The 110381-nt window shown below is 62.1% G+C and carries 118 protein-coding genes (1 of these 118 running past the window's edge); 60 read left to right on the top strand and 58 right to left on the bottom strand.

Going from position 1 to position 110381, the window contains the following annotated elements:
• Window positions 1-522, bottom strand: the 5' portion of a protein-coding gene (locus JQ641_RS05495; RefSeq protein ID WP_211994862.1) for a GlxA family transcriptional regulator. It extends 417 nt beyond the left edge of the window; the window shows 522 of its 939 coding nt (coding positions 1-522); it begins with the start codon at window positions 520-522; the stop codon falls past the left edge of the window.
• 95 nt (window positions 523-617) lie between these two features.
• On the opposite strand from JQ641_RS05495, the gene JQ641_RS05490 reads away from it, so the two are divergent.
• Window positions 618-1304 carry a DJ-1/PfpI family protein gene (locus JQ641_RS05490; protein WP_211994860.1) on the top strand — a complete coding sequence of 229 codons (687 nt, stop codon included), beginning with the start codon at window positions 618-620 and terminating at the stop codon, window positions 1302-1304.
• Between the two features lie 506 nt (window positions 1305-1810).
• Here JQ641_RS05490 and JQ641_RS05485 read toward each other — a convergent pair.
• On the bottom strand, window positions 1811-2221 hold the full coding sequence (locus tag JQ641_RS05485) for an NADH:ubiquinone oxidoreductase subunit NDUFA12 (RefSeq protein WP_211994859.1): 411 nt from the start codon (window positions 2219-2221) through the stop codon (window positions 1811-1813).
• A 268-nt stretch (window positions 2222-2489) separates the two neighbouring features.
• Between JQ641_RS05485 and JQ641_RS05480 the strand changes: the two genes are divergently transcribed.
• On the top strand, window positions 2490-3146 hold the full coding sequence (locus tag JQ641_RS05480) for a BA14K family protein (protein ID WP_211994858.1): 657 nt from the start codon (window positions 2490-2492) through the stop codon (window positions 3144-3146).
• Between the two features lie 55 nt (window positions 3147-3201).
• On the opposite strand, the gene JQ641_RS05475 is transcribed toward JQ641_RS05480, so the two are convergent.
• A complete protein-coding gene (locus JQ641_RS05475) occupies window positions 3202-4065 on the bottom strand; it encodes a DMT family transporter (RefSeq protein ID WP_211994857.1) in 864 nt (287 codons plus the stop codon).
• Between the two features lie 212 nt (window positions 4066-4277).
• Between JQ641_RS05475 and JQ641_RS05470 the strand changes: the two genes are divergently transcribed.
• Both JQ641_RS05470 and JQ641_RS05465 read left to right on the top strand, forming a co-directional pair.
• Window positions 4278-4685, top strand: coding sequence for a response regulator (locus tag JQ641_RS05470; RefSeq protein WP_211994855.1), 408 nt, complete (start codon window positions 4278-4280; stop codon window positions 4683-4685).
• A 14-nt stretch (window positions 4686-4699) separates the two neighbouring features.
• On the top strand, window positions 4700-6934 hold the full coding sequence (locus JQ641_RS05465) for a CHASE3 domain-containing protein (protein WP_211994853.1): 2235 nt from the start codon (window positions 4700-4702) through the stop codon (window positions 6932-6934).
• Between the two features lie 410 nt (window positions 6935-7344).
• Here JQ641_RS05465 and JQ641_RS05460 read toward each other — a convergent pair whose 3' ends face one another.
• The 7 genes from JQ641_RS05460 to JQ641_RS05430 all read right to left on the bottom strand — a co-directional run bounded on the left by JQ641_RS05460 (window position 7345) and on the right by JQ641_RS05430 (window position 13237).
• Window positions 7345-8256 carry a heme o synthase gene (locus JQ641_RS05460; protein WP_211994850.1) on the bottom strand — a complete coding sequence of 304 codons (912 nt, stop codon included), beginning with the start codon at window positions 8254-8256 and terminating at the stop codon, window positions 7345-7347.
• A gap of 124 nt (window positions 8257-8380) precedes the next feature.
• Entirely contained in the window at window positions 8381-8674 is a 294-nt protein-coding gene (locus JQ641_RS05455) for a GYD domain-containing protein (protein ID WP_211994848.1), read from the bottom strand.
• Between the two features lie 33 nt (window positions 8675-8707).
• Complete coding sequence (locus JQ641_RS05450; protein WP_211994845.1) at window positions 8708-9109, bottom strand: cytochrome C oxidase subunit IV family protein; 402 nt, start codon at window positions 9107-9109, stop codon at window positions 8708-8710.
• A gap of 9 nt (window positions 9110-9118) precedes the next feature.
• Window positions 9119-9841, bottom strand: coding sequence for a heme-copper oxidase subunit III family protein (locus JQ641_RS05445; protein WP_211994844.1), 723 nt, complete (start codon window positions 9839-9841; stop codon window positions 9119-9121).
• Window positions 9842-9851: 10 nt separating this feature from the next.
• Window positions 9852-10556, bottom strand: coding sequence for a cytochrome c oxidase subunit 3 (locus tag JQ641_RS05440; protein WP_211994843.1), 705 nt, complete (start codon window positions 10554-10556; stop codon window positions 9852-9854).
• On the bottom strand, window positions 10553-12328 hold the full coding sequence (locus JQ641_RS05435; RefSeq protein ID WP_192739792.1) for a cbb3-type cytochrome c oxidase subunit I: 1776 nt from the start codon (window positions 12326-12328) through the stop codon (window positions 10553-10555). Before JQ641_RS05435 ends, JQ641_RS05440 begins: the two co-directional genes overlap by 4 nt.
• 75 nt (window positions 12329-12403) lie before the next feature.
• Complete coding sequence (locus JQ641_RS05430; protein ID WP_211994842.1) at window positions 12404-13237, bottom strand: cytochrome c oxidase subunit II; 834 nt, start codon at window positions 13235-13237, stop codon at window positions 12404-12406.
• A gap of 552 nt (window positions 13238-13789) precedes the next feature.
• On the opposite strand from JQ641_RS05430, the gene JQ641_RS05425 reads away from it, so the two are divergent.
• Window positions 13790-14701 (top strand): DUF2189 domain-containing protein, encoded by a 912-nt coding sequence (locus JQ641_RS05425; RefSeq protein WP_211995259.1) that lies wholly within the window; start codon window positions 13790-13792, stop codon window positions 14699-14701.
• A gap of 29 nt (window positions 14702-14730) precedes the next feature.
• Here JQ641_RS05425 and JQ641_RS05420 read toward each other — a convergent pair whose 3' ends face one another.
• Window positions 14731-15630, bottom strand: coding sequence for a DMT family transporter (locus tag JQ641_RS05420; protein WP_211994841.1), 900 nt, complete (start codon window positions 15628-15630; stop codon window positions 14731-14733).
• Between the two features lie 852 nt (window positions 15631-16482).
• On the opposite strand from JQ641_RS05420, the gene JQ641_RS05415 reads away from it, so the two are divergent.
• Window positions 16483-20256: a vitamin B12-dependent ribonucleotide reductase gene (locus JQ641_RS05415; protein WP_211994839.1), complete on the top strand. Its 3774-nt coding sequence runs from the start codon at window positions 16483-16485 to the stop codon at window positions 20254-20256.
• 100 nt (window positions 20257-20356) lie between these two features.
• Here the strand turns inward: JQ641_RS05415 and JQ641_RS05410 are convergent, their stop codons facing one another.
• The 3 genes from JQ641_RS05410 to JQ641_RS05400 form a co-directional block, all read right to left on the bottom strand.
• A complete protein-coding gene (locus JQ641_RS05410) occupies window positions 20357-21454 on the bottom strand; it encodes a protein kinase domain-containing protein (RefSeq protein ID WP_211994836.1) in 1098 nt (365 codons plus the stop codon).
• Between the two features lie 35 nt (window positions 21455-21489).
• Window positions 21490-22917 carry an HD domain-containing protein gene (locus JQ641_RS05405; RefSeq protein WP_211994834.1) on the bottom strand — a complete coding sequence of 476 codons (1428 nt, stop codon included), beginning with the start codon at window positions 22915-22917 and terminating at the stop codon, window positions 21490-21492.
• 635 nt (window positions 22918-23552) lie between these two features.
• Window positions 23553-23720 (bottom strand): hypothetical protein, encoded by a 168-nt coding sequence (locus JQ641_RS05400; RefSeq protein ID WP_211994833.1) that lies wholly within the window; start codon window positions 23718-23720, stop codon window positions 23553-23555.
• Window positions 23721-24067: 347 nt separating this feature from the next.
• On the opposite strand from JQ641_RS05400, the gene JQ641_RS05395 reads away from it, so the two are divergent.
• Window positions 24068-24286 (top strand): hypothetical protein, encoded by a 219-nt coding sequence (locus JQ641_RS05395; protein ID WP_211994832.1) that lies wholly within the window; start codon window positions 24068-24070, stop codon window positions 24284-24286.
• Between the two features lie 85 nt (window positions 24287-24371).
• Here the strand turns inward: JQ641_RS05395 and JQ641_RS05390 are convergent, their stop codons facing one another.
• From JQ641_RS05390 to JQ641_RS05375, 4 genes are all read right to left on the bottom strand, one after another.
• Window positions 24372-24518 carry a hypothetical protein gene (locus tag JQ641_RS05390; RefSeq protein ID WP_211994831.1) on the bottom strand — a complete coding sequence of 49 codons (147 nt, stop codon included), beginning with the start codon at window positions 24516-24518 and terminating at the stop codon, window positions 24372-24374.
• 3 nt (window positions 24519-24521) lie between these two features.
• Window positions 24522-24668 (bottom strand): hypothetical protein, encoded by a 147-nt coding sequence (locus JQ641_RS05385; protein ID WP_211994830.1) that lies wholly within the window; start codon window positions 24666-24668, stop codon window positions 24522-24524.
• Between the two features lie 841 nt (window positions 24669-25509).
• Window positions 25510-26001 carry a hypothetical protein gene (locus tag JQ641_RS05380; protein ID WP_211994829.1) on the bottom strand — a complete coding sequence of 164 codons (492 nt, stop codon included), beginning with the start codon at window positions 25999-26001 and terminating at the stop codon, window positions 25510-25512.
• A 428-nt stretch (window positions 26002-26429) separates the two neighbouring features.
• Window positions 26430-26618, bottom strand: coding sequence for a hypothetical protein (locus JQ641_RS05375; protein ID WP_211994828.1), 189 nt, complete (start codon window positions 26616-26618; stop codon window positions 26430-26432).
• A gap of 490 nt (window positions 26619-27108) precedes the next feature.
• Between JQ641_RS05375 and JQ641_RS05370 the strand changes: the two genes are divergently transcribed.
• The 4 genes from JQ641_RS05370 to JQ641_RS05355 all read left to right on the top strand — a co-directional run bounded on the left by JQ641_RS05370 (window position 27109) and on the right by JQ641_RS05355 (window position 28914).
• Window positions 27109-27543, top strand: a complete 435-nt coding sequence (locus JQ641_RS05370; RefSeq protein ID WP_211994827.1) for a hypothetical protein — start codon at window positions 27109-27111, stop codon at window positions 27541-27543.
• Between the two features lie 137 nt (window positions 27544-27680).
• Complete coding sequence (locus tag JQ641_RS05365) at window positions 27681-27869, top strand: hypothetical protein (RefSeq protein WP_192739777.1); 189 nt, start codon at window positions 27681-27683, stop codon at window positions 27867-27869.
• Window positions 27870-28006: 137 nt separating this feature from the next.
• A complete protein-coding gene (locus tag JQ641_RS05360; protein WP_349628506.1) occupies window positions 28007-28486 on the top strand; it encodes a hypothetical protein in 480 nt (159 codons plus the stop codon).
• Between the two features lie 230 nt (window positions 28487-28716).
• A complete protein-coding gene (locus JQ641_RS05355; protein ID WP_211994826.1) occupies window positions 28717-28914 on the top strand; it encodes a hypothetical protein in 198 nt (65 codons plus the stop codon).
• A 717-nt stretch (window positions 28915-29631) separates the two neighbouring features.
• Here JQ641_RS05355 and JQ641_RS05350 read toward each other — a convergent pair.
• Window positions 29632-29901 carry a hypothetical protein gene (locus JQ641_RS05350; RefSeq protein WP_211994824.1) on the bottom strand — a complete coding sequence of 90 codons (270 nt, stop codon included), beginning with the start codon at window positions 29899-29901 and terminating at the stop codon, window positions 29632-29634.
• 351 nt (window positions 29902-30252) lie between these two features.
• Here JQ641_RS05350 and JQ641_RS05345 point away from each other — a divergent pair, with 351 nt between their 5' ends.
• A complete protein-coding gene (locus JQ641_RS05345) occupies window positions 30253-31110 on the top strand; it encodes a hypothetical protein (RefSeq protein ID WP_249150220.1) in 858 nt (285 codons plus the stop codon).
• Window positions 31111-31303: 193 nt separating this feature from the next.
• Window positions 31304-31519: a hypothetical protein gene (locus tag JQ641_RS05340; protein WP_192739772.1), complete on the top strand. Its 216-nt coding sequence runs from the start codon at window positions 31304-31306 to the stop codon at window positions 31517-31519.
• Window positions 31520-32240: 721 nt separating this feature from the next.
• Here JQ641_RS05340 and JQ641_RS05335 read toward each other — a convergent pair.
• Window positions 32241-33302: a dipeptidase gene (locus JQ641_RS05335; protein ID WP_211994820.1), complete on the bottom strand. Its 1062-nt coding sequence runs from the start codon at window positions 33300-33302 to the stop codon at window positions 32241-32243.
• Between the two features lie 170 nt (window positions 33303-33472).
• Between JQ641_RS05335 and JQ641_RS05330 the strand changes: the two genes are divergently transcribed.
• The 8 genes from JQ641_RS05330 (at window position 33473) to JQ641_RS05295 (ending at window position 39646) form a co-directional block, all read left to right on the top strand.
• On the top strand, window positions 33473-33820 hold the full coding sequence (locus tag JQ641_RS05330) for a hypothetical protein (protein WP_211994816.1): 348 nt from the start codon (window positions 33473-33475) through the stop codon (window positions 33818-33820).
• A gap of 143 nt (window positions 33821-33963) precedes the next feature.
• A complete protein-coding gene (locus JQ641_RS05325) occupies window positions 33964-34308 on the top strand; it encodes a tRNA-binding protein (protein WP_211994815.1) in 345 nt (114 codons plus the stop codon).
• A 271-nt stretch (window positions 34309-34579) separates the two neighbouring features.
• Window positions 34580-35458 carry a pyridoxal kinase PdxY gene (pdxY, locus tag JQ641_RS05320; protein WP_211994814.1) on the top strand — a complete coding sequence of 293 codons (879 nt, stop codon included), beginning with the start codon at window positions 34580-34582 and terminating at the stop codon, window positions 35456-35458.
• Window positions 35459-35559: 101 nt separating this feature from the next.
• Complete coding sequence (locus tag JQ641_RS05315) at window positions 35560-35712, top strand: hypothetical protein (protein WP_211994813.1); 153 nt, start codon at window positions 35560-35562, stop codon at window positions 35710-35712.
• A 132-nt stretch (window positions 35713-35844) separates the two neighbouring features.
• The gene (gene hisC / locus JQ641_RS05310; protein WP_211994812.1) at window positions 35845-36909 is read left to right on the top strand and encodes a histidinol-phosphate transaminase; all 1065 of its coding nucleotides are present in this window, start codon (window positions 35845-35847) and stop codon (window positions 36907-36909) included.
• A 95-nt stretch (window positions 36910-37004) separates the two neighbouring features.
• Window positions 37005-38087, top strand: coding sequence for a helix-turn-helix transcriptional regulator (locus JQ641_RS05305; protein WP_211994811.1), 1083 nt, complete (start codon window positions 37005-37007; stop codon window positions 38085-38087).
• Window positions 38088-38125: 38 nt separating this feature from the next.
• Complete coding sequence (locus tag JQ641_RS05300; protein ID WP_211994810.1) at window positions 38126-38728, top strand: pyridoxamine 5'-phosphate oxidase family protein; 603 nt, start codon at window positions 38126-38128, stop codon at window positions 38726-38728.
• A gap of 6 nt (window positions 38729-38734) precedes the next feature.
• A complete protein-coding gene (locus JQ641_RS05295; protein ID WP_211994809.1) occupies window positions 38735-39646 on the top strand; it encodes a ketopantoate reductase family protein in 912 nt (303 codons plus the stop codon).
• A 13-nt stretch (window positions 39647-39659) separates the two neighbouring features.
• Here JQ641_RS05295 and JQ641_RS05290 read toward each other — a convergent pair whose 3' ends face one another.
• Together JQ641_RS05290 and JQ641_RS05285 are read right to left on the bottom strand one after the other, a co-directional pair.
• Complete coding sequence (locus JQ641_RS05290) at window positions 39660-40652, bottom strand: hypothetical protein (protein WP_211994806.1); 993 nt, start codon at window positions 40650-40652, stop codon at window positions 39660-39662.
• A gap of 413 nt (window positions 40653-41065) precedes the next feature.
• Entirely contained in the window at window positions 41066-42130 is a 1065-nt protein-coding gene (locus tag JQ641_RS05285; RefSeq protein WP_211994804.1) for an AI-2E family transporter, read from the bottom strand.
• Between the two features lie 213 nt (window positions 42131-42343).
• On the opposite strand from JQ641_RS05285, the gene JQ641_RS05280 reads away from it, so the two are divergent.
• From JQ641_RS05280 to JQ641_RS05270, 3 genes are read left to right on the top strand one after another with little or no spacing between them, the layout of a single operon-like run.
• Window positions 42344-42700, top strand: coding sequence for a DUF6152 family protein (locus JQ641_RS05280; protein WP_211994802.1), 357 nt, complete (start codon window positions 42344-42346; stop codon window positions 42698-42700).
• A gap of 6 nt (window positions 42701-42706) precedes the next feature.
• Window positions 42707-43195 carry a DUF6644 family protein gene (locus tag JQ641_RS05275; RefSeq protein ID WP_211994799.1) on the top strand — a complete coding sequence of 163 codons (489 nt, stop codon included), beginning with the start codon at window positions 42707-42709 and terminating at the stop codon, window positions 43193-43195.
• A 13-nt stretch (window positions 43196-43208) separates the two neighbouring features.
• Window positions 43209-43781, top strand: a complete 573-nt coding sequence (locus JQ641_RS05270; protein WP_211994796.1) for a histidine phosphatase family protein — start codon at window positions 43209-43211, stop codon at window positions 43779-43781.
• 27 nt (window positions 43782-43808) lie between these two features.
• On the opposite strand, the gene JQ641_RS05265 is transcribed toward JQ641_RS05270, so the two are convergent.
• Both JQ641_RS05265 and JQ641_RS05260 read right to left on the bottom strand, forming a co-directional pair.
• The gene (locus tag JQ641_RS05265; protein WP_249150232.1) at window positions 43809-44321 is read right to left on the bottom strand and encodes a septal ring lytic transglycosylase RlpA family protein; all 513 of its coding nucleotides are present in this window, start codon (window positions 44319-44321) and stop codon (window positions 43809-43811) included.
• Between the two features lie 407 nt (window positions 44322-44728).
• The gene (locus tag JQ641_RS05260) at window positions 44729-45118 is read right to left on the bottom strand and encodes a cupin domain-containing protein (RefSeq protein ID WP_211994790.1); all 390 of its coding nucleotides are present in this window, start codon (window positions 45116-45118) and stop codon (window positions 44729-44731) included.
• A gap of 339 nt (window positions 45119-45457) precedes the next feature.
• Here JQ641_RS05260 and JQ641_RS05255 point away from each other — a divergent pair, with 339 nt between their 5' ends.
• The 3 genes from JQ641_RS05255 to JQ641_RS05245 all read left to right on the top strand — a co-directional run bounded on the left by JQ641_RS05255 (window position 45458) and on the right by JQ641_RS05245 (window position 46465).
• Window positions 45458-45640: a hypothetical protein gene (locus JQ641_RS05255; RefSeq protein WP_211994788.1), complete on the top strand. Its 183-nt coding sequence runs from the start codon at window positions 45458-45460 to the stop codon at window positions 45638-45640.
• A 406-nt stretch (window positions 45641-46046) separates the two neighbouring features.
• Window positions 46047-46280 (top strand): DUF6894 family protein, encoded by a 234-nt coding sequence (locus tag JQ641_RS05250; RefSeq protein WP_192739757.1) that lies wholly within the window; start codon window positions 46047-46049, stop codon window positions 46278-46280.
• A gap of 8 nt (window positions 46281-46288) precedes the next feature.
• The gene (locus JQ641_RS05245; RefSeq protein ID WP_211994786.1) at window positions 46289-46465 is read left to right on the top strand and encodes a hypothetical protein; all 177 of its coding nucleotides are present in this window, start codon (window positions 46289-46291) and stop codon (window positions 46463-46465) included.
• Window positions 46466-46474: 9 nt separating this feature from the next.
• Here the strand turns inward: JQ641_RS05245 and JQ641_RS05240 are convergent, their stop codons facing one another.
• The 5 genes from JQ641_RS05240 to JQ641_RS05220 all read right to left on the bottom strand — a co-directional run bounded on the left by JQ641_RS05240 (window position 46475) and on the right by JQ641_RS05220 (window position 48721).
• The gene (locus JQ641_RS05240; protein ID WP_211994785.1) at window positions 46475-47065 is read right to left on the bottom strand and encodes an NADPH-dependent FMN reductase; all 591 of its coding nucleotides are present in this window, start codon (window positions 47063-47065) and stop codon (window positions 46475-46477) included.
• Window positions 47066-47125: 60 nt separating this feature from the next.
• Window positions 47126-47266, bottom strand: coding sequence for a hypothetical protein (locus JQ641_RS05235; RefSeq protein ID WP_211994784.1), 141 nt, complete (start codon window positions 47264-47266; stop codon window positions 47126-47128).
• A 71-nt stretch (window positions 47267-47337) separates the two neighbouring features.
• Window positions 47338-47523: a hypothetical protein gene (locus tag JQ641_RS05230; RefSeq protein ID WP_192739752.1), complete on the bottom strand. Its 186-nt coding sequence runs from the start codon at window positions 47521-47523 to the stop codon at window positions 47338-47340.
• Between the two features lie 121 nt (window positions 47524-47644).
• The gene (locus JQ641_RS05225) at window positions 47645-48433 is read right to left on the bottom strand and encodes an SDR family NAD(P)-dependent oxidoreductase (protein WP_211994783.1); all 789 of its coding nucleotides are present in this window, start codon (window positions 48431-48433) and stop codon (window positions 47645-47647) included.
• A gap of 129 nt (window positions 48434-48562) precedes the next feature.
• Window positions 48563-48721, bottom strand: a complete 159-nt coding sequence (locus JQ641_RS05220; protein WP_211994781.1) for a hypothetical protein — start codon at window positions 48719-48721, stop codon at window positions 48563-48565.
• A gap of 249 nt (window positions 48722-48970) precedes the next feature.
• On the opposite strand from JQ641_RS05220, the gene JQ641_RS05215 reads away from it, so the two are divergent.
• From JQ641_RS05215 to JQ641_RS05205, 3 genes are all read left to right on the top strand, one after another.
• Window positions 48971-50575, top strand: coding sequence for an AMP-binding protein (locus tag JQ641_RS05215; RefSeq protein WP_211994778.1), 1605 nt, complete (start codon window positions 48971-48973; stop codon window positions 50573-50575).
• A gap of 120 nt (window positions 50576-50695) precedes the next feature.
• Window positions 50696-51076 carry a hypothetical protein gene (locus JQ641_RS05210; protein WP_211995257.1) on the top strand — a complete coding sequence of 127 codons (381 nt, stop codon included), beginning with the start codon at window positions 50696-50698 and terminating at the stop codon, window positions 51074-51076.
• 204 nt (window positions 51077-51280) lie between these two features.
• The gene (locus JQ641_RS05205; protein ID WP_192739748.1) at window positions 51281-51712 is read left to right on the top strand and encodes a hypothetical protein; all 432 of its coding nucleotides are present in this window, start codon (window positions 51281-51283) and stop codon (window positions 51710-51712) included.
• A gap of 12 nt (window positions 51713-51724) precedes the next feature.
• Here JQ641_RS05205 and JQ641_RS05200 read toward each other — a convergent pair whose 3' ends face one another.
• Window positions 51725-52000, bottom strand: coding sequence for a metal-sensitive transcriptional regulator (locus JQ641_RS05200; RefSeq protein WP_192739747.1), 276 nt, complete (start codon window positions 51998-52000; stop codon window positions 51725-51727).
• A 50-nt stretch (window positions 52001-52050) separates the two neighbouring features.
• Between JQ641_RS05200 and JQ641_RS05195 the strand changes: the two genes are divergently transcribed.
• Together JQ641_RS05195 and JQ641_RS05190 are read left to right on the top strand one after the other, a co-directional pair.
• Window positions 52051-54498 (top strand): heavy metal translocating P-type ATPase, encoded by a 2448-nt coding sequence (locus JQ641_RS05195; RefSeq protein WP_211994774.1) that lies wholly within the window; start codon window positions 52051-52053, stop codon window positions 54496-54498.
• Window positions 54499-54616: 118 nt separating this feature from the next.
• Complete coding sequence (locus JQ641_RS05190; protein ID WP_211994771.1) at window positions 54617-54856, top strand: hypothetical protein; 240 nt, start codon at window positions 54617-54619, stop codon at window positions 54854-54856.
• Window positions 54857-55267: 411 nt separating this feature from the next.
• Here JQ641_RS05190 and JQ641_RS05185 read toward each other — a convergent pair whose 3' ends face one another.
• From JQ641_RS05185 to JQ641_RS05175, 3 genes are all read right to left on the bottom strand, one after another.
• Window positions 55268-55519 (bottom strand): hypothetical protein, encoded by a 252-nt coding sequence (locus JQ641_RS05185; protein ID WP_502754929.1) that lies wholly within the window; start codon window positions 55517-55519, stop codon window positions 55268-55270.
• A gap of 59 nt (window positions 55520-55578) precedes the next feature.
• Entirely contained in the window at window positions 55579-57042 is a 1464-nt protein-coding gene (locus tag JQ641_RS05180; RefSeq protein WP_249150219.1) for a DUF1214 domain-containing protein, read from the bottom strand.
• Window positions 57043-57197: 155 nt separating this feature from the next.
• Window positions 57198-58178 carry an ABC transporter substrate-binding protein gene (locus JQ641_RS05175; RefSeq protein ID WP_249150218.1) on the bottom strand — a complete coding sequence of 327 codons (981 nt, stop codon included), beginning with the start codon at window positions 58176-58178 and terminating at the stop codon, window positions 57198-57200.
• 287 nt (window positions 58179-58465) lie between these two features.
• On the opposite strand from JQ641_RS05175, the gene JQ641_RS05170 reads away from it, so the two are divergent.
• From JQ641_RS05170 to JQ641_RS05150, 5 genes are all read left to right on the top strand, one after another.
• Window positions 58466-58609 (top strand): hypothetical protein, encoded by a 144-nt coding sequence (locus JQ641_RS05170; RefSeq protein WP_211994769.1) that lies wholly within the window; start codon window positions 58466-58468, stop codon window positions 58607-58609.
• Complete coding sequence (locus JQ641_RS05165; RefSeq protein ID WP_211994767.1) at window positions 58609-59229, top strand: glutathione S-transferase family protein; 621 nt, start codon at window positions 58609-58611, stop codon at window positions 59227-59229. The genes JQ641_RS05170 and JQ641_RS05165 overlap by 1 nt, the downstream gene beginning before the upstream one ends.
• A gap of 501 nt (window positions 59230-59730) precedes the next feature.
• The gene (locus tag JQ641_RS05160; RefSeq protein ID WP_211994764.1) at window positions 59731-61812 is read left to right on the top strand and encodes a methyl-accepting chemotaxis protein; all 2082 of its coding nucleotides are present in this window, start codon (window positions 59731-59733) and stop codon (window positions 61810-61812) included.
• A 125-nt stretch (window positions 61813-61937) separates the two neighbouring features.
• Window positions 61938-62621: a DapH/DapD/GlmU-related protein gene (locus tag JQ641_RS05155; RefSeq protein ID WP_211994763.1), complete on the top strand. Its 684-nt coding sequence runs from the start codon at window positions 61938-61940 to the stop codon at window positions 62619-62621.
• A 2-nt stretch (window positions 62622-62623) separates the two neighbouring features.
• Window positions 62624-63769, top strand: a complete 1146-nt coding sequence (locus JQ641_RS05150) for an NAD(P)/FAD-dependent oxidoreductase (protein ID WP_211994762.1) — start codon at window positions 62624-62626, stop codon at window positions 63767-63769.
• A 44-nt stretch (window positions 63770-63813) separates the two neighbouring features.
• Here the strand turns inward: JQ641_RS05150 and JQ641_RS05145 are convergent, their stop codons facing one another.
• A complete protein-coding gene (locus tag JQ641_RS05145) occupies window positions 63814-64689 on the bottom strand; it encodes an MBL fold metallo-hydrolase (protein WP_211994761.1) in 876 nt (291 codons plus the stop codon).
• Between the two features lie 161 nt (window positions 64690-64850).
• On the opposite strand from JQ641_RS05145, the gene JQ641_RS05140 reads away from it, so the two are divergent.
• The gene (locus JQ641_RS05140; RefSeq protein ID WP_211994760.1) at window positions 64851-65828 is read left to right on the top strand and encodes a glycerophosphodiester phosphodiesterase family protein; all 978 of its coding nucleotides are present in this window, start codon (window positions 64851-64853) and stop codon (window positions 65826-65828) included.
• 4 nt (window positions 65829-65832) lie between these two features.
• Here the strand turns inward: JQ641_RS05140 and JQ641_RS05135 are convergent, their stop codons facing one another.
• Both JQ641_RS05135 and JQ641_RS05130 read right to left on the bottom strand, forming a co-directional pair.
• Window positions 65833-67455 carry an ABC-F family ATP-binding cassette domain-containing protein gene (locus tag JQ641_RS05135; RefSeq protein WP_211994759.1) on the bottom strand — a complete coding sequence of 541 codons (1623 nt, stop codon included), beginning with the start codon at window positions 67453-67455 and terminating at the stop codon, window positions 65833-65835.
• 82 nt (window positions 67456-67537) lie between these two features.
• The gene (locus JQ641_RS05130) at window positions 67538-68242 is read right to left on the bottom strand and encodes a hypothetical protein (RefSeq protein ID WP_211994758.1); all 705 of its coding nucleotides are present in this window, start codon (window positions 68240-68242) and stop codon (window positions 67538-67540) included.
• A gap of 184 nt (window positions 68243-68426) precedes the next feature.
• Here JQ641_RS05130 and JQ641_RS05125 point away from each other — a divergent pair, with 184 nt between their 5' ends.
• A complete protein-coding gene (locus JQ641_RS05125) occupies window positions 68427-68876 on the top strand; it encodes a hypothetical protein (RefSeq protein WP_211994757.1) in 450 nt (149 codons plus the stop codon).
• Window positions 68877-68948: 72 nt separating this feature from the next.
• Here the strand turns inward: JQ641_RS05125 and JQ641_RS05120 are convergent, their stop codons facing one another.
• From JQ641_RS05120 to JQ641_RS05110, 3 genes are all read right to left on the bottom strand, one after another.
• On the bottom strand, window positions 68949-69635 hold the full coding sequence (locus tag JQ641_RS05120) for a substrate-binding domain-containing protein (RefSeq protein ID WP_211994755.1): 687 nt from the start codon (window positions 69633-69635) through the stop codon (window positions 68949-68951).
• Window positions 69636-69639: 4 nt separating this feature from the next.
• Window positions 69640-70347 carry a GrlR family regulatory protein gene (locus tag JQ641_RS05115; RefSeq protein ID WP_211994753.1) on the bottom strand — a complete coding sequence of 236 codons (708 nt, stop codon included), beginning with the start codon at window positions 70345-70347 and terminating at the stop codon, window positions 69640-69642.
• 194 nt (window positions 70348-70541) lie between these two features.
• Window positions 70542-71579 (bottom strand): glutamine synthetase beta-grasp domain-containing protein, encoded by a 1038-nt coding sequence (locus JQ641_RS05110; protein ID WP_192733340.1) that lies wholly within the window; start codon window positions 71577-71579, stop codon window positions 70542-70544.
• Between the two features lie 559 nt (window positions 71580-72138).
• Between JQ641_RS05110 and JQ641_RS05105 the strand changes: the two genes are divergently transcribed.
• Window positions 72139-72336: a DUF2735 domain-containing protein gene (locus JQ641_RS05105; RefSeq protein ID WP_192733341.1), complete on the top strand. Its 198-nt coding sequence runs from the start codon at window positions 72139-72141 to the stop codon at window positions 72334-72336.
• Window positions 72337-72446: 110 nt separating this feature from the next.
• Here the strand turns inward: JQ641_RS05105 and JQ641_RS05100 are convergent, their stop codons facing one another.
• Window positions 72447-72869, bottom strand: coding sequence for an MliC family protein (locus JQ641_RS05100; RefSeq protein ID WP_349628505.1), 423 nt, complete (start codon window positions 72867-72869; stop codon window positions 72447-72449).
• A 24-nt stretch (window positions 72870-72893) separates the two neighbouring features.
• On the opposite strand from JQ641_RS05100, the gene JQ641_RS05095 reads away from it, so the two are divergent.
• Complete coding sequence (locus JQ641_RS05095; protein ID WP_211994751.1) at window positions 72894-73640, top strand: tyrosine-protein phosphatase; 747 nt, start codon at window positions 72894-72896, stop codon at window positions 73638-73640.
• 82 nt (window positions 73641-73722) lie between these two features.
• Here the strand turns inward: JQ641_RS05095 and JQ641_RS05090 are convergent, their stop codons facing one another.
• Window positions 73723-73863, bottom strand: coding sequence for a hypothetical protein (locus JQ641_RS05090; protein ID WP_249135235.1), 141 nt, complete (start codon window positions 73861-73863; stop codon window positions 73723-73725).
• Window positions 73864-74029: 166 nt separating this feature from the next.
• Window positions 74030-74776, bottom strand: coding sequence for an SGNH/GDSL hydrolase family protein (locus JQ641_RS05085; protein WP_211994749.1), 747 nt, complete (start codon window positions 74774-74776; stop codon window positions 74030-74032).
• A 63-nt stretch (window positions 74777-74839) separates the two neighbouring features.
• Between JQ641_RS05085 and fabG the strand changes: the two genes are divergently transcribed.
• Window positions 74840-75520 (top strand): 3-oxoacyl-ACP reductase FabG, encoded by a 681-nt coding sequence (gene fabG / locus JQ641_RS05080; protein WP_211994748.1) that lies wholly within the window; start codon window positions 74840-74842, stop codon window positions 75518-75520.
• Window positions 75521-75738: 218 nt separating this feature from the next.
• Here fabG and JQ641_RS05075 read toward each other — a convergent pair whose 3' ends face one another.
• Window positions 75739-76131, bottom strand: coding sequence for a VOC family protein (locus tag JQ641_RS05075; RefSeq protein ID WP_211994747.1), 393 nt, complete (start codon window positions 76129-76131; stop codon window positions 75739-75741).
• A 187-nt stretch (window positions 76132-76318) separates the two neighbouring features.
• On the opposite strand from JQ641_RS05075, the gene JQ641_RS05070 reads away from it, so the two are divergent.
• From JQ641_RS05070 to JQ641_RS05060, 3 genes are all read left to right on the top strand, one after another.
• On the top strand, window positions 76319-76993 hold the full coding sequence (locus JQ641_RS05070) for a DUF2161 domain-containing phosphodiesterase (RefSeq protein ID WP_211994746.1): 675 nt from the start codon (window positions 76319-76321) through the stop codon (window positions 76991-76993).
• Between the two features lie 33 nt (window positions 76994-77026).
• Window positions 77027-77326 (top strand): putative quinol monooxygenase, encoded by a 300-nt coding sequence (locus JQ641_RS05065; RefSeq protein ID WP_211994744.1) that lies wholly within the window; start codon window positions 77027-77029, stop codon window positions 77324-77326.
• 86 nt (window positions 77327-77412) lie between these two features.
• Complete coding sequence (locus tag JQ641_RS05060; protein WP_211994742.1) at window positions 77413-77715, top strand: hypothetical protein; 303 nt, start codon at window positions 77413-77415, stop codon at window positions 77713-77715.
• 150 nt (window positions 77716-77865) lie between these two features.
• Here JQ641_RS05060 and JQ641_RS05055 read toward each other — a convergent pair whose 3' ends face one another.
• Window positions 77866-78498 carry a GNAT family N-acetyltransferase gene (locus tag JQ641_RS05055; RefSeq protein WP_211994740.1) on the bottom strand — a complete coding sequence of 211 codons (633 nt, stop codon included), beginning with the start codon at window positions 78496-78498 and terminating at the stop codon, window positions 77866-77868.
• Window positions 78499-78730: 232 nt separating this feature from the next.
• On the opposite strand from JQ641_RS05055, the gene JQ641_RS05050 reads away from it, so the two are divergent.
• The 3 genes from JQ641_RS05050 to JQ641_RS05040 all read left to right on the top strand — a co-directional run bounded on the left by JQ641_RS05050 (window position 78731) and on the right by JQ641_RS05040 (window position 81983).
• Complete coding sequence (locus JQ641_RS05050) at window positions 78731-79684, top strand: AraC-like ligand-binding domain-containing protein (RefSeq protein WP_349628504.1); 954 nt, start codon at window positions 78731-78733, stop codon at window positions 79682-79684.
• 199 nt (window positions 79685-79883) lie between these two features.
• Window positions 79884-80897, top strand: coding sequence for a carbon-nitrogen hydrolase family protein (locus JQ641_RS05045; RefSeq protein WP_211994737.1), 1014 nt, complete (start codon window positions 79884-79886; stop codon window positions 80895-80897).
• Between the two features lie 39 nt (window positions 80898-80936).
• Window positions 80937-81983 carry a phenylacetaldoxime dehydratase family protein gene (locus JQ641_RS05040; protein WP_211994735.1) on the top strand — a complete coding sequence of 349 codons (1047 nt, stop codon included), beginning with the start codon at window positions 80937-80939 and terminating at the stop codon, window positions 81981-81983.
• A gap of 18 nt (window positions 81984-82001) precedes the next feature.
• On the opposite strand, the gene JQ641_RS05035 is transcribed toward JQ641_RS05040, so the two are convergent.
• On the bottom strand, window positions 82002-82400 hold the full coding sequence (locus JQ641_RS05035) for a PaaI family thioesterase (RefSeq protein WP_211994734.1): 399 nt from the start codon (window positions 82398-82400) through the stop codon (window positions 82002-82004).
• A gap of 123 nt (window positions 82401-82523) precedes the next feature.
• Between JQ641_RS05035 and JQ641_RS05030 the strand changes: the two genes are divergently transcribed.
• Both JQ641_RS05030 and JQ641_RS05025 read left to right on the top strand, forming a co-directional pair.
• A complete protein-coding gene (locus tag JQ641_RS05030) occupies window positions 82524-83312 on the top strand; it encodes a cobalamin-binding protein (RefSeq protein WP_211994733.1) in 789 nt (262 codons plus the stop codon).
• Between the two features lie 89 nt (window positions 83313-83401).
• Window positions 83402-84361, top strand: a complete 960-nt coding sequence (locus JQ641_RS05025; protein WP_211994732.1) for a hypothetical protein — start codon at window positions 83402-83404, stop codon at window positions 84359-84361.
• Between the two features lie 60 nt (window positions 84362-84421).
• Here the strand turns inward: JQ641_RS05025 and JQ641_RS05020 are convergent, their stop codons facing one another.
• Together JQ641_RS05020 and JQ641_RS05015 are read right to left on the bottom strand one after the other, a co-directional pair.
• A complete protein-coding gene (locus JQ641_RS05020; protein ID WP_211994731.1) occupies window positions 84422-85699 on the bottom strand; it encodes an ArgE/DapE family deacylase in 1278 nt (425 codons plus the stop codon).
• A gap of 51 nt (window positions 85700-85750) precedes the next feature.
• Window positions 85751-86476: a pyridoxamine 5'-phosphate oxidase family protein gene (locus JQ641_RS05015; RefSeq protein WP_211994730.1), complete on the bottom strand. Its 726-nt coding sequence runs from the start codon at window positions 86474-86476 to the stop codon at window positions 85751-85753.
• Between the two features lie 85 nt (window positions 86477-86561).
• Between JQ641_RS05015 and pdxR the strand changes: the two genes are divergently transcribed.
• The 3 genes from pdxR (at window position 86562) to JQ641_RS05000 (ending at window position 88584) form a co-directional block, all read left to right on the top strand.
• On the top strand, window positions 86562-88082 hold the full coding sequence (pdxR, locus tag JQ641_RS05010) for a MocR-like pyridoxine biosynthesis transcription factor PdxR (protein WP_211994729.1): 1521 nt from the start codon (window positions 86562-86564) through the stop codon (window positions 88080-88082).
• 68 nt (window positions 88083-88150) lie between these two features.
• Window positions 88151-88303 (top strand): hypothetical protein, encoded by a 153-nt coding sequence (locus JQ641_RS05005; RefSeq protein ID WP_211994728.1) that lies wholly within the window; start codon window positions 88151-88153, stop codon window positions 88301-88303.
• Window positions 88304-88314: 11 nt separating this feature from the next.
• A complete protein-coding gene (locus JQ641_RS05000; protein WP_211994727.1) occupies window positions 88315-88584 on the top strand; it encodes a DUF6719 family protein in 270 nt (89 codons plus the stop codon).
• Between the two features lie 193 nt (window positions 88585-88777).
• Here the strand turns inward: JQ641_RS05000 and JQ641_RS04995 are convergent, their stop codons facing one another.
• The 7 genes from JQ641_RS04995 to JQ641_RS04965 form a co-directional block, all read right to left on the bottom strand.
• Complete coding sequence (locus tag JQ641_RS04995; RefSeq protein ID WP_211994726.1) at window positions 88778-90430, bottom strand: hypothetical protein; 1653 nt, start codon at window positions 90428-90430, stop codon at window positions 88778-88780.
• A 1482-nt stretch (window positions 90431-91912) separates the two neighbouring features.
• A complete protein-coding gene (locus JQ641_RS04990) occupies window positions 91913-92878 on the bottom strand; it encodes a tetratricopeptide repeat protein (RefSeq protein ID WP_211994725.1) in 966 nt (321 codons plus the stop codon).
• 285 nt (window positions 92879-93163) lie between these two features.
• Window positions 93164-93346, bottom strand: coding sequence for a hypothetical protein (locus tag JQ641_RS04985; RefSeq protein WP_211994724.1), 183 nt, complete (start codon window positions 93344-93346; stop codon window positions 93164-93166).
• A 115-nt stretch (window positions 93347-93461) separates the two neighbouring features.
• Window positions 93462-94715, bottom strand: coding sequence for a serine hydrolase domain-containing protein (locus tag JQ641_RS04980; protein WP_211994723.1), 1254 nt, complete (start codon window positions 94713-94715; stop codon window positions 93462-93464).
• A gap of 111 nt (window positions 94716-94826) precedes the next feature.
• On the bottom strand, window positions 94827-95234 hold the full coding sequence (locus tag JQ641_RS04975; RefSeq protein ID WP_211994722.1) for a hypothetical protein: 408 nt from the start codon (window positions 95232-95234) through the stop codon (window positions 94827-94829).
• Window positions 95235-95279: 45 nt separating this feature from the next.
• Window positions 95280-95444 carry a hypothetical protein gene (locus tag JQ641_RS04970; RefSeq protein ID WP_211994721.1) on the bottom strand — a complete coding sequence of 55 codons (165 nt, stop codon included), beginning with the start codon at window positions 95442-95444 and terminating at the stop codon, window positions 95280-95282.
• 304 nt (window positions 95445-95748) lie between these two features.
• Complete coding sequence (locus JQ641_RS04965) at window positions 95749-95910, bottom strand: hypothetical protein (RefSeq protein WP_211994720.1); 162 nt, start codon at window positions 95908-95910, stop codon at window positions 95749-95751.
• A 234-nt stretch (window positions 95911-96144) separates the two neighbouring features.
• Here JQ641_RS04965 and JQ641_RS04960 point away from each other — a divergent pair, with 234 nt between their 5' ends.
• Window positions 96145-96357: a hypothetical protein gene (locus JQ641_RS04960; RefSeq protein ID WP_312016084.1), complete on the top strand. Its 213-nt coding sequence runs from the start codon at window positions 96145-96147 to the stop codon at window positions 96355-96357.
• A gap of 41 nt (window positions 96358-96398) precedes the next feature.
• Here the strand turns inward: JQ641_RS04960 and JQ641_RS04955 are convergent, their stop codons facing one another.
• Complete coding sequence (locus JQ641_RS04955) at window positions 96399-96959, bottom strand: CreA family protein (protein ID WP_211994719.1); 561 nt, start codon at window positions 96957-96959, stop codon at window positions 96399-96401.
• A 256-nt stretch (window positions 96960-97215) separates the two neighbouring features.
• Between JQ641_RS04955 and JQ641_RS04950 the strand changes: the two genes are divergently transcribed.
• The 4 genes from JQ641_RS04950 to JQ641_RS04935 all read left to right on the top strand — a co-directional run bounded on the left by JQ641_RS04950 (window position 97216) and on the right by JQ641_RS04935 (window position 101382).
• Entirely contained in the window at window positions 97216-98967 is a 1752-nt protein-coding gene (locus JQ641_RS04950) for a L,D-transpeptidase family protein (protein ID WP_211994718.1), read from the top strand.
• An 81-nt stretch (window positions 98968-99048) separates the two neighbouring features.
• Window positions 99049-99642, top strand: coding sequence for a glutathione peroxidase (locus JQ641_RS04945; RefSeq protein ID WP_211994717.1), 594 nt, complete (start codon window positions 99049-99051; stop codon window positions 99640-99642).
• A 189-nt stretch (window positions 99643-99831) separates the two neighbouring features.
• On the top strand, window positions 99832-100803 hold the full coding sequence (locus tag JQ641_RS04940) for a polysaccharide deacetylase family protein (protein ID WP_211994716.1): 972 nt from the start codon (window positions 99832-99834) through the stop codon (window positions 100801-100803).
• Window positions 100804-100827: 24 nt separating this feature from the next.
• Complete coding sequence (locus tag JQ641_RS04935; protein WP_211994715.1) at window positions 100828-101382, top strand: dihydrofolate reductase family protein; 555 nt, start codon at window positions 100828-100830, stop codon at window positions 101380-101382.
• A 13-nt stretch (window positions 101383-101395) separates the two neighbouring features.
• Here the strand turns inward: JQ641_RS04935 and JQ641_RS04930 are convergent, their stop codons facing one another.
• Both JQ641_RS04930 and JQ641_RS04925 read right to left on the bottom strand, forming a co-directional pair.
• A complete protein-coding gene (locus JQ641_RS04930; RefSeq protein ID WP_211994714.1) occupies window positions 101396-101848 on the bottom strand; it encodes a DoxX family protein in 453 nt (150 codons plus the stop codon).
• Window positions 101849-101974: 126 nt separating this feature from the next.
• Window positions 101975-104284, bottom strand: a complete 2310-nt coding sequence (locus JQ641_RS04925; protein ID WP_211994713.1) for an NADP-dependent malic enzyme — start codon at window positions 104282-104284, stop codon at window positions 101975-101977.
• 261 nt (window positions 104285-104545) lie between these two features.
• Here JQ641_RS04925 and JQ641_RS04920 point away from each other — a divergent pair, with 261 nt between their 5' ends.
• Window positions 104546-106534, top strand: a complete 1989-nt coding sequence (locus JQ641_RS04920; protein WP_211994712.1) for an aq_1923 C-terminal domain — start codon at window positions 104546-104548, stop codon at window positions 106532-106534.
• Between the two features lie 7 nt (window positions 106535-106541).
• Here the strand turns inward: JQ641_RS04920 and aspS are convergent, their stop codons facing one another.
• On the bottom strand, window positions 106542-108317 hold the full coding sequence (gene aspS / locus JQ641_RS04915; RefSeq protein WP_211994711.1) for an aspartate--tRNA ligase: 1776 nt from the start codon (window positions 108315-108317) through the stop codon (window positions 106542-106544).
• 217 nt (window positions 108318-108534) lie between these two features.
• Here aspS and JQ641_RS04910 point away from each other — a divergent pair, with 217 nt between their 5' ends.
• The gene (locus JQ641_RS04910) at window positions 108535-110010 is read left to right on the top strand and encodes a protein adenylyltransferase SelO (RefSeq protein ID WP_211995252.1); all 1476 of its coding nucleotides are present in this window, start codon (window positions 108535-108537) and stop codon (window positions 110008-110010) included.
• Window positions 110011-110381 lie beyond the last annotated feature (371 nt).

The raw sequence follows: 110381 nt of genomic DNA, 5'->3' as shown, positions 1-110381 counted from the left end.
CTCGTCGCCGTAATCCTCGACGACCATCGCGAGCGCGAGATCGATGCCCGCTGATATCCCCGCCGAGGTCCAGACATTGCCGTCGCGCGTGTAGATCCGATCGGCTTCCAGCTTCACTTTCGGATAGGCCGACACGAAGTGCCGCGTGCGCTGCCAATGCGTGGTGGCGCGGCGTCCGTCGAGCAGGCCGGCCTCGGCCAGAACGTAAGCGCCGGAACAAACGCTGGCGACGCGGACCCCGCGCCTGGCCAAAGCCCGCACGAAAGCCAGCGTCTTCGGGCAGATCGCCGCCGTTCGCACGCCCTCGCCGCCCGCCACGATCAACGTCGTGATCGCGCTGGAAGGTTTGAAGCCGCGCGCCAGCATCTCGATGCCGGAGGTGCTGCGCACCGGACCCGGCGTCGCCGCCAAAGTCCGGATCGCAGGCGCCGCACCCGAGAAGCGCGCGGCGATTTCGAACACCGAAATCGGCCCCGCGGCATCGAGCAACTGAAAGTCCGGAAAGATCAGCACACCGATCATTTGAGGCGATGTCCTTAAATGAGGGAAATATGGCATTTCTGACAAGAGGCCATCATGTCAGGATGCACCGGTCAAGTGAAATCAGGGAGGTCCTCATGTCGGCGCCGCTTCAGATCGGTCTCGTGTTGTTTCCAAAGGTGACCCAGCTCGATTTCACGGGACCCTTGCAGGTGTTCTCCAGCGTGCCGGGCGCGCAGGTACACCTGATCTGGAAGCGCATCGAACCTGTGCCCAGCGACTCGGTCCTGACGATCACGCCGACGGTGACCTTTGCGGATTGCCCGCAACTCGACGTCATCTGCGTGCCCGGCGGTTTCGGCACCGATGACATGATCAATGACGAGGAGATGCTGGCATTCCTGCGCAAGCAGGCCGAGGGGGCCAAATACATCACGTCGGTCTGCACGGGATCGCTGGTGCTGGGTGCAGCCGGCCTGCTGAAAGGCTATCGCGCGGCGACGCACTGGACCGCGATGGATTTTCTCTCCGCATTCGGCGCGACGCCGACCAGGACCCGCGTCTGCGTCGACCGCAACCGCGTCACCGGCGGCGGCGTCACCGCAGGCATCGATTTCGCGCTGACGCTGGTGTCGCTGCTGGTCGACCGGCGGACCGCCGAAGCGATCCAGCTCCGGCTCGAATACAACCCGGCGCCGCCGTTCAATTCAGGCTCGCCCGACACCGCGCCGCCGGAAATCCTCGCGCTGATGAAAGACAAGATCGCGCCCGCACAGGCCCGCCGCACCGAAATGATCGGCCGCGCCGCGGCCCGGCTCGGTTGATGCATTTCATGCACCGGGGGCCACATCCTTCGAGACGCGCTTCGCGCTCCCTCGGTGAGCGCGAAGCGCTCATCCGGGGATGAGGAGTTGTCTCTATCCCTCATGGTGAGGAGCGCGGCAACGCCGCGCGTCTCGAACCATGCAGCCCGGAAAAACGCCAAAGAAAAAGGCCGCCTGGTTGCCCAGACGGCCTTTCCTTTCCTACGGCGGCGCCACATTGACGGGCGATCTCAGAACGTCTGCACCGGGGGCCTATCTCCCAGCCGTATCCTGATCGGGTGCCGCTGCTCATCGGGACAGTCGCGAACTGGAGCCCGAACCGTACGCGATGGTTTCCCATCTCCGTAAGATGGGTTCATTGAACGGCGAACGGGGCAAGTGCGCAAGAACGCAGCGGCCGATGTCCCCGCTGTTCCCGTTATTCACAGGCGAACACATCCGTGTTCACGACGCGTGCGACGCCGCACCGTCGCCCGCGCTCAAAACAAGAGTGGATCAGCTGTCTATCAGCTTCCCGGCGTCCAGGGCTGGTAGTCGCCGGTCGCCTTCGGACGGCGGCCGCTCGCCAGCGTCGAGCCGGATGGACGGTAGGCCGCCGATGTGCCGGTCAGGTTCGGCTGGTGCGGCTTTTCCCACTCGCGTGGGGTGTACGTCTCTTCGGTCGGGGCGACGTCGACGGTGTGATGCAGCCAGCCGTGCCATGACGGCGGCACCTTGGTCGCTTCAGCGTAGCCATTATAGACCACCCAGCGTCGCTGGAAGCCGAGCGTCGGATCGATCTTGCCGCCTTTGGTGCGATAGTAGGTATTGCCCTGCTCGTCCTGGCCGACCAGTTCGCCGAAGCGCCACGTCCACAACTGGGTGCCGAAGGTCTGGCCGTTCCACCAGGTGAAGAATTTGAGCAAAAATTGCTTCATGAGGGCTTTGCCGGTTCGAGAAGATGCGAAGCCGTGATGCCATCGGTGGGCCGGATTGTCCAGATGCGATGTCCGATTGCGGCGATATCTGGCCGGACCGCATTTGCGCCTGTTTTTGGCGTCGAATTGTCGCGGAATCATAACGACCTGTTCATCCCTGATGCAGTTCCGATCTGGCAGGCTAGGCGCTGCGCACGATCGGTGCGCGGGCTCGGGAACGCCTTTCTCCTGAAATGGTTAGGCCCGTATCCCGGAGATGGAGCCGACAATGATCAGTTTGAAAGTTTTATGTTCTGCCGCAGCGATCGCGGCGCTCGTTGCACCGACCGTGCTGCCCAACCCCAGCTTCGCGCAAGCCCCGCCTAGCGCTGGAGGTGGCGGAGGAGGTGGTGGTGGCGGCGGCCGTGGCGGTGGCGGTGGAGCAGCTATCGGTGGTGGCGGCGGTGGCGGCGGCGCGGCCATCGGTGGCGGCGGCGGTGGTTTCCGCGGTGGCGGCGGCGGAGCTGTGATTGGTGGTGGTGGCGGCGCCTTCCGAGGCGGCGGCGGTGCACCCCCACCGATGGCAGGCGGCATTCGTGGCGGCGGCGTCATCGGCGGCGGTGTGACCCCCGGCCCGAGGTTTAGCGGCGGTGGCGGCGTCTATCAAGGCGGCGGCTATCGCCATCATCATCGCCATCGCCACGGCGGTTTCTACCCCGGTTTCGCAACCGGCGCCATTATCGGCAGCGGGCTTGGCTATTACGGCAGCAGCTACGGCTACTACAACGATCCCTACTACTACGGCGACGAATATGCCGATGACGGCGTGGTGGCGGTGGTCCCCGGCGGCGACACGGTTGCTTCCTGCAGGGCGAAGTATCGCTCCTACGATGTCCGCTCGCAAACCTATCTCGGCTATGACGGGCAGCGGCATTCCTGTCCGTAACGCGAGCCGGTCAATCTGAATCGGAAGAGCGGCGCATTCCGGTGCGCCGCTCTTTTCATGCGCGTAGCGCCACCGCGACGCCGCCGAGCGTGATCACCAGGGCGCCGACCTCGCGCAAGCCCAGCGGCTCATTCAGCATGGCGGCGGCCGCCACCACGCCGACCACCGGCACCAGCAGGGTGCCGATCGACGCGGTCGCCGCCGGCAGCCGCTCCAGCGCTGCGAACCAGCAGACGTAGCACAGGCAAAACTGGATCAGCGTGATGTAGACCATCGACGCCCAGCCGATCCCCGAGAGCGCCGCTAGCTGCGGCTGCTCGACGGCAAGCCCGATGACCGCGATCGGCAGGCAGCCGAGGCCGATCTGCCAGGCGGCCAGTGACAAGGGCTGCATCGCAAGCGGAAAATGTTTGGTCAGCACGGTGCCGAGCCCGACGCAGACGGCGCCCGCCAGGGCGCACAGGATTCCCGGCAGCTTCTCCACGCTGGCGTCGAAACCATTGCCGCCGATCAGCACCGCAATGCCGGCCAGCGCGACCGTCAGGGAAAGGGCACGCAGCAGCGACAGCCGTTCGCCGAGGATCGGCCACGCCAGAAACGCCACCCAGACCGGGATCGAGATGCCGAGCACCGCGGCCTCGCTGGCACTCAGCCACAGCAATGCGAGCCCCATGAACGCAACCCAGCCGCCGAGCGACAACGTGGAAACCAGCAACAGCCGCAGCCACATTCCCTTGGGAACGCGCAGCGTCTCCCGCCGCGCCAGCGCGATCAACGCCAGCGCTGCAGCGCCGACGATGCCGCACAGGCCGCGCGACGACAGCGGCGGCCACTCCGTCAGCAGATGCTTCATGATCGGGAAGTTGAGGCCCCAGCCCACCGAGGCGATCGACAGGACGATGAGGCCGAGCGGCGACATTCGGGGACGACCCGCTGGGCGATGTATGGACACGGCGGGTTAGATCCGGAACCGGGGACGCATTTGTTCTTGTTCTGACACAGACTACCGAATTCGCCTCTAGGCAAATCTTATATGCACTCTATCATACAGACGGCTAGTCGACGTTCCGCCTTAATCCTCATCAGGGGTTTTGCGAGTCGCCGACTGCAGCCCAAGCAAAAGGAATCCTCGTGCCGCGCGTTCTCGTGGTCGATGACGACCCGGTGGTTTGCGTTGCCATCGAAGTTTGTCTGCAGCGCCAGGGTTTCGAGGTCACCATTGCCGATGGTGGTGAGACCGGGATGCAGGCGCTCGAAGCGTCCGATTTCGACGTCATGCTGATCGACGTCTTCATGCCGCACATGCGCGGGTTTGAAGCAATTCGGACGTTCCACGAGCGCCGGCCCGAAGTTCCGATCGTTGCGATGTCGGGCTACGCCTTCGCCAATTCCGACCGCCAGCCCGATTTGCTGCGGCTGATCATCGAACTCGGCGCGGCATGCTGCCTGCGCAAGCCGTTCACGCCCAACGCGCTGTTGACCAGCGTCAACGAATGCCTCACCAAATCGGTACAGTCTGCGCGCCTCTCGAAAAGATGAAAATAAAAGCGTCAATGCTCTCGCAGCGTATCATCCTTGGAATCGGCCTCGCGATCCTCATCCTTATCGGTGCTGCCTCCATTGGTCTCGACCTGAAGTCGCGGGCCGATACGGCTGCCGTCGACCATGCCCTCGAAGTGCTGAAGCGAATCTCGGATATCCGGCCGCTGCTGCGCCGCGCCGAAAGTGCTGCGCGCGGCTTTGCGCTCACCGGCAACCCGGACTTCGTGAAGGAATATAACGAGTCCAGTGACGCAATCCTGCCGGCCTTCGATGACCTGATCAAGACCGTCGAGGGCAATCCCGGCCAAACCCAGCTGATCGAGGAAGCCAAGGCCCAGGTGGCCCGCCAGATTGTGACGGGCGGCGAGTTGATCAGGCTCAAGAATGCGGGCGACCAGGCGAAAATCGCCGCATTGCTGGCCAATGACGAGGACCGCAAGGCGACGGAGACGATCGGCGAGAATCTGGCAAAGACCGTCGCCGAAGAGCGAAGGCGTCTCACGCTCCGGCGTACCCAGTCCGAAGCCAACGGCGGCTTCCTGCTGGCGGTTGACCTGGCTTGCGTGCTGCTGATCCTGATCCTGGCGACCGTCCTTACGCGCTCGACCGGCAGGTCACGCCGTGAGTTGCAAGACTCCTTGACTGCAACCAGAGCCACCAACGAGGCGCTGGAGGCTGCGGTCGCCGAACGTACCGGGCACCTGGTCACCGCGCACGAGGAACTCCGGCACTCGACCGAGGTGATGCAGAGCACCTTTCACAGCATGGCCGAGGCGGTGCTTGTCATCGACACCAAGGGCCGCGTGCTGCTCTCCAACCCGGCCGCGGAAAAGATGCTGCGCTACCGTCCGGGCATGACCGTTGAACTGCTGCGGCAGCTGAGCACCGTGTTTCGTGCCGATGGCGTCACGCCGCTGCCCACAAGGGAGATGCCGGCGGCGCGTGCGTTGCGCGGCGAGGAGTTCGACGCCACCGAAATCGTGGTGCGGCCCAAGAGCGGCACCGCGCCGGTTCACCTCGTCATCAGCGGCCGGCCGCTGCGCGACGCGTCGCGCGCCATCAGCGGCGCGGCGCTGCTCTATCATGACATCACCGCGACGCGCGAAATCGAGCGCAAGCTGCAGCAGTCGCAAAAACTCGACGCCATCGGCAAGCTGACCGGCGGCGTCGCCCACGATTTCAACAACATGCTGACCGTCATCACCGGCACCACCGAAAGGCTGGTCGCCGCACTCGAGGACCAGCCGGCGCTGCGGAAAACCGCCGAGCTAATCGACGTCGCAGCGGAACGCTGCATCGAGCTGATCCAGCATCTCCTGGCGTTCGCGCGCCGGCAACCGCTTCAGCCGCGCAATATCGACGTCAACGGCACCGTCCTCGACATCGCCAAGCTGCTGCGCCCTACCCTCGGCGAACACATCGAGATCGACTCGATCCTCGAGCCGGAGGTTGCGGCCGCGCATATCGACCCCTCGCAGCTGGCGAACTCGCTGCTCAACATGGCGATCAATGCCCGCGATGCGATGCCCGAAGGCGGCAAGCTGTTGCTGGAGACCCGCAACGTTACGCTCGACGAGGCCTATGCGCAGGCCAATCCCGACGTGCTGCCCGGCCCGTACGTGATGCTGGCGGTCAGCGACACCGGCACCGGCATGTCCAAGGAGACCCAGGACAAGGTGTTCGAGCCGTTCTTCACCACCAAGGAAGTCGGCAAGGGTACCGGCCTCGGCATGAGCATGGTCTACGGCTTCGTCAAGCAGTCCGGCGGCCACATCCGGATCTACAGCGAGGAAGGTCACGGCACCACGATCAAGCTGTATCTGCCGCCCGCCCGCGGCCAGGCGCCGGCGGCCGTGGCTGCGGCCGCCCCGCTGGTCGGCGGCGCCGAAACCATCCTGGTGGTGGAGGACGATGATCTGGTGCGCAACTTCGTCACCACGCAGTTGCAGACCCTCGGCTACCAGACCCTCGATACATCAGACGGCCCTTCGGCTCTGCAGGCCGTGAAAAACGGCCTGCCCTTCGACCTGCTCTTCACCGACGTGATCCTGCCCAACGGCATGTCCGGCAGGCAGCTCGCCGACGAAGTCGTCAAACACCGGCCCGGTATAAGAGTGTTGTATACCTCTGGATATACCGACAACGCGATCGTGCACCAGGGGCGGCTCGACCCCGGCGTCTTGCTGCTGAGCAAGCCCTATCGCAAGTCGCAGCTGGCAAAAATGATCCGCCAGGCGCTGGACTAGAGGCCTTATCGGTTCAGATTGAAGCAGAATCGCGCGGACTTACCGCGTAGGAACGAATCGTACCACCTGGCGCTTGAATCCTGGTTCTGTTTTGCGTGGCAACCATGAACTGAGAGGCGAAAATGTTCCTGATGGGACTTGGCGCGCTGCTCGTTCTCGGCGGAATGTTGTACATGGCACGCACCGCTATTTGGCGGGGATCGCTTAGCGGCCCGGACTCCTCCCGGCCGGTTCGCGGCACTCTGGAACCGCCACGGCGCAGCCTCCGATTCCTGGGTTTGGCAACGAACTGGCCCGGCATTCTCCTTATGGTGACCGGTGCAATTCTGTTGGTGTCCGGTTTCTAGCCTCGCCAATGCCCCAAAGGCCCCGGAGCGATCCGGGGCCTTTTTTGTTCGATCAGACGTTGGCTAGTGGGACTGAACGGAGGGAACAGTATCCATCAGCAACACCCCAAAAAGCAGGACCAGATAGAGCATCGAAAACACGAACAGGCGACGAGCGGGTCGCCTCTCCGTGTCATTGCTCCGACGTACCTGCCATGAGAGAAAAATCATGACCGCGCCAAGCATCGCTGCAGCCGCGCCATAGATGGCGCCCGCAAACCCCAATGCCCAGGGTGTCAGCGAGGTCGCAGCCAGAACAACGCTATAGAGAAGAATCTGGCGCTTTGTTTCGGCCTTGCCGGCTACGACCGGCAACATCGGCACCCCGGCTCTGGCATATTCTCCGGCAAGATTGAGCGACAACGCCCAGAAGTGAGGTGGCGTCCACAGGAAGATGATCAGGAACAGGATGAGCGGTTCGATCCCGACACTTCCCGTGGCGGCAACCCAGCCGATCACCGGTGGAAGTGCGCCAGCCGCACCGCCGATGACGATGTTCTGCGGTGTACGGCGTTTGAGCCACATCGTGTAGACGACGACATAGAAGAAAATTGTGAAAGCCAGCAGCGCAGCCGCGGCCATGTTCAGCAAAGTGCCGAGCGCCAGGATGGCGCAGCTTCCGAGCATCAATCCGAAAACCAATGCTTCCGGGCGCGATACACGGCCGCCGGGAATCGGACGCATGGCGGTACGCGCCATCACCGCATCGATGTCGGCGTCGTACCACATATTGAGCGCACCTGCGGCGCCCGCTCCGGCGGCTATGCAAAGAAGCGCAACGGCACCGGCGAAGGGATCGATGTCGCCCGGTGCAACCATGAGACCAACCAGTGCGGTAAAGACGACCAGCGACATAACGCGCGGTTTCGTCAGCGCGACAAAGTCCGCGATGCCGGCGTAGCTCCCGCGAAGGAGAATCGAACGATTGATCTGCATGAGATTAATGCCTCCTCTTGCCGGCGACATGGCGACGTCTGCGTAGTTAAAAACGATGCGATCGTCCTGAAAGAACCCTTTGCAAAACCAGCTCTGAGAAATTCACGAGCACACCTTTTGCCGTCTAGCCCAGCGACTTGATGATTTCCCGATAGGCCGTTTCGGGAAACGCTTTCAGCGTCCGGGTCCGGATGTTTCCCTGCATGCCCATTTGCAGGCTGAAACGTGCCGCCACGGCGTCGTCGGGAGCTTCGTAGATCGCGACGATGTCAAAGTCGCCCATGGTCAGGAAAAATAATTTGAACTCGCCGCTCATCTCCGTGAGCGCTTTCTTTGCTGCGTCCAGACGGTTTGGCGAGTCCTTCACCTTCAGGATGCCCTGCTCGGTCCAGTTTGCAAGCATGACATATGTGGTCATGACCATCCTCCCTTTGGTACGAGGCAACGACGCCTACGTCGCAGGCGCGAAGAACAGGACCCGGATGAGGTGCGTGTAGTCGGATTCGAACACCATGATCGCCACGAACACCAACACCAGCACCGGCGGAAGCAGGATGGCGTAACTCAAGGCCAGCCGCTCCCAGGCCATGTGCATGAAGACGGCGACGATCAAGCCGGCTTTCAAAACCATGAACAGCAGGATCAGCGACCATCTGAGATAGCCCTGGAAGTGAAAGTAGTCGACGAGATAGGAGCAGGCGCTGAGGACGAACAACCATCCCCAGACCACGAGATAAAGCTTGATCGGGTGCTGCTGGCCCTCTGCGTGCGTGGCTCCTGATGCGGGCACGTCATGCACATGCGCGTGCAGCGAGGGGTGTTGTGTTTCCAGATGTACTGCCACGTTTGTCATGCGCCGACCTCACCAAAGATAAAAGAAGGCAAAGATGAACACCCACACCAGATCGACGAAGTGCCAGTAAAGGCCCATGATCTCGACGATCTCGTAGTGTCCCTTTCTGCTCGTGAAGAAGCCGCGCCTTTCGACGTCGAAGTCTCCCCGCCAGACCTTTCGCGCGATGGCGACCAGGAAGATCACGCCGAACGTCACGTGAGTGCCGTGGAAGCCGGTGATCATGAAGAAGCTCGAGCCGAACTGCGCCGCGCCCCAGGGGTTTTCCCAGGGCCGCACACCCTCCATGATCAGCTTGGTCCATTCGAAGGCCTGCATTCCGACGAACGTTGCGCCAAGCGCCGCTGTGACCAGCATCAAGACTGCGGTTTTGACGCGATCGCGGCGGTAACCGAAATTGACGGCCATCGCCATGGTGCCGCTGCTGGAGATCAGGACGAAGGTCATGATGGCGATCAGGATGAGCGGGATATGGTGCCCCGCAATCTCGAGAGCGAACACCTCGCTCGGATTCGGCCATGGCACCGTCGTGGACATTCGCGCCGTCATGTAGGACAGCAGGAAGCAGCTGAAGATGAAGGTGTCGCTCAGGAGGAAGATCCACATCATGGCCTTCCCCCAGGAGACGTTCTTGAACGCGCGCTGATCCGAGGACCAGTCGTCGGCAATGCCCCGCAAGCCGGCGGCCCGCGCGGGCGATTCTCCAGGGTTTGTCAGCAAGGTCTCTGCCATCTGGTGTTTCCTAGGTGAGCAACCGGCGACAGATGTCGATGAAATCGTCCGTCCAGCCCGTCAGCAGGCCAAGCAGAACCAGCCAGACCAACAGCAGGAAATGCCAGTAGATGGTACAGAGCTCCACGCTCAGGCGCAGCTGGGCCATCTCGGCGCCACGCCACACTTTGGCAGTCGCTCTGCCAAGCGCCACCAGGCCGCCCATCAGGTGCAGCCCGTGCGCCGCGGTCATCATGTAGAAGAAGGAATTGGCCGGATTGGACGCGACGAAATAACCCGCTGCACGCAGTTGCTGCCACGCCAGCAGTTGCCCAATCAGGAATATAACCGCGGACGCGCCGCCTGCGCAGAGGCCGACGATTACACCGTCCATGTTGTTCCGGAGCGCGGCGATGTGTGCCCATTGCAACGCGACGCTGCTCAGGACAAGGACGCCCGTGTTGAACCACAGCAGCGAAGGCACCGGCATCGTGCGCCAGTCCGCCATGTTCATGCGCATGGAGTAAGCGCTGATGAAGAGCGCGAACAGCGAGCCGGCGACAGCGAGAAACACGCCCAGTCCGATCTTGGCTGCCGGCAAGGTGATTGCACCCGTGCCCGGGAAATCATCGATCGAACCTTCTTCCAGCCAGGGTTTGGCTGTCAGCCGTTGCTGCGAGAGCCACCATCCGGCGATGACCGCTATCACAGCCATGAACAGGATGATGGCGCTCACGGAGCAGCTCCCTGAACGGCCGGCGTCGTCCGCGGCTGGTTCTGCGGAATGAAGTCCTGCGCGGCACCGGGCACGCTGTAGTCATACGCCCATCGGTAGACCACCGGGAGCTCCTTGCCCCAGTTGCCGTGCCCGGGCGGGGTTTCCGGCGTCTGCCACTCCAGTGTTGTCGCCCGCCATGGATTGCCACCCGACGGCCTGCCCCTGAACAGGCTCCAGACAAGATTGAACAGGAATACCATCTGGGCGAAGCCCACGATCAACGCCATGACGGTGATGAAGGCATTCAGCGTATGGGTCGATGACGGGATGAACGACGTGTCGCCGATGTCGTGATACCGGCGCGGAACGCCGAGCAGTCCAATGTAATGCATGGGGAAGAAGATCAGATAGGCGCCGAGGAACGTCACCCAGAAATGAAACTTGCCCATCCAGTCATCCAGCATCCGCCCGGTGACCTTGGGGTACCAATGATAGATCGCGCCCAGCACGACCATGATTGGCGCCACGCCCATCACCATATGGAAATGCGCGACGACGAACATGGTATCCGACAGCGGGACGTCCACGACGACGTTGCCGAGGAAGAGGCCCGTGAGCCCGCCATTCACGAACGTGATGATGAAGCCGAGGGCGAACAGCATTGGAACGGTGAGATGAATGTCGCCGCGCCACAGGGTCAGCACCCAGTTGTAGACCTTGATGGCGGTCGGGATGGCGATGATGAGCGTCGTAGTGGCGAAGAAGAACCCGAATTTCGGGTGCATGCCGCTCACATACATGTGGTGCGCCCATACGACGAAGCTGAGCGCGCCGATTCCCACGATCGCCCAGACCATCATGCGATAGCCGAAGATGTTCTTTCGCGCATGGGTGCTGATCAGATCGGAAACGATGCCGAAGGCCGGCAAGGCGACGATGTAGACTTCCGGATGACCGAAGAACCAGAAAAGGTGCTGGAACAGGATCGGGCTGCCTCCGCCATACTTCATCTGCTGGCCCATCTCGACGAGTGCCGGCATGAAAAAGCTGGTTCCCAGCAGACGGTCGAACAGCATCATGACCGAGGCGACGAACAGCGCCGGAAAGGCCAGCAGCGCCATCACGGTGGCCGTGAAGATGCCCCACACCGTCAACGGCATCCGCATCAGCGTCATGCCGCGTGTGCGCGCCTGCAGCACCGTCACCACATAATTCAGCCCGCCCATGGTGAAGCCGATGATGAACAGGATCAGCGAGACCAGCATGAGGACGATGCCCCAATCCTGCCCGGGGGTACCGGAGAGAACCGCCTGCGGTGGGTAGAGCGTCCAGCCGGCGCCGGTGGGCCCGCCCGGCACGAAAAAGGTCGACGCCAACACCAGGACTGCGAGCAGGTAGATCCAGTAGCTCAGCATGTTCACATAGGGGAAAACCATGTCCCGGGCGCCGACCATCAGCGGGATGAGGTAGTTGCCGAAACCGCCCAGGAACAATGCCGTGAGCAGATAGATCACCATGATCATGCCGTGCATGGTGATGAACTGGAGGTATTGGCTTGCATCGATAAAGGAGAACGTGCCGGGAAATCCCAGTTGCAGTCGCATTAGCCACGACAGTACCAGCGCCACCAGCCCGATTGCGGACGCCGTCAGCGAGTACTGGATGGCGATGACTTTGGCGTCCTGCGAAAAGACGTACTGCGTCCACCAGCTTCTGGGATGATAGAGCTCAACCTCCGGCACTTCGGCAGGCGGCGCGTCTGCGCGTGCGTCATATGGGACGTCGACCATAGAAAACCCTCCTTGGTCGTTTCCATCGGGGGCGATGAGTTCACGCGCCCGATCGATCTTCGCGGCGGCGCTTTGTTAGTTGCCGCCGGATTTGTACGTCGCCTTCGTCACGGCCTTTCGGCCTGACAGTTCTGCAAACGTCTTCTGCGTCTCCAGCCAGGCGTGATATTCACTCACCTCCTGGACGATGACCTTGGCCCGCATCTGCGCGTGCGCCACGCCACATAGCTCGGCGCAGAGCACATCAAACGTTCCGGTTCGGATCGGGGTCATCCAGAAATAGGTGACCATGCCCGGAACCATATCCATCTTGGCCCGGAACTCGGGCACCATGAAATTGTGCAGCACATCGAGGGAGCGGAGCAACACCTTGACCGGCTTCCCGATCGGAAGGTGCAAGTCGCCGCTTTCGATCACGACGTCGTCTTGTCCGTGTGGGTCGTCGCGATTCAAGCCCATGGGGTTTTCGGGACTGATGTTGCGGACGTTGGTTGTGCCCATCCGGCCATCCTTCCCCGGGAGGCGGAAGCTCCATTGCCACTGCTGGCCCATGACCTCGATCTCGGTGGCATCAGCCGGAACCGTGACGAACTGGTGCCAGACGACCAGGCCGGGCGCCAACATGGCTCCGACGCCGACTGCAGTCCCGATGGTGAGCCACCATTCGAGCTTCTTGTTTTCGGGATTGTAGGCTGCCCGCCTTCCCTCCTTGTGATGAAAGCGGAAGACGCAATAGGCCATGAACGCGATGACAGCGAAGAACACCGCTCCGGTGATCCAGAAGGTGATGCTGATGGTGTGGTCGATGTAGCTCCAGTTCGTGGCGATCGGCGTCCACCACCACGGGCTGTAGATGTGAAACAGCACCGAGCCGACTGCGACCAGAAGCAGTATGAGTGCGACAACCATCCTTCAGTCCTCCTTGCCATTCAAGGCAACGGAGACGGATTAAAGGGCGCAGCTCACTGTCTCGATGGCCGACTTCACATGCGCCATCGCAGTGCGTCTTGCCTCGCCCATATGACCGGTCGCGTCATCCAAACATGGCACGGAGCACACGTTACGACCGCTAACCATCGGATCCGGGGCGTCAGAGAGTAAGATGGTACGCGTCGAGCCACGCGTCAATAGTTGATAGAGGACTACCTCGTCGGAGCGCCAGACCGATGCCGCAAGCAGCGCGTGTCCGCCGGCACAGTCGTTCGATGATGACGCAACGCACCGACTGCGCAAATGACTGCAAACGTGCACACTTCACCGAACCGTGAGCGCTGCCTGATCCCAATCGCGTTAATCTGGATGCGCAGGTCGCGACAAGTTTCGTCCGGCTAAGCTCCTCTTCGTTGACCTCGGGTTTGCCGTACTCGGCTCGATCGCGTTTCTCGCACTTTGCGGCGGACACGCGTGGCTGAAAACCGCGTCGGTGTCACCGCCACGGCTTTCAGCACGGGAGGTGCGTTCATGGCCACCATGTATTCCAACAGCATCGCAAAAGTTGGACGCCACGTATTCGGGGACGCGGCCACATATCCGATTCGCAAAATCGGACTGTCCGACCTGCACGAGGCGCTGCGCCTGGGCTGGGAAGACTTCAAGGCAATGCCAAGCCACGCGGTCGTCGTATGCGTGATCTATCCCGTGCTCGGTCTTGCCCTGTTCAGGATGGTGCTTGGCTATTCGGTGCTGCCTCTGCTGTTTCCGCTGGCAGCCGGGTTTGCCTTGCTGGGACCGTTTGCCGCGATTGGTCTGTACGAGCTCAGCCGCCGCCGCGAGCGCGGCGAGGAAGTCGACGTATCGAAGGCGCTTCACGTGCTGCGCGCGCCGGCTTTCGGTGCCATGATCGAACTCGGCGTGCTCCTGCTCGTCCTGTTCGGGGCCTGGATCGGGGTCGCGAACGCCATCTACGTTTCAATCTTCGGCCACGCTCCGGCGGCGAGCATCCCTGACTTCGCAACGCGCGTGCTGACGACGCCGGAAGGATGGTCGCTCATCATCGTCGGCTGCGGCGTCGGTTTTCTGTTCGCGGTCGTGGCGCTGTGCGTCAGTGTCGTATCGTTTCCGTTGATGCTCGACCGGCATGCGACGGCGATAGACGCGATCCGGACGTCGATCTGGGCCGTGATGAAAAACCCGGTTGCGATGGCCGCCTGGGGGCTGATCGTCGCGGCGCTGCTGGTGATCGGTTCGCTGCCGCTGTTCGTTGGCCTCGCCGTCGTTCTGCCGTTGCTCGGTCATGCCACCTGGCATCTGTACCGGAAAGTGGTGGAGCCGGATCCCAATCCTCCACAGGAGGAAGAACCTCACCTGCGCAAGGGACACCGCTACGCCGCGGATTTCCCGGCCAATCTCTTCCCGTGGAGCCGGGAGAAGTGAGAGACAAGTAATACGAGGCTTGTGAGCCGTTACGACCGCGTCGCCAGCACCACGCCCGCCAGCGTGAACAGCAGCGCCACGATCTGGACCGGGCCCAGCGGCTCGCCTAGAGCTGCCGCCGAGGCCACCACGCCGATGACCGGCACCGCCATGGTGCCGATCGCGGCGACCGAGGCCGGCAGCCGCGACAACGCGGCAAACCAGCTGACATAGGCGATGCAGAACTGGATCACGGTGGAATAGATCAAGAGCCACCAGCCGATCTGGCTGACCTTGCCGAGATCCGTGGTCTCGATCGCGAGGCCGACGATGGCGACCGGAAAACAGCCGAGCCCGATCTGCCAGGCGGCGGCCGGGATCGGCGGCATGTCGAGCGGCAGTTTCTTGGCCAGCACCGTGCCGAGCGCAAAACCCATCGAGCCGGCCAGCGCCATCAATATCCCCGGCAGTTTGGCGGCGGAGGCCGTCACCCCATTGCCGCCCATGATGGCCGCCAAGCCGGCGAACGCCATCACCAGCGAGACCGTGCGCAATAAAGTTGGCCGCTCGCCCAGCACCGGCCAGGCCAACAGCGAGGCCCAGACCGGCATGGTGTAGGCGATCAGCGCTGTTTCGCTCGCCGGCAGCCACAGCAGCGCCAGCCCCATCAGCACCATCCAGCCGGTGACGTTGAGCAATGCCGCCAGCATCAGCCGCGGCCACAGCGCCCGGTCGACCCGCAGGGTCTGCCCCCGCAGCAGCGCCAGCGCCGCCAGCAGCAAGGCCCCGATGACGCCGGTGACGCCGCGCAGGGTCAGCGGCGGCAGTTCGCCGAGCAGGAATTTTGTGACCGGCCAATTAAAGCCCCAGCCCACCGAGGTGATGGCGAGGAACATGAGGCCGGCGGGTGCGATACGCGCACGCGCGGCTGGTGGCACAGGATCTGTCATGAATGACCGGCAAGGACCGAAAAGGAATCGGTGAAAAGAGAATCGGCTCAAGAATCAGCCCGGGGAATCGGCGGTGACCTTGGCCCTTATCGGGGCCCGCGACCACCGGCTCGCCGGCATGTCAGGGTGGAGTTCTCCGTAGCCTTACGTGAGTCTCCAAAGCGCAATCCCGGAAGGCCCGGACGAGGCGAATAAATACTTGTCCTGTGAACAGCCGGGAGAAGCCATCGCTCCACAGGTCCGCAACATTTTTTTCCTTGTCGAATCTGTGAGGACTCACTGATACTTGGGCCGATCACAGGCGCGAGATCACCCCCTGTTATCCCCCTCTTTCCACCATATTTAGTATTTGATTCAGGAACTCGTACTAGTCCTTGACGGGCGTAACGGACTTGGCCTAGCTTTCTTCCTGTTCGGCGCGAGTGTGTTTTGGGTCCCCGCCGGTCATCCCAAATGGGTTCCGAAACGACCACTCCGCCCGCCGGTTAAGGCTGCGGGTGAGGACTTTTTGCCCTCAAAAACCGGGAATTCCTCTCGGTATTCCTGGGGCGTTCGGGGCGCGAAAACGGGGCCGGAAGGCCCGAAAAAAGCGGGCCGGAACAGGCCCAAAGTGACGCGGCAAGTGAAGCGTTGGGGCGTTGAATTGCATGACCTGGAAGGCCCGGATCGGGCCGGCAGGAAGTGCCAGAGAGACAGACCGGGTTCACCGGTTGAGCTGCGGATCAAGGGATCAGGGTTGCCTGGGCTATTGTTATAGTCCCGACGGCAGCCATGGTTCGGGAGGTCCGCTCAAGGATAACATTCCGGAACCCGCGGTAGAGCGGACCGGTCAGAAGAAGACGGGGCACGACCATGCGAATCGAACGGCGCAACACGACTCAAGGCCAGTCACCCTACGCAGGGATTGATTTCAGATTGACGACATCGGAGATCCGCAATCCCGATGGTTCGATCGTGTTCCGACTGGAAAATGTCGAGGTGCCGCAGTTCTGGTCGCAGGTCGCCTCCGACGTCCTCGCGCAGAAATATTTCCGCAAGGCCGGCGTCGCCGCGCGCCTGAAGAAGGTCGAGGAAGAGACCGTGCCCTCGTGGCTGTGGCGCTCGGTGCCCGACACCGAGGCCTTGGCCCTGCTGCCCGAGAACGAGCGCTTCGTCAGCGAACTCTCGGCCAAGCAGGTGTTCGACCGCCTCGCCGGCTGCTGGACCTATTGGGGCTGGAAGGGCAGCTACTTCTCGAGCGAAGAAGACGCGCAGGCGTTCTTCGACGAGCTGCGCTTCATGCTCGCCAAGCAGATGGTCGCGCCGAATTCGCCGCAGTGGTTCAACACCGGTTTGCACTGGGCCTACGGCGTCGATGGCCCCGGCCAGGGCCACTACTATGTGGACTGGAAGACCGGCAAACTCACAAAATCAAAATCGGCTTACGAGCATCCGCAGCCGCACGCCTGCTTCATCCAGGGCGTCGATGACGACCTCGTCAACGAGGGCGGCATCATGGACCTCTGGGTCCGCGAAGCCCGCCTGTTCAAATACGGCTCCGGCACCGGCTCGAACTTCTCGCGGCTGCGCGGCGAAGGCGAGCGCCTGTCGGGCGGCGGCCGTTCATCCGGCCTGATGAGCTTCCTCAAGATCGGCGACCGCGCAGCCGGCGCGATCAAGTCCGGCGGCACCACGCGCCGCGCGGCCAAGATGGTCGTGGTCGACGCTGATCACCCCGATATCGAGACCTATATCGACTGGAAGGTGAAGGAGGAGCAGAAGGTCGCGGCGCTCGTCACCGGCTCCAAGATCAACCAGAAGCACCTCAAAGCCGTGCTGAAGGCCTGCGTCAATTGCGAAGGCTCCGGCGACGACTGCTTCGATCCCGAGAAGAACCCTGCCCTACGTCGCGAAATCAAGCTCGCGCGCCGCGCGCTGGTGTCCGACAACGTCATCAAGCGCGTGATCCAATTTGCAAAACAGGGCTACAAGGACATCGACTTCCCGACCTACGACACCGACTGGGATTCGGAAGCTTATCTGACCGTCTCCGGCCAGAACTCCAACAACTCGGTCTCGCTGAAGGACGATTTCCTCCGCGCCGTCGAAACCGATGGCGACTGGAACCTGATCGGCCGCACCAGCAAAAAGGTGACGAAGACGCTGAAGGCCCGGGATCTCTGGGAGAAAATCGGACACGCCGCCTGGGCGTCGGCCGATCCCGGCCTGCACTTCAACACCACCATGAACGACTGGCACACCTGCAAGGCGTCCGGCGACATCCGCGCCTCCAATCCGTGCTCGGAATACATGTTCCTGGACGACACCGCCTGCAATCTGGCGTCCGCGAACCTGATCACGTTCTACAGCACCACCACCAAGCGCTTCGACGTCGAGGCGTATGAGCACCTCTGCCGGCTCTGGACTGTCGTGCTCGAAATCTCCGTGATGATGGCGCAGTTCCCGTCGAAGGCGATCGCTGAACTCTCCTACGAGTTCCGCACGCTCGGCCTCGGCTTTGCCAACATCGGCGGCCTCTTGATGACCATGGGCCTGCCCTATGACTCCAAGGAAGGCCGCGCGCTGTGCGGCGCGCTGACCGCGATCATGACCGGCGTGTCCTATGCGACCTCGGCCGAGATGGCCAAGGAATTGGGCCCCTTCCCCGGCTACAAGAAGAACGCCCAGCACATGCTGCGCGTGATCCGCAACCACCGCCGCGCAGCCCATGGCGAAAGCCGCGGCTACGAGGCGCTGGCCGTCAACCCGGTGCCGCTGGATTACGCCAGCGTGCCGCAGACCGACATCGTCGAGCGCGCCAAGGCCGCCTGGGACCTCGCGTTGCAACTGGGCGAAGCCCATGGCTACCGCAACGCGCAGACCACAGTGGTGGCGCCGACCGGCACCATCGGCCTCGTGATGGATTGCGACACGACAGGCATCGAGCCTGATTTCGCGCTGGTGAAGTTCAAGAAGCTCGCCGGCGGCGGCTACTGGAAGATCATCAACCAGGCCGTCCCGGTGGCGCTGCGCACGCTCGGCTACCGCGAAGCTGATATCGCCGAGATCGAGGCCTATGCCGTCGGCCACGGCTCGCTCTCCAACGCGCCCGGCGTCAACGTCTCCACCCTGAAAGCCAAGGGTTTCACCGACGAAGCTCTTGCAAAAGTGGAAGCCGCGCTGCCGACCGCGTTCGACATCAAATTCGCCTTCAACAAGTGGACCTTTGGTGAAGAATTCCTGCGCGAAACACTGAAGCTCGCGCCGGAAGTGATCGCCGCCCCCGGCTTCGATCTTCTCGCCGCCGTCGGCTTCACCAAGCGTGAAATCGAAGCCGCCAACGTGCACATCTGCGGCGCGATGACGGTGGAAGGCGCGCCGCATCTGAAGGCCGAGCACTATCCCGTGTTCGACTGCGCCAACCCCTGCGGCAAAATTGGAAAACGTTATCTGTCCGTGGAGAGCCACATCCGCATGATGGCGGCCTCGCAGCCCTTCATCTCGGGTGCGATCAGCAAAACCATCAACATGCCGAACGACGCCACCGTCGAGGATTGCAAGTCCGCTTACCTGCTGTCCTGGAAACTGGCGCTGAAGGCCAACGCGCTCTACCGCGACGGCTCAAAGCTGTCGCAGCCGTTGAACTCGCAGCTCATCTCTGATGATGACGACGAGGATGATGCGGTGGAAGCGCTCTACGAGAAGCCGATGGCCGCGCGCACCGCGCAGGTCTCGGAAAAGATCGTCGAGAAGCTGGTCGAACGCATCGTGGTGATGCGCGAGCGCGAGAAGATGCCGGACCGCCGCAAGGGCTACACCCAGAAGGCGGTTGTCGGCGGTCACAAGGTCTATCTCCGCACCGGCGAATATGACGACGGCCGGATCGGCGAGATCTTCATCGACATGCACAAGGAAGGCGCGGCGCTGCGCTCCTTCATCAACAACTTTGCGATCGCGGTCTCGCTCGGCCTGCAATACGGCGTGCCGCTGGAAGAATATGTCGACGCCTTCACGTTCACCCGCTTCGAGCCGGCGGGTCCCGTGCAGGGCAACGACAGCATCAAGTATGCGACCTCGATCCTCGACTACGTGTTCCGCGAGCTCGCGGTCAGCTACATGAGCCGCTTCGACCTCGCCCATGTCGATCCCACCGAGTCGAATTTCGACGCGCTCGGCAAGGGCGTCGAGGAAGGCAAGGAGCCGGCCGACCACAGCCACCAGGCGACTAAGTATCTGTCCAAGGGCCTCACCCGCTCGCGCACGGATAATCTGGTTGTGATGCGCGGCGGCTCGACCGCCGTCTCCTCCGGCGCGGAATCGGCACCGACAGGCGGCTCCCGCGTCACCTCGCTCGCCTCCCACGGCGCAACCTCCCGCGCCGCCGACGCCGTCGAAGGCGCGGTCGCGCTGAAGCAGGAAGCCCAGCACGACCTGTCCCCGACGGAAAAGCTGGAAGCCCTGCAATGGAGCAAGGCCGGCGCGGCGCAAGCCGCCCAGCCCACCGTGACCAAAGCCGAACGCCGTGCCGAGGCCAAGGCACGCGGCTATGAGGGCGAGATGTGCTCGGAGTGCGGCAACTTTACCCTCGTCCGGAATGGGACGTGCATGAAGTGCGATACGTGTGGAAGCACGACGGGGTGCAGTTGAGCTGTTAGCGATCGTCATGCCCGGGCTTGACCCAGGCATCTCGGGAAACAAGGGCGACCGTTAGGTCGCCCTTTGCTTTAGCGCCCTATGACATGGCGCCTCACGCAATACCGTCAGCCATTTCCTTGAGATGTAGAAGAGTATTCCTCAATTCGTCACCATGATCGTTAGGAGTCTCTGAATTGTATTCGGAAATGATACGATCAATCTGACGACGGGTAAGAACTAGCTCCTTGCGCTCCGCAAGTTTTATATGAGATCGTATCTGATCCCACTTGTCAGTAGGACGATTCTCACCAGCGCTTCCTAGTCCTTCTGCTAACTTGCTCCAAGCGGCTTCAGCCTCCTGAATCGAACTTCTTTTTCCGCGGTCGAACTCAAGCATCGAATTTAGAATTTCTTCCGATCTTCCGCGCAAGCTACGATGAATGCGAGCACGAAGCTCGGAAGCTGCACTTTCACTTAAAATGCGATCGGCCACGGACTTGTTTAAGCTCTCTTTTCGCTGCTTACCCGTCGCTTGGTCAATTGCTCTAGCTCTTACTTCATCATTGATGATTTTCCGCTCGTGAATTTCGCTGTGAAACACAAACGGATAATCTCCAGTTCTCAACGCAAATAGAGCCGCCCCAAGCGCCCACACGTCGGTTTGATAATCGCATTGAGCAACATTCGAATTCGAGAAGAGTTCAGGTGCGCGCGAAAATACCGTGCCGCGCACATCTCCACCATCGCTCGTAACTGAACCTAGATCGAAAATCTTTGCTCTCAATTGATGGTCTAAGCCACAATTGTCGAGCTTAAGATCCCTATGAACCAGCTTGCTTTCATGCAAGCAGACAAGCGCTCTAGAAAGATCGCGTGCGATCCGAACGAACTGGACAATATCATTGAGCGGCGCCAATCCCTCTAACGGACGGTCAAGCAACTCTTCAATGATGAAAAACCGTCCGTCCTGCCCCTGCTGGAATCCGTAAAACCGAGCCAAATAACTAGCATAACGGTGCCTGGACATCGTACGCAGCAAGCTCGTGACGTCCTTGACAACCACATCCGGCTGCTCATCGTCATGAAAGAAAAGAAGCGCGACATCCGCCAAGCTATAGGGGCTCGTAGCACGGTAAGCACTCTTCCAGTTCCCGCCACCTAGATACTCTCGGATTTTGTAACCCAAGCCGGGATTTGGAAGTTCGCCCATCACAACCTCCTGATTCGATATGTTGAACATTGTACTCAAATTCCATACTTCTTATCGACATACTCTCGAGACTCGGCGACAAAGTCCCTAGGGACGTAGATACGATTAATAGAGAACGTCTCAAGCAAATTTTCAATATTGAAGCCGACACAGATTGGATCGATCTTGTCGAGCGGAACAGCGCTTCCTTGAAATGAAAATAGCAGATCAGAAGGAGGTGCGGAACTAAACGTCACTTGATCAAAGGCGACAAGATATCCAGCTACATCCTCAGGCATTCCATTGCTCTGGAACCGGCCTTTTACGAACCCTCTAAGGTCTTCGGTAACAGACAGAAGGTCAGCCGGAAGGAACTCCTCCATCAAGACGCCTTGGTGCTCACTTCCAGAGATGAGCTCATCAGACATTCTGTATCGCTGAGAAAGCGGTAGGCTCGATTTTGCTGAATCCAGTACAGCCTTCGGAAACTGCCGCCGAACAAACATGTCTGCCAACAACTGAAGCACAGTGTCCGAATGCTCTGATGCGAAGCTTCGGATCATAAATGCAATTTCGACGTCCGTCGTTTGTATAAAATCCTCTAAGGACGGTTTATTTCCAGAAGCGATACTGTGCAAGCACTTCGGGGCCAACCGTATGCTGTCGGAGTGCCCCGGGATATCTTGCATCCGCGCAAAAATGCCCTTCAGCAAGAGCTGTGCGCCTCGAATAGTTGGATGAAAATAAACCTGTCGATGAAGATATCTACGCGCTGACAGAAATTGCCGTAGAGCGTCCAACCCACGCGGTCCATCAAGCAGCAGAATCGGAAGACCAAAATCGTTTGTTTCCACTGTGATTGCGTGAAAGAGCCACTTCAGATCATACTTTCCGTATTCAACACCGGCCATTCGACTATCGCGCAGAATGTAATCGCAACGATCCACATCAAACGTGCTCGATATAAGCTCAACTAGCGCCTTGTTCCCATGCCTCTTCTTGAGGAGATTTTTTACCGCGTCGATGTCCGCGGCTTCATCAACCGCTGAAGCGACGGGTGTATCCGCCGATAGGATCGCCACTGTGCAATCTTCGTGGTTACGGATGCCATCCGGCAAGAGAATCGTTTCCAGAACATGAGAGAAGGCGGAGTGACCAAGGTCGTGACACAACGCAGCGACCCCAAACTCGGCCATCGCCTCATCGTCGAATCTCAAGCCCGGGGTCTGTAGATCGAGCGGCCTTGCCCTTTGCTGCAACAATCGAAAAGCGTGATTTGCAGTGGCAAAGACGCCCAAAGAATGCGCAAACCTTGAGTGCTCGGCCGTAGGGAATACATAGGACGAAAGACCCATCTGCCGAATGTTACGTAACCGCTGAAACTCGCGGGTATCAACAACCCGCCGAATACGATCCGGCATCTCGATGAGACGATTACCTTCAATATTGTCGCGAAAAACTGAATTATGAATTGATGCCAACATCAAACGCGCTCCAAACTCAAGCTGGCGAGCGTGTTTGCCAATTTACAACGCTTGTAGATATCCCCATTTCTGCCCCGCTCTTCGTGTGTGCCGCGCGAACCTCGCATCAATGAGACAACACAACCAGAGCGTTTGCAAACGATCCATCTTCACATGATAGAACAAACAGGGAACAAAATCAACCCCGGAGGGCACGCGGGGAGCCGAAGACGCAATCCTCCGCCTTGGCTGATCCGACAAAGGCAGATTGCGCTCCACTCAATCTGTCTTTCCCACCCTATTCCCCGCGGAACAGTCCGTAGGGCGTATTGGAGCGAAGCGTAATCCGCCGCTCAGGATTCAGCCAAGGCGGCGGATTATGCCTTCGGCTAATCCGCCTTACCGCGCTGGCAGATTTAACCGGAGAGCGGAACGAAGGCGGGCCCTGCGGGGCTTCTGCGTGGGGTTCGTACGTGGTGCTGAGGCTGTGATCGGTCAAGTTTGGGGGCGAGGACGCCGGTCACGATCCCGCAAAATACAAAATGGCCTCGCCTGACCAGAACTCCCAGCCCACCGAACTGGCAAACCGGGAGCGAGGTGGCGTGTGGAAACGCGGCGCCGATACTGCTCGGCCCGGCGCGTGGTAGCACGGCGAATTATTTGGTGGGGCGCGTCCCAATCACCTTATGGTCATCGCAAACGATGCGGGTGGTTCCGCCGCCCGTCACGGTAGCGAGTTCATCGTTCGAGAGCCCGCCGGCTGCCAGGTGCAGCTTGCGAACCTCGATCCCGTCATTCTTACGCAGGTTTTTGGTCGCGCTCATAGTCGATCCTTTCGTGAGACCCGTTCCGGCGGCCCCGGCTTGAAGTGGAACGCTTGTTGGACGCCCCCAGCAAGAGATCGGTTCGATGAATTTGCCGAAGCCACGGACTCAGAGCTCGTAGGGCGGACTGGAGCGACCTGTCCGCCGTAGCTCAAAGAGCGAAGGCGGAAGCGTAATCCGCCGTTTCGGATTCTGCAGGACGACGGCGGATTACGCTTCGCTAATCCGCCCTACCGCGCTCGTATCGGTCAAGATGTGACAGCCGTCACTGCGGTCCGACAAAGCATCGGATGTGCTGCACGACAGTCACGGGATAGTCCCGCGACGATCACCGGAGGAGCGATATCGTGAACACTGATGTCAATTCAAGCGGAGAGATCCGGCCGCTGTCTGCAGGCGAACTCGATGCGGTCGCTGGCGGCTGGTACAGTAACAGCTGGATGACGTGCAATGACGGCAAGCAGATGTGGGTAGGAAATTTTCACCTTCCAGGTGGCGGGATTATCATCACCTCGCGGAAGGAAGGCGAAAAGGGCGTCACAACAACCGTTGTCGGTCCCACTTGAACTGCACCCTCGACGCGGCCCTCGTGCGTAAACGCGAGGGCCGTTTGTTTTCGCAGGCATGAAAGCGAGCGCGGAAAGCTTCAGATCAAAGGCTATAGCTTGCGACAAAGACCTCTTTCATCTTCACGACGAGAAAGTCCTTCTGCCCTTCGCCGGCTTTGCGTCCTCCGGTGACGTTATCGAGTTGTTCGTCGGAGATTTTGTCGCTCGATTGAACCTGCTCGGTCTTCATGGCTCACCCCTTGATGAACGCCAGCACGGCTTGCTGCATTTTGTCGGAGGTTTTCACCCGGCTTACGGTCGTAACGGGCGGAGACTTGGTGTCGCCACCGGTGACGGCTTCGAGATCCGCATCGCTCAACCAAACTACCTTTTTGCTCATTATCCCGCTCCGTGTTGTGGCTGTGCGACGTTGATGGAGGGGAGCATGCCGGCCGCGGACCGGGGCCGCCGTGACGTGCATCACACAAGAGAGCTCGCAGGGCGGATTGGAGCGGCCTGTCCGCCGTAGCTCGAAGAGCGAAGGCGGAAGCGTCCGCCGCGGTGCTCCGAATACGGCAGATTGTGCCGCGCAAACAAAGACGAGGTTAGTGAGACCGCAGTTCGCGACTAGACCGAAAACTCCCCGGTGTTGCGCCTGGGTGACAGCCGTTCTTCCCCACCTTCGATAGCCTGTCATCATCACAGTGCGTGAGGTGTGCCATGACCGAGCGTGTTATTTCCGAATTGTCGAACTATTCGTATGAGGCAATTTTGGCAGTGTGTGGCGTGGGTTCGTTGGTGTCGCTCCTTGTCGCGGCGACGGCCTGAAGAGGCCACCAACTGAAGCGGCCTGACGCTCGCGGCGAAGCTTCGCTCATTCGTGCACCGGCCCCACACTGGCGAGGCCCGTCGGGCGCATCGAAGCCGACCTGTCCGCCGTAGTTCAGAGAGCGATCAAGCCAAAGCGGCGGATTACGCTTCGCTCCAATCCGCCCTACGCGTTACTTGAATCGCGTTCGCCGCCGCACGATCATTGCCATGATCAGGTGGCCCGACGCGCGACGCTGCGTCTCGCCACACGCCGGGCCAGTCAAACCATAGCGGGGTTGAGGGGCGCCGGTTTGACCGAATCGTTGATATCCGAACTTCGTGGCGGAAACCGGCCGGTGCCGGGCTGTTCGCGTGACGGCTGGCGACGCGAACGCGATGAACCGGATACGCCAGCGAGCGTAGCCCCGCCCCTACTTCTTGTTCTCCTCGCAAAACTTCAGCGCCGCGAGTGCTTCGCCCATCCGGGGGATCTTGATTTCGACGCTGTTGTCCTCGTCGTCCTCGAAATCGATCGTCAGCAGCTTTGCCTTGCCGAGCGTGTCCAGGATCGATTGCTGGAATTCGAATGTGCCGCGGACGGCGGTCTTGTCGACGACCTCCCATTTCGCCTTCTTCATGATGTCCTTGTCGTCGGTGCCGACATCGGCCCGCAGGATCTTGCCGACCTTGTCCCACTCCCACCCCTCGTAGATCACCGCGACCACGATCGCGTCCTTCGAGTAGCTCAGCACGATCACGTACTGGCTGTCGTCGTCATCCTTGTCCTTGTATTCGCGGGCGGCATTGCAATGATCGTCTCCGCTGCGCTTCTCGACCTCCCAGTCGCCAACCTTGGTTTGCGCCAGCGCCGGCGCCGCCCAAAAGCCGGCGAGCAGCAACACCGCCAAAAGAATTCGTGTCATATCAGCCTCCGCCTGTTCCCGGGGCGAAATGATCACCTCCGGCAAGGAGTCGCAAGTCTCACAGCGCGCACGATTCGAGGCGGCTTGTCCGCCGCCGTTCATGAGAAGGCGTAAGCTCCGACGCTTGAGACATCGACTGCCGAGAACCACGCGGCAGCACCGGCTTTGTTCTCCATCCGACTCCAGTCTGTTCGCAAACGACGAATCGGAATCGCGCAAATCGGCGCGGATCAATTCCTAACAACACGTTGCCTTCGCCGTTGTGCGCCTTCATCACGTGAGAAGCCTGTAGGGCGGATTGGAGCGCAGCGTAATCCGCCGCCTTGCTTCAAAAGCGGAGGATCACGCTTCCGCCTTCGCTCGTTGAGCTACGGCGGACAGGTCGCTGATCCGCCCTGCTCGCTCTCATACGTCAGCGATGTTCATCCCTAGGCGACCATGGTCCGGCCGCCGCCGAAGTTGATGTTCGCCCATGGCGAATAAAACTGTTTGACCCAATTCAGGTACTGGATCTCCCCTTCGATCGCGCGCCGTCCGCCGCTCACCTGATCGAGTTCGACGACCGACAATTCGACCGTGCCCAGCAGGCTGCCGAGTTCATCCTTCCGCGTCTTCATGTTCTGCTCCGTTGGATATGAAAGAAGGATCATCCTTCGATCCATCCGGTCAGGGTGAGACCACGGCGGTTCAATTTCCGTGATTTGAATCACGTGAATGGTCCGCGGTCCGTAAGGCGGATTGGAGCGCAGCGTTTCAGTTGTCGTCCCGGCGGAGGCCGGAACCCATACGCCGTGGCCAATGTTGTTGGAAAGAAAGGATAACGATCAGCGCGTAAAAACAATTACGGCCGGTGGCTATGGGTCCCGGCCTACGCCGGGACGACATCGGAGTGCACCCGTAGCTCGTAGGCGGATTAGCTGAACGTAATCCGCCGTTACGTGTTTTCGAAAGCGGCGGATTACGCTTCGCTCCAATCCGCCCTACCGCCCTTCGAATTTCCCTTCGAGATGAATCCACGAACTGTGCGGAGCATCACACCAGGAAGCGCGGGTTCAAGGCAGATTGCGACCAGCAGAGACAATCTCGAACATGGGCTTGCCACGACCAATGTCAGAACCTCCCAGGAAATCGATTGCCGTACGCGTTGCGAAGGTTCTCCTTGGCAACGATGAGCCCGCGTTCATTGCCGCCGCGGCCGGCGCATCGATTGCCTGGGGCATCCTCATGGCTTGCCAGGTCAGCTATCTCGGCCCCCGTCCGGCCCCGTCACTTTGGCAGATGATCGGGAGCGGGATCGCGGTCGGCATGTTTCTGATGCCGTTCTTTTTCATGGGGATTTCCCGGGCACTCGGGTTCATGTCGCATTGGGCGGCCCTTGTCCTGATGAGCGCCGCATTCTATTTTCCCCTTGTTCTAGTGCACATGCGAGCACTCCAGCTCCCCTCCTTCGCTTTCATGGTCGTAAGTGTCGCCTATGCAGTTGTAGCCATCCTCGTGGCCAGACGAATTGTGAAATGGCATCGCCGCGCGTCCGCGCAATAACTGCCGCCGCTCCTTCCGTTGTGACGGCGGTCACACAGCAACACGACTCGACGATCTGGTAAATCACCCACTCCGTGATAGCATCCCTCTACAGTCGAAGCGGATGGTCGCTTCGTCTCGGCAGAGGAGAAGCGCAGATGAAAAAGTCTGATACGAACTCCCAGAAGTCCGCCGACAAGAAGGTCGAAGCGCCGGTTCAGCTCAAGCCGGAGCAACTCGAAGCCGTCGCAGGCGGCATGATCAGGCGCATCGATCCCAAGGGCACCGGCACGACCACGACAGGCGCCGTTGGGCCGAAGACGACCACCACCAAGCTGACAAGTTAGTTGATTCCATATGCGGGATGGCGTTTGGCGCGTGATGCGCCGGACGCCGTCTCGAAGGCTTTTCAGATGAGCATTTGCGAGACTGAGCGTTCAAGGCAGAACCGCGGATTGCGATCGCTGCCGCACACCGAACTGCGGTGAAGCGATCGATCGGCGCCGGCCTCGAACCGGAGGGTCGTTTGATGTCCCGAGGATCCAGCCAAGAGATCGACTGCCCGAGTGCCCAGGCAACCGCGGATGGCGCGCGCGTCTTTGGCGTCGTGACAGGCACCCCTGAAGATCACAGGGTCGGCTATCTCACCGAGACCCTGCCCCTTTCCGAAAAACTGCTGGCGCTGGCAGGGCCGGCGAAGCCCACGCAACTTTTCAGAATTGCGGCGCCGTGCGCCGGCGCCAGCGGCGGCTGCAAGCACTTCAAAGGCAACGCCTGCAGCCTGGCCGAACGCATCGTTGCGGGCACCCCTGTGGTGGTCAACGCGCTTCCGGCGTGCCAGATCAGATCCACCTGCCGCTGGTTTCGTCAGGAAGGCAAAGAGGCCTGCTTTCGCTGTCCGCAGGTCATGACGGATAAATCCAATGCCTCGGACTACGAGCGGCAGATCGCCGACGCCGACTGATGCGCGCTGAGGCGAAGGCGTAGACCGATCCGCTCGCTGCGTCACTTCGCGCGCAAATCAAATTTCGTGCACCACCGTGGGCGTTGGTGCGGGCCGTTGCCCGGTCGCGCCTGGACTGCCGCGCTCGCCGGTCGCGAGGGCTGGCAGTGTGATCGCCGTCACATCGCGACGAGAACGGTACCGCTAAAGGTGGCCGCACCAGCAATCCCGCTGGCTTAAGGGGAATTATGATGACCAATGTTGACGCGAGCGAAGTTCTGAATGTGCGCGAGCTTGATGCGGTATCTGGCGGCTTTATGCGGCTCCCCCTAATTGCGGTCAAAGTGCTGGAAATCAAAGGCGGAGGAACGGACGGTGGTGGGGGTGGTCAGAACGATGCGGCCCAAATGTTTCAGCAGATTATGCAGCAACTGACCCAACAGGGGTAAGCGCACCGGGTGCAGGCCGACGCGGCGTGTCGGCGCGGGACCGTCGAAGGATGGCGACCCGCGCAGTCGGCGGCAAGGTACTGACGGCCGAACCTCCGATGCGGGTACCGCGCGACCGCGACGTTTCAGGATATTTGCCATCGCGCATTCCCGGCTTAAATTTGTGTACGATAAGTACACAAAGGCGGTGAACGCTGTCGCGTGTCGCATGGGGCCAGCGGTAACCTGCTCGGGGGTGCTGTGCCGCTTTTGGCGGAGTTCAGCAAAAGTTTGGCGTGCGCTCACAAGTACCGCTGTGTCCGGAATGTTACCCGACACGCATGCCAAAACAGTCAAGACCGCTTTGCCCCAAGTGCCACATGCACATGGTCCGCATCACTCCAGGCCAATGCGAGAGGCAGACCTACGAGTGCCTGCGGTGCGGGCACAAGGAAACGCGCAAGTCCCAATAGTGGCCAGCCAAGGCGGCGGATTACGCCGGAGCCTGTCGTCAGCGGAGCAACAGGCGGCTTTGTTCTCCATCCGACTCCAGTTTGTTCGCAAAGAACGAATCGGAATCGCGCAAATCAGCGCGGATCAATTCCTAACGACACGTTGCTTCGCCGTCGTGCGCGCTCATCACGACAAAAAGCCCGCGACGACATCGCGGGCTTCTCGCAAACGCGACAAGCTGCTCGTGCGTCGGCGCCAGTTGAAGCGCCGATCAAGCATCTGTCCTTATTGAATGGCGCGGCCGACGGTTTCGCTGCGGCCTTGTGCGGTCGCGATCTTGCTCCGCGGTGTCAGGACGCTGAGCTGAACCGGCGTGACCGACGTGGTGGCCGGCGATGCTTGCTGGACGTTTTCTGCGCCCATCACCTGAAGCTGCACGGCCGAGACCGGCAAGCCTGCCTTTTCGTAAGACGGCAACTCGGCTGCGACAGCGCCGCCAGCGGCCGTGATCGCGAGCAAGGCGGCGGCAGCGACGGACAGGGAAGTCTTCTTCACGGCAATTCTCCTTCGATGGCTTGGAACACGGATCTAGGTTGTCATTTGCTGCATCGCAATAGTTCATTGCTGCAACGCACAAAAATGTGATGCGGTAATGGGATGATGGTGATCATGGAATGCGGAACCACGCGTTGGTCGCACGAGACGCCGAACAGGTTCGCGGGAATTTTGGCCTGCAGCTCCGCTGGCTGACGAATGCGGCGCGCTCGCAAAGTGTCAGAGTTCCTTCCGTAGTTCTCCGGCCGTGAACATAGTTCCGCCTCCTCGGCTGCGTTAAAACGCAGATGTGCGGATCGCTTTCAGGCGGGTGCCATTGCATGTGAGACGGAGCACCAAATGGATTCCACAATGAGCAACAGGCTCGCCGAAGGGCAGATCGCGAGCCTGGAGGAGCAGCTTTCGAACCTGGCGCGCGAGGCGGGATTTAGTTCTTCGGCCCCGCCGCTCAGCGTGAAGACGCCTGACCCTCTGCCGCCGACGAGCCATCGATTGGCGGATTGGCGCCATGTGGCTGTCGCCGGTTGCCTGTTGGCAGCAGCCATTGGTCTCGTCGCCTGGTGGTGGCCATCCTCCCCTGATACGGCCGCGACGGCGCCCCCAGCTCCGATGGCTCTGGCACAGGCCGCGCCGCAAGCCGCTGCGCCGCAAGTCGCTGCACCGAAAGACGCCGCACCTGTCGCTGTTGCCGCGTCTGCCGGGCTGGAGCAGCAGCTGCAACCGATGACGCGCGATCTCGCTGCCTTGAGGCAATCCCTCGAGCAGTACAAGGTGACGCAAGAGCAACTGGTCCGCGACAATGAAAATCTCAGAAGCCAATTGGCGGCGGGCCGGGAAGAAATCGCGCGCAACAACGGCGTCATCGACCAGCTCAGGGCGACGCAGATCCAGATGGCACGCGAAAGCCAGACGCTGACCGATCGCGTCAACGCAAGCCAGCAACAACTCGCCCGCATCATCGCCAGCGCTGCAGAGTTAAACACGCTGCCCGAAGAGCCAAAGGCGATGTCCGAAGTGCCAAAGGCGATGTCTGAAGAACCAAAGATGATCCCTGAAGAGCCAAAGGTGATGCCCGGAACACCACTGCCGCGTCCGCGGCAGCCGGGCAATGTCGCCCAGACGCAAAAGCCGGCACCAGCTCCGGCGCGGCCGCAAGCCAAAAAACCGCCATCGTCAGTGTCATGGCCGTGGTCGCCTCGCAGCCCGTAGAGAGTAGGTGAGCCGCGCCTTGCGCGGACCCGTTGCACTCATCCCCCACCGAGTAGCGCGCTTGCGGCGTTTGGATTCGCGCGCCCGTAGTACTACCGGGCAAGCCTTTGGCTGCGTACGGCGCATGTAGAATCATGGCATGCAATCTGCATGGAGTTAGTTGACCGGGAATTTCCTATCAACGAAGGACACCATGCTCGTTACACTCGTCGCCGTTCTCTGCAACGGCCAGCTATGCCTCGAGAAAGTCGTCACCAATAGTGACCAGTCGGGCATCACCATGACCGCCTGTATGGTCAATGCGCAAATCGGCATTGCCGAATGGCTCGCGAAGGGTCCGTATCACCAATGGAAACTACAGCGATACAAATGCATCGCGGGCAAGTACGTGCCCAAAGACGAAGCATGATGAATGCGCCGCCTCTCGGATGAGAGGCGCGCCCTCACCTGCCAACCGGTCAGAGGCGCGGGCTGAGGCCCCGCCCTTTGAACCAAACGAACGCAGCCTGCGACCAATATTGATTAGCACCGTACGCGCCCTGAGTTCCCGGTTTCGCCGCTCGCTTCATTCGGGTTCCCAGTAGAATGTGGCACCGCCCGTAATGTCGGATATCGAACAGACGGCCAAACCCGGAACGATTTAAAATTCCCGCTACCTGAGTCGCGCAATTAATTATTATAACCAGTTGGTATCATTGCATTTTAGCCGGAAAGACCTTTTCACTATTGAATAGCTTCAGGGATGGATCAGGAAACCACCAGATTGGTTGCCGGCACTCGTTTTAAGATGAGTGAGCTGGGAGCCGTTCGATGCCCGGAACTGGCCGGGCAAACTGGGATCGTTGTCGAGGTGAGCCATAGCAACACGGGCGTTACCGTGTTGTTCGATGGCGCCAGCAGACCAACCGCCCTGCACAGGGATTTTATCACCCCGATCTCGAACAACGGATCGTGGGGCGGTTCGCGAACTGGAAACACCAGTCCGCCCCCGAAGTGAAGTTCACGCCCGCCGGCGCCCCACCGGTTTGCGTGAAGAAGGTCTGCATTCCGAAGCGCGAACGGCGCTCTTTCGGAGTACCCCGAATTTGCCGCAGCAGGCGCGGTCGCCACGGGAGCGACGACTCCCGGTTTCAGCCAATCGTGCGCTCGAGCAGATTGAGCCAATTGGTCGAGCCCAGCTTCTTCAGCAGCCGTTCGGAATATCCACTTTGCCGGAGAGCCTCGATCAGAACGGGCAGCCCGGCCGCCGAGCCGATTTTCGCCGGCACGGTTGCGCCGTCGAAATCCGATCCAAATCCGACATGGTCCTCGCCGAGCTTGTCGATGAGATAGTCGAGCTGACGCACCATCAGTTCGACATCCGTATCCGCGGCCATGCTGCCGTCAGGGCGAAGAAAGCAGGTCGCGAAGTTGAGACCGACCATGCCTGCGGAATCGCGGATCGCGGCCAGTTGCCGGTCGGTCAGGTTTCTCGGCGAAGGGCACAGCGCATGCGCGTTGGAATGCGTCGCGACCAGCGGCGCTTTGGAGAGGCGCGCGACATCCCAAAAGCCCTTTTCGGTGATGTGCGAGAGGTCGACGAGGATCTTCATTTCGTTGCAGGCGCTGACGAGCTTTTCACCTGATACGGTCAGCCCGTCGCCGGTATCCGGTCCGCCGGGAAACTGGAACGGGACGCCATGACCAAAAATGTTGTTCCGGCTCCAGACCGGTCCCAGCGAGCGCAGGCCCGCCGCGTACAGCACCTCCAGAAAATGCAGATCACCGTCGATGGCTTCGGCGCCTTCGAGATGAAGCACCACCGCCAGCGCTCCGCGCGCGATCGCCGAATGGATCTCCGCGGTCGTCTTGCAAAGCGCGACGGCGCCCTGCGATCCCCTGACAACCCGCATCAGGATCGCCAGCTCACCGGCGACGGATTTCCGTGCCTCTTCGATGGGCAGCGGATCAGGAAGCGGCACCGCATAACGGCCGCCCGTCATCTGCTTGCTGAGCGACGCAAAGTTGCCTGGCGATGGCGAGTACATCGCGAACAGACCGCCGACGAACGCTCCGGCCCTGGCCTTTTTCAGGTCGATATGGCCGGCGTCTTCGCCGTCAAGGAAATCGGACACCACATCGCTGGATTTAGACTTGTAGAGACGCAGCAGAACATCGTTATGGCCGTCGAAGATGGAAATGTTGGTAGTCATTGTTTACCGGTGCCCGTGACAGATATCGCGAGTTGCGAGATCGCCTGCAATTTTCCGCAGAACCGGACCCTGTGCAACCTCTAATGAGCAAGTAGCCCGCTGCGCGTCGTCCCTGCGTACGCAGGGACGACAGCTTAACGGGAGAGATTCCGGAGGAACAAATCCGGGACATGCGCATTGTTCAGCCAGCATCACGCATCGATTTGGAGTTACGCGTGATGACCGCGGACGCATTTGAACTCCGCCGCTTTGTACAACAGCATTTCCTTGGCCGCATATCGTCTGTCATGTTCGATCCCGGCTACCGCAATCATCTGGCGCTGATCGCGGACGGTTATGATGTCAGCGTATTCCTCGACGATGAGCTGCAGGATGGCTGTATTACCGCGGACCCCGATGAGGGTTTCGTCCAGCGGCGCGCCTTTCTCAGATCGTCAGGGATTACCGACATGCGCCGCGGCTCTGTATCGATCAGGATATCGAAGAAGTCGGTACGACCGATTGAGCCGCAGGCGTAATCCGCCGCCTTGACTGATACGAAACGGCGGATGACACCTTCGGCCGATCCGCGCGACCTCGCCGCCTTGCGCCAGACGTCTATCAGCAAGATGCTTTGCTCAACTCACTTCCGGTGACATCGCTAATATGCCATACGCAAGACATGTCCCCTCTAAAACCCCAGGCCACCTACGACGATTTCGCCCGCCTCGACATCCGGATCGGCAAGGTCGTGGACGTCCAGCCGTTTCCCCGCGCGCGCAATCCGTCCTACAAGGTCGGCGTCGACGTCGGCGCGGACAGGATCATGTGGTCGAGCGCGCAGATCACGAACTATGAGCCCGCAGCCCTGCTCGGCTCGCTGGTCGTCTGCGTCTGCAATCTGGGTGCGAAGAACATCGCGGGCTTCACCTCCGAACTCTTGATCCTGGGCGCAAAGGACGCCGAAGGCAGCGTCATCGTCCTCGGCCCGCGCAGCGAAGTGGCGATCGGCGAGCCGGTGTTTTAAGTGGTGTGTAGGGCGGATTGGAGCGAAGCGTAATCCGCCGCCTTTGGTTGATGCGAAACGGCGGATTGCGCTGCGTTACTCCTACAACGTCCCGCTCGCTAACGCACATTCAGCTGTCATTACCCGCGAAAGCGGGTGATCCAGTATTCCAGAGACATCAGTGATAGAGCCGATAAGCCGCGGCGTACTGGATCACCCGCTTTCGCGGGTGACGACAGTTTTGTATGTGGCTTAGATTGCGCTGCGCTCCATCCGGGCTACATTCGCCGTCATGACCGTCATCTCCATCCAGTCCCAGGTCGCTTACGGCCACGTCGGCAACTCTGCCGCGGTGTTTCCGATGCAGATGCATGGCATCGACGTCATTGCGGTGCCGACGACGTTGCTGAGCAACCGGCCGGGCTATCCAACCATCCGCGGCCGGGTGCTGGAGGCTCAATTGGTCGCTGATCTCCTGCTCGGGATCGAGGAGCGCGGGGCGGTCGACACCTGTCAGATGATCCTGTCGGGCTATCTCGGCTCGGCTGACATTGCCGCCGTCGTCGCCGACTTCGTCGCGCGCGCCAGGGCCCGCAACCCGGCCCTCAGCTATGTCTGCGATCCCGTGCTCGGCGACCGCGACCGCGGCCTGTTCGTGAAAGCCGACATCCCGCCGCTGGTGCGCGACCGGCTGTGCGGCCTCGCCGACATCATCACGCCAAATCATTTCGAGTTCGAATGGCTATGCGGGGCGAAGGCCTCCACATCGGATCAAATGATCGAAGCGGCGCGCGCGCTGATGGCGCGCGGCCCATCGACGGTCGTGGTCACGTCGGCCGAATTGCCTGATACGCCCGACGGCGAGATCGAAACCGTCGCCATCGAGCGGACAAACGCCTGGCGCGTACGCACGCCGAAACTGCCCATCAGTCCGAATGGCACCGGCGATCTGTTCGCCGCACTGTTCACCTCCGCGCGCGTTCAGAACAAAGCCACACCGGAAGCGCTCAGCCACGCGGCGTCGGCCATATCAGCCGTGCTAGGGCGCACCGCGGAGCGCGGCACCGAGGAAATGCGGATTGTCGAGAGCGCGGAGATGCTCGTCCACCCGAAGCGGCGGTTCGAGGCGGTCGCTTTCGGCGGATCGCAGGTTCAAGCCTCACCCGATTAGGCGTGACGCGAATCACGGAACTCGCGTCGGGCGCGAGGCATGCTCCAGATCACAGAGCGGGACGCGGTGGTCGCGCACCCCCTGCCACAGGGAGAACTGCCATGAACGCCGACAAAGCTGTGAATGCCAAGATCGATGCACTCTCCGACAAGGACCTCAACGCCGTGTCGGGCGGCAAGAAACGCGTGCAGGTGACCAAGGAGCAGTACGAACAGATCCTCGAAGTCAGGCAGATGTTCGCCAATTTGAAGTGAGCCCGACATAGGGATCGAATGACGGCCGCCCACCTCTTCCGCATGCGGAAGAGGTGGGGCAGCGGATGCCTATCGCCCCGCTGTTGTGCTACTCCAAAGACGGCGGAATCCGCCGTACTCGCTGGAGAAGACATGAGCCGTTTCTGGAGCCGCCTGACGCACGACCTGAAACCCTATGTGCCGGGCGAACAGCCCCGCATCGCGGATCTGGTCAAGCTCAACACCAATGAAAGCCCGCTGGGCCCTTCCCCGCGCGTGCTGGAAGCCATCCGTGGCGAGGCCGCCGATAGCTTGCGCCTCTATCCGGATCCGCAGGCGTCCGCGCTGTGCGCGGCGCTCGCCGCCTACCACAAGGTACGCCCCGAGCAGGTGTTCGTCGGCAACGGCTCGGACGAGGTGCTGGCCCACGCCTTCGCTGCCCTCCTGAAGCACGATGCGCCGCTGCTATTCCCCGACATCACCTACAGCTTCTACCCGGTCTATTGCCGCCTGTTCGGCATCGCCTATGAGGCCGTGCCGCTCGATGATGCGATGCGGATCCGGCTCGCCGATTATCGCCGCACCGCCGGCGCGATCATCGTGCCCAATCCGAATGCGCCGACCGGGGTGGCGCTGTCGCGGGCCGAGATCGCTTCCCTGCTTGAGCAACACCCCGACAAGCCCGTTGTCATCGACGAGGCCTATGTCGATTTCGGCGCCGAGACCGCGATCCCGCTGGTCGCTTCGCACCCGAACCTGCTGGTCGTTCAAACCATGTCGAAATCGCGGGCGCTCGCCGGCTTGCGCGTCGGCTATGCGATCGGCGACGCTGGCCTGATCGAAGCGCTGACGCGGGTAAAGGACAGCTTCAACTCCTATCCGCTCGGCCGCCCCGCCCAGGCCGGCGCCATCGCCGCATTGGAGGACGAAGCCTGGTTTCAGAAGAGCCGCGCCAGCGTGATCGCAGGCCGCGAGCGGCTTAACCAGGGCCTGGCCCGGCTTGGCTTCGAGGTGCTGCCGTCCTCCGCCAACTTCCTGTTCGCACGCCATCCGGCGCATCAGGGCGCGGCGCTGGCCGCAGCGCTGCGCCAGCGCGCGGTGATCGTCCGCCATTTCGCCGCGCCCCGGATATCCGACTATCTGCGGATAACCGTCGGCACCGATGGGCAAACCGACCGGTTGTTGTCGGCGCTGTCGGAAATCCTGGGTAGCGCCTAGGCATCCGCTCAAACTTGGGCTTGTTATTGCCTTCCCAGCGACCCCGGCGTAATTTCTGAGCAGCTTCAGATTCTAGCTTGCGATCGGGAGAACCCTTGCCAGCGTGGAATTTCGGCCCCGCCGAACAGGAATTTGCCGAGGCTGGCCTTGATCCCGCGCGCTGGGTCCAGGCGCTCACTTCCGTGGCCGCGGCCACCGGGAGCTTTGGCGCCGTCATGCTGCCCCTGTCGGGCGATGCCCTTCCCAACGTTCCCTATACCGAAAGTGTCTCCAGAGTGATGGAGGACTATTTCCGGGATGGCTGGCACTCGCAGGACGAGCGCATGCGCACCGTCCCGACCCTGACGCAGCGCGGGGTCGCTGACGATTTCGACGGCCATAGCGCCGATGAGATTGCCAAACATCCGTACTACCAGGAGTTCCTCGGCCCGCATGGCCTGCGCTGGTACGCCGGTGTCAAGGTTGCCTGCGGCGAGGACCTGTGGGCGGTGGCACTGCAGCGCACGATCGATCAGGGGCCGTTTTCGGCGGACGAGAAGGACGAACTGGCGCGGATATCGAGCCGTCTTTCGACCGGCGCCGCGATCGCCCGCGCGCTCAGCGCTTCGGCCGCGTCAGGCGCGCTGGAAGCATTTGAAATGAGCGGCACGGCGGTGGTCCTGATCAACCGCCATGGCCATGTATTCAAGGCCAATGCCCCGGCCGAACGCCTTCTGGTGGATGATATCAGGATCGTAAAGGGCCAGCTGACCGCCAAGGACATTCGGGCGACGACGGCCCTGAACCGCGCCCTTCACGATTTGCTGTGGCGTCCGACCGGCGGACTTTCCGCGCCGGTCGCGCTGCCTCGTGCGACCGGCCGGCCGCTGCTTGCGTACCCGGCGCGACTTTCCAATTCGACCGCCAATGCGCTGGCGGATTGCCAGGCCATGGTCATTCTGATCGATCCCGATAGCCGATCTCCAACGCCGGAAACGAACTTGCGTACGGTGTTTCGCCTGACCCAGGCGGAAGCCAGGCTCGCGACCCAGCTGGCGCGCGGCGAGTCCCTGGAAAACGTCGCCGATCAATTCGGGATCGGAAAGGAGACCGCGCGGAGCCAGCTCAAGAGCATCTTCGCCAAGACCGGCGTGCATCGGCAGGCCGAGCTGGTCGCGGTGCTGGCAAAGCTGCTGTAAGCAACTGCCCGTCCGCCCTGTGACCGAGGAGGCAAGCGATGACCGATACCGTCATGTTTCACGAGGGCAATCGCCGGCTGCAGGACCAGTTCGACAGCCGCCGGATTTCCGATCGTCTGGAGGAATTTTCCCGCGAGGAATTCACACCTGACGACCGGGTGTTCATCGAGAACCAGCCGTACTTCTTCCTGGCGACCGCCGACGCCGAGGGCCGGCCCGATTGCTCGTTCAAGGGCGGCATGCCGGGCTTCGTGACCGTCACCGGGCCGTCCGAACTCGCCTTCCCCGATTACGACGGCAATGGCATGTTCAAGAGCCTCGGCAATATTCTGGTGAACGCCGATGTCGGCCTGTTGTTCATTGCCATGCATGGCAGGCCGCAGCGCCTGCGGGTCAACGGTACGGCAACCGTCAGCCGCGAAGATCCGCTGCTCGCCAGCACCATCGGCGCTCAGTTGATCGTCCGGGTCGCCGCGCGCGTGATCTTTCTGAATTGTCCGCGCTACATCCCGGACATGCAGCTCAACGATCCCTCGGTTTACGCACCTCGCGCCGGATATGAGGCGCCCGAGCCGGTATGGAAGGGCTTTGACAGCTTTAAGGATTACGTGCATCCACTCCAGCCCACCTTCAAGGGTTAGGACAGCATGCAAGTCGCGGTCGTCGGCGCCGGAGCGGTCGGTTGCTACTATGGAGGATTGCTGCTGCGGGCCGGACATCAGGTGACGTTCATCGGCCGGCAGCCGCATGTCGACGCCATCAACGCAAACGGCCTGCTGCTCGACACCAAGACGTTCAAGGGACATTTGCCGGCCAAAGCCGCGACCGACGCAGGCGCCCTCGCCTCGCCGGATCTGGTGCTGGTGTGTGTCAAGTCGGCCGATACCGAGCATGCCGGGCGGTCGCTGACCGGTCGCTTGCGGCCGGAGACCTCCGTGCTCAGCCTGCAGAACGGCGTCGACAACGCGCCGCGCCTCGCCGCCATCATCGGCCACGCCGTCATTCCCGTCGTCGTCTATGTCGGCAGCGAGATGGCCGGACCCGGCCATGTCAGGCATCACGGCGGCGGCGATCTTGCGATCGGCGCCTCGGCCGCCAGCGAAGCGCTGGCGCAAACACTGCGAGCCGCCGGTGTCGGCGTTACGATATCGGACGACATCGAAGTCACGCTGTGGAGCAAGCTGATCATCAACTGCGCCTTCAACGCGCTGTCCGCCGTGGCCGGCATTTCCTACGGACCGATGCTGGAAGTCGATGGCGTCAGGGATGTCGTCGCCCGCGCGGTGCAGGAGGCGATCGCGGTCGCCCGCGCCAGCGGGGTCGCGATCCCCGACGACATCACCGGGCACATCATGAAGATCCCCGCCAACATGCCGAACCAGATGTCCTCCACCGCGCAGGATCTGGCGCGCGGCAAGCCCAGCGAGATCGACTTTCTCAACGGCTACGTGGTGCGCAAGGGCGCTGAACTCGGCATTCCCACGCCGACCAATCAGGCCCTGCAGGTGATGGTGAAACTGGCCGAACGCGGCAAGGAATTGTCCGCAAGCCGGACGTAGCATGCAGGTAACGTCAAGCTGCCTCGCGGTCGATTTTTCGTAAGCGCACGAAGGCAGCCCACGCCTTCGGAAACTTGCTGTCTTTCGGACTGATCGTAAGCAGCGCGCGGCAGGCTTCCTGGATCTCGTCGGATGAAGGACGGGCCTTCGCGTTACCGGATTTCGCTTGCTCCCAGCGCTCCTCGATCTTTTTTGCGAGCGCGAGCGCCTGGCCCGTGGTCCGTTTCGACGCCGACCGCGCCAGCGGGTGATCCAGCGGAAATATCGGCCATGCGTCCGGCGGCCGGTCGCTGCTCCAGCCGCTCTCGCTGTCGAGCACGGCGTTGGGGGACGACTTGGCCTGTTGTCCCGCCGAACCGGACTTTGAGGCCGAACCGGAATTTGAGGCCGGGCCGGAAGAGCTTGCGGAACCGGAAAAGCTTCCCGAGCCCGACGAACTTCCCGGCAGCGGGCCTCCCGTCATCTGGTTGGCCATGTGGCCAACCTGTTGTTCCAGTGACCCTCCGGACCCGCCTCCCGACGGCATTTCTGTCCCGATGGTCGACATGGCCGAGGAGACGACGGACGGGACGACCTTCTCAATGGTTTTCACCATCGATTGCCCGTTGGGCGACGCCTTGTCTTCCGGCGAGATCGGGCAAGCCCTGAACGCGCCGTGCCTATGCGAGATCAAACCATCGTCATCGATGCGGGCAGAGTCCGTCGCCACGGTGTAAACGAAGTTGCGGAAGTCGACATATTTTCCGGATTTATCCTTGGCCTTGACGGCCCCGCAAATATACTTGGCGGCGTTTTCCTCCGCCGAGCGCAGCGTACTGAATTCCGCCGACTGCGGGTTGATCAGCAAACGCGAGACTGCGGTGCGCGCTTTCGAATGGCTCATGGAGAAGATCAAGCCCAACGCGTAGTCGGGATTGATCCAGGCAGGCCGATAATAGAAGGTTAGTTCCGCCGCCAGGAATGCTGCGCCCAGACCTGCGGAGATGAGCGCTGCAGGGATGTTCATGAATTGCGACTCCAGGACAGTGTCCGCGACCCGGCGTCATCACGCGATGCAATGCCGGCGGCGACAGACCGACGCGAGATCGGTCTGGTTGTGTAGACGACTGTCCGCGATTTGAGGGAGAGCGCTTTAAAAAAACCTTAAGTTGCATCGACAAGTGCGCCGATGGAACTTTCCATCGCGGGTTGATCCTAATATTCTATTCACGGGAACCTTTGGGTACTCGCACGCTGTTCCCGATATATCCAATCCAATATATCCAAAACATCGATATATCCGGGCCGATATAGCCTCAAGAACTGAGGTCGACGGATTGACGGTTCCACTACCGATAAAATTCTCCATAGCTTGTAATGCTGCCAAGCAAGAACCATGACAGAACGGTGACAGCAGCCAGCAAGCGGCCAATTGGCGAGTTAGCCCGTAGCCCCGGCGTCGTTTCCCTTCCGGGAGGCGGAGAAACTCTCCCAGGTCACCATGAACATCGCGGCAATCACCGGGCCGATCACAAAGCCGTTCAAGCCGAACACTTCAATGCCGCCCAGCGTGGAAATCAGCACGACATAGTCCGGCAGCTTGGCGTCTTTCCCGATCAGGAACGGACGGAGAAGATTGTCCACCAGTCCAATGACGAGCACCCCGTACACAATCAGGGCAGCGCCCTGCCACACGGCGCCGCTAGCCAACAGGTAGATTGCAACGGGCACCCAGACCAGGCCGGATCCGATGGCCGGCAGGAGGGACAGGAAGGCCATCAACACCGCCCACAACAGCGGCGCGTGAATCCCCAGAAACCAGAACGCCAACCCGCCAAGCGTGCCCTGGGCGATGGCAACCAGGATGCCGCCTTTCACCGTCGCGCGGACGACATCGGCGAATCTGCCGAAGAGTGCCGCCTTTTGATCGGCGCGAAGGGGAACGATCCGCTTGATCCGTTCAGCCAGCGCTTTGCCGTCACGCAACAGAAAAAACAAAAGATACAGCATGATGCCGAGGCCAATCAGGAAGTCGAAAGTGTTCATGCCGATGCTGAGCGCCTGAGGCGCCAGGACCTGTCCACCCTTCATCGCGCCGGATGCCAGCCAGTCGCGAACGGCCGGGAGATTGTTCAGGTTGAAGCGATCAAGCAGACCTGTGGCCCAGGCCGGTAGTGCATCGAATATCCGCTGAATGTAGCGGGCGAAGTCGTACTCTCCGGACTGGACCTTGGCGTAAAGGTTGGAGGCTTCCTGAGTCAGAGAGGCCGCGATCATCGCCAGAGGTAAAATGACCATTGCGATGATGATCAGGACCGTAACCAGGGCAGCGATCCCTGGTCTCTCGCCCGTCCTGACCAGCAGCTTTCGATTGAGCGGCGCAAAAATGACGGCGGCGGCGGTGGCCCAGAGAATGGCGCCGTAAAATGGTTTCAGAATCCAGCCAAACGCGATGCTGACCACGAGCAACAACAGCAGAAAACTTTGATCCTCAATCCTGCGCACCGCCGGTCTCCCTGTGGCTTTGCCGCTCTGCCGCGGCAATCAACCGGACGGCACTTCTCGAACATCTCGTATAGAACCTTTGACGGGCTCAATCGTTGCCTCCTCGGGCGCCCTGATGGCGGCGTGCATTATGCCGGATCATTTGAATGGTCACGCAAAACCCGCTATGATCCGGCACGGATCGGTGTCGTCCTCCATCGTGCAGAGGCCGTCATGACAACAATCACCCGACGCCTGTTCCTCTCGCTGGCGGCTGCCCTTGCGCCGGGCGCTGCGGCCGCCCATCACGGCTGGGGCGGATACGACACCTCGAAGTCGTTCACCGTGACCGGCAAGATCCTGAAGTCGACCTTCGAGAACCCGCACTGCGAGATCGAGATGGAGGATGGTGGCAAGCACTGGCACTTCGTGCTGGCGCCGCCTTCGCGCATGCAGGCGCGCGGCATCACGTCGGACATGATCGCGCCCGGCAAGACCTGCACCGTGTTCGGCTATCCCCATACCAGCAAGCCGGACGAAGCGCGCATCGAATACGTCGTTCTCGACGGCAAGCGCATCGAATTGCGGTAAGCCCGCGTGGAACAGCAACCCGCCGCGTCGATCTTCCTTGCCTTGCAGGAAAGCGCGCTGGGTCATCTGATGCGCTCGTCGCCCGCGCTTTATCCCGCGGTCGAAATCCTGCACATCCTCGGCTTCGTCGTACTGGTGGGATCGATCCTGGCACTCGATTTGCGCCTGCTCGGATGGGGGCGCGCAATCCCGATCGCGCCGATGGCGAAGTTGCTGCTGCCGTTGTCGCGCATCGGTTTTGTGCTGGCGGTCAGCATGGGCTTCCTGTTGTTCAGCGCTGATGCTTCGCACGTGGTGCGCAACCCGGCGTTCCAGGCCAAGCTGTTGCTGATCGCCGCCGCCCTGGTCAACGTCGTGATCGCCCATGCCGGTCCGTGGCGACGCGTGGCGCTCTGGCACGATGAGGCCCCCGCCGGCGCCAAGGTTACCGCGCTGGTGTCGCTGCTGCTGTGGCTCGGCGTCGTCTGTGCCGGGCGTCTGATCGCTTATCTTTGAGAAGGTAGCCGCCATGCGCCGCAAACGTTTCGCCGTCGTCGCCCTCCTCCTCGGCTTTGCCGCCGCGGCGGAGACCGCGCGCGCCGACGACGCCGCCTGGTCCGCCTTGCGCGCGGGCGGGCATGTCGCGCTGATGCGCCATGCCGATGCGCCGGGGGGCGTCGGCGATCCGCCGGGCTTCCGGGTCGATGACTGCGCCACCCAGCGCAATCTCAGCGCCAAGGGCCGCGCCGACGCCAAAAGGATCGGCGCGCGGCTCAAGTCGGAAGGGATCGCAGTCGATCAAATCCTCGCCTCGCCATGGTGTCGCTGCATGGACACGGCAACCCTGCTGGAACTGGGACCGGTCGAAGCCGCGCCGACATTCGGCAATGTGGTCGTGCTGCGCGATCGGACCGAGGCCTTGACCGCCGGTGCCCGCGCGGTGATCGGCAAATGGACCGGCCGTGGAAACCTTCTGGTCGTGACGCACGGCGCGAACATCCTGGCCCTCACCACGATCTCGCCGGCAAGCGGCGAGATCGTGGTGGTCCGAAGCGGAAGCGCCGCCGGCATCGAGCCTGTCGGCCGTCTGCTGCTCGATTGACGTGCAGCGACAGCCTGTTCCCGCCCCCTACTGCACCACGTCGAGTTTGACATTGGTGAGGCCTTTTCCGACCATTCCGAGCGCGTCCGCCGCGGAATAGGAAACGTCGACGACACGCCCCGGAACGTAGGGACCGCGGTCATTGACCCGCACCGTGACGGACTTGCCGCTCGAGACATCCGTCACGCGCAGCTTGGTGCCGAACGGCAATGTCGGATGCGCCGCGGTCATGTCCATCGTGTTGAATCTTTCACCGCTCGCGGTCTTGGTGCCCTCGGTGTAGAAGCTCGCCACCCCATGCGAGGCCGTCGTCTTGGGTTTGCCTGCATCTTTGCGCGACGCGAGCCGGGTGTACTTTCTTGTCGCTGCCACGCGCCTCTTGATCATGGGGGACGACGTTCGATCGTGGTCCAGCGATGCCACCCGGCTGGCGCGCAATTCGGATTTCGGGCTGACGCCCGTGGTCTGGGAACATGCCGCCAGCGATGCCGCTGCCACGCCAACGGCCAGCAGCCGAATGACCTTCCCCACGGCCGGCATCCAAGGCGGCGCCTGGCGTTGAGTGCAGTTCGTTCCGATGTCGACGTACGAAGTAGCAGCGCGGTCGATGGACATGTTGCGATCCCCAACTTGCGCCCCAGCCCAAGCCGAAAACCAGCACGGCCTATCGTCCGAATCCAATCGGGGCGGAACCGGGGCCGGAAAACGTCAGACCCGGCCCCGCCAGCGCAATTCCGTTGGGTGTGGTGATTGGGTCACAGGATGGGAGATGTCGACCGGATTGGCCGGGGGTGCGATCCGCCGCTTGTCGGGTCAACCGCGCGTAGGGTGGGCAAAGGCGCGCAGCGCCGTGCCCACCATCTCAGGCGCAACAAGAATGGTGGGCACGCGGAGCCTGTCATCGGGCGCGCATTCGCGCGACCCGTTGGCTTTGCCCACCCTACTTCCTACTTGCGCTCGTCCGATGTGAAAAACTTGCTGCCATCGAAAAAGCGGTTCGGCCGATTGAAAACGGAGATAAAAGTCGCCCCGTTGGGCGAATGCGCGACATGGATGTTGCCGCCCGGCCGCCACACGAAGTCACCCGCGCCGCAGCTGCCCTCCGCATCTTCCAGCGATCCTTCGAGCATAAAAGTCTGTTCGAGCGCGGTGTGCTCGTGCAGCGGCACGACCGCGCCGGGCGCCATCTTGAACAGGATGGTCGAGCGCCCTTCGTCGTCCCTGTAGAGGATCTTCATCTGAATTCCGTCGAAGTCCGTTGGCTGCCAGGGCATCGACGATGCCGCAACGAAGGTCGAACGCAGTTCGGGCGGGTTGACGGGCACGGGCTTGTTCATGGCTGCTTCTCCGTGTGGCCAATCGTAATCGGGATATCTCGTAGACCGACACCTTGTCCGCAATTCCGCTCAACGCCACGCTTCTGGGTGTTGGCTCGTGCGCCGATGCTACCCGAAAGAAGGCGACGCGAACATCCGCACAGCGATCCCTTGCGATGCACTCCTGACGTCAAAAAATCGTCATGGCGAGCGACCGGTCCCGGCGTAGCCCAACGGACGAAGGCCGAAGGCCGAGGCGATTTTCCACAACGTGATCGGGATCACGGCCGAGCCCGCGCTCCTGGACGAGGCTGCCGCACGTGGATGCAATCCCCTACGTCAACCCGCAAGGAGAACGCCATGACGTGTGATCACGAAACAAAGGTGCAGGAGCTTGCCCCCGAACAGCTCGAACGCGTGTCGGGTGGCTTCTTGAGCCAGGAGATGATGGCCAACCTGAAGCTGATGGGCGAGATCCTCTCCAACGTCAGCAAGACGCGTTCCGAGATCAGCATGACCTTTGCGCGCAATTCGCGGGCGTAAGTCATCGCCTGCTCCTCCGCTACGCCGCCGTCTTCCCTGCGTGAGCGAATCTCTGGAGGGGATTGGCAATCACGCTTGCTTGAAGCTCGAACCGGAATTCAATCACGTGCCACCAAGAGAAAAGGCCGGCGGGCGTTACGCCACCGGCCTCTCTTGCAACTGCCGGCTCGGGTCCGGTTCCGCTGCGATCCAATGGCGGAAATCCTGCGTGAGTTTGGTTAATCGAACGTTAACAGAATCAGAGTGATGTGAATCACGGAAGGGCATGATTCGTCCCGGTAGGTTTGCTGTCACGTTGCGGGACATGCCCGTAAATCCCCGTCGGGATTCTACCGGAATATCCAGCGGAATCCGCCGCTGTTATTTTTGAGACACAGATTCGATTCGCTTTGTGAAGGAGACCACGATGGCCCAGGTCTATTTCCACTGCTCCAGTTCCCGCGAAGTTCGCGTCGATCAGTTCGGCGCGGTCGTGAGCAACCTCGCCGAAGCGCGCGACCGCGCCGCCTGCGTGGTGCGATCGCTGATCATGGAGAAAAGCGCGGAAGACTGGCGCGACTGGGTCGTGCATGTCAGCGACGATTTCGACGACGAGATCTTCGAAATCTCTTTCTCGTCCGTTCTCGGCAAGCCGAACTGAGCATTGTCATGAGCACCGCGCCAATCACCCTGCCGCTGCTCCGCCGCCTCGACCGGATCGTCACGGGCTGGCATCGCCTGGTCAACCGCGCATTCGACAGCTACCGGCCCGAGCGGCATTACATGCGCGGCCCGGGGCCGAAATGGTACGCCAAGCATGGCGCGGCAGCCGCTGCTGCCATCTGACTTAGCCGCTCAATACGGCGGCGCCTGCTTCGCCCGCTGCGCCTTGGCCGCTTCCACCCACCACGCCAGATCATCCGCAAAGCGGGGGAACGCCCGCTCCAGCGCCTTGCCGGCCTCGCCGGTCGGCCTGCCGTCGTCGGTGAGGGTTTGCGCGATCGGCCCGACCCCGATCGTGGAAGAGATCACCACCATGCCCATCTCGGAGAGCGTGCCGTGCCAGGCGGTCGCGGCGCGGGCGCCGGAGAGACGGCCGGCCGAATAGCTGACGATGGCGGCCGGGCGCCAGAACCACTCTTCGAGAAAATGGTCGGTGAGGTTTTTCAGGCCGGGCTGCATGCCCCAATTGTATTCGCCGGTGATGAAGACAAAGCCATCGGCACCGCGGATCTTTCCCGCGAGCTCTTCGAGCACCGCCGGCGCCTGGCCTTTCGGATGCTCCTTGTACATCCGGTCCAGCATTGGCAGGCCGACCGCCTTGGCGTCGATCAGCTCGACATCGTCGCCGCGGCCGCGCAGGCCTTCGACGATGAACTGGGCGAGACGGATGCCCATGCGGTCAGAGCGATAGGAGCCGTAGAGGACCAGAATGCGATGGGTCATGGTGGCGGCAGGCTAGCACGACCGCCGGGTGCGCGCGAGCCGGCGTCAGCAGCACCGGGTTCAGCTCAACCAGGTATCGCCCGTGCGATCCAGACGATGCTCATTCCCAGGCATCGACAGGCCGCGATAGAAGCCGATCATGCCCCAGACGAAGACGCCGAGTATCAGCGTCACGCCGATGTATTGAGCTATGTTTTCCATGCCCTTTGGTCGCGGCCAATGGAAAAGGGTTCACTGCCGTCATCCTCCGGGACCGGACGCCGGGGCGACCTTCAGCTCTGATGCGGTCCCCGCATCATCTTCATAGCGTCCTCGATATGGCGCCACTCGCTGGCCTCCTCGGCCTCGCCCTTGCGCTCGCAGGCGACGGCGTTCTGCGCCGCCTGGGCGATCGCCGCCGGGCCGTGCTTTTCGAGCATCTGCCGCGCGATGGTGTGGATTTGCATCTCGGATGTCATGTCGCGCTCCCTGAGGTTGGCGCCGCAGCAACCGGTTCCCCTGCAGGGCTGCGGCCTGTTGTGAGAACCGCCGAACCGGCCCGCTCGTTCCACGCCGGGCACCCCTCATCCGGGTTCCGCCTCAGATTTCTCCGAGCTCCGGCGGTTCGAACCAGTTGGTCAGCGACAGGCCGCCGTCGATCGTGATCGCCGATCCCGTGACATAGGCCGATACCCGGTTCGAGAGCACCGCCAGCGCCAGCGGCGCGAGGTCGCCGGCTTCCCCGAGACGGCCGAGCGGAATGTGTTTTGCCAGCGACGGGTCGGCAACAAAACCGCCGGCCGCAATCGCGCCGGGCACCAGCGCGTTAACGCGGATACCGTAGCGACCGAACGTTTTGGCGAGCTCCTTCACCAGCATCGCCATCCCGGCCTTGGCGGTCGAATAATGCGGCAGATTGCGCGGCGTGCCTGAGTGCAGCGAGGTCAGCAGTAGGAACGAGCCGGGCTGTTTCGCCGCGATCAGCCCCCGCGCCAGTTCGCGCGAAAGGTGAAAGCCGGCCTCGAGATTGACCGCATGCATCTGCGCCCAAATCTCGGTGCTGACGGCCATGGCATGATCGGCCTCCCGCCGCGGCGGCGAGGCGCTGTGCACGAAATGGGTCACCCGCCCGACGGCGGACTGCGCGTCCTTCAGTAGCGTTTCGCGCGCGGCGGCGTTGGCGAGATCACCGACCCACGGCACGGCCAGTTCCGGCCGCGGCGAAGCCTTGATCGCAGCCACGACCCGCTCCTCGCTGATATCGGCGAATACGGTCCGCACGCCCTCGCCGACCAGCGCCTGCGCGATGGCCCGGCCAATGCCGTTGCCGGCGCCCGTCACCAGCGCCGCCTCGCGGGCGGGGTCGAATGGATTGTTCAATAAGCTCATGGCGGCCGTCCCCTCGGTGTGACACACGTCGCGCGTCATCCTAACACGATGGCGGCCGGATCAGCCGAGGGCGAAAACGCAAAGGCCCGGACGGGGCGTCCGGGCCTCCAAATCAGACATTCCGCGCAGTTATCTCTTCTTGGCATCCGGCTTGTCGAACGTGTTGGTCGCGGCCCGGCGTTCCCATTCTTCGCGCGTGATTTCATGGCGCACGCCGCCCGACACGATATCAAGCTCGTTTTCGGCGAGTTCATTGCGGGCAGCGAAGCGTTCGATCTGGGTCGTCATGGCAATTCTCCTTGGGGTGCTGGGCGCGACCATCGCGTCCTCTGTTCGTGATCAGGAGAATGCCGCCTTTCAGAGCCGGACGCTGTTACCCAGGGAACAGGCCGGCCGCTTTTCACAAGCGACCGACGAGGCTGGCAAAACCGCAAATTTTCTTTCGGAACCCGGCTGCAAAACACAAACGGCGGATGCCATAGTCCGGTCAATTGCCGCAAATTGGCATCATAGCGGCAAAGACCCATGGGAGAGACAATGGCCTTGAAGGAATCTCACGTCGCGGGTGTTTCCACCACCGTCCGCGACGTCACGCTCGGCCAGCTGCTGGAGCAGGCCGCACGGTCGGCGCCGGACCGGCTCGCGCTGATTGCGGGCGTCCCCGACCCCGCGGCGCGGCGCCAGTGGACCTATGCGGAACTTCACGCCGAGGCGCAGCGTACGGCGCGCGCCCTGCTCCGCCGCTTCAAGCCGGGCGAGCGGGTCGCCGTCTGGGCGTATAATTTGCCGGAATGGGTGATGATGGAGTTCGGCGCCGCGATGGCCGGGATGGTGCTGGTCACCGTCAATCCCGGCTTTCGCGCCAACGAGGTCGAATATGTACTGAAGCAGTCCCGCGCGGCCGGCGTCTTCGTGGTGCCGGCGTTCCGCGGCAATCCGATGCTGGAAACGGTGCATCAGGTCGCGCCGCGCTGCCCGGAATTGCACGAGATCATCTCGTTCGACGACTGGGATACCTTCATCGCCGCCGGCGACGACCACAGTATCGCGCTGCCGGACGTCAAGCCGACCGATCCGGTAATGATCCAGTATACGTCGGGCACCACCGGATTCCCAAAGGGCGCGCTGCTGCATCACCGCGGGCTTGCCAATAACGGCGCCGATACCGCCGTGCAGATGGGGGTCGAGCCCGGCGACGTCTTCATCACCACGATGCCGCTGTTCCACACCGGCGGATGCGTCTGCTGCGTGCTCGGCGCGGTCTCGCGCGCGGCAACCCAGGTGCTGATCGAAGCGTTCGAGCCGGGCCTCGTGCTGGAAATGTTCGCGACCTATCGTGGCAACGCCATGGTGGGCGTTCCCACCATGCTGGTGGCGATGCTGGAGCATCCCTCCTTCGCCACGACAGACCTGTCGTCGGTCAAGGCGATCTGCTCGGGCGGTTCGACCGTGCCGGCCGCACTGGTGACGCGGTTCGAAAAGGAGCTCGGCGCGCCCTTCACCATCGTGTTCGGCCAGACCGAATGCTCGCCGGTGGCGGCGATGACCAAGACGTCGGACACCATCGAGGACAAGGCCGGCACCATCGGCCTGCCGCTGCCGAACATGGAGAACAAGATCGTCAATCCCGACACCGGCGAGACCGTGCCGATCGGCGAGATCGGCGAGTTCTGCACGCGCGGCTACCACGTCATGCTCGGCTATTTCGAGATGCCGGACGCCACGGCCGCTTCCATCGACGCCGATGGCTGGCTGCATACCGGCGACCTCTGCGCGATGGACGCCCGCGGCTACTGCACCGTCGAGGGCCGGCTCAAGGACATGATCATCCGCGGCGGCGAGAACATCTATCCGCGCGAACTCGAGGAACTGCTGTTCCGCCATCCCAAGATCAGCGAGATCGCCGTGGTCGGACTGCCGCACGAAAAATGGGGCGAGGAAGTCGCCGCCTTCATCCGCCCGGCGCAAGGCGCCGTGATCGACAAGGAGGAACTGTCGGCCTACATGCGGGCCTCGCTGGCCCCGCACAAGACGCCCAAACACTGGTTCGTGGTCGAGGCGTTTCCGCTGACGGGCTCCGGCAAGATCCAGAAGTTCAAGTTGCGCGAGATCTGGGCAAAGGGCGAACTGACGGCGCTTTGATGCGCCGGATACTTTTCGAAGGTTGTGCGGGGCTGCCGTCGGCGCTAGCCTCGCCAAAACCGGAAAAGCCTAAGGAAAAAACCGGAAAAGCCCAAGGAAGAGTGTCAGGGAGAGGTCATGATGCGCGGTGCAGCGTTGCTTGTTGGTTTGGTTTTCGTTTCGACGGCGGCGCATGCCGGCCCTCGCTCGGAATATGTGACGCTGATGTTGCAGGCGTTCGCGGCCAAGGTGGAATGCCCCGGCACGGATGTCGTCTATCAGGATCTGGTGCAGAAGGCCCAGGAGATGCAGCAGCCGGATGGCACCACCGAGCAGGTCCGAAAGGCCATTGCGTACGTGCATACCGGCGGAAAAATGGGTGAGCGCCCGGATGACCTGCTCTTGCAGGAGGTCGCCACCGCGACGAGGACGACGGACCTCGACCAGCGGCGCGTCGGCATGTCGACCTGGTGCGAGACCCAGAAGGGCAAGCTTGCAGGCTTCATCCGCGCCAAGAATTAGCAAGAACTAGCAATCGTTTCGCAGGACGGTGGCGCGGCCTGATTCACCGCGCTGGCTGGCGCATCACGCTTATCCGTAGCCACCGCTTACACGAATCCGTCGGCACGTATCACGTCTCCTTGTAGACGTCTTTCAACTTGTAGACGTCTTTCAACCGGCACCAAAACGGCCTAACCTCCCTCCTCACAGTCGGCGGGAGGCCCCATGCAAACCCGCGTCAGAAAGACCGCGCACGTCCTGGAGCGCCTTGGCCTTGCGATGGCCGGCGCTGCAAGCGGATTGTTTGTGGCTGCACTCGTCGGCACCAGCATCCCGCAGTTCACGTCACAGGCTTTCCTGCTTTTGATGATGCTCGGCGGCGCAGTCGGATTCTATCTGGGCATCGACACCCCGCAACGTCCCTTCTACACCGATGGCAAGCCGACGGACGGGCATTGGGATGGCAAGATCGACGCGCCGGAATTGCTCAGCGCGGTCGGCACGTTCCTCGCCGCGGCCGCAGCCTTTGCCTCCGTTTGCGTGATTGTGCTGCGTCACGATCCGCACCTCGCCTGGACCTGGATGATCATGCTCGGCTGGGTCGTGGGAATTACCATGCAGACCGTTGCCGGCGCGATTGCACGCCGCCGGCGGTGACACGATCGCGTCTTATCGGTCAGACCGGCCGATGACCGCCATCAACTCCGATATCTTCTGGCGCTGATCCGTCTTGTCACCACTCGCAATCGCGTGCTCGACGCAATGCGAGACGTGATCCTTCAACACCTCTTCCTCGACGCGCCGGAGCGCGGCGCGCACCGCCGATATCTGCGTCACGATATCGATGCAGTAGCGGTCCTCGTCCACCATCCGGGACAGGCCGCGGACCTGGCCCTCGATGCGGCTCAGACGTTTTTGACAGGATGCCTTGATGTCTTTTCTCATGCGGCCTATATACCCCTACAGGGTATGGGTTGCAAGGGACTGCATTCGCGATGAGCCACCACGACAACAACCCGGCAAGCAAGACCCCGGACACGAAGGTCAATCCGGACGGCGCAACTTCCAACTCGTGTTGCAGTGGCCACGATCATCACGCCCACACCGATCACGGGCACCACAGCCATCATGATCACCACGCCGCTGCCAAGGTACTCGATCCCGTCTGCGGAATGACGGTCGATCCCGCGACCAGCAAGCACCGCATCGACCATCAGGAGAAGACCTTTCACTTCTGCTCGGCGGGCTGCAAAACCAAATTCGCCGCCGATCCAAGGAAGTATCTCGAGAAATCATCGGCGAAGCCCGACGTTCCCCAACGCGCCGACGACGGCACGATCTACACCTGCCCGATGCATCCAGAGATCCGTAAAGTCGGGCCTGGAAGTTGCCCGATCTGCGGCATGGCGCTGGAGCCGGAGGTTGCGAGCCTCGATACGCCGCCGAACCCCGAACTCGCCGACATGACGCGGCGGTTCTGGATCGGCCTCGTGCTATCCGTTCCGCCGGTGCTGCTGGAGATGGGTGGGCATCTGGCCGGCGGTCACGGCCTCGTCGACCCGGCGCTGTCAAACTGGATTCAACTCGCATTCGCGACGCCTGTCGTCATTTGGGCCGGCTGGCCCTTCTTTGTGCGCGGCTGGCAATCGCTGCTGACGCGCAATCTCAACATGTTCACGCTGATCGCTGTCGGCACCGGGGTCGCGTATCTCTACAGCCTGGTCGGGACCATCGCCCCGCAAATTTTCCCGGCCGCCTTCCGCGGCCATGGCGGCGCGGTCGCGGTCTATTTCGAGTCTGCTGCCGTCATCACCGTGCTCGTCCTGCTCGGCCAGGTGCTGGAGCTGCGCGCCCGCGAAGCCACGTCGGGCGCCATCAAGGCCCTGCTGCAACTGGCGCCGAAGACCGCGCGCCGCGTCAGCGAGGACGGTGCCGACCATGAAGTCGACATCGACAGCCTCGCGGTCGGGGACATGCTCCGCGTCCGCCCCGGCGAAAAAGTGCCGGTCGATGGCGTCATTGTCGAAGGCCGCTCCTCGCTCGACGAGTCGCTGGTAACAGGCGAATCCATGCCGGTCACCAAGGAGGCCGGGGCCACTGTGATCGCTGGCACGCTGAACCAGTCCGGCGGGTTCGTGATGCGCGCGGAGAAAGTCGGCCGCGACACGCTGTTGTCCCAGATCGTCAAGATGGTGGCGGATGCGCAGCGCTCGCGCGCGCCGATCCAGCGGCTCGCCGATCAGGTTGCGGGCTGGTTTGTGCCCGCGGTCATTGCCGTGGCACTGATCGCCTTCGGCGTCTGGTCATGTTTCGGGCCGGAGCCGCGCATGGCGTTCGGTCTCGTCGCCGCCGTGAGCGTGCTCATCATTGCCTGCCCTTGCGCGCTCGGCCTTGCGACGCCGATGTCGATCATGGTCGGCGTCGGGCGCGGCGCGCAAGCCGGCGTGCTGATCAAGAATGCCGAAGCCCTGGAGCGCATGGAAAAGGTCGACACGCTGGTGGTCGACAAAACAGGCACGCTGACCGAAGGCAAGCCGAAGGTTACAGCAATCGTGGCGACCGCGGGATTCGACGAGAACGAAATCCTGCGGCTCGCCGCCAGCGTCGAGCTTGCCAGCGAGCATCCGCTCGCCGACGCCATCGTGCGGTCCGCCAGGGAACGTCGGCTGGAACCCGGCAAGGTCGAGGCGTTCGACTCGCCGACAGGCAAAGGTGCGACTGGCAAGGTCGACGGCACATCGGTTCTGCTCGGCAATTCAAAGTTCCTGAATTCGCTTGGCGTCGATACCCATACGCTGGATTCCGATGCCGAGCGCATGCGCGCCGACGGCGCCACCGTCATCAATATCGCCGTCGACGGCAGGCTCGCCGGCCTGTTTGCCATCGCCGATCCCGTCAAAGCTTCAACTCCCGCGGCGTTGAAGGCGCTGGCGGAGGAAGGCATCAAGGTCATCATGCTGACCGGCGACAACAGGACCACCGCGCAAGCGGTCGCGCGGCAGCTCGGCATAACAGACGTCGAGGCCGAAGTGCTTCCGGATCAGAAGAGCGCGGTGATTGCCAGGCTGCGGAAGGCGGGGCGGATCGTCGCCATGGCCGGCGATGGCGTCAACGACGCCCCGGCGCTGGCGGCAGCCGAAGTCGGTATCGCCATGGGAACCGGCACCGACGTGGCGATGGAAAGTGCCGGCATCACGCTCTTGCAGGGCGATCTCGGCGGCATCGTCCGGGCGCGAAAACTGTCGCAGGCCACCATGCGCAATATCAGGCAGAACCTGTTCTTCGCCTTCATCTACAACGCCGCCGGCGTCCCGATTGCCGCGGGTATCCTCTATCCCGGTTTCGGCATCCTGTTGTCGCCGATCATTGCCGCCGCGGCCATGGCGCTGTCGTCGGTCAGCGTCGTCGGCAATGCCCTGCGGTTGCGCGTCACGCAGCTGTGAACGCGCGCGCACGATTTGGAGATCGTTAATCAAACCGGCGCGCACGCACCCTTCTGTTCAAAAAAAATCCACAATGTCCGCTACGAAAGGAACTCTGTTTTCAAAAAGGGGAATTTCCATGCGGTTAGGACACGCGATCTTTGTGGCGACGACAGCCGCCCTGCTCGCGGCGGCAGTACCCGGGCTTGCCAAGAACGCCGAGACGCCGAAGACCAGCGAGCAGCCGGCGTCATCGTCGTGCCATTCCTACCAGCAGACATCAGATGGATCGTGGACCGAACTGCCCTGCCAGGAACTCGGCGCACCCGCGCCGTCGCGCAAATCCTCGCCGCGAAAGACTGACGAAGAGGACCGCTGAAGCGGGAAGTCTTGACCCATCCGTCGATTGCAACGGTCACGCTGCGTCGGTGATCCCCGGGCGGCACACGGCATGTACTCTCCCCCTGCGTATTCCGAAGCTTACGCTCGCTAGAGAGTTATGGCAGGTGCAGTTTGTGCCAATCGCAAACTCATGAATTTAGCGGATATGGATGCTTCAACGAGCTTCGGTTTTCTATTTGGTGCCCCTTAGGTCAATAGCGCGAAAGGGGAAGGTTGACCTAATTAGTGAGTGTGCCGGAGTGTTCTTTGCGAGAGGACGGGCCAGCGCGCATCCGACAGGGTTGACCCTTGCTCCGCCCCCCATGGCCCCCAAGCGGGGGGCGCCTTGTCGGAGAGCGCCGGCGATGCGGGGTTCAGCGTGTATCCCGGCGTCACGCGACAGCCCAGTCTAACCCGATTCCTTGCTGGCTTTTATCGCTTCTTCGACCTCATCGGCCAGCCGATTGAGGTGCTGGTGCAGTCGGTCGAACATCTCGCGTTTGGTCATGTCGGTGCCTAGATCGCGGATCAGCGCGGCCTCTGCCGCGTCCCTGCGGAGCCTCTCGATTGCTGCTTGATAATCCTTCATGGGCGCCCAACCCCAGAAGCTGACCTCGAACTGCGAGTGCTCGATGCCCGCTTCAATCTCGTGAGCGGACATTATCAGCTAGGCCGGTCATGTCCGAAAAGTGCCACGAACGGACCTCTGGGTCGCGTTATTCAGTCTATCTTCACCACTGGCGCAGGACGCCATTCTCCGGTTTTGACGATTTCTTTCGGCACGTAGGTGCGGAAGGTCAGGGAGAATGGCTTGCCTTCGGGCGTGGGCAACCAATTGGACGCCGGAACGCCTACCACTGGCTTCGGACCAAGCGTGATTTTCAATGACCCGTCCGTCTCTTTCTGGAGCGGCGAGTAGTTGTTGAGGTTGAACCGGTTCAGCGTATTCGGCACCACGCGATAGTCCGGCACGCCGACAAGAATGACGGACCAGAAGGCATCAATAACCGTCTCCGGCAATTTGTTGGCGGGAAAATGAATGAAGTAGCTGTTTGAGCCGTTCAAGGTCTGCTCGTCGGAGTCCTTCGTTGCTATGAAATAGATCACCTCGCCGCTGGTGTTGGCCCAGATGCCCGCATAGTTCGCGACTGTGCGGGTCCGATAGTCCGCCCCATAGTTACCGGCTTGGCCGCCGCCGACCCAGTGATCACGATAGGGCGCGCTTTTGGTGAAGGTGTATTCGATGAACTCCGGAACGGTCGTTCGAATTCTCGCATCGACAGTGGCCCTTGCCTCGGGACCCGACGCAGCGTAGGCCGCCACGGCCCGGACTTTCTGTTGCATCTGAGCAGCGTTGGGCGCGACATCGAGCGCGCTCGCGATCTTTGTGTCGGCATCATCGAATATTTCAACACCGATCAATTCCTTGTTGCCGAACATCGGGACTGGTGGCGTATCCTTGATCTTCGGCGAACCGGCCGCCGTCGCCTTGAAACCGTGTTGCAGTTTCGTGGCCCCATCCTTGTCGCCCTTTATTTCTACGCGCCCAAGTAGCTTCGCCTTGCCCGAATGCAGTTCAATGCGGGCGGCGTCCGTCGGAAGAGCAGGGTTCGAATTGGGATACACGAGTGCAAACTTTCCGAACGGTTTTGACGGGAACATGCGCTCGTTGATGTTCGCAATGACCTCGCCCCATTCGTCGAGAATTTGCGCGGTGTAGTAGCGCCCCTTGATCTCGGGCACTTCAAAAATGACTGGCGTCTCAGGATCGACCGCGAACCACGCCTCGATATAAGCGGTGTCGAGGTTCGGATTGACCCAGTCAGCGTCTCCAATCGGATTATACTTCACGGCGTTGTAGGCGAAGCCGGTCGCGCCGCGATCCATCTGTTCCTGTCGGATGACGAGCACCCGGCCGAGCAGATAAAGGTACGCATCGGAGATTGCGGCATCGTCCGGCGCTGCCACGCGTGCCGCCGCCTGCACAGATGGGGCGGCTTGCTTTGGGCTATCCGATGAAGGCATTTGCGCTTGCGCCGAGACTGCGGAGATGACTACTGCGGCCGTCGCGAAAACGGTTTTGAGCATGGTTGTCCTCCCATGACAGTCAACCCCGCCGTATTGATCATAGGTGGTGCGCAATTTCCTTTCCACCCCAAACCGCCCCACGTCCATCAGCAACATGTCCGTTTCGGGTCAAAAACGGAAGTCGCGGCCTTGCGACCGGATGTCTGCTTTGCCGCCGCAAGCGGACATCGCGAGGCCGTCCCGGCATGTCCGAAAGGTGCCACAAGCTGACTCATGCACTGCAGCAAACAAGATGGAAGGGGCTGCAATGATTATTCGATCACCTCGTCGGCGCGGGCGAGCAGCGACGACGGGATGTCGAGGCCGAGCGCCTTGGCGGATTTGAGGTTGATCACCAGGCCGAATTTCGTCGGAAGCACCACCGGCAAGTCGGACAGCTTGGCCCCCTTGAGAATGCGACCGGCGTAAATGCCCGCTTGGCGATATGCATCCGTGCGGCTGGTGCCATAGGTGATCAGCCCGCCAGCTTCGGCATACTCACGATCTGCATAAATCGCCGGTATGGCTCGGCGCGCCGCCAGCGCGACGAGCTTGTTGCGCTGGCTGAAGAACAAGGGATCCGAGCCGACGTAAAGCGCGCCGATGCGCGGTTGTGCTATGGCAGCGAACGCAACGTCGATATCGTCTTCGGTGCTGGCGTTGTGGACCTCAGTTTGCCGCCCAATGGCCAGCGCCGCCGCTTGCACATTGGTCCGCTCCAAGTCACTGGGCGGATTTTTCGGGTTCGCGAGCACGGCAATCGTCGCCGCCTTGGGGACCAACTCACTCAGCGTTTCCAGGCGCTTTGCCGCCAATGCGGCCGTGAAGAAGGTCGCGCCTGTGACGTTGCGCTCCGGCCGATTGAGACTGGTGACTAGCCCGGATGTAACGGGGTCGCTGCCCATCGCGAAAACGATCGGGATGTTCGACGTTGCCGATTTCGCTGCCAGCGCCGAAGGGGTGCCGCTGATGGCCGCGATCAGGGTCACCTGACGGCGCACCAAATCGGCCGCCTGTGCCGGCAGCCGGTCGAATTGGCCTGCCACCCAACGATATTCGAACGCCACGTTGCGGCCCTCGAAATAGCCGGCTTCATTGAGACCCTGGTTGAACGCAGCCATGATGTGGGTCTGATCGCCGGGTGCCAGGCTGCTGAGCAACCCGATCACCGGCGTCTGCTGCTGCGCGCGCGCCGCGAGCGGCCAAGCTGCTGCCGTTCCCCCGAGAAGTGTGATGAACTCGCGGCGCTGCATGTTCCTCCCCAGGCAGGGAGAGTGTCGTGTCGGCCTATTCTAGCATCCTGCCAGCCCGCGTGCATCTTTGAACATGACTCGTGAAGGATTGGCCAAACGTCCGTTGGGGGTCAATCGCGTCACTTTTGTCGTCGGCAGACTGCTTCCGGTTTTCCCCCGGAAGCGGACATCTTCAGGGCCAGTCGGCATGTCTCATGACTGCCAGAAGCAGACATGTACGCGCCGCGTTGGCCGCGTCATTGCCCTGCCCGTTGAGACCTTCTACAATCCGATTGGGAGGAGTTTTGTTGGCTCGTGAGCAGCGCCGATTGGCGGCAATCGTTACAGCCGATGTGGTCGGCTATTCGCACGCCGCCTATGAGCAGATCTGCTATTTGTCGCTGATGCCGCGCGCCTATCTCAGCGCGCGGCTGCTGGAGAGGGTCGACTGATGGCCACGCTCTATCACGTGCCTACCTCGCGCTCGCTCCGCGTGCTGTGGACGCTGGAGGAGATCGGCGCCACGGTCGAAGTGAAGTCACTGGGTGTTCGGCCGCGGCTGCAGGAGCCCGAATATCTCACAATCAATCCGGCCGGCACGCTGCCCGCCCTGATCGACGGTGACCGGGCGATCTACGAATCGCTTGCGATCTGCGAATACCTCGCCGCCCGGCATGGTTCCGACCTGGTCGTGGCGCCGGACGAGCCAGAGCGGCCGGAGTTCGTGCAATGGCTGTTGTACGGCGAGGCTACACTGCAGGCGCCGCTCTCCGCGATAGCGCGCGTCCGCCGCATCCGGAACAAGACGCCGGAGATGCAGACCGGCATCGATGCCGTGCTGGCTGATGCTCGCCACTCGCTCTCGATGCGGGCAAAGCTGCTCGAGCAGCGGCTGGAGGGGCGTGACTTCCTGGTGGCGGGGCGGATGACGCTTGCTGACATTTCGGTTGGCTATCCGCTCAACCACATGGGAAAGCCCGACTTCGCCTCGCTGCTCGGTCCCCGCGCCACGGCCTATCGTGAGCGCCTGCTTGCGCGGCCAGCGTTCCAGCGCGCCGCGGCCGTTCCCTAGCCAAGCCGCGACAAATTAGCGCGACGGGCAAATCGCTTCTGATTTACGGAAATCATGTCAAGTCCAAAATTTCCGAAAGTCAAAAATATTTCTCTTCCCTTCCACCCCAAATCACCGGCACATCAATAGCCATCCCGTCCCACTCCGAGGGGCGTTGGCCATCGTCACAACGAGGGGCGGGTTGCGGTGGACGCTGCACACGAGACCGCGGGTGCAGCGCGCATCCGGCATTCCCTGCGCCCTCTGATTTTTCTGGGGGCGACGAGATTTGAACAACCCGGGCGAAATGAGCCGCGGGAATGCGCAAGTGTGTTTCCTGCCGCGCGATGACGGCACCACCGCTCTTGAACGCGCTGGTTGCAGGCATCGGATAGTTCGCGCTGCGGATCGACCACAACGGCTACTGGATCGGCCAACTGCCCGCTCCGTAACCCAAGATTAATGCGCACCACTTAGGATGGAGGCCAGCACTTCCATACCATCGTGAATGGCCCAAATCCCATGAAAATCGGTACCCTCCTGACCGCCGCCATCGTCTCGCTTTCCGCCGTGGGCGGTGGCCTCGCCGTCTACGTGGCCGTCACGAAATACCAGACCATGGACAAGGTTTCCGTCGCCCAGAGCCGGCTTGAAGTGGTGCGGTCCGTCGGCGACATCCCGCGCTACATGAACCCCGAACGCGGCTTCTCCACCAACATCCTGTACGGGCCGGCCGTGGTGGAGCCGAAGATGCTCACCGACCTCGAAAAGTATCGCAAGGATACCAACGGCGCGCTGGCGAAGATGAATGCGATACGCAAGGCGCTGCCCGGCTCGCTCGACGACGGCGCGGCCGTCGGCAGCGGCATCGACGCGCTGAACGCGAAGTTCAATGCCCTGCGCGAATCCATCGACAAGGCGATCACCGGCCCCGCCGATGCCCGCAAGGACGCCGCCCGGAAGATCGTCGCCGATAACGCCACCTTCAACGCCGCCATCACCGCGTTGCTCGAAGAACAGGTCCGCCGCATGGCGCTGCTCGACGGCGACGCCTACCGCCAGGCGACTTACGCCAACATCACCTGGGCGCTGCGCGATGTCGGCGGCTACAACGCCAGCCTGCACAAGAACCTGGTCGGCGCCAACCGCGTCGCGACCGAGCCTGAGAAAATGGAACTGAGCCGCGCGCAAGGCCGCGCCGACCAGATCCTGATGTCGCTGCAGGATTTGCGCGGCAATCCCGCAACGCCAGCCAACGTGGCAGCCGCCCTCGGCAAGATGAACGAGGCTTATGTCGATCGGTTCGGCAAGGAGCTGAAGCTCGTCAAGGACGGCGCGATCAGCGGCAAATACGAGCACGACGTCGATGTGTTCTTCGTGGAATCGCAAAAGGGCCTCGGCGCGGTCATCACGCTGCGCGACGCGTTCTACGATAATGCCGAGGAGGTCCTGGGCGCTGCCTACTCCTCGGCGCGCCTCAGTTTCATCATCGCGCTCGCAGGCCTGATCGCCGTTATCGGCGCCAGCGCCGGCCTGATCCTGATGGTCTATCGCCGCGTCTGCAAACCGATCGTCGAGCTTACCGCCACCATGACGCGTCTTGCCAGCGGCAACGTTTCCGACGAAATCTCGGGCGCCGAGCGCGGCGACGAGATCGGCGCGATGGCGGCCGCCGTGCGCGTCTTCAAGGACAACATGATCGAGGCCGAACGCCTGTCGGCGGAAAAGGCCTCCGAGAACGACGTCAAGATGCGGCGCGTCCAGGTGCTCGACGAACTCACCCGCTCCTTCGAAGCCAAGGTCAGCGAACTCGTCGGCGGATTGTCGTCAGCTTCATCCGTGATGGAGGACACCGCCCGCTCGATGTCCTCGACCGCCGCCGCCACCAACCGTCAGGCCGGTGTCGTGGCCGCCGCCTCCGAACAGACCTCGACCAACGTCCAGACCGTTGCGAGCGCCACGGAGGAACTCACCTCCTCGATTTCGGAGATCGGCCGCCAGGTCGCGCAGTCCACCGAGATCGCGGCCCGTGCCGTCGATAACGCGCGCCGCACCGGCGACACCGCCCGCTCGCTGGCCGAAGGCGCGCAGAAGATCGGCGACGTCGTGACGCTGATCCAGAGCATCGCAGCCCAGACCAACCTGCTCGCCCTCAACGCCACCATCGAGGCCGCACGTGCCGGCGATGCCGGACGCGGCTTTGCGGTCGTCGCCTCCGAAGTCAAATCGCTGGCCGGCCAGACCGCGAAAGCGACCACCGAAATCTCCGAACAGATCGCCGCCATCCAGGCCGCCAGCGACGAGACGGTGACGGCCATTCAGAACGTCGCCAACGTCATCGCCGAGATCGACCAGATCGGCATTGCGATTGCCTCGGCCATCGAGGAACAGGGCTCGGCGACGCAGGAGATTTCCCGCAGCGTCCAGGAAGCCGCGCGCGGCACCCAGGAAGTCAACGCCAATATTTCCGGCGTGCAGCGGGCAGCCGACGAAACCGGTTCAGCCGCCACCCAGGTGCTGGGCGCAGCCGAGCAATTGTCGTCGCAGTCCAAGGACCTCGCCGGCCAGGTCAACCGCTTCCTCAGCGAGGTTCGCGCCGCCTGAGTCAGGCGGGATCGCTGCAGCCAGCGCATGCTTGCCAATCCGAACCTTTGCGCGCGGCCGCCTGCCCGGTGTGATAGATGAACCTCGCGGCAGCAGGGCCGCTTGATTCAGGACGAGCAGTCGACATGCACCAACCGGCACCGCCGCGCCCAAAACTCGCCGAAACCTTCGTTGAACCATCCGTCAAATTGCGCGAGGTCACCGTCGGCCGTTGCTGCGAGGTTCTCGGCGATACCGCCATCGAATACACCGAACTCGGCGATTACTCCTATTTCGGCCCGGGCTGCATGGTCGCGGACGCACAGATCGGAAAATTTTGCGCGATCGCGGCGCAGGTGCGCATCGGGGCACCGAACCATCCCCTCGACCGCCCGTCACAGCATCGCTTCACGTACTGCCCCGAATACTACACGGCGGACGCGCAGCGCGACCACGGCTTCTTCCGGCAGCGCCGCGCCGACCGCGTCGTCATCGGCAACGATGTCTGGATCGGTCACGCCGTCATCGTGATGCCGGGCGTCACGGTGGGTGATGGTGCCGTTCTGGCCGCCGGCGCCGTCGTCACGCGCGATGTGGCGCCTTACACCATTGTCGGCGGTGTTCCGGCAAAGCAGATCAGAGGGCGCTTTAGTCGCGACATCGCCGCGCAGCTCTCACGTATTGCGTGGTGGAATTGGCCGGCAGAAACCATTTTTCAGCGCCTGCCGGAATTCCAGTCCGGCGACGTCGAGGGATTCTGCGCGCGGTGGGGTCAATCTGCTGCGGGTACTGCCTGTCTTAAAGAGCAAGCGGCAAGGCGCGGGAGTTAGTCGTGAGCGCGAATAAAGCGATCAAACTTGCGGTGATCGGGCGTGGCATGATCGGGTCGGCGGCGGCGCGGCATCTGTCCAAAATGGGCCATGATGTTGCACTGATCGGGCCCGACGAGCCGGCGGATTTTTCACGCCACGACGGCGTCTTCGGCAGCCACTACGATGAGGGCCGTATCACGCGGAGTTACGATCCGCAGCCATTTTGGCGGCAAATGAACCGCGCAGCGATTTCGCGCTACGGCGAGATAGCAGCGGAAAGCGGTGTGGAGTTCTACCGGGAAGTCGGTGCGCTCTACGTTGGCGATAGCGAAACCACAAACATCGCATCGGTTGGCAAGATCTGCGCCGAAGACGGCATCCTGTGCGAGGCGTATCATGATGCGGGGCTCGCGGAGCGGTTTCCGTTTCTGAAATCGACGGCGGGAATGCAGGGGCATTTCCAGCCGCGCAATGCCGGATATATCAGCCCGCGCCGCCTGGTCCGCGCGCAGACGATCGCGGCGGAGCGAGCCGGAGCCCGGATCATCGACGAACCGGCTCTGGGGATTTCGGAAAGCGGCTCTGGCGTGACGATCCGGACGAGATCGGGCAGCGTCGAGGCCGAGCGTGTTCTCGTGGCAGCAGGCGGGCATACCCAATCGCTGCTCGGTCGATCATTGGGTGTTACGGTCTATGGGCGTACCGTGGCGATGTTTCGGCTTGGTGCGGCGGAGGCTCAACGTCTGGACGGAATGCCGTCGATGCTTTGTTTGGGTCCCAAGGGCGACAATCCCTATATTTTGCCGCCGATCGCCTATCCGGACGGCCAAACCTGGTTGAAGCTCGGCGGTGATCCGGTCGATCTTCCGCTCGAAAGCGAGGCGGATATCAAGGACTGGTTCCGATCGGGCGGATCGATTGACGTTGCTGATCGGCTTCAAACGCAGATCCTTGCGCGCATTCGCAACCTCCATTTCGAAGAACGCCGCGTGGTGCCGTGCATGACCAGCTTTGGCGACACGGGCCTGCCCTGCATCGGACCGATTTCGGAGCGCGTGGTGGTTGCATTCGGCTGCTACGGCAAGAGCGCGAAATGTTCGGACGAATTGGGTCGCTTAGGCGGCATGGCGCTGCTCGGCGAGGTCAGAGCCGAGCTCGCACCCTGATGGCCACAAGCCTACCTTAATCCCTGTCGCGCCAGTCTACGGCGCTAATCCCGTTTGAAACGATAATCGAAGCGATCGCCATCGGCCGTGATCAGGCCGACCGTCGGATTCGGGAAATGAACCGGCAGGATCAGCGTATCGGTGCCGGCAACGGAGGCAAAGAACGTGCGGCGCGACACCGCCGACTGCTTTGGGTCCCAATCGACACCCGGCGACCAGTCGGGCTCGCGACACTGGATCACATGGTGCACCAGGTCGCCGGCCACCACAGCGCGCTGCCCTTTCGAGAAGATATTGACGCAGCAATGGCAGGGCGAATGCCCCGGCGTCGGCGTCAGCGTGACGGTATCGTCCAGTGCGTAGTCGTCATCGACCAGCAGCGCCTGCCCGGCTTCGACAATGGGCAGGCAATTGTCGCGAAACACCTTGCCGGGCGGCTCGGCGCCTTTGGCGTATTCGGCTTCCCACACCGCATATTCCTTTTTGTGGAATATGTACTTCGCATTCGGGAATGTCGGCACCCAGCGCCCGTCGCGCAGCGTGGTGTTCCAGCCAGTGTGGTCGATGTGCAGATGGGTGCAGAACACGTAATCGACCTGCTCGAAGCTGACGCCGAGTGCGAACAGCTCATTGCGCCAGCGCTCCTTGCCCGGGAAATCGAACGGCGGCGGATGGCCCTTGTCCTCGCCGGTGCAGGTGTCGATCAGGATGGTATGGCGCGGGGTACGGACCACAAACGTCTGGTAGGTGATGAACATCTTGCCGGACGCCGCGTCGAAGAATTCCGGCTCCATACCAGGCAGATGCTGCCTGAAGACCGCGTCGTCATAGGCCGGGAAGAAATCCTGCGGCCGCCGCCACGGCCCCTCACGCTCGATCACCGCGTCGATGGTGATGTCGCCGATCCTGATCTGCCGCATCGTTTCCCCCGATTTTTGCAAGAAGCGTATCGGGCAGACACTAATGGTTCAAGCCTGCGTGTACGCGTGCCTCCAATGCGTTTGGCCGGTCCTGTTGCTTTCGGCCGCCGCAAATCGAACAGAAATACTGCTTAGCAGCACGGCTCAAAAGAGGTGTGATATTGGGCAGGAAGACAAAGTACGTCGCCGCAGCAATCGCTGCAATCGCCGCTTGCATCACCATCAACAACATCAATCTCCTGACCGCGCATCGCGAAGGCCCTGCCGTCCTTCTCGCCCACCGGGGCGTGGCGCAGCGCTTCGACGAACGCGATTTGAAGAACGACACCTGCACGGCGGAACGGATGTTGCCGCCGACGCATGACTATCTGGAGAATACCATTCGCTCGATGCGGTCGGGTTTTGCGGCCGGCGCCGATATCGTCGAGATCGATATCCATCCGACAACCGATGGCGAGTTTGCGGTATTTCACGACTGGACGCTCGACTGCCGCACGGATGGACGCGGGGCTACCCGCGAGCATGCGATGGCCGAACTGAAATTACGCGACATCGGTTACGGCTATACGGCTGACAACGGCAAGACCTTTCCATTCCGCGGCAAGGGCATCGGCCAGATGCCAACGCTGGGCGAGACGCTCGCGACCTTCCCGGACAAGCACTTGCTGATCAACGTCAAGAGCCGCGATCGGTCCGAAGGCGAGAAGCTGGCGGCCCTACTGGGAGCCCTCCCCGCCGAGCGCCGCCGCCTCATCATGGTCTATGGCGGCGACGAGCCGATCGAAGCGGTCCGGCGATTGGTGCCGGACATCAGGACGATTTCACGCGCGGCCATCAAGAGCTGTCTTGTCAGCTACATCGGATATGGCTGGACCGGCATGGTACCGCGGGCGTGCGAAAATGCGATGGTTCTGGTGCCGATCAATGTCGCGCCATGGCTGTGGGGCTGGCCGGACCGATTCCTGAACCGCATGGACGCGGCGAACAGCGCGGTCTTCGTGCTGGGCCCCTACAGCGGCGGCGAGTTTTCGTCCGGCATCGACACGCCGGAACTTCTGCAACGGCTGCCCGAAAAATACTCCGGCGGCATCTGGACCAACGAAATCGAAACAATCGCCCCGCTGGCGCGACGGAGATAGCGCATCAGCTGCGCAGGCCCGGCGCTTCGTGGCCGGTGCGCGCGACGTATTCCGTATAGCCGCCGCCGAATTGGTGGATGCCCTCGGGCGTCAATTCCAGCACGCGGTTGGAGAGCGCCGCCAGGAAGTGACGATCATGTGAGACGAACAGCATGGTGCCCTCGAATTCGGAGAGCGCGTTGATCAACATCTCCTTGGTCGCGAGATCCAGATGGTTGGTCGGCTCGTCCAGCACCAGAAAATTCGGCGGGTCGAACAGCATCTGCGCCATCACCAGACGCGCCTTCTCGCCGCCCGACAGCACCCGGCATTTTTTCTCGACATCGTCGCCGGAAAATCCGAAGCAGCCGGCTAGCGCGCGCAACGAGCCCTGGCCTGCCTGCGGGAAGCAATCTTCCAGCCACTGGAAGACGGTGCGTTCGCCGTCGAGCAGATCCATCGCGTGCTGGGCGAAATAACCCATCTTGACGCTGCCGCCGACCACGATGGTACCGTCATCGGGCTCGGTCGAGCCCGCCACCAGTTTCAGCAACGTCGACTTGCCGGCGCCGTTGATGCCCATCACACACCAGCGCTCGCGGCGGCGGATCATGAAGTCGAGGCCTTCATAGATGCTACGGCTGCCGTAACCCTTGTGGACGTTCTTCAGGCTGACGACGTCCTCGCCGGAACGCGGCGCCGGCAGGAAGTCGAACGCCACCGTCTGTCGCCGCTTTGGCGGTTCGACGCGCTCGATCTTGTCGAGCTTCTTCACGCGGCTCTGCACCTGGGCCGCATGCGAGGCGCGCGCCTTGAAGCGCTCGATGAACTTGATCTCCTTGGCCAGCATCGCCTGCTGGCGCTCGAACTGCGCCTGCTGCTGCTTCTCGTTCAGCGCACGCTGCTGCTCGTAGAATTCGTAGTTGCCGGAAAAAGTCGTCAGCGTGCCGCCGTCGATCTCGACCACCTTGTTGATGATGCGATTGATGAACTCGCGGTCATGCGAGGTCATCAGCAGCGCGCCTTCATAGCCGCGCAAAAACTGCTCCAGCCAGATCAGGCTTTCCAGATCGAGATGGTTGCTCGGTTCGTCCAGCAGCATGACATCCGGCCGCATCAGCAGGATGCGCGCCAGCGCCACGCGCATCTTCCAGCCGCCCGACAGCGCGCCGACGTCGCCATCCATCATTTCCTGGCTGAACCCGAGGCCCGAAAGCGCCTCGCGTGCCCGGCCGTCCAGCGCATAGCCGTCGAGCTCCTCGAAGCGGTGCTGTACCTCGCCATAGCGGGCGATGATGTCTTCCATCTCATCCGCCTGGTCGGGATCGGCCATCGCGGCTTCGAGCGCCCTGAGTTCGGCCGCCACGACGCTGACGGGGCCTGCGCCGTCCATCACCTCGGCAACCGCGCTGCGGCCTGCCATCTCGCCGACATCCTGGCTGAAATAGCCGATCGTAATGCCGCGATCGAGCGACACCTGACCCTCGTCGGGCAGTTCCTGACCTGAGATCATCCGGAAAAGTGTGGTCTTTCCAGCCCCGTTCGGGCCGACAAGGCCGATCTTCTCGCCCTTTTGCAGGGCTGCGGAAGCTTCGATGAAGAGGATCTGGTGGCCGACTTGCTTACTAACGTTATCGAGACGGATCATTGTTGCCCAAGCATGGAAATTGTTGGCCGCTCTTATTCCATGTAGCGCGCAGGGGAAAGTCTATTCCGGGGCAATAATACCGCTAGGCCGCCCGCATCAGCCTCAAGGTGGCGGCCAAGCGCAAGCTGCGCTTTCCCGCCAGCGCGATGCCTTCGAGTTCCGCGCCCTCGCCGTCGCACGTGCCGGAAAAGCCGATACCGACCTCATAGCCGCCAAACACCAGATTTTCACCCTTTGCCGGCGTGTGCTCCTGATTGAGGATCTCGCCTTTCCAGCGGCCATCGGCGGAGCTGTAGGAACCGAGGTAATAGAAGAACGCGTCACCTCCGAGGATGCGGCCGTTCATCAGCAGCATGACGCCTGACAGGCCGGCATCGACACCGTCGAGCGCGCGGATGTGAATCGAATAGAGCCCGTTCACAATGCCGCCCGCCCCGACCTCACCGACAGGCGGCAGGCCCTCGTCGTCGAGTTTGGTCAGATTGGCCCAGAACAGCGCTCCGGGCCGGGGCGCGGCGCTTCCCTCGAAGCGGATCTTGTTGCCGTCCGTCGTGCCCCGCACACTGATCGCGGCGACGTCGGTGTCCATCAGCGGCTTGTAATGCGGGTCCTCATTGTGACGCTGGGTGATGACCTCGCCGATAATCTCCGCGCCCTTTTCCTGGTAAGTCCCCAGATGCGCGAAGGCGGAATTGCCGCCCAGCAGCTTGCCTTCATGCATGCACATGATGCTGCGACCGAACGCGTCGTTCACGCCGTACTCAGCCTTGTAAAGCCCGTCCAGCAAAGCGGATTTCCAGCTTCATTGAATCATCCCGCGGGGCATAGCACCGGCAGAGAAGCAGTACCAGCGGTCGTTTTAGCGCAGGCTTCCGGCCTTCCGTGTCATACCTCACGCAGCCGGCACCGCCGCCGTGAACCGGCTGGCCGCTACATCCGACCAATGGGCGATTTCCATTGCGGTGATACCGATGACCGAAGATGAAGAGACCATTGCCCGAACCATCGCCGAGGCCAGCGAGCTGCCGTTGAAGGACGCGGCTTATCTGCTGTGGCGGGAGTGCTCCAAGCTCGACCTGCTCGCGTGGCGAGCGATGCTGCCAAACGTGCGCGACGTGTTCCGGTCGCGGGCGGCGGAGAATTCGATCGAGGTCAAATTCGAGCACGATCATCCCGAAGACGGTCTGACCTTCGACCGGTTGCAACTCACCCATCCCGATATGGATGAAGCGGAACTGAAGCACGCCATCATTGCCGCGGTGAGATTCGACGATGCCTGTTTTGGTTACTTCGACAAGGTCAAGGGCGAGTTCGGCGCACGCTACAAGCGCGCGGTCGAGCTGGCGGCAAGAGATTATCCCGGGTATCTGGAACTGACCTATCAGCGGGCGCGAAACTACATCAGCTTTTACATGAAGTGATGGCGGCCTGAACGACGCGGATCTGGCCGGCATGGGTGCGTCGACCGGCAGGCAAATTCAAGGCTCGCAAATTCAAGGCTCCAGCCCGCTCTCGCGCAGCACCGGCGCAACCTCGCGCGAGGCGAGAAATCGCAACAGCCGGTCCGCTTGAGCAACCTTGCCAGAGGCCGCGACGCGACCGGCGGAAAACACCGCGGGCGTTTGCAGTTCGCGAGGAATCGGGCCGATGACCTCGATACCCCCGACCTGCTTCAGTTCGCTGATCTGCTGCACGGCCAGATCGGCCTCTCCAGTGATCAGCCGTTCGGCGGTGAAACCTGACGGGATGATGCACGCACTCGCATTGATCTCGGATGCAATACCCAAGCGCTCGATCAACTGCGCGAACAAAATGCCGCTGGCGCCGATCCGCGAATAGGCCACCGAACGGGCGGCAAGCAACGCCGCGCGCAGCGCGGGCTCGGTTGCGATGTCGGGATGGGCAAAGCCCGCTTTCACCGCCAGGCCGACATAGGACCGCGCGAGATCCACGCAGCTATCCGCCACCACGCGGCCCTCGCGGGCCATGTCATCGAGTCCCTCGCGGGTCAGGATAACGACGTCGGCGCCCTCGCCGCCGCGCAGGCGATCCAGCAGCGCCAGCGTCGGCGCAAAATCGGCATCGATGCGCACGCCGCCGGATGCCTCATAATGCCCAGCCAGATTGTGAACCGCGCCCTTCAGGGCCAGTGTCGAGAGCACGCGCACGGCATTGTCCATGGCGTTACGCCCGATGCATCAGCTTGAGCACGGCTGTCAGCCGCAGGCTGCGCTTGCCCGCAAGCGCGGTGGCCTCCAGCAGCGCGCCCTGATCGTCGCAGGTGCCGGCAAAGCCGATGCCGACCTCATGGCCGCCGAACACCGGATTCTCGCCCTTTGCCGGCGTGTGCTCCTGATTGAGGATCTGGCCTTTCCAGCGGCCGTTCTCCGAGGTGTAGCTGCCGATGTAGTAGAACGACGCGTCGCCGCCGAGGATGCGGCCGTCATTGAGCAGCATCACGCCGGTCAGGCCGCCGTCGACGCCGTCGAGCATGCGGATGTGAATGGAATAAAGGCCGTTGACGATACCATCCTGGCCGACGCCTCCGGCGATCGGGATCTCCTCGTCCCCGATCGGCGTCATGACCGAGCTGAATTTCGCACCCGGCAATTCCTTGAGGCCGCCTTCAAACCGGTAAAGATTGCCATCCGGCTTGCCCCGCGCCAGCAGCGTCGCGTCGTCGGTGCCGGCCATCGCGCGGTAATTCGGGTCGGGATTATGGCGAACGGTCTTGATCTCGATGGTCAGCTCGCCGCCGGCCTCTTCCTGATAAGTGCCGATATGAGCAAAGGCGGAATTGCCGCCGAGCATCTTGCCGGCGCGCACATACATCACGCTGCGGCCGACCGCGTCGTTGAGCTGAAACCTGATCTTGTAGAAACCCTCGAGCAATGGCCGTGTCCCCGGCAAGCGCATCCGCTATCTAGCGCGGTTCATAACGCAGGGGAACGGCTTGAATCGGGCAAAGCGCTTGAATCGATGCATTTAAGGTAACGTCGTCACAACGCAATGATCCGCCAAAGCGGGCACGCTTTGGCGGATCAGGGCAGCAATCCGGACGTCCCCGTCCGGTTATGCGGTGTGGCTTAGGCCGCCGCCGACTTGGCGGAGGTCGGAACCTCGGAGATCGTCTTCAGGATCTGGGAAGCGATCTGGTAGGGGTCGCCTTGCGAGTTCGGACGACGGTCTTCCAGATAGCCCTTGTAGCCGTTGTTCACGAAGGAATGCGGAACGCGGATCGAAGCACCGCGGTCGGCCACCCCATAGCTGAACTTGTTCCAGGGCGCGGTCTCGTGCTTGCCGGTCAGGCGCTTGTCGTTGTCAGGCCCGTAGACGGCGATGTGGTCCATGAGATTCTTGTCAAAGGCCGCCATCAGCTTCTCGAAGTACTCCTTGCCGCCGGTCTCGCGCATAAAGGTCGTCGAGAAGTTGGCGTGCATGCCAGAGCCGTTCCAGTCGGTGTCGCCGAGCGGCTTGCAGTGGAATTCGATATCGATGCCGTAGCTCTCGGTGAGGCGCAGCATCAAATAGCGGGCGATCCACATTTCGTCGGCCGCCTTCTTGGAACCCTTGCCGAAGATCTGGAATTCCCACTGGCCCTTCGCCACTTCGGCGTTGATGCCTTCGTGGTTGATGCCAGCCGCGAGGCAGAGATTGAGATGCTCTTCCACGATCTTGCGGGCGACGTCGCCGACGTTCTTGTAGCCGACGCCGGTGTAGTACGGACCCTGCGGCGCCGGATAACCGTCGGTCGGGAAGCCGAGCGGACGACCATCCTTGTAGAAGAAGTATTCCTGCTCGAAGCCGAACCATGCGCCTTCGTCGTCGAGAACGGTCGCGCGCTTGTTCGAGGCATGCGGGGTCTTGCCATCGGGCATCATGACTTCGCACATCACGAGCGCGCCGTTTTCACGCGCAGCGTCGGGGTAGACCGCGACCGGCTTCAACACGCAATCGGAGCTGTGACCTTCGGCCTGCTGCGTGGAGGAGCCATCGAAGCCCCACAGCGGGAGCTGCTCGAGCGTCGGGAACGAAGCGAATTCCTTGATCTGTGTTTTGCCGCGCAGACTGGGTGTCGGCGTATATCCGTCGAGCCAAATATACTCGAGCTTGTACTTGGTCATTGAGCCTCTCTTGAGTTTAATGCTGCAAAGTGCGGAAACCCCTGGACTTTGGAGGTTAGAAGCCCCTGCAGTCCCCGCACACGTGTACCCGGCCACGTCAGGCCGTTTCTTACCAAGCAATTAAAGTGCCAATCGCTGCAGCGCGGCACCGGACTGCGGTGGGATGTCCACCATCATGCGTGCATTTTTTGATGCGACATAGAAGCGCGCCTGACATGCGCGCCAGGCGGCCAAAAGGCGCTTTCGAGGCCGCCTAAAGCCCGATTCTACGGCAGTTTCGGCCCGCAGCTCCCGGTCCGATTAAAGCTGCAGCAGCCTTTTGCGCCATTCGGCTGATGGTTCGGTCGAGGCCGGCAACCTTCCCCCCGGCTCAAGCGTTAGTCACCTGCCCATTGCCTCGCACGAAGCAAAACGGGAATTGCCCAAGAAATGCACACCGGATGACATTTTTTGAGCAATTTGCATTCCAGGAGGGCGCGAACGATATCGAAATCTCGGTAACTAACGGAGAACGAGTCGGGCGCACCATGGTGGTTCGCTCGATCCAGGAGAGACCAGGATGATCAATACAGGTGTGAATGAGGGATCTGCCAAGATCTATCAATTCCCAGCCGGGGGCCGGTCGGCTCTGGCGGGACGTCGCTATGGCGAGACCAAGTCCGAGATTGCCGCCCCGGCGGTCGATATCGCTGACTGCAGCGGCAGCTGGTACCACGCAGCGGCGATCGAGGAAACCAAGCCTGGGCGTGACCACTGATGCCTGCCCAATGTTCGGCAAATCCGCGCCCGAGAGTTCAGGCGCGGTCGGTGAAGTAGAAAAGGGTCGGAACGAAATCGTTTCGGCCCTTTTTCATGCAAACCTTGTCTTCAGGTCAGTTCGCATGCCGTTACCGGCCGTTTGGCGTGCTTGAGCGTGGTGAGCCCGGCCTTGGTGACTTTCAGGGTAATCCCGCGCGCCGTATAGCGCGCCCCCGACAACGCCACTCCCTTTTTCAGCGTCACCGCCTTGCCATCGAGCTGCAGATGGGCGCGTGAATCGTACCGGAAAAACCCGGCAATGAATTGCGTTCCGTCGGCGCAACGATAGTTTTTGAAGGTCGCCTGTGCCAACGCGGCCGACGAGCCGACCGCTCCCGAAAACATCGTTCCCAGAAGCAACGCCGCCGCCAAACCAGCGATCTTGCGATTATTCATATTCTCCTCCTGACGGCCCGAGTATAGACCAGAGGGCAAGACGCGACACACCCCGGCCCGATCACCGCACAAGAATTGCATCTCCAAGAATTCCATCAGGAATTCCGTAAGGCAGCCCCGATGTCAGATTCCCCTGCCCGTCACCTCAATCTCGTTGGCGCCAGCAATTTCCGCGACCTCGGCGGTTATCTCACCCGGGACGGTCGCGCGGTACGCTGGCGGCAGATGTTCCGGTCCAACCATCTCGGCCATCTCACCGATGATGACGCTGCGGTCTTGCGCTCGCTCGGCGTCAAGAGCGCGTTCGATTTTCGGGGCACGACGGAGCGCGCCGAGGCGGTGTGCGGCCTCGCCGATATCACCGTGCATTCGCTGCCGGTGGAGCCAACGGTGGTCGCCGCACTTCGTGCCATCGCCGCCAGCGGCACGGCGCTGTCGACCGACCATGCCGTCGAGGTGATGCGCGATTCCTACCGCAGCTATGTGCAGCAAAATACGCCGCGCTTCCGCGCGCTGTTTGCGCATCTGCTGGAAGATCGCGCGCCACTGGTGATCCACTGCACCGCCGGCAAGGATCGCACCGGCTTCGCCTGTGCGCTGATCCTGCATACGCTCGGCGTTCCCGACGAGGTGATTGCGGAAGATTATCTGCTGACCAACCAATTCTACCGCAGGGATCCCGCCGCCAGCAGCGACCTGCCCGATCACGTCAAGCAGGTGCTGGGTTCGGTGCAGCCGGCCTTCCTCAGCGCTGCGTTCGAAGCCATTGACGCCGACTATGGCAGTCTCGAAGCCTATCTCCGCGACGGCATCGGTCTTGGCGAAAAGGAGCGCGCGGCGCTCGCGGCGCTCTATCTGCAATCCTGATTTGATCGTGTTTCACCGCCGCATCGAAACGATCGGCGCGGCCGACTTGCCGTGCGTCAGCACGAGTGTGTCTCGCGGTCGCTCAGGCCGCGGCTTCCATTTCCATTTCAGCATCGAGATCGGCGATGACGTCCTCGAACGCCTGGATCGCCTGCTGGATCGCCGCAATCTGCATCAGCTCCCAGTCCTTGATCGGACCGTTGCGGTTTTGCAGCGCGACCACCAAGTCCCGCCGCTGCTCCTTAAGCTGAACAAGCGGTAAACCGTGATCGGGTAGAGATCCCATCGTGATGCCCCTGCCTAAATTGGACTCCCCTTGTAGGCAATGGAACCTGCAATCGACTTGCGCAAGTCAGGCAAATTTTAGCGATCGGCCTTGATCCGTATTCTTACGTAGTACCCGCCGCCTTCACGGCCCGCTCGATCGCATCGCTCAGGGCTTCTGCCAAGCAACCGGTCGCCCACTCGCTGACGTGAAGATGATTGTCGGCACCGTCTTCCATGGCACTGATCGGGATCTTGTCCTCGACCCAGCGTCGCATCAGGGCGAAGCGTTGAAAGACGTTGACCTTCGCGGTCTCAGCGGCTGCGGCGATGAACGCCACCATTTCTTCCGATGCCTTGAGCTTGTCGGTCATAGCCCTGGTGTATTGCAGGTCCATCAGGATCACATCCGCCGACAAGTCGGCGAGTTGTCTTAACCCGCTCTCGATGGTGCTGGCGACCTCCCTGCGATCCATGTCATGAAAGATTGCGTTGGTACCCACCTGCCAGATTACCAGAGCGGGCGCCTCATCGAACACGTCGGATCGAAACCGCTCTAACTCTTTCGGCGCCTCTTCGCCGCTGACACCGCGGTTGAACACATCGATCGTGCGCCGCGCAAATTTCTGCCGCAACAGCATTTCCAGACGAGGCGGGTAAGGCGCGACCGGTGCAACGCCCGCCGTCGATGACGATCCGATCGCCACGATCTTGATCTTTTCCGGACGCTGGAGCGCCGCCGTCAGATGCGGCAATTTGTATTTGAAGTTGGCGACGTCCGGATCGCCGGTACGTGACACGTCGTTCATTTCATCACCCTCAGCGGGAATATTTTGTTGGACACCCGCATTTGGATGCGAAATTCGCCGCATTGCAAATGAAAAACTGCCGGCGCTAGTGTGTGCTCCCTTTTATCGGCCCGCGGAGGCCCCATTATGGATGGAAAAGTCATTGTCGTGACCGGCGCCCTCGGCGCGCTCGGCAGCATCGTCGTTGACCAGGCGCTGGCGGCCGGCGCCAGGGTCGCAAGCGTAGACCACGCGCCGACGCAGGTACCGGCGACATCAAACCAGTTCGAACTCGGCGGTGTCGACCTGACCGATGCGGCGGCGGCGAAGAAGGCCATCGACGCCGCGGTGTCGCATTTCGGCAGGCTCGACGCACTGATCAACATCGCCGGCGGTTTTGCGTTCGAGACGGTCATTGAGGGCGATCCGAAGACGTGGCAGCGCATGTACGCGCTCAACGTCACGACCGCGCTCAACGCCTCGCGCGCGGCGATCCCGTATCTGACCGCGTCCGGCACTGGGCGGATCGTCAATGTCGGCGCGCTTGGCGCGCTGCAGGCGGGCGCCGGCATGGGCGCCTATGCGGCGTCCAAGGCCGGCGTGCATCGCCTGACCGAAGCCCTCGCCGCCGAATACAAGGGCAAAATCACGGTCAACGCCGTGCTGCCGTCGATCATCGACACCGCAGCCAATCGCGCCAGCATGCCGAAAGCCGATTTCAGCAAATGGGTAAGGCCAACAGAACTGGCCGACGTGATCCTGTTCCTCGCCAGCGACGCCGCCTCCGCCGTCACCGGCGCGCTGCTGCCGGTGAGCGGGCGGGTTTAAATCGGCCCAAGTCGGGCTTCCTCGCCTTTTCGGATGTTATATTGCTGGGATGACAACCGCCGAGGACATCGAAAAAGCCGTCGAGCGACTCCCCCGGGGGAGCTTGCGCGGTTTCGCGCGTGGTTCGAAGCATTCGACGCCGACCGGTTCGACGCAGCGATCGAACGCGACGCGCGTGATGGCAAGCTCGATGCGATTGCAGACGAGGCTATTGCGGCTTATCGCGTCAGCTGCAACAAATCCCAGCGATTTCCGTAGAGATCATCAAAGACCGCAACCGTTCCGTACGGCTCGACGCGCGGTTCCTCCCGAAACAGCACGCCTTTTGAGCGATAGGCTTCGTAGTCGCGCCAGAAATCGTCTGTGTGCAAGAAGAGAAACACGCGCCCGCCTGCTTGATCGCCAACGTGTTTCGTTTGGTCCGGTGGGATCGCTTTCGCGAGCAGGATGCGGGTCTCCAGAGAGCCCGGTGGAGCAATCAGGACCCACCTTTTGCCGCTGCCGAGATCGGTGTCCTGGACCAACCCAAAGCCCAGCCGTTCGGTGAAGTAGGAGATGGCTTCATCGTAGTCGCGAACAAGAAGCGAAACATATCCGATGTGCTGGCGCATGGTGAGATCAGTCTACGCGGCGGGTATGGGTCTGCAACGGGCCATTTTCGACGGATTCAGCGAAGGTCCGGTGAATCCGGTGGTGACGAGCTTGCTTTTCCAGATTCGCCGCGCCCGAGCGATTTGACCAAATACCGGCTAGGCTATGGGCATTGAGTCGCGGCCGCGTTGCCGCCGGAGCCTGTCGTTGGAAACCGCGCTTTACCTGCCCGTCAAACGCTTCCTTGAAAAGCTCGGCTTCACGGTCAAGGGCGAGATCGGCGGCTGCGACCTGGTGGCGCTCAGCGGCGACGATCCGCCGGTCGTGGTGATCGGGGAATTGAAGCTCACATTCAATCTCGAACTGATCCTGCAGGCGGTCGATCGCGCGGGCGCTTGTGACGAGGTGTGGCTCGCGGCCAAATTGTCGGCACGCGGCAAGGGCCGCGAAAGCGACGCCCGCTATCGCAACCTCTGTCGTCGGCTCGGCTTTGGCATGCTCGCGGTCACCAACACCGGCGATGTCGAGGTGATCGTCAAACCCTCCACGACAGCCCCTCGCCGCAATCCCAAGAAGCGCTCGCGGCTGATCAGGGAGCACGAGCGGCGCAAGGGCGATCCGGCGATGGGCGGCTCTACGCGGGCGCCGATCATGACGGCCTATCGCCAGCAGGCGCTGGCCTGTGCTGCGGCACTTTCGGGTGGCCCGCGGCGCGTGAAGGATTTGCGGATCGATATGCCGGACGCCGGCAAGATTTTACTGCACAATGTCTATGGCTGGTTCGATCGCGCCGAGCGCGGCATTTACGTCCTGACCGATGCCGGACACGCCGCGCTCAAGCGCTGGCCGCAACAACCGCTGGATCTGACCGCCGCCGAGTAGTCCTGACAAGGACGGTGAAAACGGGAGGACAACATGATCGTGGTTACCGGCAGTGTGACGGCGCGCCAGGACAGTTTCGACGAGGTCCGCCGCCTGAGCCTCGAGCATGTCCATCGTTCGCGCGGCGAACCCGGGTGCATCTCGCACGCCGTGCATGTCGATTGCGAAAACCCGCTGCGGCTGGTGTTTTTCGAGCAATGGGCCGACCGCACGGCGCTGCTTAACCATTTCGCGGTCCCGGCCTCGCGCGACTTCGTCAAGTCGCTGCAGTCGCTGGCTGCGGCCGCCACGTCCATCGAACTGTACGACGCTACCAGACTGGAGAAATTGTAGGTGCATGGCTGTAATGCCACGCCAAATTCATATTGCAATGCAACATAAGGGCCCTTAGGTATCTCCGCATCAGATGCGAGGCCCCGATGAGCGAAGACTGGAACACGAAATATGGCACCCGGCGCGTACGGCGCGATCCGCCGACGCTGGAGGAAGCAATCTTCGCCGCCGTCGGCATTACCGACGATCAGCAGCAGCAGGCGGAAATCGCCGCAGCGCTGATGGGGCTACCGCTCGAAGAAGTGCTGGTCGAGGTGAAGAAGACCGGTCGCGCTGTTGCGCGGTCCGCCACCCGCGTCATCACGGGTGAGCAAGGCGCCCAGCGCTCGGTTGTGGTCGAACGCAAGGTGATCAGGCGCTTCGGTAACGACAAGCGCACCGGTACCTGAAGTCCATTCCTGAAGAACCTAGAGCGTTTTCCAGCGAAGTGGATACCGGTTCGCGTCAAGAAAACGCGTCAAAACAAGAATCTAGAGCCCCCGGGCAATTCGCGCGATCGAGCAGATCCGCGAATTGCCCCTGGTCTATGGGCCTTCCGGTCAGGCCGTCCGGCCCCAGCCGGACATTCTCAGCATCATGGCCCAATAGGCACGATTGAAGTTCGTAATCGCCCGTGCCGCCTCGAGCGTCGTCGCCATTGCGGACGGCGCCGCTTCCGGCTGGTTTTGCTTGGCCAGATCGATGCTGCCGGTGGATTCGCCGTAGCGGAATGTCAGGTGAGCGCCAAACTTGTTGGCGAGCGCCCGCATCGCTTCGTTCTGCGCGCCGGTGGTGATCCGCAGGCTCTTGTATCCTTTGGCCCGCGCCTCCGCGATCAGATTCCTGAACAGGATGCTGCCAACGCCCTTGCGCCGTACCGAGCTCTCCACGCTGAAGGCGATCTCCGGCAGTGCGTCAGGCGATTGCTCCGGCGGATGCAGTTCGGCGGCGCCACGCACCACGCCATCCTCAAAATAGGCGATGATGACCGTGCCGTCGTTGGCGCATTTTTCGGCGTAGCGTTCGATGAAGCTGTCGTCCATGAAGCCATGAAAGCGATCATGGCGGCTGGTGCGGTCGAGCCGCAAAAGGTGATCGCGCAGAAGCGGCAATTCCTCTTGCTGGCTTAGAATCCGAACGGTGCCCTTGACCGTACTCTTGGCGCGGCTCGGAACGGTAGTATGGTAGTTCATAGTCATAACTCCTCGTGGTAGCCCTCGAGGAGGCGTCGAATCCCTAGACCACCTATATTGTGCGTCGCAATATGAAGTTCAACCCCTTCAAATGCCTAATAAAAAGCCATTCTCCGCTTAACAATTTGGTAACCAAATCAACGCCAGTCGCCGCGCCCGGCAAGCTCTTTGCACACACTGGATTTGAGCCGGGCTTTGGCTCACACTTACGCCGGTTCGCGGAGGTGCCATCGTGGCTGTCGTGCTCGACACGAGTTCTTCAGTTCCGGATCGACGCCTTGCGGTCTGGCAGGACATCGTCTGCGATACCTTTGTCGGTCTCGATTGCCACTCCGATATGCGGGAGGGGTTTTGGGGCGCGGTTTCGCAATCCGCGATCGGCCGCGCGACGTTTACCCGCGTCGATTCCTGCGCCCAGCGGGTGTTCCGCACGCCATCCCGGATCGCACGCGCAAGCGAGGATTACGTACTGCTCGCGCTGGGCAACCACGGCGTCAACGGCGTGTACCAGGACGGCCGCGATGCCGTCGTCTCCGCGGGACAGTTCGTCATTTACGACACCACCCGCCCCTACGAACTGCGCTTCGATGACAGTTTTTCGCAGACGATCCTGCAGATGCCGCGAAAACTTCTGCAGCAACGCATCGGCGCATTCGACGCGCTGACCGCGACCACCTTCTGCAGTAGTCGTCCCCTGGAAGGCCTGGCCTACGAGTTTCTGGTCAGCACCAGCAAGGTCGTCGACCACGTCGATCCCGCCACTGCATCCCGCCTCCTGGATCAGGGACTGGATCTCATTGCCATGGCCTTCGCCGATCGGATGCATGCGCGTTCGTCGGACCAGTCGTTTCACCGCTCTGCGCTGCTTTATCGGCTCAAGAATTACATACTGACGCACCTGAGCGATCCCGACCTGTCGATCTCGCAGGTTGCCGCGGCCACCGGAATCTCGCCGCGCTATGCCAGCGATCTGATGGCCGACGAGCAGCACTCGTTCCGCAGCTACGTTCAGAAGCAGCGCCTGGAGCGATGCAAGCGCGACCTGTCGGACCCGGCGCATGCGGCCCGGCACATCAGCGACATCGCATACGCGTGGGGCTTCAACGACCTCGCCCATTTCAGCCGAATCTTCAGGCAGAGGTACGGCGCCTCGCCGCGCGAATGGCGCGACCGCCCGACGCAATAAATTCTCCTCCGATCGGTCCGGCCTCCCGCGGCGGCACAACGCCCGCCTGCGGCGACGCGCCCGCGCTCTCCGCCTTGCGGCGGACAATTGCAAGTTAAGACAAGTTTTCGTTCTGCCACGGACAAGCGCCACGGCCAGGGGCGCCGTAGGCTTTCGACCCAGCGATTGCCTTATCTCCCAACGCAGAAGGATGATTTCGATGGGTCTCGTGCACCAGAAGTACAAGGTAGCGGTGGTTCAGGCGGCGCCGGTCTTCCTCGATCTCGATGCGACCGTGGACAAGACGATCGCGCTGATCGAACAGGCTGCCGGCCAGGGTGCAAAACTGATCGCGTTTCCCGAAACCTTCATTCCCGGATATCCATGGCAGATCTGGCTCGGCGCGCCCGCCTGGGCGATCGGCCGCGGCTTTGTGCAGCGCTATTTCGACAACTCGCTGGCCTATGACAGCCCACAGGCGGACAAGATCCGCAACGCCGTGAAGCGCGCCAAGCTGACCGCGGTCCTCGGCCTCTCCGAACGGGCCGGCGGCAGCCTCTACATCGCGCAATGGCTGATCGGGCCCGACGGCGAGACCATCGCCAGGCGCCGCAAGCTGCGGCCGACCCATGCCGAACGCACCGTGTTCGGCGAAGGCGACGGCAGCGACCTCGCCGTCCATGATCGCGCCGATGTCGGCCGGCTCGGGGCCTTGTGCTGCTGGGAACATCTGCAGCCGCTGTCGAAATACGCGATGTACGCCCAGAACGAGCAGGTTCATGTCGGCGCCTGGCCGAGCTTCTCGCTGTACGACCCGTTCGCGCACGCGCTTGGCCATGAGGTCAACAACGCCGCGAGCAAGATCTACGCGGTCGAGGGCTCATGCTTCGTCCTCGCTCCCTGCGCCGTGGTCTCGCAGGCCATGATCGACGAGCTCTGCGACTCCCCCGAGAAGCACGCGTTCCTGCATGCCGGCGGCGGCCATGCGGTGATCTACGGGCCGGACGGCAGTTCGCTCGCCGAAAAACTGCCGCCGGACCAGGAAGGCATTCTCTATGCCGATATCGATCTCGGCATGATCGGGGTGGCGAAGAACGCCGCTGATCCCGCCGGACATTATTCCCGGCCTGATGTCACCCGGCTGCTGCTCAACACCTCTCGCGCCAACCGCGTCGAGCATTTTACCTTACCGGTCGATGCCGAGGTCATGAGCGAAATCAGGCTTCAGGCCTGACGACCTGCAAATGGTTCTGCCAGCTACGAGGAGCCAGCCATGGAATCCGCGATCCCGGAGCATCTGAAAAGCGTCCGTACGCGCCACCGCCGCGTCCCCGACGACTACGCGCCGCCCTACCCGTCGTTCGTGGCGCGGCACAAGCCAAGCGTGGCGCGGGTGGTGATGGCCTATTTCGGCGTCCAGACCCGCGGCGAGCCCTTCGAAGCTGCGGAGCAGGCGCTGGCGTGGATCGCCGCCGCTTTCAAGCAGACTGGCGGCCCGACGCATTGGGACCGCGCCCGCTATATCGACGAAGCCGGTTTCACCAATGTCGTCACCGTGGCCTATTGGGACGATCACACAAAATTCGACGGCTGGTTCCCGGCGGTGCGCGAGGGCTGGACCGGCGAGCGGCGAAACGCCGGCGGTGTGGGCACGTTCATCGAGGTGCTGCATCCCGGCGTGGAAGGCTATGAGACCCTGTTCTCGTCCCTCGGAAGACCCGAAGGGGTCGCGGTTCTCGCCGACGGCATGAGCGGCGAGATTCAGGAGCACGCCTATTGGGGCGGCATGCGCGATCGCATTCCCAAATCCCAAACCAGCGAGATGGCGCCATCAGGAAACATCACCGCTGTCCGTGATGGCGCCCGCATCAGGGTCATTCCTTCAGACAATGTCTGCCTGATCCGATCGGGCCAGGATTGGGGCGATACCGAAGCCTCCGAACGCAAAATGTACCTCGAGGACGTCGAGCCGGTGTTGCGGGAAGGCATGGACTTCCTGCGCGATGACGGCCGCTCGATCGGCTGTTACGCCAACCGCTACATGACGGTGGTCGCGACCGACGGCACACGCACCGAAAAATCCTACGGCATGAGCTGGTGGAAGAGCCTCGCCGCCCTGGAGCGATGGGCGGAATCGCATCCGACTCATGTTCGGATTTTTGGCGCCGCGATGAAATATCTGTCGACCTTGGGCCCTGCCGCGAAGCTGCGGCTCTATCACGAGGTCACGGTGGCGCGGGCCGACGAAGCCTTCTTTGAGTATCTGGATTGTCATCCGCAAACCGGGATGCTCAACGCCGTGCCCACGGATGCCGCGTAGCGGGCACTGTCCGCGCGCCTACAGCACCATCTGGGTCTGGGTGACGATCGCGACCAGCTTGCCGTCCTCGGTCTCAAGCCGGGTCTGCCAGACCTGGGTGCGCCGGCCCCGGTGCACCGGGGTCGCGGTCGCAATCACCGTGCTGCCTTCCTTGGCACCGCCAATGAAATTGGTCTTGCTCTCGATCGTGGTGGTGCCCTTGGCATCTTCAGGCAGATTGATGACGGTCGCGGCCGCGCCAACCGAATCTGCAAATGCCATCACTGCGCCACCGTGAATCGTGCTGCGCAAGGTGCAGAGCTCGGGGCGCACCAGCATCTTCGCGACCACACGGTCCTTCTCGGCCTCGACAAAGGTCACGCCTTTCAATTCCGCAAACGGCATCTTCATCGATTGGATTTTTTCCAGCAGCGTCATGCGTCCTCCCGTATTTCTTTCAAGCAGTTCCGCAGCAAGCATGAAGGAGCCAGGTAAATCAGGCAATGACCTCGGAGGTAATGGTACCGTGACAAGAGGCCGGTAATTCTGCATATGGTCCCGATGCGCCAGTTCCCGCCCCGCCGGATCGTCTGCCTCACCGAAGAGACCGTGGAGACGCTGTATCTGCTCGGCGAGCAGGACCGCATCGTCGGCGTCTCCGGCTATGCGGTGCGGCCGCCGCAGGTGCGCCGCGAGAAGCCGCGGGTATCGGCGTTCATTTCGGCAGACATTCCGAAGGTCCTGGCGTTGCAACCGGATCTGGTGCTCGCTTTCTCCGACCTGCAGGCCGACATCGTCGCCGACCTCGTGCGATCAGGCGTCGCCATCCATGTCTTCAACCAGCGCGACGTCGCCGGCATTTTCGCGATGATCCGAACGCTCGGCGCACTGGTCGGTGCCGCGGATCGCGCCGATCAGCTCGCCACCAGCTTTGAACAGCGCCTCGCCACGATTGCCGCGACGCCCCGCGCCTCGCCCAAACCAAGAGTCTATTTCGAGGAGTGGGACGATCCCATCATCAGCGGCATCGGCTGGGTGTCCGAACTGATCGAGATTGCCGGCGGCGAAGACGTGCTGCCAAAGCTGCGGTTTCAGCAGGCCGCCAAGGACCGCATCATTTCATCAGATACGGTGCGCGACACCGCGCCCGACGTGATCCTGGCCTCATGGTGCGGCAAGAAGGTCGTGCCCGAGCGGATCAGGCAACGTCCGGGCTGGAGCGACATTCCGGCAGTGCGCAACAACCGCATCGTCGAGATCAAATCGCCGCTGATCCTGCAGCCGGGACCGGCGGCGCTGACGGACGGGCTGGATGCGATCGTGAAGGCGCTGTGGCCACAGCAAAGCTGACAGCCGACATTGAACCGGCGCGATCACTTCTGGAACAAACGATCTCGGTAACATCGTGTTGAACGTGACGTAGAGAGGGTTGTGCAAGCATGTGGCTACTATCGACAGCGAAGCGACATCTTGCTTTCGGCCTGGCTCTGGCCGGCGGCCTCTTCGCCGGCCTCGCGAACGCTGCCGATCCAGTTACGCCACCGGGCAGTCGCATCGGTCTCGCGCCGCCGAAGGGCTTTGTCGTCGCCACGACATTCACAGGCTTTCAGGATCAGGCGCACCATGCATCGATCCTGTTGGCGGAATTCCCTCCGGTCGCGTTCACCCAGTTCCGTAACGGTCTCACAGCGGAAGCGATGGCCAAGCGAGGGATGCGCCTGCTGTCGACGGAGACGATCGAGGGGGTTCCTTACGAGCAGATCACCGTGCGTGCGGAGCAGCGCGCCGGCAATCAGGTTTTTGACAAATGGCTGATGGTCATCAACGGCCCCGACATGACCGGAATGTTGACCGTCTCGATCGCCAAGCCTGCGCCAAAGCAGCTGTCGGATGCCGTGATCCGCGCCGCACTTGCCAGCGTCCGGATCAATGCGACGGCCTCGGGCGATCCGATCGCCGCCCTGCCGTTCTCGATCGAGCCGACAGCGCGCTTCACTTACCGCAAGCCCCTGGCCGGCAGGGGCCTGTTGCTGAAAGAAACGCCGCCTCCGCCGGAGGGGAAGCTGGACGACGTCGGCTTCATCGTCAGTCTCGCCACCGAAGCCACCATTGCGCCCTCTGATCAGCAGCGCTTCGGAGAGCTGCAATTTCTCAACTCGAAAACAATCACCGACCAGAAAATCCTGAGCACCAGACCGCTCACGACGTCGAACATGACCGGCTTCGAATATCTTGCAGAGGGCAAAGGGCCCGGTGGCCGCCCGCTCCGCTATTTGGTCGTCGCGCTCTATCCGTCGGGACGCCCCTTTGTCCTGCTGGGCATGGCGCCGCCGGAGCGATTCGACGAGGCCTTGCCGGAATTTCGAGCGATGGTCGAAAGCTTCAAAGCAAAGCCATAGAGCGTTTTCCAGCGAAGTGGATACCGGTTCGCGTGAAGAAAACGCGTCAAAACAAGACGGCTACACCTTCTCCACCCCGCACCATTCCGCGATGAACAACGCGGTGGCCTTGGTCGATTTTCGCAGCGAATCCAGGTCGACATATTCATTAAAGCCGTGGATCGCCGCGCCGCTGGCGCCGAAGCACAGGCTCGGGATGTTGTAGTTCAGGCCATAGAACCGGGTATCGGTCAGAGCCGTGAAGACGAGGTCCTCGACCTTGCCGCCATAGACCGCGCCAAAGGCCTTGCCAAACGCCGCTTCCGGCGCGGCGGAGTCCTTCAATTCGTAGCCTTCCGAAAGGAAGCCGGACCATTCCACCTCGGGCGGATTGTTGGAGAGGAAGCGGTGGTCGCGCGAGGCCGCGGAGACGCAGGCCAGGATCTCCTTCTGGCAATCCTTGATCGACCAGCCCGGCAGCACGGCGATGCGGCAATCGACGTCGCACCACGCCGGCACGCTGGAGGCCCAGTCGCCGCCCTTGATGATGCCGGGGTTGAAGTTGATCGGGTGCGTCAGCGTCTTGAAATGCGGATCGGACTTGGCGCGCTCGTTCCATTCGGCCTCGAGCTTGCCGATCGCGTGAACCAGATGATAGGCCGCCATGATCGCATTCGAGCCGGAACCTGCTTGCGCCACATGCACGGGAATACCGCGCACCTTCAGCCGGAACCAGATCACACCGACCTGCGAGCGCACCATCTTGCCGTTGGTCGGCTCGGGAATGAAGCAGGCATCGGCGCGGTAGCCGCGCTGCAGGGTCGAGAGCGCGCCGACGCCGGTGCTCTCCTCCTCGATCACCGACTGAAAGTGAATCCGCGCGGTCGGCCGCAGCCCGGCGGCCTTGATTGCATCGAGCGCATAGAGCGCGCCGATGGTGCCCGACTTCATGTCGCAGGCGCCACGGCCATACATCTTGCCGTCCTTGATCACGGGCGAGAACGGCGGTGTCTCCCACATGTCGAGCGGGCCGGCCGGCACCACGTCGCAGTGTCCCTGCAGGATCAGCGATTTGCCGCCATTGGTCGGCGGACGGTAGGTGCCGACCACGGTGCGCGCCTTGGAAAAATCATGCTCGATCGGCCCGAAGCCGCGCAAATCCTTCAAATCCTCGACGTCGATATGCCAGTCATCGACTTCATAACCACGGGCGCGCAGGAGATCGCCGATCATGTCCTGGCACGGCCCCTCTGCACCGCGGGTCGATGGGATCGCGACAAAGTCGCTGGTGACCGCCAACTGGTCATCAAAGCCGGCATCGACGGCGTCGAGGATTCTTTGTTGCGTATCGGTGGTCATGCGGCCGGCTCCAGTTCACAGGTTCGAACGAGCGGGCACACTAACCCGATCTCAGCCGACGGGGTAATGCAGAAGATGGGCCTCCTGCAAGGCATCATCGAGCAGACGGCCTTCCGAGTACACACGCAGCGATTGCGGCCGCCGGACGCCGTCCAACAGCCGCGGACAGGGTTCCGGCGCGCCGATCACGGTGCGGACCGGAATGCGCTCGGCGTAGATCGGCAGCGCGTAGTCCTCGTCATCGTCGGCGACGCCCTTGGTGCGGACCTTGGCAGACGCCTGCTCGATCTCCATCGCAATCACAGCGCTGGCCTTGATTTCCTGCTTCGTGCTTTGCCTCAAGGAAGCGGTACGATCGGGAAAGAACCGGTCGACCATCGCAACCAGCGCGCGCGCTTTCTCGTCCGGGTCGGTGACGATGTAGGCGGTGCCGAAAGCCATCACGGCGCGGTAGTCCGCCGAATGGTTGAAGCCGCACCGTGCCAGCACCAGGCTGTCGAGATGCGCAACCGTCAGACACACCCTCTGCCCGTCCGACTGGTTCTCCAGCATGCGGCTGGCGCTGCTGCCGTGCCAGTACAGCCTGCTGCCTTCCCGCCAGAAGAACGTCGGCGTGCAATAGGGCTGGCCGTCGATCACGTAGGAGACGTGACACAGCATCGAAGCGTCCAGCAGGCTGTGGACCGTTGCGTGATCGTAGCGGCCGCGCTCATGCATGCGCTTCACCCGGTTGCGCGGCGACACGGCATACGAGTCGGTGGTTACGCTTTCGGTCACGGCAGCTCCTGCAAGGGTTGGTCAGGGATTGGTCACGATTAGAATAGTTGTACCGGCGAATTTGGTCTGCGATAGTGCCAATTCCATGCGAAAAATTCCGACCAATTCTCCTGCGCCGCCGCGGAAGACCGAGCTGCCGCTCGACCTTTCCGGGCCGCATGTGACGCCGCGGGCCTCTTCGCCGCACCGGCTCTATCAGGCGCTCTGCCACGCCATCGTCAGCGGCATCGTCAAGCCCGGCGAACCGCTGCCGCCTTCGCGCACGCTCGCCAGCCAGACCGGCTTTCGCCGCAACGCGGTGACGACGGCCTATGAGCGGCTGATCGCAGACGGGTTTGCTGTCGCGATTGTCGGCTCGGGCACTTTCGTCGCCGCGCGCATCCCCGCGCAGGTGAGCGGCGCCAGCAAGGCCAGGATCGTCATCGAGACGCCGCCGCAAGGCACCCTGTCGCTCGGCTGCACGCATATCGACGACCGGGCCCTGCAGCGCTTCCGGTCCTTTGTCGGGCGGCGGATGCGCGCCTTCGGCACCGACCACCTGCATTACGGCGATCCCCGCGGCAGCCGCGAACTTCGCACCGCCATCGCCGATCACCTGTTGTCAGCCCGCGGGCTGCGCTGCGATCCGGACCAGATCATGCTGGCCTCGGGAACCCAGCACGCCCTGCGCATCGTGCTCAGCGCCATTCTGAAACCGGCCGATCAGGTCTGGTGCGAGGACCCCGGCTATCCCGCTGCGCGGCGCGCCATCGAGCATTGCGGCTACCGCCCGGCCCCGGTGCCGGTCGACGCATCGGGCCTGATCGTCGCCAAGGGCCGCACATCAGCGCCCTCGGCGCGCGCGGCCTATGTGACGCCCTCGCACCAGTTTCCACTCGGCGTGCAGATGTCGATGAGCCGCCGGCTCGAACTGCTGGATTGGGCCAGGGACGCCGATGCCTTCGTGCTGGAAGACGATTACGACAGCGAGTTCAGGTATGACGGCGCGCCATTGTTGTCGCTTGCCGGCATCGATCATTTGCAGCGCGTGATCTACATGGGCACGTTTTCAAAGACGTTGTTTCCCGGCCTGCGCATCGGCTATTGCGCGCTGCCCGAGAAGCTGATCGGACCGGTGACGACGGCGCGCGCCGCGCTCGACCGCTTTCCCGGCACGCTGCTGGAAGGCGCTGTCGCTGATATGCTGAATTCCGGCGCGTTCGCTGCCAATCTGCGCAGGGTGCGCACCCTCTACCGCGAGGCCCGCGACGTGCTGGCCTCGACATTGTCGTCGGCTTCGGAAGGCCGCCTCTCCGTGCCGGTGCCGTCGCAGGGCCTGCATCTGGTGGCGCGGTTTGATCCGTCGGTCGACGCGCAGGTTGCAGCCCACGCCAAATCCGCGGCCGGCGTCGAAGGCTGGCTGCTGGCGGACACCTATGCGCGCGCCCGGCCGCTGCCGGGATTTGTGCTGGGATTTGCCGGCCACCCGCTTCCGCAATTGAAAGCGTCGGCCGAAAAACTGGCCAAGGCATCGCTGGCGGCGATGCGGGCCAACCGGAAGCCGGACAGCGGCGGAACCGGCAAATCGCGAAGGCCGGCGTCGGCCCGATCCCGACCCGCGCACTAACTCAGCGCTCTAGGAGAATCGCCGCCGTATCCGCTAAATGCAGTGAATCATCACGCTGGAGACACCGGATGCCCGGCAATCGCAACGTCCTGTATCTCGTCATCGGCGTGCTGGTCGTTGCGGTCGGCGTGCTCAGCTACAATCTCTATCAGGCCAAAAAACAGCCCGAGGGCGTGCAGATCAATCTCGGCCCCGACGGGCTGAAGATTCAGAGCAAGTGAGGGAGGACAATTTGGCAATCACGAAGGCCGTGACGGCTCCAGCACTTGCGGTTTCTGCCAGCCTTGCCTTGTGCCTGCTCGCCTCACCTGCCGCCGCGCAGCAGGTCGTCCCCAACGAGCGGAATATCGTCGATCTGCGGCTCGGTCAGCGCATCCTCGTCGACGACGGAACGTGCCCGGCCGGACAAATCAAGGAAGTGCTGGGCTCGCAGATGACGACATCAGGCGTGCTGCGCACCCGCAAATGCATCCCGCGTTTGGGGACAAAGCAGAAGCGTTAGGCGTGTACTCATATTACCCCGATAGTCGCTATCCGCTGTTGGCCAAAGCGGACCAACAAGCTTAAGTGTTAGCAAAGACGCTCAGTGCAGATTTCTTACCCACTCGCAGGCAGGTGCCGCAGCGCTCGCGCGTCAGTTGGAATCCGGCGCGATGCGGACCGTGCTCCGCTATCTCATGAGTTTCGTCCAAGTGTTATGGGAACAGTGAGCTGATAGACTTGGAAGTGCGCTCGTGCGGCTTTCCCGCTCGACCATGCGATCCAGGTGGACCAGAAGGGCCGGATGCTCCTTGGGTACCGGGTTGGCCCATGCCGCATATTTTGCTGGAGTCGTTGTCCCCTCCTTCGATCGCCTTGGCACCCGGTCCACCCGATCCTGCGGTGCCGGCGGCTCCGCCCGATGCGGCGCCCGGCCTTGTCCTCCTGTCAGCGCTTTCTGAACCAACGGCGGGATCCAGCACAATCCGCAATTCGTCCGTCGTCCGCTCCGCTACTACCAGGAGTGCTCCCCCGTCTCCGCCGTCTCCTCCATTACCAGCCGGCTCTCCTGCCTTACCGTTGTATTTTTCCTCGCCGGGCACGTTGGCACCGGGTTCGGCGGGCAGGAAACAAACTGATGAGGTCCAAGTTGGGCAAAGACTCGCATCTTTATCGCAGAAGGCGAGATACTTCTCTACGCTATCGAGTGTTTTCCAGCATTCCGTTCCATCGGAGCACCTGTTCGTGGTCGCATGATCGCTACGAATCTTGGAAATAGCGTCCCGTCCACCTGCTCGTTCCGGGGCAGTCTGGAACTTGACCAGGAAGCCCTTGGCTGCAGCCGGCTTGGTTTTGGGCTCGAAGGACTCGCCGCTCTTCCCCGGCTTCCCACTGCTGCCGTTCTCGCCATCGCTTCCGCGAAGATCGACCGCCAGAGTCCCGTTGGCTACTTTGTCAGTGACAATGATCGTTAGGTTACCCCCGTTTAGGCCTTTCCGACCAGACGTTCCTGTGGGAGGCGTTCCGCCAAAGGCCACAACCGATGCCCGGTGCTCGGCCTTATCGCCGATCTCAAGCACCTCGGTGACGATGAGTAGACTTGATCGGCCAATCTCGATTCTTGCCCCGTCCGCGAAGCGCACCTTGCGCGCTACCAACCCGAACGTGTCATGCGGAGCTGCGGTATCCGCAACCGTGACGGTCCCGACAACCTGGATGTGATCGCGGTTCGACAATGCGGCGAATAGTCTGCGGGCATCGATGTCTGCGATCCCATTCCGCGGGTCTTCGAATGGATCGAGTCTGTGGCTAGTCAGCAGCGTCCTACCATCCGGAATAGTTGTCGGCTTGTATTTCATCGGCATGGCGGCGACCGCATCCGAAATAGATACCCATCCCCAAGCGTGCAGCCAAGACAGGACCATTGAAGGGCCATCTCTGGAGATCGTCGCACGAAACGGAGCTGACACCACCACTACGACTGCGAGGATGATCCCGGCGATGATTGCACGTCCGAATGCATATGCTCGAGGGGCAGCCCCCCTTTCGCCCGGGATTACAACGTACAGAACATTGACGAAGGCGACGACCGCCAATACGCCCACGAAGACGAAAATAAAAGCGCTGGCGGCCTCAGCGCTCCCAGCGCTTGCACGCAACGTGAGAAGGATGCCGACAAGGGCAAGTGCCACCAGAAACCACGCTGACGCTCGGCGCAACGGATCATTCTTAGGAAGCACGTCCTTGATGAATTCCCAGCCACTCTTCAAGTGGGAGATTATTCCGCCATCGGCCTGGCTCTCGTTTCCCAAGGGAAGAGTTGCGCCCCGATCCACATTATCAGGCCGTTCCTCGCGAGGAGGCTTCATGTCCCACCTCCTAAGCCGGCGAAGGTGAAGAACACTGGCGCGGCAGTATCGGTGCCCCTCTTGCCAGCAGAACCAGGCTGACCCTGTGCGCCACGCTGACCGCTCGGCCCGCGGGGACCACCCCCGGAACAAAGACCCTCGCCGAAACCACCTGGCCCGCCAGGCCCGCCGTCTCCTCCCGGACCTCCTGGCCCACCCGGTCCTCCCTCCCCACCCTTGGCCGTAAACAGTTCAGCGAAGGCGCCTAAGAGTTTATCGGACCCATTTCCGACGACTATAAAACGACCTCCGTCGCCGCCGTTGCCACCAGACCGACCTGCCCCTCCCGGCCCGCCGGGCAATCCCGGCTTGCCTGCGCCCGGACCGCGGCGACAGTCGAACAGACCCGAGGAGGCCCGATCTCCGGGAGCGCCGGAGGCCCCTGGTTGCCCAACAATCCCTGAGCTTCCCATTCCGCCGTCCTCGCCGGAAAGGTCCACCGGAAGCCTTCCATTGATGGTGCCATGCACCAAGAGCTTCACAACGCCACCACTTCTCCCATCTCGCCCTTGTTGATCTGCTTCTGCCGCTGGTGGTGTCGACCTCCTTATGAACGAGGCGACGCGTCCAGCGCTCACTTCAAGGTCAATGACCTCGATTTCCAGGTTGCCACCATTTGTTACGATGGCAGCGTTGCCCTTAAGCACGAGCCTTGACGCAGAAATTCGTTTGCCTCTATCCTCGGGGCCCGCCAGCGATAAAACAGTTCCATTCAATTCCAATTGCGGCAGTTTCTGCAGCTGCCGTATCTTCTCGTGTTGATCCCGGGCCCGGAGCGTGGCGGTGAATTCCTCCGGAAGAGTATCGACAGATCTCTCTCCTGGCTGAGTAACGTGAGTATTCTTAGGGCCGCGGTTCAGCAGCAAGAAGCCAGGATCTCTAAAGAGCCTAGCAAGATTGACGGCTGCGAAATCCGGTTTCCCAGTCGCCAGTACGGACAGAACAAGGATTCCCGAGCCGAATGCTAGGCCCGAGATCACCCAAGCCAAGGATGTCCCGAGGAGCTTAAGGCCACCACTCCTCGCCTGTAGTAAACGCCCGCCCGCAGTCCCGACGATCCCGAGAACTAGGACTGCGCTCGCAAGAAGAGGCGCGCTCCAAGCGTCGGTCACGACAAAGACGGCGGCGGCAGCGGCAACGAAGAAAGCTAGTCCCGCGTACGCCAAACTCGTAGCAATGGATGCGCCCCGGAACGCATCAGGCAGGATCGACGAAGACCGCGTGGATTTATCGGTTGCCATGCTTCCACCAGATCTGAAAATTCCTACGTGCGCGAAACGCCTCTCCGGTGACCCGGATTCTTCCGGTAAACAGATTCTCAGGACGCCCGCGGAAGTAGAAACCAAATCGAGCCGACTGGCAACGGGCGCGGGATAGGTCTCGTCCAAATAGACAGATGAGTCGCCCAAGGCGCGCACTCGTTAAACCGCGATAGCCGCTATCTCAGGCAGGCGAGCCTGCCTTCGCGCGAATGGCCATCGACCGCTTGAAAAGCGCGTTGGCATCGGCGTAGCGGCTCTGATCCTTGTAGAGACGGGCCAGGTTTTCCAGGACATCCGCGAGGTCCGGATGGTTCGGGCCGACCGTCTTTTCGAAGGTGGCCACCGCCCGCTTGTAAAGCCGCTCGGCGTCGGCGTTACGGCCCTGCCGCCCATAAACAGCGGCCAGATTGTTCAGCGCCTGCGCAACATCAAGATGGTCGCGACCGAACGCTTTCTCGGTCACGGCAATCGACCGCTTCAGCAGCCGCTCGGCATCGGCATAACGACGTCGGTTGGTGTAGACATCGGCCAGGTTATTCATCAAAACCGTGGCGTTCGGATCGCTCGGACCGTGCGCCTTCTCGAGAACGGCCAGCCCGCGCTTGAACAGCCGCTCGGCCTGGTCGTATCGACGCTGATTGCTATAGAGAGCGGCCAGGTTGCTCAGCGCCAGCACGATGTCCGGATCGTCGGGACCGACCGTTTTCTCACGAATGGCGATCGACCGCTTGAGCAGCGGCTCCGCCTCGGCAAAACGCTCTGTCGTGCGGTAGAGTTCGCCGAGGTTATTCAGCACGCTTGCGACTTCGGCATGGTCCGGACCGACTGTCTTCTCCCTGATAGCCAATGAACGCTTGTACAGTGGCTCGGCAACGGCGTATTGACCCAGATTGTAGTGGATCGTGCCCAGGTCATTCAGCGGCATCGCGACCATTGCATCATCGGGACCAAACTGCTTCTCGCGAATGGCCAGCAACTGCTGGGCCAGCGGAAGCGCTGCCGCGTACTTTCCGACCCGATAGAGTTCCTTGGACTGCTGGTTGAGACGGCTCGCCTCATCCTGCTCGGCGTAGGATGGCACGATGACTGACAGGCTCAGGGCCAGCGCGGTGACCGCAACGCGGATAGATGCTTTCATGGCCTTCATCACATTTGCCTCCGTCGCGGTTCTTCCGCGACATACCCGCCCTTTGTGTCTTCGGTGGCCAGGGAGGTTCATAGTGACGGGTCATCGCGCAGTTGTCGCCATACTGAAACCGGCGACGGCAACGGGAGTATGGGCCTGCTTTCACGTGGCAGCGGCTCGGTTGAAAGACTTGAGAACGAAGAAGGCGCCCGCGCCGTAGACGACTGCATTCACAACCTACGCTACAGCGACGCGTCAGGCAGACTCCGCGCCGATCGCCATTGCGACGATCAGTTTTTTCTTCATTCAGACGCCGACCAATGCGGAAACAACTACAACGAAGAAAATTGATGCAAGCCCGAGAATCATGCCTATGGCGACCTTCACCGTGGGCCCGTCGATTTTCTTATCGAGCCAGGTGCCCACCTTCATGAACACGGAATGTGCCCCCGCCCACAGGAGGTCTTTTATGAATTCGGACAGCAACATGTCACTTAGTCGCGCCAACCCTGCCGGGGTTCACTGCCGCCGTCTTAAGCATTCTTGTTGCAAGTTCCCAAACGCGGCGACATCGATTCGCGCCGTCTCGCCAGCCCGTTGAGGCCTACCAGCTGCCGTATTTGCCGACGATTCCACGCCAAACGGCGTCGCGCTCGCGAGCAAATGATTCCTTTCCGACACTGGCGTTCTTGGCCACCGCGGTGATCACCATCACGAGCTTGAGCTCGGGGTCGACAAAGATCGACTGGCCGTAAACGCCCAGCAAGGCAAACCGCCGCTTCGCGCCGGGGTAAAGCCAGAACTGATAGCCGTATCCGAAATACGGCGTGGCCTTTCCCGGCGCGAACGCCTGGGGCTGCCGGTGCCAATCGGTCGCATCCAGCAGATAATCCTTCGGCACGATCTGCTTGCCGCCGACTGCTCCATCATTCACCAACAGCATTCCGAGGCGACCGTAGTCGCGCAGGGTCGCATTGAAACTGCCCGAGCCGGTCTCGGTGCCGTCGGTGGTCCGCACCCACGTCGCGTCAGCCTCTGCGCCGATCGGCTGCCACAGCCGCGCGGTCAGATACTCGCTGAGCGTGGCGCCGGTCACCGCGCGAAGCAGCACGGCCAGGATGACGGTCTCGCTGGAGGCATAGTGAAAGCGCGCGCCCTGCACCGCTTCGCGGATCTGGAATTGGCGCAGCGCTGATATCGATCCCTCGCGGTTACGGGCAATCGTGAAACGCGTCAGATCGTCATTGCCGTCATAGGCTTCCTTGAACTGCACGCCGGACGACATTCGCAGAACATTGCGTATGGTGGTCTCGCCATAGGGACTGCCCGCAAGCTTTGGCACGTATTTCGAAACCAGATCGTCCAGCGAACCGATCTTGCCCTCGGCAAGCGCCATCCCGACGGCGAGGCTGACGATGGATTTCGCCATCGAATGCGAAACGAAGCGATCCGCAGGTTTTCGATCGTATTGGTAGCGCTCGAACAGGATGGCGCGGTCCTTGATGACAAGCAATCCGGTGACGCGCTGGCGGCTGAGAAAATCGTCCAGCGTCCAGCTCTGGTTTTCGAACCGGTAGCCGAGCTTTGCATCGCCGCCGGCTGCGGCAAGCGGCAGCGGAGACACCGCTTTGCTCAGCCTGTTGTGCGGCAGTATCTCGTCGAGATGGCTGAACGATCCAACCCGCACGCCTTCATCGAAGAACCAGTTGGCGCGGGTGCCGAGCGGGTAATTCCTGGCCTTGCCGAGCAGTTCCTCATCAGGTGCGGCAAAAGCAGCAGATGCCAGTGCCACAAGAAGGCATGACAGCAGAATTCGTCCCGGCTGCATCGACTGGCTCACGCGCGCGAGTGAACGCAATCGCGTTCATCCCTGGAATCATCGGACAACCGTTGACTTACAATCGCTGCCACTGACCTGGCAACGGCTTCGATTCCTGGGTCAGGTACCGGGGATGAGCGTCCGAGGATATTAGTTCGACGACGGCTCGAACATGCATTGCAGCGTCGGCTTGGCGATCTTGGTGAAGGTCGGCCCGATCTCGGACTGCTTCGACGCCGGCACCCATGCGGTCTCGATCGTAGGCACGCCGGTTTCACTGATGCCGCGCAGCAAGGCTTCGCGCAGGTCGTTATCCTCGACGGTCGCGGCCGCATGGTCATGCAGGCAAGTGCAAACTGTTTCGGGATGCGCCCAACGTCCGACCATGTGGGGTGCGCACAGCCGGACGAACTCACCGCGGGGATCGGGGAGCTTGAACATGGAGCCGATCGGCCCCTGCTGGAACCGCATCTGCGCCGTTAACTGGGTTTGGGCCTGGGCTGAAGCGCCCAGCAGGCTGGAAACCAAAATCGCAGCGGAACAAAAACGTACAAACATACTGGGCCTTTACCGGCAAATTCTCTTGCGAGCGCTTAGCTGCGCTTAGTTGACAGCTGCGACAACGATCGACTGGGGAGCCGAGGTGGTCACCGGCGCGCCGTTGTAGGAGAAGGTGCCGATGCCGGGCAAGCCCTGGTCCGAAGAGCCAGCGACCGAGGGACCAGCCAGGATGAAGGCGAAGGCGAGGATGAAGCTGAAGGTCCGCATTGGTCTGTCTCCGGTTTCGGTGCCGGCGTCCCCGCCGTTTCGTTGGCAGAGTGATAACCAACGGCTGTTTCCGGATATCTGCGCCAAAAGCGGAAAATGGTTTCATTGCAGGGGTGAATTGTTTCGTCGGCCTGCCGGGACGAAACATTGGCGAGAAAAACCCAATGATTTCAATATAGTGATCAATGGCTGGACAGAGCTACAGGTCAGCTGCGGGCCGGGGCCATTCTACTTTGCATGGGGTTGTTTTCGCGATTTTGAGTCTGAGCCCTGCCGTGTACCGCCGAAGAGAGGCGAAACTGGCTCACTCGCTGTCGACGGCGCTCAAATCGGGTTCGGGCGTCACGACAGGCGATCCGCAATAGGTGAACGTCCCTACCCCAGGCATGTCGCGATCAGCGCTGCCGGCCAGCGACGGGCCGGTCAGGACGAAAACAAGAGCAATAATGCAGCTGAGGGCGCGCATCTGACGTCTCCATTCACCATCTGGCGATGAGACGCACCTTGCGGGCAGCCGGTTCGACGCCGTCGCAAGTTCTTAATCCAAGTTCTTAATCATTGTCTGCTGAATAGGCCGCAGCGCAGCATACTCAGTTGTGAACCGAAGCGTCGGTCCGGCCGACTCAAGCGAACACCCCGTGCAACTTTTCCTGTTGGTTCGGCGTTGTTCTCTTTCATAATCCAACAAAGGATAGCCGTCGTGGGCAATGGCAACATCAGTGTTGGCAATCAATCCTCGCCCCGCAAATCCGGCCAGCAACAGATGGCTGGCGCGATGTCGCAGCAGGGCGCACCAGTCATGGGCGACAATCAGTGCTCGCCTCAGAAGTTCGTGCGCCTGGTAGGCTGCCACGAGCCTAAGGCAAAGCCCGGTTCAGAGGTCCGCCCACATCCCGATCCGGTGAAACGGTAAGTCCTAGGACGGCCGCCTGGCCGCGGACCTGCGCATCAGGACTAATGGACGAACTCGCCACATTTCTGCACCGCAGCGTCGGCGGCTCCCCAGGGCATGATCGGCACCGAAGATGTCGAGTTCTTGGGTGACCCCTCGATCAGCCGGTCCGAATACACCATGTAGACGAGCACGTTCCGCTTGGGGTCGCAGCCGCGGACGATCTGCATTTTCTTGAAGAACAGCGAACGGCGCTGGCGAAACATGTCGTCGCCCTGGGACATCTTGCCTTTGAACCGGATCGGCCCGATCTGGCGGCAGGCCAATGAAATATCTGAAACTTCCTCGGCAAGCCCGAGCCAGCCCTTGTAACCGCCCTTCTCCGGTACCGTAAAATGGCAGGCCACGCCGTCGACCTCGGGGTCATCGACGCCGTAGGTCGCAAGCTTGTCATTTGGGCTCAGCCATTTGAACACGGTCGAGCGACGGAAGATCAGGTCCGGCTCGTCGGCGGCAAAGGCCGGACCGGCATGCCACACCACCGCGGCCAACACCGCCAACGACACGCTCAAGGCCAGATTTCTCCATGACTTGTCACACTTACCGATGGCCTTGAATGTCATTTCTATCTCCGATGAAGGACCCACCGGTTATGTAATGTGCAAATGCCGCACGGGAAGGCTGAGGAACGGTGCCGGGGAGCTCGCGTTTAACGGAATGTGAGGCTTTTTTGCTACGCTTGCGGCGAAAAGCGCGGGTTTAGAGGGCTTAAGCTGGTGAACGCTTTTCGCGTCTGCAACAACAAATGATTATCGGAACATCGGATTCGACGATCTGGACTCAGGGAATTTGGGCGTGAGCGGGCATCGGCTTTTTGGGTTGAATAGTACGAGCGTAAGCAGTGCGAACCAGCGATTTTGGCAAATAGCTGTTCTGGTTGCCGCAGGCACCATCGGCGCCTCCTCCCACGCCGACGCCGCCCTGTATTACTGGCAGGATTCCGACCCCAACTTCTACCGGCCGGCACCGTCAGCCCAACCGCGCAAGCAGCGTGCCCGCAAGCCCTCGAAGGCCATGGTGGCCGCCGAAAAGGAAATCAGCGCCAAGCCGCAGGGCCCTCTGATCATCGCGATCTCGATCAACCAGCAAAAGGTCAGGGTCTACGACGCCAACGGAATCTTCGCGGAAAGTCCGGTGTCGACGGGCACGAAAAGCCATCCGACCCCGATGGGCGTGTTCAGCATCATCCAGAAGCACAAGATGCATCACTCCAACATCTACAGCGGCGCGCCGATGCCCTTTATGCAGCGCATCACTTGGTCGGGTGTGGCGATGCATGCCGGCGCCCTGCCCGGCTATCCGGCGTCGCATGGCTGCATCCGTTTGCCGATGGCCTTTGCCGCGAAGATGTGGAACTGGACCAAGATGGGCGCCCGGGTCATCGTTACGCCCGGCGAGATGACGCCTTCGAGTTTCTCGCACCCGCTATTGGTGGCGCAGAAGGTGGTGCCGCAACCTGTGGCCGCCGACGAGCCGATGTCGGACGCGCCGGCGGTGAAATCCGACAAGGGCGCGGACGCTCGATCCGAAATGAACTCCACAAGTTCAGACGCGAGCCTGGAATTGCGATCGACCGTCGGGCACGGCACCCCCCATCGGACGCCGTTGCGCGAACGAACCCAGACTGCGGATGCCAGCGGGGCCATGCCGACGACCAATGCTGCGGCCACGATGTCCGATGCGTCACCCTCGGCGAGCAGGCTGCCGGTGTCCGGCGAGGCTGCGGCCGAAGCGTCTGAGTCCAAACCGTCGGAAGCTGCAACGGCCGAGGCCAAATCGATAGAGACCAGCGACGGCGTGAAGGCCGAAGACAAGGTCGCCGAGGCGAAGGTTGAAACCAAACCCGAAGACGCCAAGCCTGAAGTAGCCAAATCCGAGGCGGCCCCGGTTGAGGCCAAATCGGTCGACGTGAAACCGGACGAGGAGAGAACCGGGACGCTCAAGGCGGACGCGCCCAAAGTCGAGGCGCCGAAAATTGAAGCGCCGAAGGCCGCCGAAAAACCGGCGGAGCCCGTCAAGGCGGCCGATACGCCTGCCGTTGCGCCCGATGCGAAAAAGGATCCGTCGCGCCTGCCAGGCGTCGAGAAGGCCGCGGCGAAGCCGGAACCGAAGCGCACCGGGCAGATCGCGGTGTTCGTCAGTCGCAAGGACGGCAAGCTCTATGTGCGGCAGAATTTCACGCCGCTGTTCGACGTGCCCGTGACGATCGCGCCGAGCGAGCGGATGCTGGGCACGCATGTCTTCACGGCGGAAGTCGACAAGAACGATCCCAACCTGCTGCGCTGGTCGGTGGTGTCACTGCCGGTGACAGCCCGCAATGCGGCGCTCACGGAAGAAGACGAGCGCGCCGCGCGGCGGCGCAAGGTCGCCGGCGGAGCCCCGGCCGAAGCCAAGCCGGCACCGGCGCCGAACAGCCCGGCCGAAGCACTCGACCGCATCACCGTGCCGCCGGAAGCGATGGCGCGCATCACCGAAGCCCTGACGACGGGCGGTTCGATCGTGGTGTCCGATCACGGCATCAACACGGGCGAAACCGGCGAAGGCACCGACTTCATCGTGCCGCTGCGCTAACTTGCATAACAGCTTGTTGAGCGGCGCCGGTTCGCCGGCTCGGCTATGCTTTGCCTCGATGAATCTAGCGCGAGGCTCGCCATGATCGATCGCAGAACCATGATGACGGCAACGCTGGCCGCCATTGCAGGCATCGGCTCGGCCCGGATCGCCAACGCGCAGGCCGGCATGAGCCGGATCACCGCCTACGCGTTTTCGTTTGGTGGATTGGCCGGCGGCGATATCAGGCTTTCGGAATATGCCGGCCGTCCGCTCTTGATCGTCAACACCGCCTCGCTCTGTGGCTTCACGCCGCAATATAAGGGGCTGCAGGAATTGTGGACGGAGTTCAGTAAGCGCGGCCTGATGATCGTCGGCGTTCCCTCCAACGATTTCGGCGGCCAGGAACCAGGCGGCGCGACCGAAATCGCAGCAACCGCGCAGCACCATTACGGCGTGACCTTCCCGATATCGGCCAAGGCCATCGTGAAAGGGCCGAATGCGCATCCGTTCTACAAATGGGCAGCAGAAGCACGGCCAAAGGATGTTCCGCGCTGGAACTTTCACAAATATCTAATCGGCCGCGACGGCTATATCGCCGAAGTCTTCCCGGAATCCGTCGACCCCTCGGATACGCGGGTAAAGACCGCGATTGCGCGATCGCTCGCACAAGGTGTTTCCGAACGAAGCGGCTAACGGGTCGCTTGCGTGCAAACAGCGGGAATAATCCCCTGAATTAACCGGTTCGGCGACAAATCGGCGGCCCTGTGTGACCGCCGTTGCCTTGGCGAGGCCGCTGCAACTAGGCTATTGTGCGTTGGGGCGGGAAGCGGCCGGACGACGGTAAAGCCGGTACCGGACGCGGGATCATTTAAGGAAAACAAGATGCGTATTGCGGCAGGGTTGATCTTTGCAGGCGCGGTTTCGTTGTTGACCTCGAGCGCGGCCTGGTCGCAGACGCCGCCGGCCAAGGGTGCCGCTGCGCCCTCGGCGGCTGCTCCAGCACCCGCTGCCGCAGCGCCTCAGGCAGCGCCTGCCCCAAAAGCCGCGGCCGCTCCGACCCGGCCTCCTTGCACCAACCCGAACGCACTCGGCGTCGGACGCACCGTGGAGATCGACACGACCGGCGGTCCCGGCTTCGGCTTCGAACATTTCAAGGATCTCGACTTCCTGCGCGACAAGGAAGTCGTGCTGACATTCGACGACGGCCCGTGGCCGGTCAACACGCCGGCGGTGTTGAAGTCGCTCGCCGAAGAATGCACCACCGGCATCTTCTTCCCGATCGGCAAGCATGCCACTTATTATCCGGAAATTCTCAAGCAGGTCTACGCGGCCGGCCACGCGGTCGGTTCGCACACCTGGTCGCACGCCGCCCTGGTCAACAAGAAGCTAAGCGAAGATCAGCGCAAGGAAGAGATTGAGAAAGGTTTTAGCGCCGTCAAGTGGGCATTGGGCGGCACCTCGCCGGCGCCGTTCTTCCGCTTCCCGGCGCTGCAGCACCCGCCGGAAATCGTCACCTATCTCGGCACGCGCAACATCGCGATTTTCTCCTGCGATCTCGACTCCTTCGATTTCAAGGCAAGCAAGCCAGAGAAAATCATCGAGACGGTGATGCGCAAGGTCGACAAGCTCGGCAAGGGCATCATCCTGATGCACGACTTCCAGAAACACACCGCGGAAGCCCTGCCCGAGCTCCTGAAGAAGCTGAAGGCTGGCGGCTACAAGGTGGTGGCGATGCGCGCCAAGGCGCCGATGCAGACCCTCCCGCAGTTTGACGAGAGTCTACTGAAAGAGGCCAAGCTGCCGACCGTTAGCTCCCGCCCGGTTTCCAGCGTCGTGCAGACGATCTCGGAATAACGGCCTCGACTCGGCGACAAGTCCATGCCGGCGCTGCGCATCGAAGGCTACGTTATCGTCTCGGCGGACGGCATGCTGGCGAACGCCAGCAATGTCATGCCTGATGATTTGAAATTCGAGGGCGACAAGCAGTTCTTCACAGCCGCCCTCGACCGCGCCGACCTGATCCTGCACGGCCGCAATTCCTTCGAGGACCAGCCGAACTCGCCGCGGCGCAAGCGCCTTATCCTGACGCGAAAGGTTCGCGCGATTGCGCCCGATCCCTCCAACCCCAACGCCACGCTGTGGAATCCGGCCGGCGCCTCCTTTGAGGCCGCCTGCACGCAAGTCGGGATTCGCGCCGGCACGGTCGCCGTGATCGGCGGGCCTTTCGTGTTCGGCATGTTCATGGAACGCTACGACGTGTTCTGGCTGTCACAGGCCCCGCACGTGCGGCTGCCGGACGGCGAGCCCTGCTTCCCCGGGGTGCCCGCGCGCTCGCCGCAACAGGTGTTGGCGTCGCACGGATTACGCGCCGGACAACCGCAAATGCTCGACCCGGCGGCTGACGTCACCGTCACGCCGTGGCGGCGGACCTGAGCCCACGTCCGCTCTAGACGTCGTAGGCAGGTTCCGACGATCGCGGCCCGCGGCCGTAGCCCGCGATCATGAACAGCGCGCCGACGATCGAGAGATTCTTCAACGCATCGATCAGCGTCTTGGCGTTCTCGGGCGAGGCTTGATTCCAGAAATCGTGGAAATAGAAGGTGGCTGTCAGCACGAAGAAGATCAAAAGGATCGCAAAGAACCGCGCGCCGAAATTAACCGCGATCATCAGCCCGGCGATGATCTCGAAAATACCAACCGCAAGAGCCAGCATTTGCGGTGTCTTCATTCCTCCTGCCATGGTTTCGAGTTGCTCGGTGTAGGGCGTCAGAAGGGCAGGAATGACGAGCTTGGAGGCGATCGCGTTCGTCGTATTCTGAACGTCAAAGAGCTTGGTCGCTCCGGTGTAGATGAAGAGCACGGCAAACAAAACTCGCCCGAAAGTAAAGAACGCTGGCATGGGTCGGCCTCACTGGATGGCAATGCAATGTCACAAGCGGTCGTGCAAGGCGATTATGAGCGTTTCGCCTCTGCTTTTCAAACGGTCAAATCGAAACCATCCGCGTTGGAAACCCGCCGATAGCAACTAGCCGAACAGGGTCGGTTGCGCACGGCCGGCACGCTCCTGGGCCTCGACGGCGGCAACCGCCGTCATGTTGAGAATGCCGCGCGCGGTCACCCCCGGAGTAAGGATATGCGCCGGACGCGCCGGGCCGATCAGGATCGGGCCTACCGGCAATGCATCCGCCAGCGTCTTGATCATCTGGTAGGCGACGTTGGCGGTATCGAGGTTCGGCATGATCAGGATGTTGGCATCGCCTTCCAGCTTCGAATGCGGAAGCACGAGCTTGCGCGCGGCCGCCGATAGCGCGGTATCGCCCTGCATTTCGCCGTCGGCCTCGATCTCCGGATGCTTTTCCTTCAATAGCGCGGTGGCGAGACGCATCTTGCGTGAGCTATCGGTATCATAGCTGCCGAAGTCGGAATGTGACACGAAGGCAACGCGGGGCTTCATGTTGAAGCGCTGGACGTGGATCGCTGCCAGCGACGCCATCTCGGCCAATTCCTCAGCGCTCGGGTTGGGCCTCACCTGCGTATCGGCGATGAAATAGGAGCCCTTGCTGGTGATCATCATCGCCAGCGCCGCAAAATCCTTGACCCCCGGCAGGAAGCCGACGATTTCCCGGACATGACGCAGATGGCTCATATAGCGGCCCTCGACGCCGCAGATCATCGCGTCTGCCTCGCCGCGAACCACCGCAAGCGCTGCGATCACGGTGGCGTTGGTGCGAACCACGGTGCGCGCGGCCTCGGGCGTGACACCGCGCCTTCCGGCGACGTCGATATAGGTCTGGACGTAGGAGCGGTAGCGCGGATCGTCCTCGGGATTGACGAGGTCGAAATCCTGCCCGGCCTTGATCGACAGCCCGAACCGCTTGATCCGGGCTTCCACCACCGAGGGCCGCCCGACCAGGATCGGCCGCGCCAGTTTCTCTTCGAGCACGACCTGGGTGGCGCGAAGCACGCGTGCGTCTTCGCCCTCGGCATAGATCACGCGCACCGGCTGGGATTTCGCCTTGGCGAATACCGGCTTCATGACGAGGCCGGAACGGAATGCAAAGCGCTCCAGCAGCGCGGTATATTCGTCGAAATTCTTGATCGGCCGTGTCGCCACGCCGGAATCCATCGCAGCCTTGGCGACAGCCGGCGCGATGCGCAGGATCAGGCGGGGATCGAACGGGCTCGGGATCAGCGATCCCGGTCCAAACCCCTGGGTTTCGCCGCTGTCGAAGCCTTGCGCCACCGCGTCCGACGGCGGATCGCGCGCCAGCTGCGCGATCGCGTCGACCGCGGCGTGCTTCATTTCCTCGTTGATCCCGGTGGCGCCGACGTCGAGCGCGCCGCGGAAGATGAACGGGAAGCACAGGACGTTGTTGACCTGGTTAGGGAAGTCGCTTCGCCCGGTGCAGATCATCGCGTCGGGGCGGGCTTTTCGCGCCTCGTCCGGCATGATTTCCGGATTCGGATTGGCCAGCGCCATCACCAGCGGCTGGTCCGCCATCGCCTTGACCATTTCCGGCTTCAGCACGTTGGGCGCGGACAGTCCCAGGAAGATATCGGCGCCGCCGATCACGTCGGCGAGCACGCGCGCGCTGGTCTTCTGCGCATAGACCGCCTTCCAGCGGTCCATCAGCGTGTTGCGGCCCTCGTGCACGACGCCGTCGATATCGCAGACCCAGATGTTCTTGTGTTGCGCGCCGAGCGACACCAGGAGATTGAGGCAGGCGATCGCGGCGGCACCTGCGCCGGAGCAGACGATCTTGACGTCGGCAAGCTTCTTGCCGTTCAGCAGCAGCGCGTTGGTGATCGCCGCGGCGACAATGATGGCGGTGCCATGCTGGTCGTCGTGAAACACCGGGATCTTCATGCGCGCCTTGAGCTGCGCCTCGATCTCAAAGCACTCCGGGCCCTTGATGTCTTCCAGGTTGATGCCGCCGAAGGTCGGCTCCAGCGCCGCCACCGTCTCGACCACGCGCTCAATGGTGTCGGCGGCGATCTCGATGTCGAACACATCGATCCCGGCGAATTTCTTGAACAGGACCGCCTTGCCTTCCATGACAGGCTTGGACGCCAGCGGGCCGATATTGCCGAGGCCGAGCACGGCCGTCCCGTTGGAGACCACGGCCACCAGATTGGCGCGGGCGGTCAGGCTCGCCGCTTCAGCCGGATTGTTGGCGATTTCGGTACAGGCGGCCGCGACGCCCGGCGAATAGGCCAGTGCCAGGTCGCGCTGGTTGGCGAGCGGCTTGGTGGCCTGAATTTCCAGCTTACCGGGCCGCGGCAGCCGATGGTACGCCAGTGCTGCGGAATGGAGATCTTCAGAATAAGACGACATGCATACTCCCGCGTTCCCGGTCCCGATCTTTTGTTTCTTCGCCACGTCCGGACGAGGTCAGTTTGCCGGCAGATTGAGCCGGATGTGAAGCACGCGCAACCGCTTGGATGCAACAGCTGATGGCGCCCCCATCAACAGGGCCTGACGGCTGGCGGATCGACGCAAACGGTCGAACCCGTTACCATGGCCCCTCCCCATCCCCGGTCATTCGACCGACGACGGCAAATTGCCCTCCGCCCACCGGCAACCGGAGCTGCCCGAATGGTAAAGGTTCTGAGCGGCCTGGTTGCCGCAATCGTGATCGCGGTGGGAGGGTTCTTCGGCTTTCAGTTCTATACCCAGCATCGGATAGCCAGCGAGGTCGACGCCGCACTTGAGCAGGTTCGCGCGGCCGGCGGCAAGGCGAGCCGGGGCAAGGTGTCGTTCGACCTCTTGAGCCGCACGGTCACGATTGCCGAGATCACCGCTAAATCGGCAGCGCAACCGCCGATCAGCGTCAAGATCGGCAGCCTCACGGCCTCCGGCGTCAGCCAGCCGGACGCGGCGCGCGTCTCGGCCGAGAGCATCGAAATCGCCGATGTCGAGATCAGCGCGGCCATGGCCCCGCAGCCGGCTCTGAGCCTCGCCTACAAGGTGCCGCGGATCATCCTGAAGGACTATTCCGGCCCCGCCAGCCTGCAAGGGCCGCAGGCTTCGTCGTCCTTTGCCGACGTCTACCGGTCCGTGCTCGCGCAGTTCGCAGGCGTTGCGGCGACGTCGATCAGCGCTCCGAGCCTGACCGCAACCATCAACTCCGGCGTTGCGACGCCGGGCGGCGGCGAAGTCGCTTATACGGGCCTTGCGATGCAGGGCATCAAGGACGGCAAGGTCGCCAGCACGAAGATCGACGGTGTGGTTTTCACGGTCAACGCCCAAGGCGCGGGGGGCAAGCCGGACAAGCTCACCGGCAACCTCGCCAATATCGCAGGCTACGACATCGACACGGCAGCGGTGGCGGCACTCTTCGACCCGCAGAAGGCCAGCGACGACAAGTACTACCGGACGTACCGGCAGATCACGACGGGTCCCTATGTCGTCACGTCCGGGCAAGGCCTGAACATGCGGATCGACGGCATGACGATCGACGACGTCGGCCTGCGGCCGTCGCGGATGCAACTTGCGGATCTATTGGCAATGATACCGCCGCCCGGCGCCGCACCGCCGACACCGGTGCAAGCGCGCGCAATGCTTGAGAAGGTCGCCAAGGTGTACGAGGGCTTGCGGATCGGCAATGCCGAGATGACTGGCTTTGCGGTCGAGACACCGCAGGGTCCCTTCAAACTGTCGGCGATGCGGTTCAATCTGGACAGCGGCAAGGTCAACGAATTTGCGATCGAAGGCCTCGATGGCCGCACGCCGCAAGGTCCCTTCAAGGTCGGTCGGTTCGCGCTCAAATCGCTCGATGTCGCCAACCTGATGCGGATGTCGGCGCTGTTCTCCAACCCATCGCAGCAGCCACCGCCCGACCAGGCGCTCGGGATGCTGGCGCTTATCGAGGGTGTCGAACTCAAGGCGCTCGCGGCGCCCTTCAAGGACACGGGCCGGCCGGTCAACATCGACGCCTTCAACCTCGATTGGGGCAATTTCATCGGGCCGATCCCGAGCAAGCTGCGGCTGGCACTGAAGATGGCAGCGCCGCTGGATGCGCGCGATCCCGGCCAGAAGGTGCTGGTCACGGCCGGCCTCGACAAGGCGGCCATCGATTTTGATCTCGGCGCGGCCTGGACGGAGGCGTCACGCGCATTCGCCCTCGAACCGGTGACGCTCGACGTCGGCGGCATCGCCAAGGCGTCGCTGCGGGTGTCGCTCGCCAACGTGCCGCGCGGGGTATTCTCCCCCAATGCAGTGCAGGCGGCGACCATGGCCGGACAGATCGAGGCCGGTACGATCGACCTCACGCTGCGTGATACCGGCGGCATCGACCTTGCGGTCGCCCAATATGCCCGCCTTCAGAACGTCAGCCGCGAGGCGGCGCGGAGCGCCATCGTCGAGGGTATCAGGTCCGGCAGCGAACAAGCCGCGGCCACCAACCCCGATGCCGTCGCCGCGGTGCAAGCGGTCGCCCGCTTTGTCGAGACCCCGGGCCAGACGCTCAACATCAAGCTGACCCCGCTCGGCAAGGTGCCGGCGATGCAGCTCATGCAGCTGTTGAAGACCGACCCGATGGTTGCGCTGGCGCAATTCCGGATCGAGGCTTCAACCGGGCTCTAACCCTAGGCTAGCCCTTTTCCGGCAGATTGAGCCGGATGTGCAGTTCGCGCAGCTGCTTGATCGCGACATCGGACGGCGCGCCCATCAGCAGGTCGACGGCCTGCTGGTTCATCGGGAACAGCGAGATTTCGCGCAGGTTCGTGGTTCCACAGAGCAGCATCACGATGCGATCGACGCCGGCCGCCATGCCGCCGTGCGGCGGGGCGCCGTACTGGAACGCGCGGTACATGCCGCCGAACCGCTCGACGACGTCCTTCTCGCCATAGCCCGCGATCTCGAACGCCTTCACCATCGCCTCGGGCTTGTGGTTGCGGATGCCGCCGGAGGCGATCTCGTAGCCGTTGCAGACGATGTCGTACTGGAACGCCTTGATGGTCAGCGGGTCCTGCCCGTTGAGCGCGTCGAGGCCGCCCTGCGGCATCGAGAACGGGTTGTGCGAGAAGTCGACCTTTTTCTCAGTCTCGTCATACTCGTACATCGGGAAGTCGACGATCCAGGCGAGCTCGAACCGGTCCTTGTCGATCAGGTTCAACTCCTCGCCCACTTTGGTGCGCGCGAGACCAGAGAATTTCCAGAACTTGTCCGGATCGCCGGCGACGAAGAACGCGGCATCGCCTTCCTTCAGCCCGAGCTGGCCGCGGATCGCCGCCGTCCGCTCCGGTCCGATGTTGTTGGCCAGCGGACCCGCGCCCTCGCCGCCCTCGCGCCACATGATGTAGCCGAGACCGGGCTGGCCCTCGCCTTGCGCCCAGGAGTTCATCCGGTCGCAGAACGCACGTGAGCCACCGCCGGGTCCGGGGATCGCCCAGACCTGGTTCTTCGGGTCTTCCAGCATCCGCGCGAACACCTTGAAGCCGGAGCCGCGGAAATGCTCGGAGACGTCCTGCATCTCGATCGAATTGCGCAAATCCGGCTTGTCGCTGCCGTATTTTTTCAACGCTTCGGCGAACGGGATCTTCCGCCAGCCTTTTGTCACCGGCTTGCCTTTTGCAAACTCCTCGAACACGCCGGTAATCACCGGCTCCATCGACGCGAAGACGTCTTCCTGCTCGACAAAGCTCATTTCCACATCGAGCTGGTAGAATTCGCCCGGCAGGCGGTCGGCGCGCGGATCCTCGTCGCGGAAGCATGGCGCGATCTGGAAGTAGCGGTCGAAGCCCGACATCATCAGAAGCTGCTTGTACTGCTGCGGCGCCTGCGGCAGCGCGTAGAACTTGCCCGGATGAATCCGCGACGGCACCAGGAAGTCGCGCGCGCCTTCCGGCGAGGACGCGGTCAGGATCGGGGTCTGGAACTCGAAGAAGCCCTGGTCCTTCATCCGCTTGCGCATGGAATCGACGATCGCGCCGCGGGTCATGATGTTCTGGTGCAGTTTCTCGCGACGCAGGTCGAGGAAACGGTACTTAAGCCTTATGTCTTCAGGATATTCCTGCTCGCCAGCCACCGGCAGCGGCAGCTCGCCGGCAGGCCCCAGCACTTCGACCGCGCTGACATAGATTTCGATCTTGCCGGTCGGCAGTTCGGCATTGACGGTGCCTTCGGGACGATGGCGCACCTTGCCGTCGATCCGCACCACCCACTCCGAGCGGAACTTTTCGACTTCCGCGAACGCCGGCGAGTCCTTGTCGGCCACGCACTGGGTGATGCCGTAATGGTCGCGCAGGTCGATGAACAGCACGCCGCCATGGTCGCGGATGACGTGGCACCAGCCCGAGAGGCGAACGGTTTCGCCGATGTGGCTGTCGCGGAGCGCGCCGCATGTATGTGACCGGTAGCGATGCATGGAAATCCCAAAAACTGATATTGGAGGTCGAATCGAGGGCCAAGAATCCAGAACAAGAATCGGGGAACAAGGCCTGCCCGAGCTGCGGCAGGGTTTACCCGACGAGGTCAGGCGCGGCAACCAGTGGCGGCCCCTGTTTTGGCCCAAAAAGCGGCATTTCGAAGCTATCTGGCGTGAGCCCTTTGCCTATCCCCCGGGCGCGCCTATCTTTGTGACCATGACCGTCCATTTCCCGTTCCAGAACACCTATACGGCTCTGCCGGCGAACTTTTTCGCGCGCGTGGCGCCTACCCCCGTGGCCGCCCCCCGGCTGATCAAGCTGAACCGGGCGCTGGCCGTCCATCTCGGCCTCGACCCGGAGGTGCTCGCTAGCCCTGAGGGTACCGAGATCCTGGCCGGCAAACGCGTCCCCGACGGCGCCGACCCGATCGCGATGGCCTATGCCGGCCACCAGTTCGGGCATTTCGTGCCGCAGCTCGGCGACGGAAGGGCCATCCTGCTCGGCGAAGTCATCGACGCCGATGGCATCAGGCGCGACATCCAGCTCAAGGGTTCTGGTCCGACGCCGTTTTCCCGCCGCGGCGATGGCCGGGCCGCGCTGGGCCCGGTACTGCGGGAGTACATCGTCAGCGAAGCGATGTTCGCGCTCGGCATTCCGACGACGCGCTCGCTCGCGGCCGTGATCACCGGCGAGCGCGTGCAGCGCGAGACCATGCTGCCCGGCGCGGTGCTGACCCGCGTGGCTGCGAGCCATATCCGGGTCGGTACCTTCCAGTTCTTCGCCGCGCGCGGCGACACCGACGGCGTGCGCCAGCTCGCCGACCACGCGATTGCGCGCCACTATCCGGAGGCCGCCAAGGCCGAGCGCCCCTATCACGCGCTGCTCGAAGGCGTGGTGGCGCGGCAGGCCGATCTGGTCGCGCGATGGCTTCTGGTCGGCTTCATCCATGGCGTCATGAACACCGACAATTCCTCGATCTCGGGCGAGACCATCGACTACGGCCCGTGCGCGTTCATGGACCATTACGACCCCGCGCAGGTGTTCTCCTCGATCGACGAGATGGGCCGCTACGCCTACGCCAACCAGCCGCAGATCGCGCTGTGGAATTTGACGCGGCTGGCCGAATGCCTGCTGCCGCTGTTGTCCGACGACAAGGACAAGGCGATCGAACAGGCGCAATTCATCCTCGGTGAATTCGCCGAGCATTTCACCACCGCCTATCAGGCCGGACTGCGCGCCAAGATCGGCCTGTTCAGCCTGCGTGACGGCGACGAGGCGCTGGTGCAGGACCTGCTCGACGCCATGGCCAAGAACCAGGCCGACTTCACCCTCACCTTCCGCCGCCTCGCCGACGCCGCGCTGGACGCCAACGACGACAGCGTCAGGGCCCAGTTCCTCGATCCCGCGGCGTTCGACGAATGGGCGGCGCGCTGGCGGCAACGCATCTCCGACGAGCCGCAATCGGCAGCGGAACGATATGCCTCGATGCGCAAGGTCAATCCCGCCTTCATCCCGCGCAACCACCGCGTCGAAGCCGTGATCCAGGCCGCGATGAACAATGACGATTACGCGCCGTTCGAGGAATTGCTGAGCGTGCTGGCAAAGCCGTTCGAGGATCAGCCGGAGTTTGCTGAATACGCCAATCCGCCATTGCCGGAGCAACGCGTGCTGCAGACGTTCTGCGGGACGTGAGGTCGTCATGCGCCCCATACCGTGACCGTCGTCCCCCGCGCATGCGGGGATCCAGTACGCCGCGGCTTCTCGGTTCTATCATCGGCGTCTCTGGGATACTGGGTCCCCGCCCCCGTGCGCAATTGCGCACTCGGCGGGGACGACAATTGTGGGTGTGACACACACTTCGACATTCTCGCGACGCATTGCGCCCGAGCCTTGCCAGAAACTTCCCGCCCTCTCGATGAGAGGGCGCAGGGAAGACCGGGTGCGCGCTGCACCCGCGGTCTCGTGTGCGGTTTGCACTAAGTAGGCTGCACACGAGCATACAGGGCAGCGGAGAACACCTGGCCTTCCCTGCGCAATGGCTTTACGGCTTATGCCGTGATCTC

Origin of the sequence: Bradyrhizobium sp. JYMT SZCCT0180, assembly GCF_018130165.1 — a bacterium.
GTDB lineage: Bacteria > Pseudomonadota > Alphaproteobacteria > Rhizobiales > Xanthobacteraceae > Bradyrhizobium.
Note: the sequence above shows the minus strand (reverse complement) of the source record. Positions and strands in the feature narration are given on the sequence as shown.

What these genes read in the sequence shown, in the direction of transcription:
- JQ641_RS05025 (WP_211994732.1), top strand. Translation starts at nt 83,402, where the DNA reads ATGTGGCTACTATCGACAGCGAAGCGACATCTTGCTTTCGGCCTGGCT.
- JQ641_RS05165 (WP_211994767.1), top strand. Translation starts at nt 58,609, where the DNA reads ATGGCCACGCTCTATCACGTGCCTACCTCGCGCTCGCTCCGCGTGCTG.
- JQ641_RS05190 (WP_211994771.1), top strand. Translation starts at nt 54,617, where the DNA reads ATGCGGTTAGGACACGCGATCTTTGTGGCGACGACAGCCGCCCTGCTC.
- JQ641_RS05220 (WP_211994781.1), bottom strand. Translation starts at nt 48,721, where the DNA reads ATGACGACCCAGATCGAACGCTTCGCTGCCCGCAATGAACTCGCCGAA.
- JQ641_RS05145 (WP_211994761.1), bottom strand. Translation starts at nt 64,689, where the DNA reads ATGCGGCAGATCAGGATCGGCGACATCACCATCGACGCGGTGATCGAG.
- JQ641_RS05105 (WP_192733341.1), top strand. Translation starts at nt 72,139, where the DNA reads ATGATCAATACAGGTGTGAATGAGGGATCTGCCAAGATCTATCAATTC.
- JQ641_RS05225 (WP_211994783.1), bottom strand. Translation starts at nt 48,433, where the DNA reads ATGAGCTTATTGAACAATCCATTCGACCCCGCCCGCGAGGCGGCGCTG.
- JQ641_RS05030 (WP_211994733.1), top strand. Translation starts at nt 82,524, where the DNA reads ATGCGCCAGTTCCCGCCCCGCCGGATCGTCTGCCTCACCGAAGAGACC.
- JQ641_RS05410 (WP_211994836.1), bottom strand. Translation starts at nt 21,454, where the DNA reads ATGGGCGAACTTCCAAATCCCGGCTTGGGTTACAAAATCCGAGAGTAT.
- JQ641_RS05155 (WP_211994763.1), top strand. Translation starts at nt 61,938, where the DNA reads ATGCACCAACCGGCACCGCCGCGCCCAAAACTCGCCGAAACCTTCGTT.
- JQ641_RS05430 (WP_211994842.1), bottom strand. Translation starts at nt 13,237, where the DNA reads ATGGTTGTCGCACTCATACTGCTTCTGGTCGCAGTCGGCTCGGTGCTG.
- pdxY (WP_211994814.1), top strand. Translation starts at nt 34,580, where the DNA reads ATGACCGTCATCTCCATCCAGTCCCAGGTCGCTTACGGCCACGTCGGC.
- JQ641_RS05195 (WP_211994774.1), top strand. Translation starts at nt 52,051, where the DNA reads ATGAGCCACCACGACAACAACCCGGCAAGCAAGACCCCGGACACGAAG.
- JQ641_RS04965 (WP_211994720.1), bottom strand. Translation starts at nt 95,910, where the DNA reads ATGCGCGCCCTCAGCTGCATTATTGCTCTTGTTTTCGTCCTGACCGGC.
- JQ641_RS05355 (WP_211994826.1), top strand. Translation starts at nt 28,717, where the DNA reads ATGACCAATGTTGACGCGAGCGAAGTTCTGAATGTGCGCGAGCTTGAT.
- JQ641_RS05055 (WP_211994740.1), bottom strand. Translation starts at nt 78,498, where the DNA reads ATGAACTACCATACTACCGTTCCGAGCCGCGCCAAGAGTACGGTCAAG.
- JQ641_RS04945 (WP_211994717.1), top strand. Translation starts at nt 99,049, where the DNA reads ATGATCGATCGCAGAACCATGATGACGGCAACGCTGGCCGCCATTGCA.
- JQ641_RS05205 (WP_192739748.1), top strand. Translation starts at nt 51,281, where the DNA reads ATGCAAACCCGCGTCAGAAAGACCGCGCACGTCCTGGAGCGCCTTGGC.
- JQ641_RS05270 (WP_211994796.1), top strand. Translation starts at nt 43,209, where the DNA reads ATGCGCCGCAAACGTTTCGCCGTCGTCGCCCTCCTCCTCGGCTTTGCC.
- JQ641_RS05295 (WP_211994809.1), top strand. Translation starts at nt 38,735, where the DNA reads ATGCAAGTCGCGGTCGTCGGCGCCGGAGCGGTCGGTTGCTACTATGGA.
- JQ641_RS05345 (WP_249150220.1), top strand. Translation starts at nt 30,253, where the DNA reads ATGAGCAACAGGCTCGCCGAAGGGCAGATCGCGAGCCTGGAGGAGCAG.
- JQ641_RS05405 (WP_211994834.1), bottom strand. Translation starts at nt 22,917, where the DNA reads ATGTTGGCATCAATTCATAATTCAGTTTTTCGCGACAATATTGAAGGT.
- JQ641_RS05280 (WP_211994802.1), top strand. Translation starts at nt 42,344, where the DNA reads ATGACAACAATCACCCGACGCCTGTTCCTCTCGCTGGCGGCTGCCCTT.
- pdxR (WP_211994729.1), top strand. Translation starts at nt 86,562, where the DNA reads ATGCGAAAAATTCCGACCAATTCTCCTGCGCCGCCGCGGAAGACCGAG.
- JQ641_RS05390 (WP_211994831.1), bottom strand. Translation starts at nt 24,518, where the DNA reads ATGAAGACCGAGCAGGTTCAATCGAGCGACAAAATCTCCGACGAACAA.
- JQ641_RS05095 (WP_211994751.1), top strand. Translation starts at nt 72,894, where the DNA reads ATGTCAGATTCCCCTGCCCGTCACCTCAATCTCGTTGGCGCCAGCAAT.
- JQ641_RS04995 (WP_211994726.1), bottom strand. Translation starts at nt 90,430, where the DNA reads ATGAAGCCTCCTCGCGAGGAACGGCCTGATAATGTGGATCGGGGCGCA.
- aspS (WP_211994711.1), bottom strand. Translation starts at nt 108,317, where the DNA reads ATGCATCGCTACCGGTCACATACATGCGGCGCGCTCCGCGACAGCCAC.
- JQ641_RS04910 (WP_211995252.1), top strand. Translation starts at nt 108,535, where the DNA reads ATGACCGTCCATTTCCCGTTCCAGAACACCTATACGGCTCTGCCGGCG.
- JQ641_RS04930 (WP_211994714.1), bottom strand. Translation starts at nt 101,848, where the DNA reads ATGCCAGCGTTCTTTACTTTCGGGCGAGTTTTGTTTGCCGTGCTCTTC.
- JQ641_RS05075 (WP_211994747.1), bottom strand. Translation starts at nt 76,131, where the DNA reads ATGCGCCAGCACATCGGATATGTTTCGCTTCTTGTTCGCGACTACGAT.
- JQ641_RS05020 (WP_211994731.1), bottom strand. Translation starts at nt 85,699, where the DNA reads ATGACCACCGATACGCAACAAAGAATCCTCGACGCCGTCGATGCCGGC.
- JQ641_RS05365 (WP_192739777.1), top strand. Translation starts at nt 27,681, where the DNA reads ATGAAAAAGTCTGATACGAACTCCCAGAAGTCCGCCGACAAGAAGGTC.
- JQ641_RS05005 (WP_211994728.1), top strand. Translation starts at nt 88,151, where the DNA reads ATGCCCGGCAATCGCAACGTCCTGTATCTCGTCATCGGCGTGCTGGTC.
- JQ641_RS05370 (WP_211994827.1), top strand. Translation starts at nt 27,109, where the DNA reads ATGTCAGAACCTCCCAGGAAATCGATTGCCGTACGCGTTGCGAAGGTT.
- JQ641_RS04975 (WP_211994722.1), bottom strand. Translation starts at nt 95,234, where the DNA reads ATGTTTGTACGTTTTTGTTCCGCTGCGATTTTGGTTTCCAGCCTGCTG.
- JQ641_RS05455 (WP_211994848.1), bottom strand. Translation starts at nt 8,674, where the DNA reads ATGACCACATATGTCATGCTTGCAAACTGGACCGAGCAGGGCATCCTG.
- JQ641_RS05460 (WP_211994850.1), bottom strand. Translation starts at nt 8,256, where the DNA reads ATGCAGATCAATCGTTCGATTCTCCTTCGCGGGAGCTACGCCGGCATC.
- JQ641_RS05045 (WP_211994737.1), top strand. Translation starts at nt 79,884, where the DNA reads ATGGGTCTCGTGCACCAGAAGTACAAGGTAGCGGTGGTTCAGGCGGCG.
- JQ641_RS05415 (WP_211994839.1), top strand. Translation starts at nt 16,483, where the DNA reads ATGCGAATCGAACGGCGCAACACGACTCAAGGCCAGTCACCCTACGCA.
- JQ641_RS05185 (WP_502754929.1), bottom strand. Translation starts at nt 55,519, where the DNA reads ATGTCCGCTCACGAGATTGAAGCGGGCATCGAGCACTCGCAGTTCGAG.
- JQ641_RS05445 (WP_211994844.1), bottom strand. Translation starts at nt 9,841, where the DNA reads ATGGCAGAGACCTTGCTGACAAACCCTGGAGAATCGCCCGCGCGGGCC.
- JQ641_RS05240 (WP_211994785.1), bottom strand. Translation starts at nt 47,065, where the DNA reads ATGACCCATCGCATTCTGGTCCTCTACGGCTCCTATCGCTCTGACCGC.
- JQ641_RS05480 (WP_211994858.1), top strand. Translation starts at nt 2,490, where the DNA reads ATGATCAGTTTGAAAGTTTTATGTTCTGCCGCAGCGATCGCGGCGCTC.
- JQ641_RS05325 (WP_211994815.1), top strand. Translation starts at nt 33,964, where the DNA reads ATGTCCCCTCTAAAACCCCAGGCCACCTACGACGATTTCGCCCGCCTC.
- JQ641_RS04920 (WP_211994712.1), top strand. Translation starts at nt 104,546, where the DNA reads ATGGTAAAGGTTCTGAGCGGCCTGGTTGCCGCAATCGTGATCGCGGTG.
- JQ641_RS05210 (WP_211995257.1), top strand. Translation starts at nt 50,696, where the DNA reads ATGCGCGGTGCAGCGTTGCTTGTTGGTTTGGTTTTCGTTTCGACGGCG.
- JQ641_RS05265 (WP_249150232.1), bottom strand. Translation starts at nt 44,321, where the DNA reads ATGCCGGCCGTGGGGAAGGTCATTCGGCTGCTGGCCGTTGGCGTGGCA.
- JQ641_RS05125 (WP_211994757.1), top strand. Translation starts at nt 68,427, where the DNA reads ATGACCGAAGATGAAGAGACCATTGCCCGAACCATCGCCGAGGCCAGC.
- JQ641_RS04940 (WP_211994716.1), top strand. Translation starts at nt 99,832, where the DNA reads ATGCGTATTGCGGCAGGGTTGATCTTTGCAGGCGCGGTTTCGTTGTTG.
- JQ641_RS05435 (WP_192739792.1), bottom strand. Translation starts at nt 12,328, where the DNA reads ATGGTCGACGTCCCATATGACGCACGCGCAGACGCGCCGCCTGCCGAA.
- JQ641_RS05450 (WP_211994845.1), bottom strand. Translation starts at nt 9,109, where the DNA reads ATGACAAACGTGGCAGTACATCTGGAAACACAACACCCCTCGCTGCAC.
- JQ641_RS05085 (WP_211994749.1), bottom strand. Translation starts at nt 74,776, where the DNA reads ATGCGGCGAATTTCGCATCCAAATGCGGGTGTCCAACAAAATATTCCC.
- JQ641_RS05180 (WP_249150219.1), bottom strand. Translation starts at nt 57,042, where the DNA reads ATGTTGCTGATGGACGTGGGGCGGTTTGGGGTGGAAAGGAAATTGCGC.
- JQ641_RS04955 (WP_211994719.1), bottom strand. Translation starts at nt 96,959, where the DNA reads ATGACATTCAAGGCCATCGGTAAGTGTGACAAGTCATGGAGAAATCTG.
- JQ641_RS04990 (WP_211994725.1), bottom strand. Translation starts at nt 92,878, where the DNA reads ATGAAGGCCATGAAAGCATCTATCCGCGTTGCGGTCACCGCGCTGGCC.
- JQ641_RS05400 (WP_211994833.1), bottom strand. Translation starts at nt 23,720, where the DNA reads ATGAGCGCGACCAAAAACCTGCGTAAGAATGACGGGATCGAGGTTCGC.
- hisC (WP_211994812.1), top strand. Translation starts at nt 35,845, where the DNA reads ATGAGCCGTTTCTGGAGCCGCCTGACGCACGACCTGAAACCCTATGTG.
- JQ641_RS05290 (WP_211994806.1), bottom strand. Translation starts at nt 40,652, where the DNA reads ATGAACATCCCTGCAGCGCTCATCTCCGCAGGTCTGGGCGCAGCATTC.
- JQ641_RS05100 (WP_349628505.1), bottom strand. Translation starts at nt 72,869, where the DNA reads ATGGAATTCTTGGAGATGCAATTCTTGTGCGGTGATCGGGCCGGGGTG.
- JQ641_RS05490 (WP_211994860.1), top strand. Translation starts at nt 618, where the DNA reads ATGTCGGCGCCGCTTCAGATCGGTCTCGTGTTGTTTCCAAAGGTGACC.
- JQ641_RS04925 (WP_211994713.1), bottom strand. Translation starts at nt 104,284, where the DNA reads ATGTCGTCTTATTCTGAAGATCTCCATTCCGCAGCACTGGCGTACCAT.
- JQ641_RS05200 (WP_192739747.1), bottom strand. Translation starts at nt 52,000, where the DNA reads ATGAGAAAAGACATCAAGGCATCCTGTCAAAAACGTCTGAGCCGCATC.
- JQ641_RS05485 (WP_211994859.1), bottom strand. Translation starts at nt 2,221, where the DNA reads ATGAAGCAATTTTTGCTCAAATTCTTCACCTGGTGGAACGGCCAGACC.
- JQ641_RS05120 (WP_211994755.1), bottom strand. Translation starts at nt 69,635, where the DNA reads ATGGACAATGCCGTGCGCGTGCTCTCGACACTGGCCCTGAAGGGCGCG.
- JQ641_RS05160 (WP_211994764.1), top strand. Translation starts at nt 59,731, where the DNA reads ATGAAAATCGGTACCCTCCTGACCGCCGCCATCGTCTCGCTTTCCGCC.
- JQ641_RS05065 (WP_211994744.1), top strand. Translation starts at nt 77,027, where the DNA reads ATGATCGTGGTTACCGGCAGTGTGACGGCGCGCCAGGACAGTTTCGAC.
- JQ641_RS05230 (WP_192739752.1), bottom strand. Translation starts at nt 47,523, where the DNA reads ATGACATCCGAGATGCAAATCCACACCATCGCGCGGCAGATGCTCGAA.
- JQ641_RS04935 (WP_211994715.1), top strand. Translation starts at nt 100,828, where the DNA reads ATGCCGGCGCTGCGCATCGAAGGCTACGTTATCGTCTCGGCGGACGGC.
- JQ641_RS05035 (WP_211994734.1), bottom strand. Translation starts at nt 82,400, where the DNA reads ATGACGCTGCTGGAAAAAATCCAATCGATGAAGATGCCGTTTGCGGAA.
- JQ641_RS04970 (WP_211994721.1), bottom strand. Translation starts at nt 95,444, where the DNA reads ATGCGGACCTTCAGCTTCATCCTCGCCTTCGCCTTCATCCTGGCTGGT.
- JQ641_RS05245 (WP_211994786.1), top strand. Translation starts at nt 46,289, where the DNA reads ATGAGCACCGCGCCAATCACCCTGCCGCTGCTCCGCCGCCTCGACCGG.
- JQ641_RS05340 (WP_192739772.1), top strand. Translation starts at nt 31,304, where the DNA reads ATGCTCGTTACACTCGTCGCCGTTCTCTGCAACGGCCAGCTATGCCTC.
- JQ641_RS05250 (WP_192739757.1), top strand. Translation starts at nt 46,047, where the DNA reads ATGGCCCAGGTCTATTTCCACTGCTCCAGTTCCCGCGAAGTTCGCGTC.
- JQ641_RS05300 (WP_211994810.1), top strand. Translation starts at nt 38,126, where the DNA reads ATGACCGATACCGTCATGTTTCACGAGGGCAATCGCCGGCTGCAGGAC.
- JQ641_RS05040 (WP_211994735.1), top strand. Translation starts at nt 80,937, where the DNA reads ATGGAATCCGCGATCCCGGAGCATCTGAAAAGCGTCCGTACGCGCCAC.
- JQ641_RS05420 (WP_211994841.1), bottom strand. Translation starts at nt 15,630, where the DNA reads ATGACAGATCCTGTGCCACCAGCCGCGCGTGCGCGTATCGCACCCGCC.
- JQ641_RS05260 (WP_211994790.1), bottom strand. Translation starts at nt 45,118, where the DNA reads ATGAACAAGCCCGTGCCCGTCAACCCGCCCGAACTGCGTTCGACCTTC.
- JQ641_RS05380 (WP_211994829.1), bottom strand. Translation starts at nt 26,001, where the DNA reads ATGACACGAATTCTTTTGGCGGTGTTGCTGCTCGCCGGCTTTTGGGCG.
- JQ641_RS05215 (WP_211994778.1), top strand. Translation starts at nt 48,971, where the DNA reads ATGGCCTTGAAGGAATCTCACGTCGCGGGTGTTTCCACCACCGTCCGC.
- JQ641_RS05335 (WP_211994820.1), bottom strand. Translation starts at nt 33,302, where the DNA reads ATGACTACCAACATTTCCATCTTCGACGGCCATAACGATGTTCTGCTG.
- JQ641_RS04985 (WP_211994724.1), bottom strand. Translation starts at nt 93,346, where the DNA reads ATGTTGCTGTCCGAATTCATAAAAGACCTCCTGTGGGCGGGGGCACAT.
- JQ641_RS05135 (WP_211994759.1), bottom strand. Translation starts at nt 67,455, where the DNA reads ATGATCCGTCTCGATAACGTTAGTAAGCAAGTCGGCCACCAGATCCTC.
- JQ641_RS05475 (WP_211994857.1), bottom strand. Translation starts at nt 4,065, where the DNA reads ATGTCGCCGCTCGGCCTCATCGTCCTGTCGATCGCCTCGGTGGGCTGG.
- JQ641_RS05255 (WP_211994788.1), top strand. Translation starts at nt 45,458, where the DNA reads ATGACGTGTGATCACGAAACAAAGGTGCAGGAGCTTGCCCCCGAACAG.
- JQ641_RS05315 (WP_211994813.1), top strand. Translation starts at nt 35,560, where the DNA reads ATGAACGCCGACAAAGCTGTGAATGCCAAGATCGATGCACTCTCCGAC.
- JQ641_RS05385 (WP_211994830.1), bottom strand. Translation starts at nt 24,668, where the DNA reads ATGAGCAAAAAGGTAGTTTGGTTGAGCGATGCGGATCTCGAAGCCGTC.
- JQ641_RS05175 (WP_249150218.1), bottom strand. Translation starts at nt 58,178, where the DNA reads ATGCAGCGCCGCGAGTTCATCACACTTCTCGGGGGAACGGCAGCAGCT.
- fabG (WP_211994748.1), top strand. Translation starts at nt 74,840, where the DNA reads ATGGATGGAAAAGTCATTGTCGTGACCGGCGCCCTCGGCGCGCTCGGC.
- JQ641_RS05375 (WP_211994828.1), bottom strand. Translation starts at nt 26,618, where the DNA reads ATGAAGACGCGGAAGGATGAACTCGGCAGCCTGCTGGGCACGGTCGAA.
- JQ641_RS05235 (WP_211994784.1), bottom strand. Translation starts at nt 47,266, where the DNA reads ATGGAAAACATAGCTCAATACATCGGCGTGACGCTGATACTCGGCGTC.
- JQ641_RS05110 (WP_192733340.1), bottom strand. Translation starts at nt 71,579, where the DNA reads ATGACCAAGTACAAGCTCGAGTATATTTGGCTCGACGGATATACGCCG.
- JQ641_RS05060 (WP_211994742.1), top strand. Translation starts at nt 77,413, where the DNA reads ATGAGCGAAGACTGGAACACGAAATATGGCACCCGGCGCGTACGGCGC.
- JQ641_RS05330 (WP_211994816.1), top strand. Translation starts at nt 33,473, where the DNA reads ATGCGCATTGTTCAGCCAGCATCACGCATCGATTTGGAGTTACGCGTG.
- JQ641_RS05425 (WP_211995259.1), top strand. Translation starts at nt 13,790, where the DNA reads ATGGCCACCATGTATTCCAACAGCATCGCAAAAGTTGGACGCCACGTA.
- JQ641_RS05465 (WP_211994853.1), top strand. Translation starts at nt 4,700, where the DNA reads ATGCTCTCGCAGCGTATCATCCTTGGAATCGGCCTCGCGATCCTCATC.